The organism is Gilliamella sp. W8123, assembly GCF_016101085.1.
Lineage (GTDB): Bacteria > Pseudomonadota > Gammaproteobacteria > Enterobacterales > Orbaceae > Gilliamella > Gilliamella apis.
Genome location: NZ_JACFRE010000006.1, coordinates 57,672 through 171,801 on the forward strand (window position 1 = coordinate 57,672; position 114,130 = coordinate 171,801).

At 34.3% G+C, this 114,130-nt stretch carries 134 protein-coding genes, 4 tRNA genes and 1 pseudogene (1 of these 139 running past the window's edge); 84 read left to right on the forward strand and 55 right to left on the reverse strand.

Annotated features, from left to right (window positions below; genetic code table 11):
• The first annotated feature begins 119 nt into the window (after positions 1-119).
• Positions 120-758 (forward strand): 3,4-dihydroxy-2-butanone-4-phosphate synthase, encoded by a 639-nt coding sequence (gene ribB / locus H3T56_RS08430; protein ID WP_065613188.1) that lies wholly within the window; start codon positions 120-122, stop codon positions 756-758.
• A gap of 42 nt (positions 759-800) precedes the next feature.
• Here the strand turns inward: ribB and H3T56_RS08435 are convergent, their stop codons facing one another.
• From H3T56_RS08435 to H3T56_RS08445, 3 genes are read right to left on the reverse strand one after another with little or no spacing between them, the layout of a single operon-like run.
• Positions 801-1,901 (reverse strand): M20 peptidase aminoacylase family protein, encoded by a 1,101-nt coding sequence (locus H3T56_RS08435; protein ID WP_065579177.1) that lies wholly within the window; start codon positions 1,899-1,901, stop codon positions 801-803.
• A 14-nt stretch (positions 1,902-1,915) separates the two neighbouring features.
• Positions 1,916-2,389 (reverse strand): YjiG family protein, encoded by a 474-nt coding sequence (locus H3T56_RS08440; RefSeq protein WP_086361013.1) that lies wholly within the window; start codon positions 2,387-2,389, stop codon positions 1,916-1,918.
• The gene (locus H3T56_RS08445; RefSeq protein WP_144188193.1) at positions 2,382-3,038 is read right to left on the reverse strand and encodes a nucleoside recognition domain-containing protein; all 657 of its coding nucleotides are present in this window, start codon (positions 3,036-3,038) and stop codon (positions 2,382-2,384) included. Before H3T56_RS08445 ends, H3T56_RS08440 begins: the two co-directional genes overlap by 8 nt.
• A 608-nt stretch (positions 3,039-3,646) precedes the next feature.
• On the opposite strand from H3T56_RS08445, the gene H3T56_RS08450 reads away from it, so the two are divergent.
• The 5 genes from H3T56_RS08450 (at position 3,647) to H3T56_RS08465 (ending at position 5,266) form a co-directional block, all read left to right on the forward strand.
• Positions 3,647-3,970, forward strand: coding sequence for a multidrug efflux SMR transporter (locus H3T56_RS08450; protein WP_086356903.1), 324 nt, complete (start codon positions 3,647-3,649; stop codon positions 3,968-3,970).
• A gap of 23 nt (positions 3,971-3,993) precedes the next feature.
• A complete protein-coding gene (locus H3T56_RS08455) occupies positions 3,994-4,308 on the forward strand; it encodes a multidrug efflux SMR transporter (RefSeq protein ID WP_086356904.1) in 315 nt (104 codons plus the stop codon).
• Between the two features lie 104 nt (positions 4,309-4,412).
• A tRNA-Lys gene (locus H3T56_RS08460) sits at positions 4,413-4,488 on the forward strand.
• 272 nt (positions 4,489-4,760) lie between these two features.
• Positions 4,761-4,919: an integrase arm-type DNA-binding domain-containing protein gene (locus H3T56_RS11775; RefSeq protein WP_370545543.1), complete on the forward strand. Its 159-nt coding sequence runs from the start codon at positions 4,761-4,763 to the stop codon at positions 4,917-4,919.
• 98 nt (positions 4,920-5,017) lie between these two features.
• Positions 5,018-5,266: a hypothetical protein gene (locus H3T56_RS08465; protein ID WP_086356905.1), complete on the forward strand. Its 249-nt coding sequence runs from the start codon at positions 5,018-5,020 to the stop codon at positions 5,264-5,266.
• Positions 5,267-6,020: 754 nt separating this feature from the next.
• On the opposite strand, the gene H3T56_RS08470 is transcribed toward H3T56_RS08465, so the two are convergent.
• A complete protein-coding gene (locus H3T56_RS08470; protein ID WP_198192569.1) occupies positions 6,021-6,407 on the reverse strand; it encodes a hypothetical protein in 387 nt (128 codons plus the stop codon).
• Between the two features lie 17 nt (positions 6,408-6,424).
• A complete protein-coding gene (locus H3T56_RS08475) occupies positions 6,425-6,865 on the reverse strand; it encodes a hypothetical protein (RefSeq protein ID WP_198192571.1) in 441 nt (146 codons plus the stop codon).
• A 553-nt stretch (positions 6,866-7,418) separates the two neighbouring features.
• Here H3T56_RS08475 and H3T56_RS08480 point away from each other — a divergent pair.
• Positions 7,419-7,751, forward strand: a complete 333-nt coding sequence (locus tag H3T56_RS08480) for a multidrug efflux SMR transporter (protein WP_034902548.1) — start codon at positions 7,419-7,421, stop codon at positions 7,749-7,751.
• Between the two features lie 128 nt (positions 7,752-7,879).
• Here the strand turns inward: H3T56_RS08480 and H3T56_RS08485 are convergent, their stop codons facing one another.
• Together H3T56_RS08485 and srmB are read right to left on the reverse strand one after the other, a co-directional pair.
• A complete protein-coding gene (locus H3T56_RS08485) occupies positions 7,880-8,482 on the reverse strand; it encodes a peroxiredoxin C (protein ID WP_034902551.1) in 603 nt (200 codons plus the stop codon).
• Positions 8,483-8,605: 123 nt separating this feature from the next.
• Positions 8,606-9,916 (reverse strand): ATP-dependent RNA helicase SrmB, encoded by a 1,311-nt coding sequence (gene srmB, locus H3T56_RS08490; protein WP_034902555.1) that lies wholly within the window; start codon positions 9,914-9,916, stop codon positions 8,606-8,608.
• 268 nt (positions 9,917-10,184) lie between these two features.
• Between srmB and trmA the strand changes: the two genes are divergently transcribed.
• The 3 genes from trmA to H3T56_RS08505 all read left to right on the forward strand — a co-directional run bounded on the left by trmA (position 10,185) and on the right by H3T56_RS08505 (position 13,719).
• Positions 10,185-11,282, forward strand: coding sequence for a tRNA (uridine(54)-C5)-methyltransferase TrmA (trmA, locus tag H3T56_RS08495; protein ID WP_198192579.1), 1,098 nt, complete (start codon positions 10,185-10,187; stop codon positions 11,280-11,282).
• 360 nt (positions 11,283-11,642) lie between these two features.
• Positions 11,643-12,329, forward strand: coding sequence for a heavy metal response regulator transcription factor (locus H3T56_RS08500; protein WP_034902561.1), 687 nt, complete (start codon positions 11,643-11,645; stop codon positions 12,327-12,329).
• Entirely contained in the window at positions 12,316-13,719 is a 1,404-nt protein-coding gene (locus H3T56_RS08505; protein WP_198192580.1) for a heavy metal sensor histidine kinase, read from the forward strand. The genes H3T56_RS08500 and H3T56_RS08505 overlap by 14 nt, the downstream gene beginning before the upstream one ends.
• Here H3T56_RS08505 and H3T56_RS08510 read toward each other — a convergent pair.
• From H3T56_RS08510 to H3T56_RS08530, 5 genes are all read right to left on the reverse strand, one after another.
• The gene (locus H3T56_RS08510) at positions 13,712-13,912 is read right to left on the reverse strand and encodes a YaeP family protein (protein ID WP_198192581.1); all 201 of its coding nucleotides are present in this window, start codon (positions 13,910-13,912) and stop codon (positions 13,712-13,714) included. The genes H3T56_RS08505 and H3T56_RS08510 overlap by 8 nt on opposite strands.
• A 37-nt stretch (positions 13,913-13,949) precedes the next feature.
• Positions 13,950-14,912, reverse strand: coding sequence for a lipopolysaccharide heptosyltransferase RfaC (gene rfaC, locus H3T56_RS08515; RefSeq protein WP_086356907.1), 963 nt, complete (start codon positions 14,910-14,912; stop codon positions 13,950-13,952).
• A gap of 2 nt (positions 14,913-14,914) precedes the next feature.
• Positions 14,915-15,961, reverse strand: coding sequence for an ADP-heptose--LPS heptosyltransferase RfaF (gene rfaF, locus H3T56_RS08520; protein ID WP_198192582.1), 1,047 nt, complete (start codon positions 15,959-15,961; stop codon positions 14,915-14,917).
• A 10-nt stretch (positions 15,962-15,971) separates the two neighbouring features.
• The gene (rfaD, locus tag H3T56_RS08525) at positions 15,972-16,898 is read right to left on the reverse strand and encodes an ADP-glyceromanno-heptose 6-epimerase (RefSeq protein WP_086320175.1); all 927 of its coding nucleotides are present in this window, start codon (positions 16,896-16,898) and stop codon (positions 15,972-15,974) included.
• 121 nt (positions 16,899-17,019) lie between these two features.
• On the reverse strand, positions 17,020-18,015 hold the full coding sequence (locus H3T56_RS08530) for an SIS domain-containing protein (protein ID WP_198192583.1): 996 nt from the start codon (positions 18,013-18,015) through the stop codon (positions 17,020-17,022).
• A 240-nt stretch (positions 18,016-18,255) separates the two neighbouring features.
• On the opposite strand from H3T56_RS08530, the gene H3T56_RS08535 reads away from it, so the two are divergent.
• From H3T56_RS08535 to H3T56_RS08550, 4 genes are all read left to right on the forward strand, one after another.
• Positions 18,256-19,011: a DeoR/GlpR family DNA-binding transcription regulator gene (locus H3T56_RS08535; protein WP_065579162.1), complete on the forward strand. Its 756-nt coding sequence runs from the start codon at positions 18,256-18,258 to the stop codon at positions 19,009-19,011.
• 84 nt (positions 19,012-19,095) lie between these two features.
• Positions 19,096-20,394, forward strand: a complete 1,299-nt coding sequence (locus H3T56_RS08540; RefSeq protein WP_198192584.1) for a four-carbon acid sugar kinase family protein — start codon at positions 19,096-19,098, stop codon at positions 20,392-20,394.
• Between the two features lie 75 nt (positions 20,395-20,469).
• Complete coding sequence (pdxA, locus tag H3T56_RS08545; protein ID WP_065579160.1) at positions 20,470-21,471, forward strand: 4-hydroxythreonine-4-phosphate dehydrogenase PdxA; 1,002 nt, start codon at positions 20,470-20,472, stop codon at positions 21,469-21,471.
• Between the two features lie 205 nt (positions 21,472-21,676).
• Positions 21,677-23,017, forward strand: coding sequence for a GntP family permease (locus H3T56_RS08550; protein WP_065651964.1), 1,341 nt, complete (start codon positions 21,677-21,679; stop codon positions 23,015-23,017).
• A gap of 50 nt (positions 23,018-23,067) precedes the next feature.
• Here the strand turns inward: H3T56_RS08550 and cmoM are convergent, their stop codons facing one another.
• Positions 23,068-23,844 carry a tRNA uridine 5-oxyacetic acid(34) methyltransferase CmoM gene (gene cmoM, locus H3T56_RS08555; protein ID WP_198192586.1) on the reverse strand — a complete coding sequence of 259 codons (777 nt, stop codon included), beginning with the start codon at positions 23,842-23,844 and terminating at the stop codon, positions 23,068-23,070.
• A 12-nt stretch (positions 23,845-23,856) separates the two neighbouring features.
• A complete protein-coding gene (locus tag H3T56_RS08560; protein WP_086356913.1) occupies positions 23,857-24,594 on the reverse strand; it encodes a 1-acylglycerol-3-phosphate O-acyltransferase in 738 nt (245 codons plus the stop codon).
• Between the two features lie 86 nt (positions 24,595-24,680).
• Between H3T56_RS08560 and mnmD the strand changes: the two genes are divergently transcribed.
• The gene (gene mnmD, locus H3T56_RS08565; protein ID WP_198192588.1) at positions 24,681-25,394 is read left to right on the forward strand and encodes a tRNA (5-methylaminomethyl-2-thiouridine)(34)-methyltransferase MnmD; all 714 of its coding nucleotides are present in this window, start codon (positions 24,681-24,683) and stop codon (positions 25,392-25,394) included.
• 49 nt (positions 25,395-25,443) lie between these two features.
• On the opposite strand, the gene H3T56_RS08570 is transcribed toward mnmD, so the two are convergent.
• The 5 genes from H3T56_RS08570 to dapB form a co-directional block, all read right to left on the reverse strand.
• The gene (locus tag H3T56_RS08570) at positions 25,444-29,244 is read right to left on the reverse strand and encodes a translocation/assembly module TamB domain-containing protein (protein ID WP_198192589.1); all 3,801 of its coding nucleotides are present in this window, start codon (positions 29,242-29,244) and stop codon (positions 25,444-25,446) included.
• 1 nt (position 29,245) lies between these two features.
• Entirely contained in the window at positions 29,246-30,928 is a 1,683-nt protein-coding gene (locus tag H3T56_RS08575) for an autotransporter assembly complex family protein (protein ID WP_174564998.1), read from the reverse strand.
• Between the two features lie 53 nt (positions 30,929-30,981).
• Entirely contained in the window at positions 30,982-31,521 is a 540-nt protein-coding gene (hpt, locus tag H3T56_RS08580) for a hypoxanthine phosphoribosyltransferase (RefSeq protein ID WP_065613159.1), read from the reverse strand.
• Between the two features lie 132 nt (positions 31,522-31,653).
• Entirely contained in the window at positions 31,654-32,151 is a 498-nt protein-coding gene (tadA, locus tag H3T56_RS08585) for a tRNA adenosine(34) deaminase TadA (protein WP_065651915.1), read from the reverse strand.
• A gap of 9 nt (positions 32,152-32,160) precedes the next feature.
• Positions 32,161-32,982, reverse strand: a complete 822-nt coding sequence (dapB, locus tag H3T56_RS08590; RefSeq protein WP_086356916.1) for a 4-hydroxy-tetrahydrodipicolinate reductase — start codon at positions 32,980-32,982, stop codon at positions 32,161-32,163.
• A gap of 133 nt (positions 32,983-33,115) precedes the next feature.
• Here dapB and H3T56_RS08595 point away from each other — a divergent pair, with 133 nt between their 5' ends.
• Entirely contained in the window at positions 33,116-34,309 is a 1,194-nt protein-coding gene (locus H3T56_RS08595) for an MFS transporter (protein ID WP_198192590.1), read from the forward strand.
• A gap of 37 nt (positions 34,310-34,346) precedes the next feature.
• Here the strand turns inward: H3T56_RS08595 and H3T56_RS08600 are convergent, their stop codons facing one another.
• Positions 34,347-34,958 carry an FKBP-type peptidyl-prolyl cis-trans isomerase gene (locus H3T56_RS08600; protein WP_065579150.1) on the reverse strand — a complete coding sequence of 204 codons (612 nt, stop codon included), beginning with the start codon at positions 34,956-34,958 and terminating at the stop codon, positions 34,347-34,349.
• A gap of 209 nt (positions 34,959-35,167) precedes the next feature.
• Here H3T56_RS08600 and bamE point away from each other — a divergent pair, with 209 nt between their 5' ends.
• Positions 35,168-35,629 carry an outer membrane protein assembly factor BamE gene (gene bamE, locus H3T56_RS08605; protein ID WP_065579149.1) on the forward strand — a complete coding sequence of 154 codons (462 nt, stop codon included), beginning with the start codon at positions 35,168-35,170 and terminating at the stop codon, positions 35,627-35,629.
• Between the two features lie 81 nt (positions 35,630-35,710).
• Here bamE and H3T56_RS08610 read toward each other — a convergent pair whose 3' ends face one another.
• Positions 35,711-36,085: a DUF5362 family protein gene (locus H3T56_RS08610; protein WP_086356918.1), complete on the reverse strand. Its 375-nt coding sequence runs from the start codon at positions 36,083-36,085 to the stop codon at positions 35,711-35,713.
• A 125-nt stretch (positions 36,086-36,210) separates the two neighbouring features.
• Here H3T56_RS08610 and dusA point away from each other — a divergent pair, with 125 nt between their 5' ends.
• From dusA to H3T56_RS08630, 4 genes are all read left to right on the forward strand, one after another.
• Positions 36,211-37,137 carry a tRNA dihydrouridine(20/20a) synthase DusA gene (gene dusA / locus H3T56_RS08615; protein ID WP_198192776.1) on the forward strand — a complete coding sequence of 309 codons (927 nt, stop codon included), beginning with the start codon at positions 36,211-36,213 and terminating at the stop codon, positions 37,135-37,137.
• 97 nt (positions 37,138-37,234) lie between these two features.
• On the forward strand, positions 37,235-39,250 hold the full coding sequence (gene rep / locus H3T56_RS08620) for a DNA helicase Rep (RefSeq protein WP_198192777.1): 2,016 nt from the start codon (positions 37,235-37,237) through the stop codon (positions 39,248-39,250).
• A 305-nt stretch (positions 39,251-39,555) separates the two neighbouring features.
• Positions 39,556-39,632, forward strand: a tRNA-Arg gene (locus H3T56_RS08625).
• A gap of 165 nt (positions 39,633-39,797) precedes the next feature.
• Positions 39,798-40,970 (forward strand): tyrosine-type recombinase/integrase, encoded by a 1,173-nt coding sequence (locus H3T56_RS08630; RefSeq protein ID WP_198192591.1) that lies wholly within the window; start codon positions 39,798-39,800, stop codon positions 40,968-40,970.
• Here H3T56_RS08630 and H3T56_RS08635 read toward each other — a convergent pair.
• From H3T56_RS08635 to H3T56_RS08725, 19 genes are all read right to left on the reverse strand, one after another.
• On the reverse strand, positions 40,959-41,177 hold the full coding sequence (locus H3T56_RS08635) for an AlpA family transcriptional regulator (RefSeq protein ID WP_198192592.1): 219 nt from the start codon (positions 41,175-41,177) through the stop codon (positions 40,959-40,961). The two genes, H3T56_RS08630 and H3T56_RS08635, sit on opposite strands and share 12 nt — an antisense overlap.
• Positions 41,178-41,231: 54 nt before the next feature.
• Entirely contained in the window at positions 41,232-41,411 is a 180-nt protein-coding gene (locus H3T56_RS08640) for a Lar family restriction alleviation protein (RefSeq protein WP_198192593.1), read from the reverse strand.
• An 8-nt stretch (positions 41,412-41,419) separates the two neighbouring features.
• The gene (locus tag H3T56_RS08645; protein WP_110447346.1) at positions 41,420-41,716 is read right to left on the reverse strand and encodes a hypothetical protein; all 297 of its coding nucleotides are present in this window, start codon (positions 41,714-41,716) and stop codon (positions 41,420-41,422) included.
• A gap of 9 nt (positions 41,717-41,725) precedes the next feature.
• Complete coding sequence (locus H3T56_RS08650; RefSeq protein WP_198192594.1) at positions 41,726-42,010, reverse strand: hypothetical protein; 285 nt, start codon at positions 42,008-42,010, stop codon at positions 41,726-41,728.
• A gap of 45 nt (positions 42,011-42,055) precedes the next feature.
• Entirely contained in the window at positions 42,056-42,451 is a 396-nt protein-coding gene (locus H3T56_RS08655; protein ID WP_198192596.1) for a hypothetical protein, read from the reverse strand.
• 28 nt (positions 42,452-42,479) lie between these two features.
• A complete protein-coding gene (locus H3T56_RS08660) occupies positions 42,480-44,105 on the reverse strand; it encodes a DUF4942 domain-containing protein (protein ID WP_198192598.1) in 1,626 nt (541 codons plus the stop codon).
• Between the two features lie 59 nt (positions 44,106-44,164).
• On the reverse strand, positions 44,165-44,680 hold the full coding sequence (ssb, locus tag H3T56_RS08665; RefSeq protein ID WP_198192600.1) for a single-stranded DNA-binding protein: 516 nt from the start codon (positions 44,678-44,680) through the stop codon (positions 44,165-44,167).
• Positions 44,681-44,683: 3 nt separating this feature from the next.
• Positions 44,684-44,947 carry a hypothetical protein gene (locus H3T56_RS08670; RefSeq protein WP_198192602.1) on the reverse strand — a complete coding sequence of 88 codons (264 nt, stop codon included), beginning with the start codon at positions 44,945-44,947 and terminating at the stop codon, positions 44,684-44,686.
• Between the two features lie 4 nt (positions 44,948-44,951).
• Complete coding sequence (locus tag H3T56_RS08675) at positions 44,952-45,134, reverse strand: hypothetical protein (RefSeq protein ID WP_198192604.1); 183 nt, start codon at positions 45,132-45,134, stop codon at positions 44,952-44,954.
• 2 nt (positions 45,135-45,136) lie between these two features.
• Complete coding sequence (locus tag H3T56_RS08680; RefSeq protein WP_198192605.1) at positions 45,137-45,334, reverse strand: hypothetical protein; 198 nt, start codon at positions 45,332-45,334, stop codon at positions 45,137-45,139.
• A gap of 185 nt (positions 45,335-45,519) precedes the next feature.
• Positions 45,520-46,152, reverse strand: a complete 633-nt coding sequence (locus tag H3T56_RS08685; RefSeq protein WP_198192608.1) for a lambda exonuclease family protein — start codon at positions 46,150-46,152, stop codon at positions 45,520-45,522.
• Positions 46,133-46,879, reverse strand: a complete 747-nt coding sequence (bet, locus tag H3T56_RS11780) for a phage recombination protein Bet (RefSeq protein WP_198192610.1) — start codon at positions 46,877-46,879, stop codon at positions 46,133-46,135. Before bet ends, H3T56_RS08685 begins: the two co-directional genes overlap by 20 nt.
• Before the next feature lie 10 nt (positions 46,880-46,889).
• Positions 46,890-47,663, reverse strand: coding sequence for a hypothetical protein (locus tag H3T56_RS08695; RefSeq protein WP_198192611.1), 774 nt, complete (start codon positions 47,661-47,663; stop codon positions 46,890-46,892).
• Positions 47,664-47,676: 13 nt separating this feature from the next.
• A complete protein-coding gene (locus H3T56_RS08700; protein ID WP_198192612.1) occupies positions 47,677-47,853 on the reverse strand; it encodes a hypothetical protein in 177 nt (58 codons plus the stop codon).
• Entirely contained in the window at positions 47,854-48,546 is a 693-nt protein-coding gene (locus H3T56_RS08705; RefSeq protein ID WP_198192613.1) for a hypothetical protein, read from the reverse strand. It abuts the gene before it with no gap.
• A 14-nt stretch (positions 48,547-48,560) separates the two neighbouring features.
• A complete protein-coding gene (locus tag H3T56_RS08710; RefSeq protein ID WP_198192614.1) occupies positions 48,561-48,914 on the reverse strand; it encodes a hypothetical protein in 354 nt (117 codons plus the stop codon).
• Between the two features lie 29 nt (positions 48,915-48,943).
• On the reverse strand, positions 48,944-49,171 hold the full coding sequence (locus tag H3T56_RS08715) for a hypothetical protein (RefSeq protein WP_198192615.1): 228 nt from the start codon (positions 49,169-49,171) through the stop codon (positions 48,944-48,946).
• A 792-nt stretch (positions 49,172-49,963) separates the two neighbouring features.
• Complete coding sequence (locus H3T56_RS08720; protein WP_198192616.1) at positions 49,964-51,247, reverse strand: hypothetical protein; 1,284 nt, start codon at positions 51,245-51,247, stop codon at positions 49,964-49,966.
• Between the two features lie 78 nt (positions 51,248-51,325).
• The gene (locus H3T56_RS08725; protein WP_198192618.1) at positions 51,326-51,970 is read right to left on the reverse strand and encodes a LexA family transcriptional regulator; all 645 of its coding nucleotides are present in this window, start codon (positions 51,968-51,970) and stop codon (positions 51,326-51,328) included.
• A 112-nt stretch (positions 51,971-52,082) separates the two neighbouring features.
• Here H3T56_RS08725 and H3T56_RS08730 point away from each other — a divergent pair, with 112 nt between their 5' ends.
• The 12 genes from H3T56_RS08730 to H3T56_RS08785 all read left to right on the forward strand — a co-directional run bounded on the left by H3T56_RS08730 (position 52,083) and on the right by H3T56_RS08785 (position 58,160).
• Entirely contained in the window at positions 52,083-52,286 is a 204-nt protein-coding gene (locus tag H3T56_RS08730; protein ID WP_198192619.1) for a helix-turn-helix domain-containing protein, read from the forward strand.
• A gap of 12 nt (positions 52,287-52,298) precedes the next feature.
• Positions 52,299-52,523, forward strand: coding sequence for a helix-turn-helix domain-containing protein (locus H3T56_RS11785; protein WP_370545544.1), 225 nt, complete (start codon positions 52,299-52,301; stop codon positions 52,521-52,523).
• Entirely contained in the window at positions 52,520-52,726 is a 207-nt protein-coding gene (locus tag H3T56_RS08740) for a hypothetical protein (protein WP_198192623.1), read from the forward strand. Before H3T56_RS11785 ends, H3T56_RS08740 begins: the two co-directional genes overlap by 4 nt.
• A gap of 39 nt (positions 52,727-52,765) precedes the next feature.
• Entirely contained in the window at positions 52,766-52,921 is a 156-nt protein-coding gene (locus tag H3T56_RS08745) for a hypothetical protein (RefSeq protein WP_198192625.1), read from the forward strand.
• On the forward strand, positions 52,903-53,796 hold the full coding sequence (locus tag H3T56_RS08750; protein WP_198192629.1) for a replication protein: 894 nt from the start codon (positions 52,903-52,905) through the stop codon (positions 53,794-53,796). Before H3T56_RS08745 ends, H3T56_RS08750 begins: the two co-directional genes overlap by 19 nt.
• Positions 53,793-55,199 carry a DnaB-like helicase C-terminal domain-containing protein gene (locus H3T56_RS08755; RefSeq protein WP_198192630.1) on the forward strand — a complete coding sequence of 469 codons (1,407 nt, stop codon included), beginning with the start codon at positions 53,793-53,795 and terminating at the stop codon, positions 55,197-55,199. Before H3T56_RS08750 ends, H3T56_RS08755 begins: the two co-directional genes overlap by 4 nt.
• 478 nt (positions 55,200-55,677) lie before the next feature.
• Complete coding sequence (locus H3T56_RS08760; protein WP_198192631.1) at positions 55,678-55,866, forward strand: hypothetical protein; 189 nt, start codon at positions 55,678-55,680, stop codon at positions 55,864-55,866.
• A complete protein-coding gene (locus H3T56_RS08765) occupies positions 55,851-56,312 on the forward strand; it encodes a recombination protein NinB (protein WP_198192637.1) in 462 nt (153 codons plus the stop codon). Before H3T56_RS08760 ends, H3T56_RS08765 begins: the two co-directional genes overlap by 16 nt.
• On the forward strand, positions 56,309-56,611 hold the full coding sequence (locus tag H3T56_RS08770; RefSeq protein ID WP_110447370.1) for a hypothetical protein: 303 nt from the start codon (positions 56,309-56,311) through the stop codon (positions 56,609-56,611). Before H3T56_RS08765 ends, H3T56_RS08770 begins: the two co-directional genes overlap by 4 nt.
• Entirely contained in the window at positions 56,608-56,961 is a 354-nt protein-coding gene (locus H3T56_RS08775) for a RusA family crossover junction endodeoxyribonuclease (protein WP_110447371.1), read from the forward strand. Before H3T56_RS08770 ends, H3T56_RS08775 begins: the two co-directional genes overlap by 4 nt.
• Positions 56,961-57,314, forward strand: a complete 354-nt coding sequence (locus tag H3T56_RS08780) for an antiterminator Q family protein (protein ID WP_198192641.1) — start codon at positions 56,961-56,963, stop codon at positions 57,312-57,314. Before H3T56_RS08775 ends, H3T56_RS08780 begins: the two co-directional genes overlap by 1 nt.
• A gap of 141 nt (positions 57,315-57,455) precedes the next feature.
• Complete coding sequence (locus tag H3T56_RS08785; RefSeq protein WP_198192642.1) at positions 57,456-58,160, forward strand: endonuclease; 705 nt, start codon at positions 57,456-57,458, stop codon at positions 58,158-58,160.
• A 31-nt stretch (positions 58,161-58,191) separates the two neighbouring features.
• On the opposite strand, the gene H3T56_RS08790 is transcribed toward H3T56_RS08785, so the two are convergent.
• Positions 58,192-58,608 carry a type II toxin-antitoxin system HicB family antitoxin gene (locus H3T56_RS08790; RefSeq protein WP_198192643.1) on the reverse strand — a complete coding sequence of 139 codons (417 nt, stop codon included), beginning with the start codon at positions 58,606-58,608 and terminating at the stop codon, positions 58,192-58,194.
• A gap of 41 nt (positions 58,609-58,649) precedes the next feature.
• A complete protein-coding gene (locus tag H3T56_RS08795; RefSeq protein WP_198192644.1) occupies positions 58,650-58,826 on the reverse strand; it encodes a type II toxin-antitoxin system HicA family toxin in 177 nt (58 codons plus the stop codon).
• Between the two features lie 329 nt (positions 58,827-59,155).
• Here H3T56_RS08795 and H3T56_RS11700 point away from each other — a divergent pair, with 329 nt between their 5' ends.
• The 22 genes from H3T56_RS11700 (at position 59,156) to H3T56_RS08905 (ending at position 75,814) form a co-directional block, all read left to right on the forward strand.
• Positions 59,156-59,380 carry a holin gene (locus H3T56_RS11700; protein ID WP_198192645.1) on the forward strand — a complete coding sequence of 75 codons (225 nt, stop codon included), beginning with the start codon at positions 59,156-59,158 and terminating at the stop codon, positions 59,378-59,380.
• Positions 59,349-59,864, forward strand: a complete 516-nt coding sequence (locus H3T56_RS08805) for a lysozyme (RefSeq protein ID WP_370545545.1) — start codon at positions 59,349-59,351, stop codon at positions 59,862-59,864. The genes H3T56_RS11700 and H3T56_RS08805 overlap by 32 nt, the downstream gene beginning before the upstream one ends.
• 76 nt (positions 59,865-59,940) lie before the next feature.
• The gene (locus H3T56_RS08810) at positions 59,941-60,300 is read left to right on the forward strand and encodes a hypothetical protein (RefSeq protein WP_198192647.1); all 360 of its coding nucleotides are present in this window, start codon (positions 59,941-59,943) and stop codon (positions 60,298-60,300) included.
• A gap of 332 nt (positions 60,301-60,632) precedes the next feature.
• Positions 60,633-60,872 carry a hypothetical protein gene (locus H3T56_RS08815; protein WP_198192648.1) on the forward strand — a complete coding sequence of 80 codons (240 nt, stop codon included), beginning with the start codon at positions 60,633-60,635 and terminating at the stop codon, positions 60,870-60,872.
• Positions 60,873-60,927: 55 nt separating this feature from the next.
• Positions 60,928-61,323: a DNA-packaging protein gene (locus H3T56_RS08820; RefSeq protein ID WP_198192649.1), complete on the forward strand. Its 396-nt coding sequence runs from the start codon at positions 60,928-60,930 to the stop codon at positions 61,321-61,323.
• Between the two features lie 5 nt (positions 61,324-61,328).
• The gene (locus H3T56_RS08825; protein WP_198192650.1) at positions 61,329-62,555 is read left to right on the forward strand and encodes a PBSX family phage terminase large subunit; all 1,227 of its coding nucleotides are present in this window, start codon (positions 61,329-61,331) and stop codon (positions 62,553-62,555) included.
• The gene (locus H3T56_RS08830) at positions 62,552-63,820 is read left to right on the forward strand and encodes a DUF1073 domain-containing protein (RefSeq protein WP_198192651.1); all 1,269 of its coding nucleotides are present in this window, start codon (positions 62,552-62,554) and stop codon (positions 63,818-63,820) included. The genes H3T56_RS08825 and H3T56_RS08830 overlap by 4 nt, the downstream gene beginning before the upstream one ends.
• On the forward strand, positions 63,777-64,616 hold the full coding sequence (locus tag H3T56_RS08835) for a phage minor head protein (RefSeq protein WP_198192652.1): 840 nt from the start codon (positions 63,777-63,779) through the stop codon (positions 64,614-64,616). Before H3T56_RS08830 ends, H3T56_RS08835 begins: the two co-directional genes overlap by 44 nt.
• 62 nt (positions 64,617-64,678) lie before the next feature.
• Positions 64,679-65,818 carry a DUF2213 domain-containing protein gene (locus H3T56_RS08840; protein ID WP_198192653.1) on the forward strand — a complete coding sequence of 380 codons (1,140 nt, stop codon included), beginning with the start codon at positions 64,679-64,681 and terminating at the stop codon, positions 65,816-65,818.
• Positions 65,818-66,297 carry a hypothetical protein gene (locus H3T56_RS08845; protein WP_198192654.1) on the forward strand — a complete coding sequence of 160 codons (480 nt, stop codon included), beginning with the start codon at positions 65,818-65,820 and terminating at the stop codon, positions 66,295-66,297. Before H3T56_RS08840 ends, H3T56_RS08845 begins: the two co-directional genes overlap by 1 nt.
• 20 nt (positions 66,298-66,317) lie before the next feature.
• Positions 66,318-67,274, forward strand: a complete 957-nt coding sequence (locus H3T56_RS08850; protein WP_198192660.1) for a major capsid family protein — start codon at positions 66,318-66,320, stop codon at positions 67,272-67,274.
• Positions 67,275-67,288: 14 nt separating this feature from the next.
• On the forward strand, positions 67,289-67,666 hold the full coding sequence (locus H3T56_RS08855; protein WP_198192662.1) for a DUF4054 domain-containing protein: 378 nt from the start codon (positions 67,289-67,291) through the stop codon (positions 67,664-67,666).
• The gene (locus tag H3T56_RS08860; protein ID WP_198192664.1) at positions 67,663-68,163 is read left to right on the forward strand and encodes a hypothetical protein; all 501 of its coding nucleotides are present in this window, start codon (positions 67,663-67,665) and stop codon (positions 68,161-68,163) included. The genes H3T56_RS08855 and H3T56_RS08860 overlap by 4 nt, the downstream gene beginning before the upstream one ends.
• 246 nt (positions 68,164-68,409) lie before the next feature.
• A complete protein-coding gene (locus H3T56_RS08865; RefSeq protein WP_198192666.1) occupies positions 68,410-68,904 on the forward strand; it encodes a hypothetical protein in 495 nt (164 codons plus the stop codon).
• Positions 68,905-68,906: 2 nt separating this feature from the next.
• Positions 68,907-70,418 carry a DUF3383 domain-containing protein gene (locus H3T56_RS08870; RefSeq protein WP_198192667.1) on the forward strand — a complete coding sequence of 504 codons (1,512 nt, stop codon included), beginning with the start codon at positions 68,907-68,909 and terminating at the stop codon, positions 70,416-70,418.
• A 6-nt stretch (positions 70,419-70,424) separates the two neighbouring features.
• Entirely contained in the window at positions 70,425-70,856 is a 432-nt protein-coding gene (locus H3T56_RS08875; protein ID WP_198192669.1) for a phage protein, read from the forward strand.
• Positions 70,856-71,272, forward strand: a complete 417-nt coding sequence (locus H3T56_RS08880) for a phage tail assembly chaperone (protein WP_198192671.1) — start codon at positions 70,856-70,858, stop codon at positions 71,270-71,272. The genes H3T56_RS08875 and H3T56_RS08880 overlap by 1 nt, the downstream gene beginning before the upstream one ends.
• Positions 71,273-71,416: 144 nt before the next feature.
• Positions 71,417-73,198 carry a hypothetical protein gene (locus H3T56_RS08885; RefSeq protein ID WP_198192673.1) on the forward strand — a complete coding sequence of 594 codons (1,782 nt, stop codon included), beginning with the start codon at positions 71,417-71,419 and terminating at the stop codon, positions 73,196-73,198.
• Complete coding sequence (locus H3T56_RS08890; protein ID WP_198192674.1) at positions 73,198-73,929, forward strand: phage baseplate protein; 732 nt, start codon at positions 73,198-73,200, stop codon at positions 73,927-73,929. Before H3T56_RS08885 ends, H3T56_RS08890 begins: the two co-directional genes overlap by 1 nt.
• 1 nt (position 73,930) lies before the next feature.
• On the forward strand, positions 73,931-74,272 hold the full coding sequence (locus tag H3T56_RS08895; protein ID WP_198192676.1) for a hypothetical protein: 342 nt from the start codon (positions 73,931-73,933) through the stop codon (positions 74,270-74,272).
• Positions 74,241-75,065, forward strand: a complete 825-nt coding sequence (locus tag H3T56_RS08900; protein WP_198192677.1) for a hypothetical protein — start codon at positions 74,241-74,243, stop codon at positions 75,063-75,065. The genes H3T56_RS08895 and H3T56_RS08900 overlap by 32 nt, the downstream gene beginning before the upstream one ends.
• A 44-nt stretch (positions 75,066-75,109) precedes the next feature.
• Positions 75,110-75,814 carry a hypothetical protein gene (locus tag H3T56_RS08905; RefSeq protein ID WP_198192678.1) on the forward strand — a complete coding sequence of 235 codons (705 nt, stop codon included), beginning with the start codon at positions 75,110-75,112 and terminating at the stop codon, positions 75,812-75,814.
• 16 nt (positions 75,815-75,830) lie between these two features.
• Here the strand turns inward: H3T56_RS08905 and H3T56_RS08910 are convergent, their stop codons facing one another.
• Positions 75,831-76,403, reverse strand: a complete 573-nt coding sequence (locus tag H3T56_RS08910) for a hypothetical protein (protein ID WP_198192679.1) — start codon at positions 76,401-76,403, stop codon at positions 75,831-75,833.
• A 280-nt stretch (positions 76,404-76,683) separates the two neighbouring features.
• On the opposite strand from H3T56_RS08910, the gene H3T56_RS08915 reads away from it, so the two are divergent.
• The gene (locus tag H3T56_RS08915) at positions 76,684-77,502 is read left to right on the forward strand and encodes a phage antirepressor N-terminal domain-containing protein (RefSeq protein ID WP_198192680.1); all 819 of its coding nucleotides are present in this window, start codon (positions 76,684-76,686) and stop codon (positions 77,500-77,502) included.
• A 316-nt stretch (positions 77,503-77,818) separates the two neighbouring features.
• On the opposite strand, the gene H3T56_RS08920 is transcribed toward H3T56_RS08915, so the two are convergent.
• A complete protein-coding gene (locus H3T56_RS08920; RefSeq protein WP_198192681.1) occupies positions 77,819-78,256 on the reverse strand; it encodes a type II toxin-antitoxin system HicB family antitoxin in 438 nt (145 codons plus the stop codon).
• A gap of 22 nt (positions 78,257-78,278) precedes the next feature.
• Positions 78,279-78,461 carry a type II toxin-antitoxin system HicA family toxin gene (locus tag H3T56_RS11790; RefSeq protein WP_084390521.1) on the reverse strand — a complete coding sequence of 61 codons (183 nt, stop codon included), beginning with the start codon at positions 78,459-78,461 and terminating at the stop codon, positions 78,279-78,281.
• A 70-nt stretch (positions 78,462-78,531) separates the two neighbouring features.
• Between H3T56_RS11790 and H3T56_RS08930 the strand changes: the two genes are divergently transcribed.
• The 6 genes from H3T56_RS08930 to H3T56_RS08955 are packed head-to-tail and all read left to right on the forward strand — an operon-like array spanning position 78,532 to position 82,510.
• The gene (locus tag H3T56_RS08930; RefSeq protein ID WP_198192682.1) at positions 78,532-79,200 is read left to right on the forward strand and encodes a Gp138 family membrane-puncturing spike protein; all 669 of its coding nucleotides are present in this window, start codon (positions 78,532-78,534) and stop codon (positions 79,198-79,200) included.
• Complete coding sequence (locus tag H3T56_RS08935) at positions 79,197-79,559, forward strand: hypothetical protein (protein WP_198192684.1); 363 nt, start codon at positions 79,197-79,199, stop codon at positions 79,557-79,559. The genes H3T56_RS08930 and H3T56_RS08935 overlap by 4 nt, the downstream gene beginning before the upstream one ends.
• A complete protein-coding gene (locus H3T56_RS08940) occupies positions 79,543-80,661 on the forward strand; it encodes a baseplate J/gp47 family protein (protein WP_198192686.1) in 1,119 nt (372 codons plus the stop codon). The genes H3T56_RS08935 and H3T56_RS08940 overlap by 17 nt, the downstream gene beginning before the upstream one ends.
• A complete protein-coding gene (locus H3T56_RS08945; RefSeq protein WP_198192687.1) occupies positions 80,654-81,307 on the forward strand; it encodes a DUF2612 domain-containing protein in 654 nt (217 codons plus the stop codon). The genes H3T56_RS08940 and H3T56_RS08945 overlap by 8 nt, the downstream gene beginning before the upstream one ends.
• Positions 81,307-82,110, forward strand: a complete 804-nt coding sequence (locus tag H3T56_RS08950) for a hypothetical protein (protein ID WP_198192689.1) — start codon at positions 81,307-81,309, stop codon at positions 82,108-82,110. Before H3T56_RS08945 ends, H3T56_RS08950 begins: the two co-directional genes overlap by 1 nt.
• 1 nt (position 82,111) lies before the next feature.
• Entirely contained in the window at positions 82,112-82,510 is a 399-nt protein-coding gene (locus H3T56_RS08955; RefSeq protein WP_198192694.1) for a tail fiber assembly protein, read from the forward strand.
• Between the two features lie 2 nt (positions 82,511-82,512).
• Here H3T56_RS08955 and H3T56_RS08960 read toward each other — a convergent pair whose 3' ends face one another.
• From H3T56_RS08960 to H3T56_RS08985, 6 genes are all read right to left on the reverse strand, one after another.
• On the reverse strand, positions 82,513-82,728 hold the full coding sequence (locus H3T56_RS08960) for a hypothetical protein (protein ID WP_198192695.1): 216 nt from the start codon (positions 82,726-82,728) through the stop codon (positions 82,513-82,515).
• The gene (locus H3T56_RS08965) at positions 82,725-83,282 is read right to left on the reverse strand and encodes a MucR family transcriptional regulator (protein ID WP_198192698.1); all 558 of its coding nucleotides are present in this window, start codon (positions 83,280-83,282) and stop codon (positions 82,725-82,727) included. Before H3T56_RS08965 ends, H3T56_RS08960 begins: the two co-directional genes overlap by 4 nt.
• Positions 83,279-83,626, reverse strand: coding sequence for a hypothetical protein (locus H3T56_RS08970; protein ID WP_198192699.1), 348 nt, complete (start codon positions 83,624-83,626; stop codon positions 83,279-83,281). The genes H3T56_RS08965 and H3T56_RS08970 overlap by 4 nt, the downstream gene beginning before the upstream one ends.
• Before the next feature lie 32 nt (positions 83,627-83,658).
• A complete protein-coding gene (locus H3T56_RS08975) occupies positions 83,659-83,865 on the reverse strand; it encodes a hypothetical protein (RefSeq protein WP_198192700.1) in 207 nt (68 codons plus the stop codon).
• A 997-nt stretch (positions 83,866-84,862) separates the two neighbouring features.
• Positions 84,863-87,172, reverse strand: coding sequence for a TonB-dependent receptor domain-containing protein (locus H3T56_RS08980; protein ID WP_198192706.1), 2,310 nt, complete (start codon positions 87,170-87,172; stop codon positions 84,863-84,865).
• Between the two features lie 90 nt (positions 87,173-87,262).
• Complete coding sequence (locus H3T56_RS08985; protein WP_198192708.1) at positions 87,263-88,114, reverse strand: hemin ABC transporter substrate-binding protein; 852 nt, start codon at positions 88,112-88,114, stop codon at positions 87,263-87,265.
• Positions 88,115-88,666: 552 nt separating this feature from the next.
• On the opposite strand from H3T56_RS08985, the pseudogene hutW reads away from it, so the two are divergent.
• The 8 genes and pseudogenes from hutW to H3T56_RS09025 all read left to right on the forward strand — a co-directional run.
• Positions 88,667-89,971 (forward strand): annotated as a pseudogene (gene hutW, locus H3T56_RS08990) (heme anaerobic degradation radical SAM methyltransferase ChuW/HutW); the annotation flags it as partial.
• A 126-nt stretch (positions 89,972-90,097) separates the two neighbouring features.
• Positions 90,098-90,598 (forward strand): heme utilization cystosolic carrier protein HutX, encoded by a 501-nt coding sequence (gene hutX, locus H3T56_RS08995; RefSeq protein WP_198192712.1) that lies wholly within the window; start codon positions 90,098-90,100, stop codon positions 90,596-90,598.
• 16 nt (positions 90,599-90,614) lie between these two features.
• A complete protein-coding gene (locus H3T56_RS09000; RefSeq protein ID WP_198192713.1) occupies positions 90,615-91,253 on the forward strand; it encodes an NAD(P)H-binding protein in 639 nt (212 codons plus the stop codon).
• Positions 91,254-91,274: 21 nt separating this feature from the next.
• The gene (locus tag H3T56_RS09005) at positions 91,275-92,261 is read left to right on the forward strand and encodes a FecCD family ABC transporter permease (RefSeq protein WP_370545542.1); all 987 of its coding nucleotides are present in this window, start codon (positions 91,275-91,277) and stop codon (positions 92,259-92,261) included.
• A 13-nt stretch (positions 92,262-92,274) separates the two neighbouring features.
• A complete protein-coding gene (locus H3T56_RS09010; RefSeq protein WP_370545546.1) occupies positions 92,275-93,051 on the forward strand; it encodes a heme ABC transporter ATP-binding protein in 777 nt (258 codons plus the stop codon).
• A gap of 88 nt (positions 93,052-93,139) precedes the next feature.
• On the forward strand, positions 93,140-94,141 hold the full coding sequence (gene zntB, locus H3T56_RS09015; RefSeq protein ID WP_065613132.1) for a zinc transporter ZntB: 1,002 nt from the start codon (positions 93,140-93,142) through the stop codon (positions 94,139-94,141).
• Positions 94,142-94,175: 34 nt separating this feature from the next.
• Positions 94,176-94,439, forward strand: a complete 264-nt coding sequence (locus H3T56_RS09020; protein ID WP_198192715.1) for a hypothetical protein — start codon at positions 94,176-94,178, stop codon at positions 94,437-94,439.
• A gap of 11 nt (positions 94,440-94,450) precedes the next feature.
• Positions 94,451-96,367, forward strand: coding sequence for a DNA topoisomerase III (locus H3T56_RS09025; RefSeq protein WP_198192716.1), 1,917 nt, complete (start codon positions 94,451-94,453; stop codon positions 96,365-96,367).
• A 57-nt stretch (positions 96,368-96,424) separates the two neighbouring features.
• Here H3T56_RS09025 and H3T56_RS09030 read toward each other — a convergent pair whose 3' ends face one another.
• Positions 96,425-97,111: a hypothetical protein gene (locus tag H3T56_RS09030; protein WP_086319955.1), complete on the reverse strand. Its 687-nt coding sequence runs from the start codon at positions 97,109-97,111 to the stop codon at positions 96,425-96,427.
• A 698-nt stretch (positions 97,112-97,809) separates the two neighbouring features.
• Here H3T56_RS09030 and mgtA point away from each other — a divergent pair.
• Entirely contained in the window at positions 97,810-100,518 is a 2,709-nt protein-coding gene (mgtA, locus tag H3T56_RS09035; protein ID WP_198192720.1) for a magnesium-translocating P-type ATPase, read from the forward strand.
• A gap of 384 nt (positions 100,519-100,902) precedes the next feature.
• Here mgtA and H3T56_RS09040 read toward each other — a convergent pair whose 3' ends face one another.
• The gene (locus H3T56_RS09040; protein ID WP_034903410.1) at positions 100,903-101,118 is read right to left on the reverse strand and encodes a YdcH family protein; all 216 of its coding nucleotides are present in this window, start codon (positions 101,116-101,118) and stop codon (positions 100,903-100,905) included.
• A 108-nt stretch (positions 101,119-101,226) separates the two neighbouring features.
• Between H3T56_RS09040 and H3T56_RS09045 the strand changes: the two genes are divergently transcribed.
• Positions 101,227-102,744: a helicase HerA-like C-terminal domain-containing protein gene (locus tag H3T56_RS09045; protein ID WP_198192722.1), complete on the forward strand. Its 1,518-nt coding sequence runs from the start codon at positions 101,227-101,229 to the stop codon at positions 102,742-102,744.
• 46 nt (positions 102,745-102,790) lie between these two features.
• Positions 102,791-103,876 carry an AI-2E family transporter gene (locus H3T56_RS09050; RefSeq protein WP_034903404.1) on the forward strand — a complete coding sequence of 362 codons (1,086 nt, stop codon included), beginning with the start codon at positions 102,791-102,793 and terminating at the stop codon, positions 103,874-103,876.
• Positions 103,877-103,901: 25 nt separating this feature from the next.
• Here the strand turns inward: H3T56_RS09050 and bcp are convergent, their stop codons facing one another.
• Together bcp and hemL are read right to left on the reverse strand one after the other, a co-directional pair.
• Positions 103,902-104,375, reverse strand: coding sequence for a thioredoxin-dependent thiol peroxidase (gene bcp / locus H3T56_RS09055; RefSeq protein ID WP_065578054.1), 474 nt, complete (start codon positions 104,373-104,375; stop codon positions 103,902-103,904).
• A 69-nt stretch (positions 104,376-104,444) separates the two neighbouring features.
• On the reverse strand, positions 104,445-105,734 hold the full coding sequence (gene hemL / locus H3T56_RS09060) for a glutamate-1-semialdehyde 2,1-aminomutase (protein ID WP_065651931.1): 1,290 nt from the start codon (positions 105,732-105,734) through the stop codon (positions 104,445-104,447).
• Between the two features lie 164 nt (positions 105,735-105,898).
• Between hemL and erpA the strand changes: the two genes are divergently transcribed.
• The 11 genes from erpA to H3T56_RS09115 all read left to right on the forward strand — a co-directional run.
• Positions 105,899-106,237, forward strand: a complete 339-nt coding sequence (gene erpA, locus H3T56_RS09065; RefSeq protein ID WP_034903395.1) for an iron-sulfur cluster insertion protein ErpA — start codon at positions 105,899-105,901, stop codon at positions 106,235-106,237.
• A gap of 201 nt (positions 106,238-106,438) precedes the next feature.
• Positions 106,439-106,526 (forward strand) — tRNA-Leu (locus tag H3T56_RS09070).
• Positions 106,527-106,543: 17 nt separating this feature from the next.
• Positions 106,544-106,619 (forward strand) — tRNA-Gly (locus tag H3T56_RS09075).
• 501 nt (positions 106,620-107,120) lie between these two features.
• Positions 107,121-107,585 (forward strand): PTS sugar transporter subunit IIA, encoded by a 465-nt coding sequence (locus tag H3T56_RS09080; protein WP_065578056.1) that lies wholly within the window; start codon positions 107,121-107,123, stop codon positions 107,583-107,585.
• Positions 107,578-107,868: a PTS sugar transporter subunit IIB gene (locus H3T56_RS09085; RefSeq protein WP_065578057.1), complete on the forward strand. Its 291-nt coding sequence runs from the start codon at positions 107,578-107,580 to the stop codon at positions 107,866-107,868. Before H3T56_RS09080 ends, H3T56_RS09085 begins: the two co-directional genes overlap by 8 nt.
• A 17-nt stretch (positions 107,869-107,885) precedes the next feature.
• Positions 107,886-109,145, forward strand: coding sequence for a PTS ascorbate transporter subunit IIC (locus H3T56_RS09090; RefSeq protein ID WP_065578058.1), 1,260 nt, complete (start codon positions 107,886-107,888; stop codon positions 109,143-109,145).
• Positions 109,146-109,220: 75 nt separating this feature from the next.
• Positions 109,221-109,817 (forward strand): SIS domain-containing protein, encoded by a 597-nt coding sequence (locus tag H3T56_RS09095; RefSeq protein WP_086362265.1) that lies wholly within the window; start codon positions 109,221-109,223, stop codon positions 109,815-109,817.
• The gene (dapA, locus tag H3T56_RS09100; protein WP_198192724.1) at positions 109,811-110,692 is read left to right on the forward strand and encodes a 4-hydroxy-tetrahydrodipicolinate synthase; all 882 of its coding nucleotides are present in this window, start codon (positions 109,811-109,813) and stop codon (positions 110,690-110,692) included. Before H3T56_RS09095 ends, dapA begins: the two co-directional genes overlap by 7 nt.
• 19 nt (positions 110,693-110,711) lie before the next feature.
• Positions 110,712-111,350 carry a ketohydroxyglutarate aldolase gene (locus H3T56_RS09105; protein WP_065651934.1) on the forward strand — a complete coding sequence of 213 codons (639 nt, stop codon included), beginning with the start codon at positions 110,712-110,714 and terminating at the stop codon, positions 111,348-111,350.
• Between the two features lie 51 nt (positions 111,351-111,401).
• A complete protein-coding gene (locus H3T56_RS09110; protein WP_065651935.1) occupies positions 111,402-113,462 on the forward strand; it encodes a BglG family transcription antiterminator in 2,061 nt (686 codons plus the stop codon).
• Between the two features lie 322 nt (positions 113,463-113,784).
• On the forward strand, positions 113,785-114,130 hold the 5' portion of the coding sequence (locus H3T56_RS09115) for a hypothetical protein (protein WP_198192728.1). 122 nt of this gene lie beyond the right edge of the window; the window shows 346 of its 468 coding nt (coding positions 1-346); its start codon is at positions 113,785-113,787; the stop codon falls past the right edge of the window.

Consider the following 114,130-nt stretch of genomic DNA (forward strand, 5'->3'; position numbering starts at 1 on the left):
AAATCACTATGGTCAAGCACTTGCCCTGATTCTGGTATTTAATATATTTATCACTTAGTAACTTTATAATAATTAAGGATAAATATAATTAGTTTAATAAAACAGGATAGGTATCTACCATGAATCAGTTTAATTTAAATGAATTTGGCACATCAATCGAACGAGTAAACAAAGCAATTGCTTCAATCAAAGCTGGATCTGGGGTGTTAGTTTTGGATGATGAAGATCGTGAAAACGAAGGTGACATTATCTGGGCAGCGCAAACTATTACCACTCAGCAAATGGCATTAACTATTCGTCATGGCAGCGGTATAGTTTGTTTATGTATGCCACAATCTTATTGTGATAAATTAGGATTGCCGATGATGGTGGCAAATAATACTAGTAAAAATCACACTGCTTTTACTATTTCTATCGAAGCGGCAAAAGGCGTTACGACAGGGGTATCAGCAGCTGATAGAGTAACGACTATCAAAGCCGCAGTAGCGGATGATGCAAAACCAACAGATTTAAATCATCCTGGTCATGTTTTCCCACTAGTTGCCAAAGAGGGTGGTGTATTAAATCGTCGAGGGCACACTGAGGCGTCGGTTGATTTAGTAACATTAGCTGGATTTAAACCTGCAGCAGTAATTTGTGAAATAACTAATGATGATGGATCAATGGCAAGAGCGCCACAAGTTGTTGCGTTTGCAAAACAGCATCAGCTACCGGTAGTCACCATTGAAGATATAGTGGCTTATCGTAAATTATTATAATGTTTTTAATAATCCGCCGAAGTAATCGGCGGATTTTTTTGTTTAACCTAAAACCTTCAAAGCACAAGTTTTAGTAATTTTTACACCATTTTCTAATGCTGATGTATCAAAAGTCATATCAGGATGATGTAAACCTGGTGTTAAATCGACACCTAAGCCCCAAAAACCAGATTTTACATCTCTTTCGCGTGGATAATTGAAGAAATCTTCGCCACCAGGTGTGAAAATAGGATCTTTCAATCCCTCTTTTCCGAGTACATCGGTAATAGATTCAGCGATGATTTTAGTTACTTCATCATCTATTTCTGCTGCTGGGATTTCTTTCGATACTTTGATATCAGCTTTAGCACCGATAGATGCCACACTTAATTCAATCGCTTTAAGCGTTTTGGCTTTTAATTCATCCATAGCAGGGTTGGTTGGTGCGCGTAAATCCCAACAAACATAAGCCTCAGAAGGAATAGCATTTGTTACACCGGCATCACATATACAACGTGTTGCTTTGACGCTATATGTTAAACTAGGAGCTAAATGAATGGTATTCACGGCTTGAATCGCCATAGTTGCCGCATCTAAAGCGTTAACGCCTAAATGAGGTCTTGCCCCATGAGCTGGTATACCATGAATATTGACTTCAACTGTGGTTGAAGCCGAATAGAACATAGCGGCTGATGCAAAGCCTTTAGGGCATTCTTCTTTAGGGCGAACATGTAAACCGATGATCATATCAACATCATCAATTGCACCGCCTTCAATCATAGCCAATGCACCAGAACCTAACTCTTCAGCTGGTTGAAAAATCAATTTTAGTTTACCTTTTTTGATATTTCCTTCTTTAATAAGCTCTTGTGCTGCAGTCAATAACATTGATGAATGTCCATCGTGACCACAAGTGTGTCTGGCACAATGTTGGCCATCAATTATGTGTCCTAAGGCATCCATATCCGCACGTAATGCCAGTACAGGACCTGATTTTCCACTATCATATTCTGCAACAATACCCGTAGTATTATTTATATTACGGGTTACTTTGTAGCCAGCTTCTTCTAGTTTACTTGCTATATAGTTTGATGTTTTAACTTCTTCAAATCCTAGCTCAGGAATTTGATGTAAATAGTGATAGTGTTCGAGTACGTTCGACATAGATATCTCCTTTATCACACAATAAATCGCATAATGATCATCGCTATTAACGCATTAACAATACTATTAACCATTAATAGTGGCCAATATTTTTTAGGCACATCGGCGACACCAAGTAGACGGCCCATATATTGTAATTGTGAGCCCATTAAGAAGATAGCTGGTGCTATAATAGTGATATCAGTACCAGTGAGAATACCACCACTAATTAAATTTACAGCAACACCAGTTCCAGCGGAAGCTGATAACCAAGCTGTCAATAAAACAGTAATTGCTTCACCTGGTAAGCCAAATAGTCCCATGACTGGGGCAAATACTTCACCAATTAATTGCATTAGACCGAGTCTTTTTAAAATTTCGGTAATAACAAATGCCATAATAATATTTGGCATTAAATTGTTAATGGCAATATTAAAGCCCTTACGAGCGCCAATTACAAAAATATCTAAAGGGTTGTTAGTCTGTTTTTGATTGCTTGAATTACTCATTGATGAAATCCTTTTTGTAAACTGAATTTAATACAAGGCGGACTAAAATTGCACCGACAAATTTCAATACAATCATAATGACCAGAGGCGTAAATATTGCAACAGACATTGACGCAAAAAGCGCTGAGCCAATAGAAAAATAGTTATTTATTAACCCTGCACCAGAATATTGCCATGCACTAATAATGACCAGATCTTTTTTAGTGATCTGTTTTTCATCGTATAATTCTTTGGTTAACACTGCACCAGCATCAGTACTTTGTAAATCAGTAATTAATGCCAAACCTGTTTTACCCGGAACACCTAATATAGGTTTAAGTAATGGTGTTAACAATTTGTGAGCCGCACGGATGGTACCATAATGGGTAAAGATTTCTAACACGCCTAATGCAAGCATTACAGTTGGAATTAATGATAGAGCGAAAATAAAGCCGGCTCTGGCGCTATTACCACCTTCACCAACGAAGGTATTTTTCTCTGGATGGAGCATTGTGCCAAACTTACCACTTAAACTGGTAAAATCAAATGCCCCCAACCAAGCTTTTCCATCTACGTTATAAAATAGTCCGGAAAAGAACAGTATGGCCACAATAAGTGACACATAAGCCTTTATGCCGACTTTAAATTCATCGTCCGATTTTTTTGACATTGTCTATTCCTTTTAATTTATCTGACTTATTCTTTGATAAAAGTATTAAATAAGTTGTATTTAAAGTACTTGAATTATTTTGCTTTCGAAAAGAATTAAAGCACTAAGCGAAGTATTCTATATTGATTTAATTGAAAAAAAACCCCTTTCAGTAAATTTTTTACAATTCAAATTGTCTATATTCATTAATTCATATTAATAATAAAGCTAAACTATCGTTGGTATTAAAGGCAGAATCAACCCAATAAAAGCTGATCATGTTGGGTAAGAAATATGGGTTAAAAGTACTATATTTCTTTCTATTTTTAATGATTTTTTGAGAAAGTTATTTAAAAGCATGTAATTAACAATTACTCAAGGCTTGCCATTTTGCAACCGTCATTATAGAATTATAAATATATGGCAAGAAATAGTAATAAAGTATCAATAACCTGTTTGCAAAATTATCGATATTTTATATAAAGTTGAATTGTTTCTCTGCATAAACATCATAATCTTTAGGTGGCAAGCCTTCTAGTTTGCGAACCGTCTTTTGTTTTCATTAAGCACATTAATGAAAAGACAAAATTAAGCAATATAAATTAAAAATAAAAAATAACGAGGTCGTTATGAACAGCAGGAATAAAGAGTGGGCATTTGTTGTTCTCACCTGCTTTTTTGAATTGTGTTGGGTATTTGGTTTCACTACAGCAAGTCAGTGGTGGCATTGGGTTATTATCATTCTGGTGATCATTGTTGATTTTACCTTTTTAACAAGTGCATGTAAGACTATTCCTACGGGGACCGTATATGCAATATTTTCTGGTGTTGGTGCGATTGGTTCACTAGTTATAGATATGTTTTTATTCGGTAAAGAAATCAAACCTATTGAAATATTTTTTGTTGCATTAATTATTATTGGCGTTGTGCAACTTAAACGAGCAGATAGCTAATTAACTGAAATTTGGATTATGATATGGGATGGTTATTTATTTTAACTGCTGCAATATTTGAAGTTATTGGTGCAATAGGCCTTAAGCTTTATTCACAACAAAAAAATCTATTGCGATTAACACTATATTGGGGCGGTTTTTTTGTTTCGTTTTCATTATTTTATTTTTCATTAAAGTATCTGGATTTAAGTATAGTTTATCCAGTATGGGTAGGACTAGGTACTTCAGGTGCTGTATTAGCTAATATGTTTATTTTCAAAGAACCGAAAAATTTTACTCGAATATTCGGTCTTACTGTAATTATTATTGGTATTATAGGTTTGCATTTCACGATGTGATAAAAATTAATTTATTTTTTTAAATCAATTTGTTATGTCATTTCTATTTTAGAGTATTTGCATTAAAATCTAAACTTCTGTACAATAATCAACACTTCTTTAGTGGGTTGTTAGCTCAGTCGGTAGAGCAGTTGACTCTTAATCAATTGGTCGCGGGTTCGATCCCCTCACAACCCACCATTCTTTTTTTTAACCTCATATTCAATTGTTAAAAATCCCTTTTAGAATAAGACTTTATACTATAAGCACTACTTACATTTAATTGCGTCAAATTGCATATGCATTTGTATACGTTTTTGTATACGCTAACAATATTCATATAAACGTATACAAATACGGCGGGAAGACTTACGGCAACTAACAAATTGACAGATATAAAAAATATGAAGCAAGTGATGGTAATAGTTTATCTATATTAGTAAAAAAAATGACACAAAAATTTGACGGTTTAGATATTTAAGACACGATACAAAAAAAAGACTAATCAGCTAAGCTTGGTGAAATATCCTTACATTTCTCCAGCTTTTGCAAGAGAAATAAGAGATGAATTTAAAACATTAGTGTTAGGTGGTGTAGATCCCGCAAACATCAAGGAACTACAAGATGAATAAAAACAAAAAGAAGACCAACTTAAATTTGTAAATATATTTTGGGAATGGGTAAATCATCAAAAATTAAATTTTTTGGATAAAAATAAAATTGTAATAAAGTGAACAAGCAAAATTTGAAAGAAGGATTTAATATAGATAGTTTGATTAATAAACGAATAGCTTTAAAAGAATTACAAAATTATAAACATAATTTTATGACAAATAAAAGTTGCGTTATGTCATGTATTAAAATTGAAGAAATTGAATTGTTTTGTACTAATAATTTAGAAAATATATCAATTGCAAATGAAGTTTTATTCACAAAAGATAATTCATCTAAAAAAACTAAATTTGAAAATATGTTATAAATAAAAAAGAGAGTTAAAACTCTCTTTTTTTATTATTATTGTTAAGATTTTTTCCTCCTGAGATACTATGTCTAGTATATAACAATCGATTTTGCAGATCAATAAATTATGATATAATAGGCACAAACTATCGCAAATTATATGACCGATCGTTCAAATCTTTCAAAAAAATATAAAAAAGTAACAACTTATAAATAATAAGTGTAAAAAGTGATTTTATATATGTGGAATAATTATTTATAAACATTTCAATAATTATATTTTTCTAGTGTGGGAGCATTAATAACATAAAGAGTTTGTGCTGAAATAGAACCCAAAATATACCCACAGTCTTGCCTAGTAAATAACCTTATTATTTTAAAATTAAAAAACAGAATCGTTTATATATTTTCACATTTAAACCAAATTTAGATCTAACTAAGCGACAACTGCAAAATAATTTGATATTAATTTAGAATAGCTTTGGTGACAATATTTTAGAGGGCATAAATATGAGAAGAAAACATATAATTCTACTACTATCTCAAATATTGAAAATAATTGAAAAGATGAATTCCATCATACAATCAATTTATAAATATGTTTTATTAACAGGAAATTTTTAAATTTACATAAAATATATTCTTTCATATTTTGTAGATGTTTTATTAGTAAGATTTAATTCAAATAATATAAAAAAATCTGAATTAAAAAAAGATATGCTTAAAAGAGAGGGGTGGGGATCCCTCTTTATTTATTATTAGAATGTATTTGGCTATTTATCTGGTCTCACAATTATATAGCTAAGCGCCCAACAAATAATACCTGTGGCAAATAAGTAAAAACCAACACAAATAAACATTTGCATACCCGTTCCTAAACCTGCAAAAATTTTTATAATTTTGATTGGATTAGCTGTATTAAAAATTGAACTAAATATAAATGTAGTTAATAAATACTCAAAAACAAAAGTTAATAGCCAAAATATTAAATTTTTTCTGCGACTTGCTTTTTGTTGTTCAATTCTATCTTTCTCTAAATTTTTTTGAAGTTCTATTCTTTTTTGTTCTTCAATTTTTTGTTGCTCTAGCTGTTGTTTCTGTTGTTCTTGTTGAGTTTTTTCATAATTAATAATTAGATCATCAATTCCATTATAGCTCATTACCTTTTATCCTTATATTATTGAAAATCAGGAAAATTTAGAACTGGGTTATGTTTGATTTTGTCAGGGTTTTTAACTTCCCAAATTAGTTTTTCTGAGAAATTTTGTTGATAAACCCAGTTTTTGAATTTTTGTTTATATTGTTCATCAGCTTCTTTTTCTGATTTAACTTCATTCAAAAAATTAATAAAAAATTGCTTTGTTTGATGATCAGTTTTTGTTAAAAATTGATTAATTGCTATTAGTAAAAAATCTCTTTGAAACAGTAAGTTATAAATAACTTCTATGTCATTTTGTATATTAAGTTCATAACTTGCAATTTGATTTCCCATTTTTTTAATTTTTCTTTCATATTCTTCACTGATATCACTAGGTGGAATTACATATGTATTCCGTTCCTTCATTTTTTCATGTTCTCTAATAATATCTTTTACTATTCCACTGTAGCTATAAGGCATTTTCGCCTTCTATTTGAAAAATTTAAGTTAAATAAAAATAAATAAATTATATATTGATCGGTTATATAGATCAATAAAATAAGATATAATAGTTTAAAACTATTAAAATTGTATAACTGATCGTTGAAATCTTTATAATTTTCATAAAAAGTAATAGGTTAGAATAATAAATACTAAACTACCGTTCTAGAGGAAAATTTATAACAAATAAAATTGAGATTGAAAAATGTATTATTGAAATTACTATTAGGATGAGTAAAACATTAGACTTGTACAATCTAAAAAGGCACTGCTAAACCACTAAATTTTAGGTATAATAACTTAGTCATATAGAAATAACTGACTTTTTGTATTTATTTTTGTAAATAGTGGCAAATTGCTATTCATATTAATTAGTTATTAATAGTTATTGTAAAGCCACCGTTTAACGCATGTAATATTTCATAAATTATTAACGATTTAGCTCGCTTAATTATCTCAATTGTTCACAAAATATATCATTACAAGTCTATATTCTATTTATAAAAATTTTAACCAATTTGAGAGTAAAACTATGAACGCATATCTGCTACTTTTCGGTGCAATTATCTGTGAAGTGATTGCAACATCTTCACTCAAATTATCTAATGGATTTACTAATCTTACTTTTTCAATAATTACCATAGTTGGTTATAGTGCTTCTTTCTATATTTTATCTTTAGCTTTAAAAACGATACCTGTCGGTATTGCTTATGCGATTTGGTCGGGAATAGGAATTATCATTATTAGTTTAATCGCTTGGATTTTTTTAAAACAATCATTGGATCTTGCTGCGTTGATTGGTATGGGATTTATTATTTTTGGAGTGGTAATTATTAATCTTTTTTCAAATATTTCAGGGCATTGAGATTGATTTAAAGTCTAATGATAAAATCTATTATAAAATTTGGAGTTTTTATTAAAATAAAAAAACCGGAGTAAAACTCCGGTAAAAGTTAGAAGAAAGGTATGTAAAAATATCAACTTTGAATAAAATTAGATTTCACTTGCGTGTTGTTTTAAGTAGCTAGCAACACCATTTGGATTTGCTTGCATACCTTGCTTACCTTTAGTCCATTGAGCAGGACAAACTTCACCATGTTCTTCATGGAATTGGAAAGCATCAACAATACGTAGCATTTCATCTACGTTACGTCCAATTGGAAGATCATTGATAGTTTCATGACGAACAACGCCTGATTTATCAATAAAGAATGAAGCACGAAGTGCAACGCCTGCTTCAGGATGTTCAACACCGTAAGCTTGCATAATGCTATGTTTGATATCAGCAACGATCGGGAATTTTACTTCGCCAATACCACCTTTATCTTGTGGAGTATTGCGCCATGCATTATGGACATATTCGGAATCCATTGAAACACCAATAACTTCCACACCACGTTTTTTGAATTCTTCAAGACGGTGATCAAAAGCAATGATTTCTGATGGACATACAAAAGTAAAATCCATCGGCCAAAAGAATACTACTGCATATTTACCTTTGATATGTTCGGCTAAATTAAAATTATTTACTATTTCACCAGAACCAAGCACTGCAGATGAAGTAAAGTCTGGTGCCTTACGAGTTACTAATGTCATAAGATATCTCCTTGTGTAACTGAATTTGTAATTTGTCTGCGTTGAATTATAGCAGTATGTATCAATACGCCAAGTTGTTATCAACGATTGATTTCATAAGTTTAAACTATGATAAACAAATTATTATTCGGTTTTAATTATCGTTTTCTTTGGTTTACCCTTGTTTTTAGTATCTCGATGACGCTGTTTTACTTTTTTCTTTTTCGTATCTTCTTGTTTTTTAGCTACACTTTTTTGTTTGGCTTTCTGTGATGGTTTCTTTTTAGTCACTGGTTTTGGTGCTTTGGTTTTTGGTCGTAATTCATCAATGGTTCTTAATTTAATCGGTTCACGTATATAACGTTCAATTTTTAGTAATAACTCATTATCGTGAGCTTCAACTAACATTATTGCAGTACCTTTTTTTCCAGCACGAGCTGTACGGCCAATGCGATGTAAGTAAACATCGGCGGTTTTAGGTGCATCGAAATTGATGACATGGCTTATATCGTCAATATCTATTCCTCTAGCGGCAACATCTGTTGCAACCAACACCTTAACTATGTCATTACTAATTCTTTTGATTGCTTCATTTCTTTTGGCTTGAACCATTTCGCCTTCTAGATAACAACTTTGAATACCTGCTTGATGAAGTAATGTTACTAATTCATGCACTCTTTCCCGTTTACGAACAAATACAATCGTTTTTTTCACTTCATCTTGTTTCAATAAATACGTTAATAATGCAACTTTATGGGCAAAATCATCAGCGCGATAATAAAATTGCAGAATTTTTTTTCGTTCTTTTCGCGAAGGGTCGGCATTGATTTCGACTGGTTCTTTAAGAATACGATTAGCAAAGCTATGTAATCCGTCACCTTCAAGCGTAGCTGAAAATAATAACGTCTGTTTGCGCCAACGGGTTTCAGCAGAGATAGTTTCTACATCCTGAGCAAATCCCATATCTAACATACGGTCTGCTTCGTCCAATATTAACATTTCAACTGCACGACAATCGAAGTTTTCTTCTTTAATATACTGTAATAATCGACCAGTAGTGGCTATGACAATATCTTGATTTTTACTAAATACTTCAGCATGGTTCATATAAGCAACTCCACCAGTAATCGTAGCGATACTTAGGTGAGTTGACTGCGTAAGTAATTTTGCTTGCTCAGCTATTTGGATTGCGAGTTCTCGAGTAGGGGTTAGTATCAAAACTCGTGGTGGTCCTGGTTTTCGACGAGGAAAATCAAGTAAATGTTGTACCGCTGGAATCAAAAAAGCTAAGGTTTTACCAGTTCCGGTTGGCGCCGATCCTAAAACATCCTTACCATCTAATGCTACTGGTATAGTTTGTGCTTGGATTACCGTTGGTGTATTAATATTTTGTGCTTGTAGATTGTCAATTAGGATATCGTCTAACTGTAAATCGGAAAAAGTTTGTGTAGTCATAATGCTCTTTTATCTATCATTTTGTCCCACATTATAACGGCAATCGCTATAACTACAATCTTTATCCTTAACTAACATAATCTTTAAATAACAGAGCCGAAAATAGGTAAGAATAAAAACAATTTTTCATGATAAGCATATTATTTATTGGCCAACTATGAATGGTTAAACTTATCATAATTTATGGTTTATGCTAAAATCAGTAAAATAACAAGGTAGCAAACTTAATACTATTCTTTTTAGTTAAATTGATGATCGAATTATAAATATGACAGAATCTTTTTCTAACGACAAATATAACCAGCAGTTACAAAATAAAATAACCAATTTAAAAACATTATTATCTGATTTTTCATTACCCGATTTACAGGTTTTCTCTTCACCAATTAGTCACTATCGTATGCGAGCTGAATTTAGAATTTGGCACAACGGTGAGGAGCTTTATCATATTATGTATGATAAAAAAACTAAAAAAAGAGTAAGAATTGATAGTTTTCCAATTGCATCACAATTAATTAATCGTGCCATGCAAACAATTTTACCGTTACTTCAATATAATGATAAGTTGCGCCATCAACTTTTTCAGATTGATTATTTTTCCACGTTGAGCGGCCAGTTATTAATAACACTCTTATATCATAAAAAATTAGATGACCAATGGATAATAGAAGCTGAATGTTTAAAACAACAATTAGCTGAGCAGGGTATTATTGCCAATTTGGTAGGTCGAGCTAGTAATCAAAAAATTGCTGTAAATGTTGATTATGTCGATGAGGTTTTACCAATATTTAATAAGAACTTTAGTTATCGACAAGTAGAAAACAGTTTTACTCAACCTAATGCTGCTATCAACATTAAAATGTTGGAGTGGGCAATATCGGTTACTAAAGATTCCGAAGGTGATCTTCTCGAATTTTATTGTGGCAACGGTAATTTTTCGATTGCATTAGCACAAAATTTTAGGAAGGTGTTGGCAACTGAGATTGCCAAAGCTTCGGTCTATTCAGCGCAACATAATATCAAAATCAATAATATTGATAACTTAATTATTGCCAGATTATCGGCCGAAGAATTTACCAGTGCAATTAAAAAAGAACGACAATTTAATCGATTGCAGGGCATTAATTTAGATGATTATCAATGTCAAACCGTATTAGTCGATCCACCAAGAGCAGGATTAGATGATAATACGCTTGAGATTATCCAAAGTTATCAAAGGATTATCTATATTTCTTGTAATCCGAATACGTTAAAAAATAATTTAGAACAACTTACCAAAACGCATCATATTGAACATTTTGCCATGTTCGATCAATTTCCTTATACCGATCATATTGAAACTGGTATTGTTCTTCGTAAAAACTAATATCAAACATATTCAATTACGGTTAAATTTGCTAAAATAAAATTAGTTTTATAGTGAATTAGCCGTAATCCATAAATAAATTTACGTCAGTAAGTATTAAAGGCAAAAAAAAACCCTAGATCAACTAGGGCTGCATTAAATTGCAAGGAATGGATGAAAGGAAATAAAACAATGAAACAATACTGTCTAGCCTCATGAATCATTGTGGCGATACTATAACAAATCAAAACCGACTGATTAATGACGTTTAGGTTACAAAATAGTCATTAAATTGTCATGATGTCATTTCCCTTTTTCATATATCCTATTACTGCATTATGCAATTTCGATAACCTGATAGAACATTAAGGAATATTCAATATGAAATTGTTAGTTGTTGAAGATGAACAAAAAACAGGTGAATATCTACGCCAAGGATTAGTTGAGTCAGGATTTATTGTTGATCTCACAGATAATGGCTTAGATGGCTATCATCGCGCAATGACTGAAGATTATGATTTAATTATTCTAGATGTAATGCTCCCTGATATTGTTGGTTGGAAAATAGTTCAGTCTTTACGTGAAGCAGGTAAAGACACGCAAATTATTCTTTTAACTGCAATGGGAAGTGTTGAAGATAAAGTTAAAGGGCTCAATTTAGGCGCTGATGATTATTTAGTTAAACCATTTTCTTTTGCCGAACTATTAGCAAGAGTTAAGTCATTATTAAGACGAAATGTACCACAAGTTAATAATTATCAATTAAGTATCGCAGATCTTGTTATGGACTTACCTAAACGAACCGTAACCAGAGGTGATAAAAGAATTGATTTAACCAATAAAGAGTTTTTATTACTGGAATATTTTTTACGTTATCCAGGTGAAGTGCTCCCTAGATCACTTATCGCTTCTCAAGTATGGGATATGAATTTTGACAGTGATACCAATGTTATTGATGTGGCAATTAGGCGTTTGCGGAACAAGATCGATGCTGATTTTGAACCGAAATTAATTCATACAGTCCGAGGAATGGGATATAAATTAGATGTATTGGATGAAGAAAACTAACATCATATCATTTCGTATACCACTTATTGTATGCCTACTGACCTGTGGGCTACTTTATTGTTTTAGCTATCTTATCGAACATACATTTGAAAAAATTTCGATTCAGCAAAATGTCACAGAACTTAATTCTGTCATTACCTCAATCGAGCGTGAGTTGACCTATTATTCACCCGATGAAAATCGTGATGAATTCTTTCAAAATCTTTTACTTATTTTAACTGGTCATCATCACTTATTTGTTTATATTATTGATGATTCAGGAAAAATTGTCTATCGTACCCGAGGGCCAAATCTATCTATTGCTTTATCGCAACAAGATTTTGATCGTTTAATTACTGAAAATAGTACTGCAATTTGGAATATTGATAAATCGTCTTATCGTATCGGAGCCTCTAGAGTACTATTGGAGGAAGGTCGCCAATATACAACGATAGTTGCAGTAGCGCGTGATTTACAACTTGAATTTATTAAGCGATTGAGAAATGGTTTAGGTTTACTTATTGCTATTTCTTGTGTTTTGGCTTTAATAGGTTCATTAATTTCAATATATTTTACGCAAAAACCGATCAATCGTTTAATTAAAAAGATTGAAGGCATTAATATGAAAAGTTTAAATTATCGTATTTCAACCAAATCAGTACCGGTGAAATATGTTAGTTTGGTTAAAGCTTTTAATAATATGCTTCATCGAATGGAAGATGTTTTTGATCGGCAACGTAATTTTACTGCTGATATCGCTCATGAAATGCGCACGCCAATTACTAATTTAACCACACAAACGCAAATAGTATTAAATAATGCGCGATCAACCGATGAATACCGAGAAATTTTATATTCTAATTTAGAAGAGTATGAAAAAATGTCTCAGATGATTTCTGATATGCTTTTTTTGGCTCAAGCAGATAATCATCAATTGGTTCCTAACCTTATCGATATTGATTTGCACTCGATGATCAGTTTGATGTGTGAGTATTTTGAACCTCTAGCGGATGAAAAAAATATTACTTTTGATATAGAAGGTAGTTGTTCTCATATTGAAGGAGATAAAATGATGTTAGGACGAGCGATAAGTAATATCTTATCCAATGCTATTCGTTATACTCCTACAAATAAGACAATTAAAATTAGCTTGAGTCAAGTGAACCAAAAACGAATTCAAATTATTATTGCAAACCCAGGTAAAAAGATTGAAAGTCGCCATTTACCTCATCTTTTTGAGCGTTTCTATCGAGTCGATGAATCTAGGCATCGTAATGGTAAAGATAGCTCAGGAACAGGGATTGGTTTAGCAATCGTAAAATCTATTATCGACACACATAAAGGTCATATTCATGTCGAATCTGATGATTTATCAACTCGATTTATTATCAAACTTCCTACCGTTATTTAACATCAAAATCACTTATTAGTAGATTAGCTGCCGCATAGGCAGCTTTTTCGCGTAAATCCTGTGGTACTTGTTGATTTTCAACTATTTCATTGAGAACTATCATTACCGCGCCCAACGCATCATCAATATAACCTAAATCATTACTACCAATTTGTGCATATTTTTCCCGAATTAACTCACTATATTTGTTCATTTTACTATCCTACTGATTAAAATAATTTAAATATGATTTAAATAAATGTTATTAACTGTTGATAAATTTCATCAGCAGTTATGGATTGCATCGTTTTATCTGTGGAAATGATGCTATGCTGGTTTTTACCATATCCGCCAATAAGTTTCGGATCGGTATTGCCAAATAAAGTAATATTAGGTCTATCCAATGCTGCTGTTAAGTGGCTTAGTCCTGTATCGACGGATACTACAGCTTTGGCACCAGCAATAACTGTTGCAATTTCATTAAGAGATAATTTAGGTAATACTTCAACATGTTTGAACCCTTGAGCTAAACGTAATGCACGTTCTTGTTCATGTGGAGCTCCCCATGGAAGTTTAACTTTTAGACCAGTAGGTTCAATTAGCTTAATTAAATTACGCCATGCCGATTCAGTCCAATGTTTTTCATCACGGGTAGTTGCATGTAGGAAAATCAAATATTTTTGGTTATCAGGTGGTAATGATGTTAAAAAATGATCAGCAATAGCATAGTCACCAATCGAATCTGGTTGTGAGTAGCTAAGGCTTTTAGCAAATAACATACGGACACGTTCAATGGCATGCATCTGTTTAGGAACATGATGTTTTACGTCATAAAACCAACTTGCAATTGGTTCTTTTATGCTTTGGCGATCCAAACCATGTTTGATACCTTTCGCTTTACGAGTGATTAAAAATGCACTTTTAATTAGCCCTTGAGCATCAATAATGCAATCATACTGTTGACGCTGTAAGTGTTCTATAAATTGATGGCGTTCTTGACGGATATTCTTAGCGAACCAGTTTTTTCGCCAACGTCTAATTGCAACCGGAATGACGTCATTTACTGCAAAATGCCAACTGGGAATTTGACAAAAGTTTTCTTCAACAACCCAATCAAATGTTATATCAGGTATGCAGTTAGCTGCATCAGTTAAAGCAGGTAAAGTATGCAATACATCACCCATAGATGAAGTTTTAACAATTAACACGCGCATAATTAACAGCTCTTTTCACAGCGAACGATAAGATTCATTAATGTTTCAAATACTAAATCTGGTTTTATATCAATAAGGCTTTGATGATATCCTTGTTCTGCATCACCTTTACGAACGCGATGATAGCCAGTGATTAAACGGATCACTTCAGCTTTATCGGAAAGTGGCGGGGTAAAATCAGGACTACTTGGCCCATAAAGTGCCACTAAAGGTTTATCAAGCGCTGCTGCAACATGCATTAACCCAGAATCATTTGTGACTATGGCCTTACATGCAGAAATCACATTGATTGCCTGGTCTAATTTTGTTTGACCAGCCAGATTGATACATTGATCACCATGTACCATTTTGGCAATAATTTTTTCGCCAACCGGCTTATCTTTTTCTGAACCAAAGATAATAATTTTAGCATGCTGTTTTACGATTAAATCAGCTAACGCGGCATAGTGATAATCAGGCCAACGTTTGGCTGGACCAAATTCAGCACCAGGACAGAAACCGATTAAAGGCACGTCACTAGGAATATTAAACGTTGCTAATGCTTGATCTACTTCATCTTTTTCAACACTAAGCTTTGGCCACAAAATTGGTTGAGGCAGATCTTTAGCTGAATGAATATCTTGTTTAGGGTAGGCGAGAGCGACATAGCGTTCTACCATTAATGGAAAGGCTTGTTTATCCAGCACTCTTAAATCATTTAATAAGCCATAACGCATCTCACCTTTCCAACCTGTACGTTTAGCAATTTTAGCAAAAAAAGGAATAAGTGCCGATTTAAATGAATTAGGTAAGATGATTGCTTGGTCGTATTGATTATTGCGTAATTCCTTTCCTAACTGATAACGTTTGCTTAAAGCAAACTCACCATGGCTAATAGGCATAGCAATTGATTGATTTACTTCAGGCATTTTATCTAATAAAGCTCGGCACCAAGTTGGTGCCATCACATCAATTTCAATAGATGGATCTAATTGTTTTAATGTGCGATATAAGCTTTGTGACATCATCATGTCACCAACCCATGAAGGACCAATAATCAACGTTTTCATTGCGGTTCCTTTATTGTTGGTTTAACCATTGCATATATTCAGTTGTTCCTTGAGACACTGTTTTAAACTCAATTGGACAACCTGTTTTTCTGAATTTAGTCAGATCAGCTTGAGTAAAGCTTTGATAGCGTCCTTTTAAGTGTTCAGGGAATGGAATATAATCGATTTCGCCTTTGTGATGATAGTCTAATACTGCATCAGCGACCGATTGGAATGATTCAGCACGACCAGTTCCACAATTAAAAATGCCAGAAACTTTGTTTTTCCAGAACCATAAATTAACTTCAACCACATCGCCAACGTAAATGAAATCACGTTTAAAATTATCACTGCCAGCAAATAATTTAGGCTTTTCTCCTTTAATTATTTGTTCATTCAAGTGGTAAGCAACGCTAGCCATGCTACCTTTATGGTTTTCACGAGGTCCATAGACATTGAAATAACGAAAACCACAAATTTGTGAACTTGCATTAGGTAAAATTTCTCGTACGTACTGGTCGAATAAAAACTTTGAATAACCATATACATTCAAAGGTTTTTCATAAACTCTATCTTCAATAAAATTGTCACTACGTCCTCCATAAGTTGCGGCGGAAGAAGCGTATAAAAAAGGAATATCAAAATCTAAACAATAATGCAGCAAATCTTTTGAATAGTTGTAATTATTTTCCATCATAAATTTGCCATCCCATTCAGTAGTAGATGAACAAGCTCCTTGATGAAAAATAACTTCAATATCCAGATTTTCACCGGAGACTATTGCTGAAATAAACTCATCTTTATCCATATAATCAGCAATATCTAAATCTGCTAAGTTGGCAAATTTAGTACCATCGGTTAAATCGTCTACTACTAAAATATCTTTTCGGCCTAACTCATTCAAACCTTTTACAATATTACTTCCAATAAAACCTGCACCGCCAGTAACAACTATCATAATGACACCTTTAACTAATAAAATTAATGGCACTATAATAACGATTTATTGGCAAATTTTCGAGTGCTCTTTTAGTTATCTTAATTTTGTTTGTTGTTACTTGATGATCATAAAATTTGATTTAGTGATATATATCTGTGATATGAATCATGCCAATAAATTGTTTTTTATTACCAATCACAGGTAAAACGGTTATTGGTCTAGGTTTATGTTGTTCCATTTTATGTAAAGCCTCAGATACATATTGGCTATGTTCAATAGTTATTGGTGTGGTTATCATTAACTCAGAAACTTGAATATCTAACAGATTAGAGTGATATTGTAATTGTCTACGAATATCCCCATCGGTAATTATGCCAAGTAATACATTGTTCTTATCAACTATCGCAACAGCTCCTATCCCCGAATTCGTCATAGCAAAAATAGCGTCAGAAATAGATTCTTCTGCAGTAATAGCAACATTTCTACTATGTTTTTCAACTAACTGTTGCACTGTCATTAAACGTATTTGGCCTAGATTTCCGCCTGGATGATAAAAAGCAAAATCTTGTGAGCTAAATTTCTTTGCATGCATCACTGATATTGCTAGTGCATCACTTAAGGCTAATTCTACCGTTGTACTTGTTGTTGGTGCTAAATTGAGAGGGCATGCTTCTTGGTCTACATGGGCATCTAAATTGTAGGTTGCAAAGCGAGCTAAGGTTGATAATGGATTACCACAAATTGAGATTAACGGAATATTAATTTGTTTTATTGTCGGTAAAATATTCACAATTTCGGCTGTTTCTCCACTGTTTGAGAGGGCAATAATAGTGTCATCTTTGGTAATGCAACCTAAATCACCATGCATAGCTTCTGCTGGATGCAAATAAAAAGACGGAGTACCTGTGCTCATAAATGTAGCGGAAAGTTTACGAGCAATATAGCCAGGTTTTCCCATTCCTGTCACGATAACTCTTCCTTTGGTATGCAAAATTAATTCTACAGCATGGAAAAAAGTTTCATTAATTGAGTTAACAATTTCTTCTATTGCTGCAGCCTCTTGTTTTAGAACTTGTTTGGCTAGTTGTAACGTTTCATTTTTGCATACTTGAAAACCTTCTGATTTTGTTGCCATATCCAAATTATCCTTATTTATAAGTTAAATTAACCCTGATGAAGTTTGCATTAGTAGATATAGAAATTGTATGCATAAAACTGAAGATAATTTTATTGATTCACAAAAAACTAACCAAGAAAAAGTGAAAGTTTGATTCAGATCACATTTGTTAAACCCGGTTGTGAAAGTGTTAAAAGATTAACATTTTGTTGATTATTTTATTACTACAATGACGCCAACTTAATTGGGTAACTCACTATGAAACAAGAACTACCAAGATATAAAAGAATTTTAGAGTACTTAGATGAATATGATGTTGCCAACATCAATTTACTATCTAATTTATTTTCCGTTTCTCATATGAGCATCAGACGGGACTTAAAACTTTTACAAGAAAAAGGATTAATAAAAGTATCGTATGGAGGTGAAATAAAAAGAAGTTTTTTAAATGGTACCCCCCTTTATGACATCAAACAAAATCGATTTTCTGAAGGGAAGAAAAGAGTAGGGAAAATAGCGGTAAGTTTATTACAACCAGGGATGGTAATTTTTATTGATGCAGGAACAACGATGCGTGAATTTGCCTTGAATATCAATGTTCCAATTACAGTGATTACTTTAGATTTACATGTGGCCTTGGAGTTATCTTCTCGGCCAGAGGTGAATACGATTATTTGTCCTGGTGAAATACAAACTACAAATGCCTCAGCTTATAACACTCAAGCCATGAAGTATCTTTCAGAACAGGTTATTGATTTAGCTTTTATTGGCGCAGATGGTTTTAATCTAGAAGATGGTGCATTGACTACAACACAGATTAAAGCTGATTGTAAATGGATGGCATTATCCAGATCTATTCAATCCGTCCTTTTGGTTGATAGCAGTAAATTGGGGCTTAGATGTCGTTTTAAAATCTGCGATTTAAATCGATTTAATTATCTTATAACTGAAAAGCAATTTCCTAGTAATTTTGAAAAACAATTAATAAAACAGGACATTAAATATATTTATTAACTGATGTAACTAATAGTTAGTTAATTTTGGTAGATGTATAAAAAGTTCATTTAGTGAGCTTAATTTTTGAGAGGAAGCAAAAATATGAAAGTTGCCGTTGTAGCTGATGATTTGACAGGTGCTAATGCTACCTGTGCTTTATTAAGCAAAAAAGGGTTTAATGCAATTACATGTTTAGAAAAATTTAATGAAGATCTTTCTAGATTTGATGTGATTTCGTTTGCAACTGATTCACGTTCAATACCTTATAAAGAAGCGTATTCACGGGTTGTCGATTGCATAAGCCAGTTTAGTAAATATCAACCTTTAATTAGTAAACGTATAGACTCAACGTTGCGAGGTAATCTAGGGGCAGAAGTTGATGCGGTTATTGACAATGATCCTAATCTAATGGCTTTAGTTGTTCCTGTGTATCCATCTAGTGATCGAATTTGTGTTGGCGGTTCTTTATTAGTTAATGGTATCCCATTACAAAATACAGCAATGCGTAATGATCCTAAAAATCCGATGACGGAGTCTTCAATTTTAGAATTATTTCGTTGCCAATCTCGATATCCAGTCTCACATATTGCTCTCAAGGATGTTTTAGAAGGCAAAGATAGAATTGAGCAGCGTTTAAAACAAATATATCAACAAGGTGGTCGTATTGTCATATTTGATGCTACTACGGATACCGACATTAGTGTGATAGCGCAAGCAGCAAATAATGTTAATTTGCCTGTTTTTTGTGTTGATCCGGGACCATTTACAGCCCAATTTGCTGATCTACGTTATTCATCAGAACGAAAGATGGCCAACAAAGTGTTTGTCGCAATAGGCAGTGTGTCTGATCTTACTCAAAGACAAATAAGAAAATTGAAATATGACCGAAAAGTTTGGTTAGAAACGATATTGGTTGATGAATTGATAGAAATTTCTAAAGATATCAAGAAAGCTAAACCAATTGTAGATAAATTACTGAAAAAAGTTGAGCAATTTGATGTGATCGGCATTGATACCGTTGAAATGCCTGAGCATGTTTGTGATTTAGCTAAGTTAGCAGCTAACAATAATATGAGTATGAGTGAAATTAGTAATACCTTGAATCAAGCTATTGCCGAAATAACAGCTCAAGTTTTATTCCATCCGGAATCTATTATCAGAGGCATTTATACCAGTGGAGGGGATGTCACGGTAAATGTGGTAAATCGATTAGGAAGTAGTGGTTTTTTACTTAAAGATGAAGTTGAACCATTGACGGTTTATGGACACCTTGTCGGCGGAAAATGTGATGGTTATTCGATAGTAACGAAAGGTGGCTTTGTCGGTAATGATAATACTTTAGTTCATTGTATCGACTATTTGAGTACCAAGATTTCATCACATGAAAGCTTGAAGCATTAATACCTTATAACTAGCTCAACTTAGATAAAACAGCATAAGTTGAGCAAATTTTGAATAATTTTAAAGGAGTAATAAATGAAACGTCGTTGTTTAATCGGAGTACCTATGGGCGATCCGGCTGGTATAGGCCCTGAAATTGTTGTGAAAAGTATTGCAGCACCAGAAACATATGAATATGGATGTGTACTGGTAACTGGTGATAAAAAGGTGTTAGCTGATGCGTGTAAGTTTTCAAAAGTTAACTTACAGATTAATGAAATTACCGATCTAACTCAAATACAAGATAAACCTAACGTATTGAATCTTATTCAGTGTGGCGAATTAAATTATGATACGTTTAAAATTGGCCAAATTGAAGGGCAATGCGGTCAAGCTGCATTCAACTATATTAAAGTTATCACAGAGCTTGCTATGGAAAAAAAACTTGATGCCATTGCAACAACACCTATCAATAAAGAATCCCTTAAAGCTGGTAATGTTAACTATATTGGTCATACCGAGATATTAGCAGATCTTACTGGTAGTCAAGACCCACTTACTATGTTTCAAGTTCGAGATTTAAGAGTGTTTTTCTTAACTCGTCATTTAGCATTGGTTAAAGCCATTGAATCATTAACACCAGAAAGAGTCTGTGATTATGCTATTCGTTGTAACGATGCATTGGTTAAATTAGGGATCAATAAACCGAGAATGACGGTTGCCGGTATTAATCCACATTGCGGAGAACATGGTCTTTTTGGTCATGAGGATGATGATGTCTTATTACCCGGTATTGAAATGGCTCGTAAACAAGGAATTGATATTAATGGTCCTAAACCAGCTGATAGTGTTTTCCATTTTGCTATGGGTGGTGGCTATGATGCTGTTTTATCTCCGTATCATGACCAAGGTCATATTGCAACGAAAATGGTTGATTTTCATCGTACCATTTCTATCACTAATGGAATGCCGATTCTTCGTACATCTGTTGACCATGGGACAGCAAATGATATTGCCGGAAAAGGAATCGCTAATCCAGTGAGTTTGATTGAGGCTATACGTTTAGCTGCGCTATACGCACCAAATTTTAAACGTTAATAAGTAGCTATTATTACTTATAACAATTTATTTTTCGGTAATGATTTCGTCATTATCGAAGGAGGGTTTGCATATGTCTAAAAAAGAAAATAATAATAAATCACTTTATCCTTATGTCTTATTAAATGGCATTATTTTAGTGGTTGTCGGATTAATTGTTTTTTATCTAGGAAGTTTACATAGTATTGAGAAGAGCAGCTGGCGAATGGTTGCCGGCTTACTCGTTGCAATTACTTTGTTACTATTTATGATTTTAAAGACAAGAATTCAGGCATTTCCTGCATTGATTATATCCGCTTTAATTACTGGCTCACTGGGTGGTATGCCTGGTGAATTTATGATCGCAACGATTAGTAAAGGCTTTGGTAATACGCTCGGTAACATAGGGATCGTTATTGGTTTTGGCGTTATGATGGGGTCAGTTTTGCAGATGAGTGGTGCAGCACAAAAAATGGCTCAAGTTTTTATTAACCTTTTAGGAAAAGGCAGGGAAGAGTTAGCATTAGTCATTATCGGTTTATTAGTGAGTTTAGCTGTATTTTGTGATTCAGCATTTATCGTTCTATTACCATTAGTGAAAGCAATTTCACGTAGTACAGGTAAATCTGTGGTCGGACTTGGTTCAACATTGGCTATGGGGCTTGTTATTAGCCACAGTATGATTCCACCAGCGGTAGGACCATTTGGTGTAGTTTCACAATTTGGTATTGGCCTTGGTGAATATATGCTATGGGCAATGGTTGTTGCTATACCTATTACTATTGCTGGATTTATTTATACTCGCCATGTTGGTCGTAGTATTTATCAAATTCCAACGGAGGATGGTGAGAATTTTACCCGTGAACGTCTAACAGTTACTTCGCAAAATTTAGAAGATGATCAACAATTACCTAGTGCATTAGCATCTTTTGCACCAATTGTAACTCCGATTATTTTGATATTAACCGCTACTTTAGTAAATGAAATGAAATGGGATAGTTCGATTGCCATTATGTTAAAAACAATTGGACACCCAATTGTAGCTGTGGGCATTGGATTATTAATTGCTATCATGGCATTAACTAACTCATTTCCTCGAAAAGATGTTGTGCATCAAATGGAAAATTCAATTCGCTCTGCTGGTATTATACTGCTGGTTATTGGCGGTGGTGGCGCATTAGGAATGGTATTACGTGACTCAGGAACAGGTCAAATTATTGCTGAATATATTGTTAAAATTGGTGTGCCTGGTATTTTGTTACCATTGACGATTTCAACTTTGATTCGCTTAATTCAAGGTTCTGGTGTCGTTGCCATGATTACCGCAGCGAGTATTACTGCACCAATGATTGGCACCTTAGGTGTAAATCCAATTATGGCCGGGTTAGGGTGCTCAATTGGTTCTTTTATGTTTTCTCACTTCAATGATGCTTATTTTTGGGTAGTTAATCGTTCATTAGGGGTAACAGAAGTTAAAGAACAAATTAAAGTTTGGAGTATTACTTCAACGGTATTATGGGCCGCAGGAACAGTGACATTATTAATTGTTAATGCCATTTTCTTCTAAGAAAATAGGGGAGTGTAAAGAAATATACTTCCCCTATTATTTTCTATAAATTAGTTATTATTAATTTTTGCGGTAACTAAAATATACCTTGCCAAACTGAGATAGGGTTCAGTTTGGCAAAACTGTTTTTCAATTTCTAATAATTGTTCAAAATGTGTTTCGGCTTTTGACTTATTGGTTAAATAGTCATGGAATATCCTAATTCCTGTTTTATTGGTGATCTCAAAATTTTGTTGGTTCAACCATTGATATACTTGATTTGGATCGCGGGGATAATCAGGTGATAAGGTTTTCTTTTTGCGTTTGGCCAGTCCCGATTGAGTGTAACCAAAATTACCTAAAGTTACTGTTTTAAATAATAGCCCGTGGTAGTTATAAAACATTAAAGATAAATAGCCATCTTGTTTAAGATGTTTCTTTAAAGATTGGATTATTTGGATTGGCTCAGCTACCCATTCTAAAACAGCATGACAAATCACAATATCAAATTGCGTTTTAATGAATTGTTCGAGATCTTGAATAGAGCAATGAATAAAATTTAAGCTTAGATTTTCTTTATCGGCTTGCTTTTTTGCTAATTCGAGCATTTGCTCAGAAATATCACAAACAGTAATATTATGGCCTAATCTTGCTAATCGACAAGCAATCTGACCTTGCCCACCGCCTGCATCTAAAATAGTTAATGGTTTATTTGTTGGATACTTAGCTAATATATTTTCTAGTTCTTGCCAAACGATAGCTTCGCGAATCTTACCTTTGTTTGTTCCATAAATATTTTTAGCGAATTTATGGCTGATATCATCAAAATTACGATCGATTTTAGTCATAGTAGATAATTATTATTTTAATAATTTTTTATTTAATTTAGTCGCTTCTAAATTAATTTGGGCAATTTTTTCTGACATCAGTTGATAGCACTCTTCCATTAATATTCTAGCATCTTCTTTACGTAGATTCTTAGTTTCAATTGGCGGAAGCATTTCAACGATCATATGACCATTATTAAGGCGGTTAAGTTTTATATTATTGGTATCTGATACGCAAATCGGCACAATAGGAACGCCAGCGGCTATAGCAGCTTTAAAGGCACCAGTTTTAAATGGTAATAATCCGCGTCCACGACTACGAGTACCTTCCGGAAACATCCAAATTGATATTTCACGTTTTTTTATCTCTTTAACGACGAAATTAATGGTATCTCGGGCTTTTGATTTATTGTTACGGTCAATTAAAATATTGCCGGTAAGGTAATAAAGTTGCCCAAAGAAAGGGATCAGTGCCAGACTTTTTTTGCCGACAGTGACGGTTTTCGGTTGTACAATATCAGCGGCCACCACCATATCATAATTATTTTGGTGATTGGCGATAAATACACAGCTACCTAGTTTTTCAATTTCAGGATATTTACGAGTATCAACTTTTACCCCTAATATTGGTTTAAAGAAAAAACTAAAAAGATGGGCAAATCTAGCCACATTTTTGGGATTGCGAGGATTGAATAAACAAAAAATAACGCCTAGTACACAAGTTATAATACCAATGAATAACACACTGATTAAGCGAAAAAGAAAAACCATAATTTACCTCATAAGTTAACTTAGCGTATTATATACGTAATCTATATGAATATACAGTTTGTTAAATATCGCTTTAAAGGATGTTTATGCACGAATCAACTATCATTTGGAATGATAATCAAATTCCAATTTCCCGTTACTTTGATGATGTTTATTTTAATACTGACGGTGCAGTAGATGAAACTCGTTATGTCTTTATTGAAGGGAATTGTTTATATGACAGATTTTTACAACATCAGCAAGAGACGTTTACTATTGGTGAAACTGGTTTTGGTTCTGGTTTAAGTTTTTTAATTACTTGGCAAACGTTTAAACAATTTAGACGAAAAAATCCAAATAGTAATTTGAAAAAATTAAATTTTTTTAGTGTTGAAAAATATCCTTTATCTGCCAGCGAAATGTCAAAAATTCATAATAAAGTTATTAATCACAATGATGCATTATGGCCACTAGCTAAGCAATTACAAGATTCTTTAAAAGGATCTGATGTTGATAGCTTAGAAGAAGTGAATTTATTGATATGCTATGACGATATAAGCTGCTATGCCGATTTCTTAGTTCAACAAAATAGTTTTATTGATGCATGGTTTTTTGATGGTTTTTCGCCAGCCAAAAATCCAGATATGTGGAATGAATCCCTATTTAAACATTGTTATCAATTAACAAGAGAAAAAGGAACCTTTGCAACATTTACTGCAGCAGGTTTTGTCCGACGTAATTTAATCAATGCTGGATTTAATGTCGAAAAACGTAAAGGATTTGGTAAAAAACGTGAAATGCTAATCGGCCAAAAAATCTAAATTAGTTCGCCAATTTAATTTTTGGCGAACTAATAAGAATTAACTAATATTAATTAAACTCGAATTGGTAGATTAGATCTAATGTTTGCGCAATACCAGAAGCTGCTTCGACATATAAATTTGGCAATAAACGATAGCGCAAGGTAAATGTTGCTAGTGAGTCGAATATACCTACACCATATTTTAATTGTAAATGAGGTAATATATAACCACTTACTACCACTTTTGAATTATTACCTGCCCCTTGAGTGTCTAAAGAAAGATTCTTGATGCCAAATGCATTACCAATATCACCGATGAATTGTCCTGTTTTTGCGGTTCCAACACCAACTAAAAACGCTGTCATCATATCATTATCGCTTTGATCAGAACTATCAAGACCTTGACCTCGAATTAGGTAAGAAAGCGCTTCTTGTTGTGACATAGCTGGATCAGAGAAAATCTCAATTTTAGGATCTGTTGATGACCCCTTAACTCGAATACCTGCTGTAATATTACTGTTATCTATGGAATCAGGATTACGAATGGCTTCTATATCTAACATAGCTTGATCTGTTGGACCAGAAAAAGTGATAATCCCTTTGTTAATGATTAGGTCTTGCCCATAAGCATGAAATCGTCCATTAGGAATTAATATTTCACCATGTAAATCTAGTCCTTTATTTGTCTGTGTCGCAATGAGTTTACCTTTTAATGAGGCTTGCAAACCAAAGGCATCTACCGTTACTTTATCACCAATATTGATTTCAATATGACTATTTATTTTCATGCCAAATTTTTGAGCTTGAATCTGTTTGTGGTTTTGATCCAACATGACTTCATCAGGTGACACGTCAATACTTGATGGTGGAAGTGAATCAACGGTGATTTTGCCTTTAGGAATTGAAACTTTACCAAGAATTGTCAGTTCATCTTGGGTTGCTTCTATTTTAATATCTGGAATGACTGACATGACAATCATTGGCGGTACAGAGACATCCATGGCAGCACCATTAACATTTAATGTTGCTTGCCATTTTTCAAAATTATTCCAGCTAGCTTGACCATTAATATTAATGTTACCTGATTTAGTGGCCAAAATTCCTTTCATTGTCGAAGTTTTACCATTGAATTTAATATCAACCATAGCAGATTTGATATCGATTGGTAATTGGTTAGATTTTATGTCGCTATGTTTTAAATTGATACCGCCGATTAAGCTAGGATCCATTAATGAACCAGAAAATTTAACCATTCCATTGATGGCGCCATTAGCATATTCATCTTTACTCAATAGCGGATTAATAATTGCTAGGGCTAAATTATCAATATTGAGTTGACCACTTAAATCTTTTTTTCCAGTTGGATCATTTATGGATAGATCGCCATTTATTTTGCCTAATTTATTTAAACCAAAACGCCAATTTAATTTAGCCTGTTGTTCATTAAATTCAGCATTGATATTAAACAGGTCAAATGGAATTGGTAAAGCTTGATTGGTGATCATCTGTTTAACAAAAACTTTATTGCTAGTTATATTGGCTTTAATACTCGGAATTTTGCTAGCATCGTCGAATTTAATATCTGCTTTGCCATTAATAAAACCATCAATTTTAGTTTCACCATCATTGGGAATAGGTAATTTGGCAAGATCAATATCTTTTAATGTAATAGATGTCTGGTTATTGTTAGCTATTGATAATGATTTATCTAAACAGATACTAGAATTATTGCTACGCCAACAATGTGCCCCTATTGTTGGAACGTGGTTAGTTAAATCATATGATAGAGAAATAGGTTTAGCTAATTGCCAACGATTATTATTAGCTAATGTAAGTAAACTATGCGGTATACTTGCGGTCCAATTATTATGTTGTTTATCTAATTGTCCATTTAATGTTGTTGCCATCGATAATGGATTACCTTCAAAATTTATATTTAAAGAGTGACGAGCTTCATTGCCTGATAGTTCAATATTAGCTTTTTTAATACTTTGGTTAGCGATATCGATATTTTGACCAATTAGCTTCAATTGTCCACTAAGTTGATCTGTGTATTGGATTTTGCCTGATAGATTGGCTTTCGCGATTGAAATATTTTCATAAGTTAAGTTGCCGATATTGATATTACTTTCGATAACTGGTGAAGTTTTACTACCTGTCATCTTGACATTACCAATAATTGTGCCACTTAAATTATCAACCAATAATGATAAAGTCGTTAAATTAAGTTGGCTATTTAAATTTCCTTTATCCGTTGATCCATTAATATTTAATTGATTTTTACCCCAAAGTAGAGATAAATTTTTTGCTGATAGCGTACGATTAGAATCAACAAATAGGTCACCATTAGCTGAAAAATTAGCTTGTTTTATGTTACCTTTTAATTGTATATCAGGAATATTTAATTGCCATAAATCACCTTCGAGCATACCCGAAGTTTTTAGTTGGCCGGCTAAGCGAATAGGGAAGGTTGGTAACTCTTTAATAATATCGACATTATTAAGGTTAATACTCGCATCCCATTTAAGTGCAGTTTGCCAATCTAGTTGGCCAGTAAGATTAATATCGCCTTGCGGAAACTTGATATTGGCATGGTCGAAAGAGGCAGATTGGTTGGTCCCAGCACCAACAATATCAACAGACGTATCAGGTAAGCCATCTCCCTTAATCAAACCTTTAGCTAGCATATTATATTTTTGCGCATTACCATTTAAGCTTATAGCAAAATTATCTAACTGATATTGTGGATCTCCTTCAATTGGCCATTGAATATGTTTACCGTCTAATTTTGTTATTAAAGGCAAATATTTCTCAATAAAATTGATTTGTCCCTCAATGGTAATTTGATTCAGACCAGCAATATTAGTATAAGTAAATAATTTACCTAATAAGTTTCCTGAAAACTGTCCATTAAGATGATTTTTTTCTGTATCGACCTTAACTGAAGCTAAAATAGGCCAATTATCGCCAAGTGTAATTTCACCAGATAAATAGGCATGTCCATTGACATAAGGCGTTGTTGCATTAGTGTCCACATGTTTGACCATAATATGATTATTAATCATCTCGGTTTTTATATTCACTTGGTTAAAATGATAATCTTGCCCAGCTATATGTAATAACCAATTATTTCCGCTTAAACTTGTGACATTAATATCGAGTGGAATACTAACCTGTGGTAGTGAATTTATCAAAGGTTGATTAAATAGTTGCTTAATTTTTTGATCAAGTGCTAAATCGTCTTCAAATTTGTTGTTAGAGTTTTTTGCAGGGTGATCTGCAAACATTGCCTGTAAATCCATAGCAACAGCCGGGAATACATAGATTTTTTCGTTGACCCAGTTAGCTTTTCCTGTAAAGTTTGACATACCAAATTGCATATCATTAACTTTTACATTGACATCGGAAATATGGGTTTGTTTTAACTCAATAGGTAATGGCGTTTTAATTATTCGTCGTTTTTCTGATGTTGGTTCATCAGGTGAAAGTTGCAATTCATTAGTATTGATTACAACATTAACTCCATCAGCATCAAATTGTTTAACACAAATTTTTGTTTGTATTAAACATAAACCAGACAATTTGAATGTTGCATCTTTTACCTGTACATTGACACCAGGTAGTTCAAGTGACAACCCTTTAATATGTAAATCATGGAATGTACCTTCAACTTGGGCTATTTTTAATTCAGGTAAAAATTTATTAAGAATATAGGTAGTTAGCTTTACACCTAAAGATGTGTAAATCATTAAGATTGTAAAAGTGATAAGGAAAACAAAAATGGAAAGCACTACAATGCTGCGTTTTTTCCATTTACGTATTCGTTTTATTTTTTCAACCTTTTTTGCTCTTATTGGATTTTTTGCCATTTTATAATTCGCTTCCTAAACCAATATATAGATGTATTGAGCCTTTATCTTTTCTATTTAGTGGTGTTGCTAAATCAAATTTAATTGGACCGACAGGTGAAGCCCATCGAATACCCAAGCCGGTACCAGTATAAAATTTAGCTGTATCGACTTTATCTATTGCTTCACCAGTATCAACAAAAGCAGCACCCCACCAAGAGCCAGTTAAGTTATATTGATATTCGGCTGAGCCTGTGATCATTTTTGAAGCACCTTTAAGCTTACCTTTTTTATCTTTAGGTGAAATAGATTGATAACTGTATCCTCGAATACTGCGATCGCCACCAGCAAAAAATCTAAAAGAAGGCGGCACTCGATCAAAGTTACTAGCTTGGATAATGCCAAAATTACCTCTGGCTATAAAACGATGTGATTGTTTTATTGAACGAATCCAAGTTTGTTGAGCTTGAAAACGGACTAAATTAATATCAGAGCCTAACGATTCCGCTGCCCCTTCAACTGAATAACGTTGAGAATCACCCCACATCGATAATAGCTTACCGTCATTACGAATACGTGAAATACTTAGTGATGGATAGTATAAAAAGGTCTTGAACTTTGCATCCCCTTGAGTAAAATCATCACGCAACATATTAAAACCAAGAGCAGTTTGCCAACCGTCAAAATTATCCCAATTACGCAAAGCACCTAAAGTATACGAACGTGAATAAGTGTCGTTATTATCAATTTTTTTATAACCACCTTGAATGGTATAATACTGTTCAATAGGCGATTTTTTTAAAGGTATTTTGTAGCTCATTGTAATAATTTGCTCTGGTGATGAGAGCGATAAACTACTTTGAAAACTATGTCCTTTACTATTGATCCAAGGTTTATTCCAGCCAATTTTGCCATGCACGCCATTATCTGTTGAAAAACCTAAACCCAGATCCATAGCATTTTTTTTACGAGGAGTGGTAACAACATCAATTGGTAGAGCTTTATCTGCAGTTAGATGTGGAAAATCTGGTGTAACAACTACAGAGTTAAACCAGTTTGTCGAACTTAGTCGTCGATTTAATAATGACAACTGTTCAGCCGAATATTCATCACCTTCTTTAAAAGGTACGATATTGGCAAGATAATCTTGGCGAATTTTAGCCTCAGGAAATTTAACCATACTAAACTTATACCGTTTACCAGTATCAAAATCGATATTCCAAAATGCTTGATGGTCGTATTTAGATACGGCTAATTGATGGGTTGGCATTACTGCATCAAAATAGCCTTTTTTTAATGACAAGCTTTCTAAGCCTTTTTTAAATGCTTCATAAGTGCCGTGATTTAAAATTTCACCAATTTTAGGTAGTTGTTTAGCTAGTAACTCTTGAAAATCTTTATCTTGTTTACCTTCGCCATTGATATTGATATTTAATTGTTTAATTCTAACCGGTTCACCAGGCGATATTTTAACAACGAGGACTTTAGGATCACTTTCGTCATAATTAAAAGTAGGAGAATAATAACCTAATGCTCGAAGTGCTTTTTGTGCTTCACTTTCAAAATATCGCTTAAAATTAGGCGAATTATTAATTTTATCTGATGTGATTAACGAAATGCGTGCATCGACATTTTCCGCAAGTTCTCCCGATAATCCTTTAATTGATAACTTCATATCAGCATAACTTGATGCAGTCGTTACCATTAAAAGTACGCATAATGAGCGAGAAAATCGTGACACATACACCTCGATAAAGTTTAGGATTCAAGTAATTTTACATGTCCAATATATGGTAAATGGCGATAATGCTGAGCATAATCTATACCATAACCCACTACAAACTCGTCAGGAATTGAAAAACCGATATATTTTACTGGTACTGCAACTTCACGACGTGAAGGTTTATCTAATAATGTACAAATCTCGATACTACGAGGATGACGTAGTTTTAAAATAGCCATTACCTTGCTAAGAGTATTGCCGGTATCAATAATATCTTCAACAATCAGCACATCTTTGTCACGAATATCTTCGTCTAAATCTTTTAAAATTTTGACATCTCTATTACTTACCACGGCATTGCCATAACTTGAGGCAGTCATAAAGTCGACTTCGTGACCAACACTAATTGCTCGGCTTAGATCAGCCATAAAGATAAAAGAACCTCTTAACAAACCAACTAAAATAAGCTCATTTTGACTGCTTGCATAATCTTTACTTATCTGTTGACCTATTTCATTTACCCGCTTTTGGATATCTTCAGCAGATATCATGGTTTCTAATGTATGTTTTTTCATTAATAATGCTCAGTATATATCTTAAAAAATCAGAACAGATTTTAGCAATTTTCACAGGTAAAAAGAATAACTAAGCAAATTTTTTATCAAAAATTAAAAAATGATTTATAGAATACATTTTTAAATATTAAGTCAATCGTTAACTGTACTATGACAAGAGTGTTTATTTTGTTTTATTTCTAAACGCCGTTTTTTGAAAAAGTTGCTTAACATTGAGCTACATTCACTAGCTAAAACACCACTAGTTATTTGGGCAAAATGATTAATGCCCGTTCTGGAAAGAATATTGATATAAGAACCAGCTGCACCGGTTTTATAATCACTAGCACCATACACTACACGCTTGATTCGACTATGTATAATAGCACCAGCACACATAATACAAGGTTCAAGAGTAACATACAATGTTGTATTGACTAAACGGTAGTTGTGTAAAAATTGACCTGCTTGTTCAATTGCCATGATTTCTGCATGAGCAGTTGGGTTATGTTTAATAATTGATTGATTAAAACCTTCACCAATAAGTTGTCCGTTTTCATCAACAATTACTGCGCCGACTGGAATTTCTCCTATAGATTCAGCGCATTTAGCTAATTCTAATGCATGACGCATCCAAATTTCATCTGTCATGCTTTAACATTATAAATTATTTAGATTAAGTACATCACGCATATCATAAAGTCCAACTGGTTGCTTAGCAAGCCATAATGCAGCACGTACTGCTCCATTAGCAAATGTCATTCGGCTTGAAGCTTTATGACTAATTTCAACTCGTTCTCCAACATCAGCAAAAATTGCGGTATGTTCACCGACAATATCACCAGCTCGAATAGTGGCAAAACCAATTGCCCCTTTTGGTCTTTCTCCAGTATGGCCTTCTCGGCAATAAACTGCACGCTCGTTTAAGTCACAACCAAGTGCATCAGCAATAGCTTCGCCCATAGCAAGTGCGGTACCTGATGGGGCATCAACTTTATGACGATGATGAGCTTCGATAATTTCGATATCAGTATAATCCCCCATAATTTGGGTGGCTTTTTCAAGTAATTTAAGTACTAAGTTAACACCAACACTAAAGTTTGCGGCAAATACAATGGCAATTTGTTGTGCGGCATTAGCAATTGCCTGTTTACCAGCTTCATCAAAGCCTGTTGTGCCGATTATCATCATTTTCTTATTTTCGACACAAAAAGTTAAATGTGCTAGGGTTCCTTCTGGACGAGTAAAATCAATTAATACATCAAACTGATCTTTTGCTTTGGCTAAATTATCTGTAACTTTTACACCACACAGTCCAATACCAGCAAGCTCACCAGCATCATTACCTATCAATGATGATCCTTCTCTTTCGAATGCAGCGCCTAAAGTCACTCCTTCAATTTGCGATACCGCTTGAATGAGTTGACGACCCATTTTACCTCCAGCGCCAGCAATAGCGATGCGAATCATATTTGTTGACATATAACTTTCCTTACATTATTACCTAATACACATAAACAAATATTATAGCGGAAAACCATCAAGTTATATACCAGCTAAAAGGTAAAATGTTATACTTTGCTGGTGATTTTTTATAATAAATATAGGATACCTTATGCGTTGTAAATGGTATTTTGGATGGAACATTGTGATTGCAGCAGCGTTGTTAACGCTGCTATCTAGCGGATTACGGATGAGTATGGGGGTATTCTTTCTACCTATCGCCAACGACCTACAGTTTAGTCGTAGTACTTTATCGAGTATTATTGCTATTGGTATGCTATTTTCTGGAATCGCGATGCCAATAGCCGGTTATTTAGTTAGCAAATATGGAACACGCTTTGTATTATTATTAGGTTCACTAATTATTATTATTTCGTCTGTTTGGGCCGCTAATATAACTGATTATTTGAATTTTTTATTATCCTTTGGTATAGCGTTATCTTTTGGTACCTCGTTTGTTGGTTCGGTAAGTTTTACGCCGATTGTTGTTCGTTGGTTTAGCAAACATCGTGGCTTGGCTTTATTTATCTTATCAAGTGGTAGTATGGCTGGCATTGCGGTTATGCTACCTGTATTTGCTTATTTTATTCCGCTTTATGGATGGCAAACTACATTAATAGCATTTTCACTATTTTTTATGTTGTTAGCTTTACCGATAGCGCTTTTTATTATGAAAGATAAGCAAAGTGATATAGATACAACTGAACATAGTCAAAATATAAGACCAGAAATGACGTTAACTCAGGTATTAAAAACTCGACCGTTTTGGTTGCTTAGTTTTGGATTATTTACTTGTGGATTTAGTATGAATTTACTTGGTACTCACGGTGTACCTATGTTAATGGATCATGGTTTTGATTCAATAACCAGTTCTTCTGCACTAGGCTTAATTGGTTTGGTGGCAATATTTAGTACATTAGTACTCGGCTATATTTCAGATATTGTGCCACGAAAGTTTGTTTTAGCTATGATCTATTTTGTTCGAGGGATAGGATTTATAGCATTAGTTATTGCAGCAACGCAATGGCAACTCTATACCATAGCCTTAATAGGTGGATTAGTTTGGGCTGGTGCTTTATCTTTATCAAGTGCCATTTCTGCTGATATCTATGGTGTAAAAATTGTTGGTTTACTTTCTGGTTTAACTTACCTTGGTCACCAAATTGGCGCAATGATTGGTTCGTGGTTGGGTGGATGGGCCTATGATACATGGCATAATCACTTTATTGCCTTTGGTATAGCCAGTGCTTTATTATTGTTAGCTGCGTTATGTACCTGCTTATTACCTAAAATTTACAATAGTTAATTCTGACAATAATGGACGCAAGGGCGTCCATATTTTTTTATAGAACTTTTAATAATTCAACATCGAAAATTAAAGTACTATATGGGGGGATTGACGCGCCAGCACCTTGAGATCCATAAGCTAATTCTTGAGGAATATATAATCGCCATTTTGAGCCTTCTGGCATTAATTGTAACGCTTCCACCCAGCCTCGAATAACACCATTAACAGGGAATTCAGCTGGTTGACCTCGTTCAATAGAGCTATCAAATACAGTACCATCAATTAGCTGTCCAGTATAATGAACTTGCACTCGGTCAGTTGCTTTTGGATATGCACCAGTACCTTGTTTAAGTACTTCGTATTGTAAACCTGATTCAGTTGATTTTATGTTATCTTTTTTAAGATTTTCAGTTAAAAAGTCTTTTCCTGCTTGGGCAATTTTTTCTGCTTGTTTTGCTTTTTCTTTAGAAGCTTGTTCATGAACGTGGCGAAGAGCATCATGCAATTCTTGTAAAGGTAAAGCTGGTTGGTTACCACTTAATACATCTTCCATAGCTAATTTTAATGCATTAAGTTCTAAATTGCTTAATCCTGACTCTTTTAGTTGTTGGCCAATTTGTAATCCAATTGCGTAACTTGCTTTTTGCTCAATGGTATCTAATTTCATTTTTTACCCGTCATTTGTTGATATAAAGTTGCTTATTATAGTGCATTACGATTAAAGATAAGAAGAAAAATATCAGCTCTTGTTAATTATCATCAAGATAACAATGCTTTTAAGTATAAATTTATAGAAGAATTTATTATTTTTTCTAGCGCTTAGTTAAAATATCAGCGATAATATATTCTATTGTATTTTTGAATGGATGATTTTAAATGCCGTTTCGTAAATCTATTTCGCTTGCTATTGTGGCCGGTATGTTACTAACTGGTTGTTCTCTTGTTGATCGTTGGGTTTATCGACCTGATATCAATCAAGGTAATTATGTAACAAAAGATGCAATAGAATTATTACAAGTTGGTCAAAGCAAAGAACAGGTGGTGTTTATTATGGGATCACCAATGTTAACCTCTTCTTTTGGGGGTAATGTTTGGTATTATGTTTTCCGCCAACAGCCACAACATGGTAATGTAAGTCAGATTACTTATGCCGTTTATTTTGATGAGATGGGCATAGTGAAAGATATTAAAACCTCTACATTAGAAGGTTCTTTATCATTAGAAGAAATGAACCAACAAGAAATTTCAGATCCTATTGAAATAAAATCAGAAGACGATAATGATCATTTACCTACTCAACAATCGTCTGAAGTTTCATCAGAAGGTGAATCAGAATAAAATTCAAAAAAAACCTCGTTATAATAACGAGGTTTTTTATATCTATGTTTAATCAATATTAAATTCGATTAAATCGGTCTATTAGTAGTGACCACCAATAGAAGAAATAAGAGCTACTATAAGAATCATATAAATAATGAAAAATATAATTGAACAAATAAAAGCAATTAATGAAAACTTCCAATAGCCATGTAAATTTTCAATAGCTTCAATAAGATTTCGTTCATTATCAAAATTTGCAGCCATACTAAATGTGCTGCCTGATTTGAATAGTTTTACGCCAGCTAAAATTACCGGAATACCGACGATAGCAGATATGATCCCTAAACAAGATAAGGCGCCGATAATTATCATTATAACTCCATAGATTTGTTGCATTATTGCTATAAATCTCATCTGTTTTTTTAGCAATTCAGTTGAAGTAATGGTAATACTTTTTGGTTGGTTAAAATCCATATTTATTCCCTATATTATATATTGTTGTACTATTAAAAAATGGCAGATAGAATAACATTTTATTTTTTTATGTCGAGGCTAATTTGCAAAAAAAATCTATATTAAATCGTTTTTCTATAGCTCCCATGTTGGATTGGACTGATAAACATTGTCGTTATTTTCATCGTATATTGACCAAACAAACCTTACTCTATACCGAAATGGTCACTACCGGCGCAATTTTGTATGGTAAAGGCGATTATTTAGCTTTTAATAGCCAAGAACATCCTTTAAGCTTGCAACTGGGTGGAAGTGATCCTATTGCATTGGCTGAATGTGCAAAATTAGCTGAGCAGCGAGGATATGATGAAATTAATCTTAATGTCGGTTGTCCTTCTGATCGTGTACAAAACGGCATGTTTGGTGCCTGTTTAATGGCAAAAGCTGATTTAGTTGCAAATTGTATTGATGCCATGCAAAATGCTGTCAGTATTCCTGTAACGGTAAAAACACGTATTGGTATTGATCATCAAGATAGTTATGGCTTTTTAGGTGAATTTATTGAAAAAGTCATGCCTCATACGGAAACATTTATTGTACATGCTCGTAAAGCTTGGCTTTCCGGACTCAGTCCCAAAGAAAATCGCGAAGTGCCACCACTTGATTATGAGCGAGTTTATCAATTAAAACGTGATTATCCTCATCTAACTATCGCCATAAATGGCGGAATTAAAACCATTGATGAAATCAAACAACATTTAACTTTTGTCGATGGTGTTATGATTGGTCGTGAAGCTTATCAAAATCCTATTTTACTGACGCAAATTGATCAACAAATCTTTGGTTCTGATGTTCCAAGTCCTGATCCAATAGCGGCAATACAAGCACTTTATCCTTATATTGAAACCCAGTTAACTCAAGGCGCTCAACTCAATCATATTATGCGTCATACCTTAGGTATCTTTAGCGGTAGAAAAGGGGCTAAACAGTGGCGACGCTATTTGAGTGAAAACGCCCATAAAAAAGGGGCAGGAATAGAAGTTGTTGAACAGGCATTAACTTTTATTCAATAGCAACAAATGTTATGAAATGTTTCGAAGCATGGCTGGATTGCGCATGCTTGATAGTTCAGTATATACTAGCGAACAATTTTACTTAGGGTTCTCTTTTGTGCGTTTAAATTCAAGTCAACAACAAGCTGTCGAATATGTTTCAGGGCCTTGTCTGGTACTAGCTGGTGCAGGTTCAGGTAAAACTCGAGTAATTATTAATAAAATCGCTTATTTAATTCGGGTAAAAGAATATTTGCCTCGACATATTGTTGCTGTGACTTTTACTAATAAAGCTGCTAGGGAAATGAAAGAACGCATAGCCCAATCCTTGAGTAAACCAGAGGCAAGGGGGCTAAAAATTTCAACCTTCCATACCTTAGGATTAGATATTGTACGCCGAGAATATAAACATCTTGGTATTAAAGCTAATTTTTCACTATTTGATGATCATGATCAATTCGCATTGCTCAAAGAGCTTACCCAGCAATGGTTAGATGGTGATAAAGATCTTATTAATCAGTTACGTTCAACTATTTCGAATTGGAAGAATGATATTGTTGATTCAACCATTGCAATGGCGAGAGCGCAGACCAATAAAGAAAAGCTATTTGCTCACTGTTATCAACTTTATGAAAAGCAACTTAAAGCATGTAGCATATTAGATTTTGACGATCTTATTTTATTACCAACATTGTTATTAAAAACCAATGAAGAAGTCAGAGAAAAATGGCAAAACCGTATTCGTTATCTATTAATCGATGAATATCAAGATACTAATACCAGTCAATATGAATTTATTAAATTATTGGTAGGTAGCCGAGCTAAATTTACGGTGGTTGGTGATGATGATCAGTCAATTTACTCCTGGCGTGGTGCTCGTCCGAAAAATTTAGTTTTACTCAAGCAGGACTTTCCTCAACTAGAAGTGATTAAATTAGAACAAAATTACCGATCATCAGGAAGAATATTAAAAGTTGCTAATATTTTAATAGAAAATAATCCTCATATCTTTGAAAAGAAATTATTTTCCGAACTCGGTTATGGAGAACATCTAAAAGTCATTTCAGCCGATAATGAAGAACATGAAGCGGAAAAAGTGGTTAACGACTTAATCGGACATCGATTTGCTAATAAGAGCCAATATGGTCAATATGCCATTTTGTATCGAGGTAATCATCAATCTCGTTTAATTGAAAAAATGCTAATGCAATATCGAATTCCTTATCGAATTTCAGGCGGTACATCATTCTTTGCTCGAATTGAAATCAAAGATTTAATGGCTTATCTCCGTTTATTAACCAATCCTGACGATGATAATGCATTTATCCGTATTATTAATACCCCAAGACGTGAAATTGGACCAGTAACTATCCAAAAATTGGGAGAGTGGGCAAATCATCGCGGCGTTAGCTTATATCAAGCTAGTCATGATATGGGATTAACGGAATTACTTTCTGGTAAACGAATGGAAACATTACATTCCTTTATTCACTGGTTTGATTCATTGATTGAAAAATCACATCTAGAGCCGATGGCTGCCATTCATGAACTCTTACATGGTATTCATTATGAAAGTTGGATTTACGAAACTTCATCTTCGCCAACTGCTGGGCAAATGCGCATGCGTAATGTAGAACAGTTGGTGAGCTGGTTAAATGATATGTTACAGGGTGATGATATCGATGAGGGATTAACTTTAGAGCAGGCTGTAGCTAGATTTACCTTGCGTGATATGTTAGAGCGTAATGAAACAGAAGAAGAACTGGATCAAGTACAATTAATGACGTTACATGCCTCTAAGGGGCTTGAGTTTCCTTATGTATATTTAATCGGCATGTCCGAAGGGGTATTGCCACATCAAACCAGTATAGATGAAGACAATATTGAAGAAGAACGACGGCTTGCGTATGTAGGAATCACTCGAGCACAACGGGAATTAACTTTTTCATTTAGTCGACAGAGAAAACAATTTGGTGAAACAGTTTATGTAGAACCAAGTCGTTTTTTACTTGAACTTCCTCAAGACGATTTAGCATGGCAAGATCAGCGCCATGAATTATCACCTGAGAAAAAGATGCAACAAGGGCAAAGTCGTTTAGCTATGTTAAAAGCACAAATAGCCAATGCTAAATAAAAGACCAATATTTCAATTGAGATAAGACTGTCATTGAATTGCTATCATAGTTTATTATTAAATCTGACCAATCAGCAATAATATAAAAAAATTGAGGAAAGGGGTTTTTTAGGCTTAATAATAAATAAATTTTATTTATTTTTAACAAAATACCCGATTTTTCATTAGAAAAATTTTGAACATATCAATTATGTCATTAAATTGATGATATTTTGACTATATAATCTAATAATCCATTAAAAAGCATTGACGGATCAAAATAGCTTTATATAATACTCTGCGTTATATCAATTCTGCTACTCAATGTCTCCTTAGCTCAGCTGGATAGAGCAACGGCCTTCTAAGCCGTAGGTCACAGGTTCGAATCCTGTAGGGGACGCCATTCCAACAACGACCCAATCCGATTGAAGACGATTAAACCATTATTGAATAAGGTTTTATAACACAGTTAACACGACTGAGGGAGACCGAAAGCGATTGACAGCGACAATATCTTTGCGGTATTTTTACGGTATTTTCAATCTAAGTAACAAAAATACCGTAAGTTATGTTAACAATAAAAGCAATCGAATCAGCAAAACCCAAAGATAAACCATATAAGCTACCAGATTTTGAAAGTTTGTATTTATATATCACACCTTCAGGTACTAAATCGTGGCGGTTTGATTATCAATTTAACGGTAAAAGAAAAACATTAACAATTGGTAAATATCCTCATATAACTTTGCAAGAAGCCCGTAATGAAAAAGAGCTAGCTAAGCAACTGCTAGCACACGGCAAAGACCCGAGCTTTGAAAGAAAAAAAAGCGCTTTACTTGCAAATATTGAAAGCGACAATACTTTTAAGTCTATAGCTACAGAGTGGCACAACTCTAAAAAATCCACTTGGTCAAAAAAATATGCTAATGAGGTTATGACTATTTTTAATAGGGATATATTTCCATTTATTGGTAATGAAGCAATTAATAAAATAAAACCGCTTGAGATGTTAACAGTGTTAAAAGGAATTGAAAGTCGGGGAGCGTTGGAAATTGCTAAAAAAGCAAGGATGCGATGTAGTGAGGTTTTTAGATATGCAATTATTACTGGTAGGGCGGAAAACAACCCAGCGGCAGAATTATCGACGGCTCTTGCTAAAACCCAACCTAAAAATTTTCCATTCTTAGCAACTGATGCTGAAATGTCTGAATTTCTAAAAGCACTGAACGGCTATTCTGGTAATATTTTAACACGGTATGCGACCATGCTTTTAATATATACCGTTCCCCGGACTGTTGAACTAATTACTTTGAAGTGGACTAGCGTTAATTTTGATGAAAAAATTGCGATAGTTGATGCTGATGTAGTGAAAAAAGACAGAACTCATTTAATACCGTTATCAAGACAGGCATTAGACATCTTAAAATTCTTGCACCCAATCACAGGGCATGGTGAGTATGTTTTCCCCAACAGGAACAACCCTGATAAACCTATGTCCAACGGGGCAATTCTTCATGTAATACGCAGGATAGGTTTTGCCAACCGTGCAACAGGGCACGGCTTTAGGCATCAGTTTTCAAGTGTGTTAAATGAGCATGGTTTTAATAAAGATTGGATAGAGAAACAGCTAAATCATGAGGAGGGTAGTGTGCGAGGCATTTACAACCACGCACAATATTTGGAGGGTCGCAGAGAGATGATGCAGTGGTATGCTGATTATATCGATGGATTAACCGCATAATTGTTGCTCGGCGTATTCTTGCTGTTTTGCATTGCTAAAATTGATTAGTGTTGATAGGCGCCATCTTGGGTGCCTGCCAAGGTATAGATCAGGTTTTGGAAATTTATTTTTTGCAATCCATTTATCTAACGTAGATTCATCTACGCACACATATTCACAAACTTTAGTTTTGCTATAAAGTGGGTCTCCTATAAATGTATTATTCATTTTTATTTACTCCCTTTATTTTTGGATCGCAGTAAATTATTTTGTATTTATTTTTCATGATTTCCTCTTATTAAATTTATTAACAGCTAATTTCATTGATTGGGCTTTTCCAAACGAAATAACGGCTAGACATTGCTCATTAACACAGTAAAAAAATGGGATTTGATTTAATCCAGAAATCACGTCACAACTGTTACCACAAAACGGGCATTTTTTTAATTCTTTATTGCTCATAATCATTCCTACTTTAACACTAATTTATAAACCAAACTTTCAGCAGTTGGCTCAATAGGATAAACTTGCATAGATGCTTCTTTTGCCTTCTCCAGACACTCAATATCACCCGTTTCCACATTACAAATTAGGAATAGTTCATCAAACTTTTTAGTTGTGATGCCTAATTTCTCGCATAGACTTTGTGAGTAATTTAACAACATCAAAATACAACTATCATTACTTGGATGACATACGAAAAATGCACCTGACGGTAATTCTGATAAATGCTGTGGTTTGGGTTCAAGTAATGTTATTTTGTACATAATGCAATCCTACGTGTTAACTGGCTCAAACACTAATGAGCCCACAGGTTTAAGCTTATACACCATTACGTTCTCTGCTTCGGCTTTTGTGCAAAAATAAACCCAACCGCAAAACAATTCACAGTAATGGACTAATTCATCTAATACTTGCGGTTCACAATTCAATCGCTCATGTAAAAATGCTGGTTGAGTAACTACCATGTGAACTGTTCCGCCTAGCTTGTATGAAAACGGCGTACCGCATTTGAGTTCTGATAGTTTGACTTTTTCGGGTATGATTGTAGTGATCTTCATAATTTTTCCTTAGTTAGCCATTGTCCCTGACGGCTTTTGTTTTGACTAATTTAACAATGCATCTAACTCGTCTTGTAGCTCCTCGTAAAAATCTGTTCCACCGTTATAAAACATGCTAACAAAATCAATAGAACCATCGTAATTTTTAATGAATTTATTACCATAGCAGTGCTCACTTGCAACGTAATTATCAAATCTGTAGATTACATTTTTATAAAAACAATACTTAGGCAATCCATCCATATCATTAGATGAACATAGTAATATTAGCGATTCTTCAGTTGTCACATCCGTGATACCGTCATCATATAAATAAATTTCTATAGATGGCGCGGAATAACCTGTTAATTCATTTTCATAAACAAAATCCATGAATCCTTGATGACTTTTGATGGTTTTAACTGGCGTTAATTTACCTGCATGTAATTCTGTATAACTCATTTTGTTCTCCAGATATTAAGAGGCCACATTAAGCAGCTTCAATCATTAACATTGATTTGTCTAAATTTGCTAGTAGAGGGTCGTTAAGATTGAATTGATAAGATTTTTCGCCTTCAAACTCATCAATGACCCGTTTTTCTTCTGCCGAACAGTTTTGATATGTTTTCATAGCATAATCAGGTGGTAGCCATTGTCGCTGTTTGCTAACGTAAACGTTAAACCGTCTTAAAAGCGATTCGTCTTTGACATAAAAATGGCTCGTGCCTTTTTTAAACACTCTCACTTTGAACATTGAATTTTCAAAAAATGTATTATTTGTTAGTCCGTTTTTATAATTTTTATGCCAGTCGTTATATGCATCGGATAATTTAACTTCTGGATAAATACCATTATTAAAATAAACAAAAATTTTTTCGATATCGTTTAATTCTTCGATAGCTCTATAACTGGAGTATCTAGATAGATATAAACTTATAATTAAAATAAAACGGCGATTGATTTTGTAACCGTTATTCGACTTCCATCCATTGAATAAATAAATATTTTTTTGAGTTTCTGGGTACCAACTGCGCTCACAAGTGATTTCGTCAAATAATTCGAAAATTGCATTATTAAATAAATCATTTCCGTTATCTAACATATATTCATATAATGTATTGATATTATTATATGAAAATTCCATATCACTGAATCTATTGATGATATTATGAAAATTATAAACTTCTTTTGATGTTAATTTTCTTTTAAATTCATCTCTATTTAATAGTTTGTCCCAAAATCTTTTTTTAATTATTTTGTTTGCAGTTCTAATGGCATCTTGCGCTTTATATATTGAAAAATTTTCAGTAGTAGAGTCAGAAACTACGCCGATGTTAAATAACTCACGACAACCATACGAGGCTTTAAACATTGAGATACATGTATTAACGATTCTTTTCTTTAAATCATTATACTCATCCAATAAATCGTGGATGCTTTCTGTGCCATTGATATCCTTGACTTCTGACCCATCTTTTAAGTCGATATCTAAACTTTCTTTTTCGTAATCAGCACCAAAAACATCCTCAATATCTTGTTTTTTGATAATGTGAATTAATGCTACTTTAACATCCGTTTTACGTTCTGAATCGTCTGATGAAAAACTACCGTTTTCGTATGTTATAGTTGCATCCAATTCTGTTAGTTTTTGCACTAATATTTTTCTGTAATTTGAAAATGGATTTTTTATTGTCTCAGCATTTAGTATGCATAAAATTTCACCGTTAACAACATAGTTTAAGGCGTGTAATAGATGCTTATCTCCATCCTTGAATGGAGGGTTCATTATGATAAGGTCATATGTTTCGATTGAATCGAACTCAAGAAAATCACTACCAACAATTTTAATATTTGAATCATATCTGCTATCGTTATTTAGAGCACTTAATATACTGCAAAGATTTTTATCTGTTTCGCAACAGTTAAATACTATCGTTCGTTTGTCATAATAATCTAAATCAGACAGAAATGATTTTATTAAATCGCCTTTGCCTGCGCTTGGTTCCAGTATATTTCGGTATTTGGTTTTTTTGGAACTTAGCATTGAAAATAGTTTATCTGATAGACTCTTGGGTGTTGGGTAAAACTGATTATCTTTTTCTGGTAAGTGTTTCATGATTAAACTCACAATAAAAAACCGCTACAGAAGCGGTTGTGTTTAGTTAAGCATTTGATTTAAAATGGAATATCGTCATCAAAATCCATTGGTGGTTCAGGCATAGTTGGTTGACTTGCTGCTGGTTCATTTGTTGTTGAAGGACGTGATGTACTAGGAGCAGACGAAGTATTATTAGCACTTTGTCCCCAGTTTTGTGAACCATCATTAAAACTATCTCCTGAACGAGAGCCTAAAATTTGTAATGTTCCACCTACAGCATTGATCACTACTTCAGTAGAATAACGATCATTACCCGCTTGGTCTTGCCATTTACGAGTTTGCAATTGTCCTTCTAAATAAACTTGAGTACCTTTTTTAACATACTCGCCGACAATTTCTGCTAACTTACCAAATACAACAACGCGATGCCATTCGGTGCGATCTCGGTTTTCACCAGTTTGTTTATCTTTCCAAGATTCTGATGTTGCAACACTAAAATTAGCTACAGCGTTACCGTTTGGCATGTACCGAACTTCTGGATCTTGACCTAAATTCCCTACTAAAATGACTTTATTAATACCTCTATTTGCCATCGCTTATTCCTTCATATTTAAATTTGATTTTATTTGTGCCTGTATTTTTTCTATTTGAATTTTTAAACGAAAATTTACAGCCTGAATTGCATCAGATAGATTCATAAAAAACATATAATGCTTTTTATCAAAACAACTTTTACCACAATAGAACCTGTGCTCTGTGATTTTTGATATAATCAATCTCATCGGCTCTACAACTTCTTGAGATGCAAGCCACACTACATCACCAACCTTTAGCTTTTGCCATTCTTCTTCTGTAATCATGCCGTTACTCCTCAAATTTAATATCTTTTATTCCGTGCCCGTTTCCAACATAAGAATTACTGATTTTTCTGTATTTAAAAGGGGCACCCTCAACCTTCTCAAGTGCCTCTTCTTTTGTATCGGCTTCAACTTCAAATTGATGGGTGATTTCTACTAAATGCACAAACGTGCCTGTAAATGTAGTCATTATTAATCCTTATTTAACGCAATCAAATTATCCCCAAGCATTACTTTTAATGTTTCCCAATCAAGATCGGTTATCCTTGTCATTCCCTCATTAAATTGAATATATACATCCTCGCCGTTGATGAAAAAACATTCCACTTTGTTGATATTTAACAATGTACGTCCGTATTCTTTTGTTTGAACTTCTATAAATTTAGCCATTTTCTCGCTCCAATTTTTAATTTTGTATAGGTGTCACTCTGTCGCCATCGGCGTGACTACCGACAGGATTTGACTTGGCTTGTATATTTCAAATCAATGCGCTATCCCCCCCTAGTCGGAATCATCGCAAACATTAATTATCACCGCATATACCAGACGTTATTAAAAAACCGTCACTTGGACGGTTATGTGGTTTCTATTTGTTTGATACGCTCATCGAGTTCTTGCAGAAATTTGATAACTTCTGCTTCTATCTCTTGAGCTAATGCTTCGTCGTAATGAATTCGTATGCACCTAAAACTCAAATTATCTGGTAACCTATCGTCATAACTGACAAAATCACACCATTTTCGACCTGTACAAATCATCTGCCATTGCATCTGTAATATGTATTCACGTTTAGGTTTTAGCGATTGCATAAACTCTAAATGCGTCCATGTATTAGGGCATTTAATTTCAATTAGGCCATCATCATTTACTAACCCATCAGGGCTAGCACCTGCATTTTCGATTGTTGGGTGAGGAACAAAACCGACTTCAGTTACTGTTACATCAAATTGATTTAGGACATATATTTCTCTGGCAATGGGTTCTAATTCGGTACCTCGTTGCATTGCGGTATTAGAATAGGTTTCAGTTGGTGACTGGGTTAATCGTTCGCAGATTAATTGTGCCATGTAATTTTGGCGGGAAGTTGAATAACCGCTTTTAGTTTTCGCCATAACATCGCTGATTTTGCTTGCAGTAACTTTACCTAATCTTGCTGTAAACCAAGCATCTGTACGTTGCTCAATTTCGTTAGAATGGGTTGCTGTCATCTTGTTTTACCTCTGTAAATTCTGCATCGACTGGACACAAGCTTTTAATTCGTTCTTTTTCATCGTTACCAATGATTTTTCTGTCGTTTTGACTTAATGACATCCAAAATTCACCGAAAACCTCTAGTCCTTTTTGTGCGGCTTCTTCACACTGTTTTATTAATTCAGGTCGTCTATCATCTGATTGTTTGCCTGTATTAACCTCTGTCGCTGAACCCTCAATGATTCTTTCGGCTTCATCTTGATCATAAATACCAGCAAAACCAAACGCTAACCTTGCACACTGAATCATTGTTTTATGGCGCAACATCCTTTTAGGGTGAGTTTTCCATGGCTGAGCACTATCTCTTTTGCATTCTGACATCCACTCAGTTACTGAAATAGGATGTTTTCTATCTTTTCGATAGATTTTACATGTGCATTTTTCATCATCTTGTTCAAACTCCATTCCGTCAAATTGTGGATTCTGATTAATTATTCGTGCCCAGCCATCAACACCAACAATCGGCACAATACCATTTCGTGAATCTGGGAATGCATAGATTTCTTTTGTCCATGGGTTTAATGAATATTGGTTAGCAACAATTAAAAGTGCAGTTAATTGATCATCGTTAGCATTACTTTTAAATGCCGTGTTCTTTAGTACATCAAGAAGCCCCTCAGGACTTCCTAACTCTAATTTTTTTGATAATGTGAGAGTTAATTCACTTAATTTATTTCCACTCATTTCTATATTCCTAATATTTAATAAAAACGTTTTCGATTTTACCGTCGTCAATCATATTTATGATTTTTATTGCTATATCTTTATCAATGCCATTTTCAAGTAAGCATTTGAATGATGAATATTTAACTTGCCTTTTATGTTCCACATCAGCCAATCGTTTTGCTTCTTCTTCCTTTGCTCGTTGAATTTCGGCTAGTCTTTCACGTTCTTTTTTGGCGTTTTCTTCACGTTCTCTTTGTAGCGCTAGTTCAGCTTCTCGTGCTTTATTTTCAGCCTCCAGCCTTGCTTTATTAGCAGCTTCTTCAGCTATTCTTGCTTCTCGCTCTCGCTGTTCTTTTTCTTCCCGTAATCGTGCTAATTCTGCTTGCTCGGCTTGTCGTTGCGCTTCAATTCTTGCTTGTTCTTCCGCTTTTATGCGGGCCTGCTCAGCTTCATATTCAACAACTGGCTTGCGAATTTCGTTATACACTTCTGTCAGTGCGTCACGAATTAACTTGCGTCCAGCGTCAATTTTTTTTGGTTTAGCTTTTAAAATATCCGTGACAGATTTACCAATATCGTCAATTTCTTTGATTTTGCTATTTAATTCAGCGGCTACTTTTTTAATTGCTTTTCTGCCAGCATCAGTACTGCCATCCATACCGCTAAAGATTAAGTTTTTGTAATGAGACGCAACTGCTTCAATTAGCGGTTGTACTTCATTATTTTCATTTAAAAATAGTTTTTCTCGTTGAACGTGTTCAGCTGGTACTAAACTTGCTACTTCAATAATTTCTGTTGCCATTTTTATATTTCCTTTAATTAGTTGCCACTTCTAACATCCAGTGAATCAACATAAACAATCCACCGAATGTCACAATTAGGACACAAAAAAGGGCGTATATTTGCTCGCCCTTCGTTAACTCATAATTGATTGCCATTCGGTCGGTTTGTCTAACATTACAGCCGACATGATCGATAGGTATTGTATTCATTTAAACGTCCTCTGGTCGTTCTGTGAGTGATCGCTCCCAATTGATACTGTCGGTATTTATCGCTAAAACGCTGTCGCAATAATCACCACCGCAATTAGTCCAGCTAAAACCGTTTGCGCTGATAAGTGGTTCATCAGAATAAAAATACACCTCGCCATCTCTATCCATCGCCACCCATTTCCATTCTGGAGCAATCATCGCCCACATTTCACGGGTAATCAAAGGAGTTGATTTCGGTGCAATGCGATATTCTGTATTTAAAAAAATACAATTAGAGTCTGATGGTTTCCAAAAGCGGTTGTCGTCATTATATTCTTCAACATAGAGACCTTGCATCATAGCTAACAATATTTGCACTAAATGCTCTTGTTCTTCGTTCTGAGGTGTTAATTTACTGTCATTATTTTTTATGGCATTAAAGAACCAGCCTGTGATGTTTTCGATCTCACTTTCCTTAAAATATTTTATGTCTTGAGTTATCCCATCGTCCTCTTCACAAAAACCAATATCTGCTGGGTAGTGTATATATGGTTGAAATTTCGTTGCTTTATGACCAGAATCACAAGTTATTCCCGCGTCGTCACATGCCCGCAATAGCAAATTAGCTTCCTGTTCAGTTTTACATTCAACATACCAATCCTTTTGTAATAATCTTTTTTTAATTTCGTTACTAATCATTGTTTTGCTCCTCATATTCTGTAAAAATCTTAGTTAAGGGCGAGTCTTTCACATCTTTCTTCTGCTAACTCATCAATCAGATTAAATGTTTTAGTAAGTAAATTTTTTTCTTGTAATGAATATGAATAATCATACATACAATAAATCCCATCCTCTCCATTTCCGAAAATAAATGACGCGCACCCCTTATAGTCGTCTTTCTGAACATGAATGTGCATTACGTCGAGGTCATGATATAAATCTAATATATCGTCTAATGAACGCACATCATTAAATAGCTCACCGTCATAAACTTTGAATGAAAAACCTTGCTCTTTTAATTCGCTATAAAATGAATTAAGTATTTTTTCTTCGTTTTGTTTTGTTATTTCTAATCTGTTCATAATTTATTCCTCAATCCTGAATGTGATTTTTAATTCTCAAAATAATCAGTTAACCATACCTGAAAACTTTCGTTTACTGCCTGTGCTGGCGGTGTTACTTCCCAGTGTTCAAAATCTTCAAAAAACCCGCCACGTTCTAGCAATTCATTAGCTAATTCAGTCATGTATGTTTGCGTGTAATTTTTTGAATATTGATGCTGTTTTATTAACTCAATTAACAGTTCTAAATATTCTTGTTTCCATTCTGTGTAATTCATTGTTTTAACCCTGTAAAAAAGCCCTCAAAAGAGGGCAAAAGGATGTAGTAGTGCTGTCTTTCCAGCTGTCAGTAATTCATAAGTACTCTCGTAAAAATGCTTATGAATGTAGGTGCAGACCTTTCAGCCTGCGCGCTGGTTTACCCGCACAATTCATCCGGTCACCCAGTAGGCGGAATCGACAACTGGTAGCCGCCTCTATTGCCCAGTTTTAAAATATTTTTAGCAATCTGTTTACTAAAGAACTTGTATCCAGTCGGTCTCTCTCGAGGCTGGGAGTGATTGCGTCGCTCACCCGATGCGTACTATTGTGATTGCTACTTTACAAAACCGCAGTATGTTCATATGCCTCTGCTAGCTACTTGAATCTTGCTACCTAATTAGTAACTCGTAGTATTGCTAATTGATTGGTAGGTTGATTTGTTTTGATAAGATGATATTACAGTTAAAACTGTTTAATGTAAACAGATAAAACTGTATTTTTAGCTGTAATTAATCTAACTGATTATTTTTTAATCAGTTGGTGTTTTAAAGTTGTGGTAGGGAATTTTAGGCGTGAAAAAACCCGCACTGGGCGGGTTTGTATTAGTAATAGTTGTTTAATGTTATTTGGGTTATTTGAATCGATGAGTTTTATTCTTATCAATTAACGAGTTAATAAAACTTGAGTAGTTTGATTTTTTTTCTTTAATTGTATGTACTTCAGGGAGGGAGAATACTCCTACTTTATCAGGTGATTTTATTTGATCAAATTTAATTTTAGTAGTGTCCATATAACAATCCCCCTTTTGTTTAACTTTTATTTCTACTTAGAAAATGATTATTTAATTCCATAGTAAAATAATGTTTTCTCTTAATCCAAATAAACCCATCGGTTTTTGATATAACCGCAACATCTATTGGTCCACCAACTGATTCTGAATCATCAGAAATTTTTCTTTTGAATGCGGTTAAATTTACTAATGATTCTGCCATATATGCCATATCTTTTTTTGGCAAAAAATCAATCATACTAACAACTCTGTCAATAAAATTTTCTCTAATACAGATAGCTATATTATTATCTGTTTCTTGCTTTTTTTCAATGATTAAATTTCTAATTAAGTTAATTAAATTATCTTCGTTTGTTTTGTTGAATTTTTCTGTTTTTACTATATTGGATATCTTATTTAGAATATCACGAAAACATTCATTATAAATATCATCTAAATAACTCATCAAGTCATGACTGCAACCAGACATAAAAGCCGATACTTCATCCTCTTGAGCAAATGGAATAACTCCAGCCCCATCCATACCGCTATCACATTTATTATCAATTTTATACTTTCTTAGTTTTTTATCCAAAAAACCATGTAATTGAAATGTTATTATTTGCGGATAATATTCATTATCTCCGTAACCCGCAATTACGATCCCAGTCGGGTTTCCAATATCGTTTTTTTTACAAACTAATGCAGCAAAAAAATCAATTAAATTCTGATTAATTGATTTGATAATGCCTGATTCTTCAGATTCCATTTCGTTTGTTAAGTGATTGCAAAAGGCTGTTATCTTGTGTTTTGCAATATCAATATCATCCGCAACAAAATCATCAAAAAAATCACTGTTTGATATACTTTCTAAAACATTTAATAAATACTCATTCAATTTTATATAATATTTATCAATAGATTCTTCGTTTGGATATAATTCTTTAGCAACTGTTTCTAATATTTTTCTAAATACATCATTTTCCAAGTATTTATAAATATGCTCGTCTTTCATTGATTTAGAAATTATTTGTTCACTATTTTGTAAATAAGAAAAAAAGTCATCAGCCCATTCTCTTAGAGTGGGAAATGATTGGTTTTTTCTTTCTTTCCTATATGATTTTATAACTAATTCCCAAGGGACTTTGCATAAATCCCCGCATCCATAAACCATTAATCCCACAGGATGGTTTAAACTTAACTGGAACAGTTTTTCGGCTCCATTATTTATTTTATTTAAACCGAATTGATTAGAAATTGTAACAGCAGAGTCTGCTGCCAATGCTACTGCGCTTTTATTATATACTGCTATTTCTGCCGTCATTCTTTCTCCTTACCTTATTCCACTTATCTATTTTATTCAAAACCGCCGAAGCGGTTAGCCGTGTCCTATTCGGAATTATTATCTTTTACGTCTAAATATTCTGTGCTCAACCATGGTACCAATTATTCTAATCTGTTGTTTTAAAGTGCTCATGGTTGTGTAGTCAGGATTAAGTGGAATAAGCTCGAATTGCATTCTTTCATGTTCATCATATCCTAATTCACGGTACTTTTTAAAAGTTGCCTCTTCATCTCCATTTACAGCTACCACAAATTCACCTGGAAATGGTTTTATCGCAGGATCGACAATAACAACATCACCTTCCTTAAATTCTGGCTCCATTGAATCGCCTTTTATTTTTAGTGCAAATGCTTTATTTGATAATTCTAATGATGTCATAATATATTCAAATCCAGTTGAATCTCTAAGTTCACACGACTCTGTCCATACTCCTGCTTGCACGTAGCTTATTAATGGGACTTGATGGGCGTGAATTTCTATTTTTTCTACGTTTATTACGTCCTTTTCTTTTCCACTTAATAACCATGCCATATCACATTTTAAAGCTACTGAAATTTCGTATAAGTGTCGTGGCTTTTTAACGCTACCACTTTCTATAGCTTGGTAGGATTGTTGTTTAATTCCTACTTGTTCTGCAACTTGTTCTTGAGTTAATCCCAATTCTTCGCGTCTAGCTCTAATTCTTTGACCTAGGTTATTCATTTTAAAAGTCTCCTTTTATGATTAATAAAATAATACAGATAAATCTGTAATTGACAAACAGTATAAACTGTTATTTAATACAGTTATAACTGTAAATGTTGCTGAGGTTTTAATGACAATAGGTGAACGAGTTAAAAATAAACGAATCGAACTTAATATTAGCCAAGCATCACTGGCTGAATTAGTTGGAATGAAACAACAATCAATTAGTGATTTAGAAGCAGGAAATATTGAAAAACCAAGAAATATCGTAGAGATAGCTAAAGCTTTGAATTGCTCTGTTGAATGGTTGTATTACGGGACTTCTAATCATTAGGTAATCATGAATATGCTAAAAACCAAAAAAACACTGAGTCAATGCGAGCGAATATTAATTCATTTGCAGAGTGGCAAAACGATTAACCCATTACAGGCTTTGAATTTATACGGCTGTTTTAGATTAGGCGCGCGTATCTACGACCTGAAACAGGCTGGTTTTGATATTGATAGCCGTTTAGTCCATGAGAATGGCGTTCAGTACGCTGAGTATTCGATGAGAGGTACAGAACAATGAATCCTGTTGATTTTATTTATACAAATATTCAAAAACAGCTAATTACTGAAGGTTTCACTGTTGGAATCGCTAATTTAGCCGCTAGGTATGGGGTTGATGAATATAAAAAACGCTCTCAACCTACAATGCGTGGAAATATTTATGCTGACTGTTTGCATGAAGCACGTTTACAGGCTAAAGCATATAAAAAAGCCACTAATTAGCGGTTAGTGGCGGGTGCATTTATTGAAAGGAATAAATACATGAAAAAGAATAAAACAAATTGTAAGACATGTCAACGGGCAGATAAACCCGACGAGTTAGCAATGATTGCATTAAACAATCCTGAATTTGGAAAGCGATTGATCAAAGAATTTAAAAAAGCTAAAGGGGAGCCGTCATGTCTACAGCAGAAGTGATTAATTTTTATGACGCTAAAAAAGGCGTAAACATGGATAACTTTAAAAAGGGTTATATTGCGTTAAGTCGAAGTGTTAGACGTGCTGAATGGGCTAAGTGCGCAATTAAACGTACTTTATGGGAAAACCTTTTACTCGATGCAAGTTATAAAAGCAGAAGTGTTAATTTTAAGGGCGTTAATTGGGAGTTAACAAGAGGTCAATTAGTGACAACTAGAGAAATTCTAGCAAGCCAAATCGAAATTGGTGGGAAACCTGTAAACTCAACATTAATACGCCGAGCATTAGAATTTTTTGAAAAGCAAGGCATGATTTCAAGGGTTGGAAACCGTTTAGGTACTGTTATAACAATCATGAATTATGACGCTTATCAGTCATATTTTTGTGACCAATCAAATGACCAAAAGAATGACCAACCTAATGACCAATGCAAAGCTAATAGTATCAATACCTCAAATGAGGTTAATGACCAACGATGCGACCAATCAAATGACCAAAAGAATGACCAACAGAACAATAAAGTATTAGAACAAGAAAGTAATAATAAAAATAATATGTCATCTGACGATGACCAATCGGCACCAAAAAATAAAAATTCAATTGATTTTGATTTAGTCATGGATGCATACAACGATGCTGTAGAAAACAGATTGCCTAAAGTCGTAAAAATGACCCCTGCAAGAAAAAACGCAGTGAAGAAATTACTTAAAGAGCTTGAACAACCAACATTCCAAAACTTGGCTGGTTATTTTTATGATTTTGTGGACAACGCAAAACCGTTTTACTTTGGCGAAAATGACAGAGGATGGCGTGCTGATTTTGATTACATTGTAAAAACAACCACGTATTTAAAATTTATTGAGGGGTCGCTATGAATATCACACCTAACGATTTAGTGGCAGAGCAAGCGGTACTCGGCACAATGATGGTTAATTTCGATTCTCCACGTTGCCAAAAAGCGATCCGCCAGTTAAAAACGGATTCATTTTATAGCAAACAGCATCAGATGATTTTTAGCCAAATTATCGAACTGAGCAAAAAGAATTATCCAGTTGATTTGATCACCGTGTCGGACAGTATGGAGGCAAAAGGCACATTGTCAGAATGTGGCGGCTTAGCGTATTTAGCTGAATTATCTAAAAACACGCCATCGATGGTGAATGTTATTGCCTACGCTGGAATCGTTCGAGATAAAGCGATTGAACGCTACACATTGCAAAAATTAAATGATTGTAGCGCCATGATTTATGAAAAATCTAATTTATCAACTAGCGAGAAACTATCAGCTATTCAATCGTTATTTACTCAAATTGATGACTATAACAAAACAGGTAAAACACTAGGGCTAAAATCATTTAATACCATAGCTGACAAATGGACAGCAACGCTTGAAAAACGATTAGATAATTCCGACAGCGCAAGGGGATTATCTACAGGTCTTAAAGCGTTAGACGAAAAACTAGCTCCAAAAGGTTTGGTTCGAGGCTCATTATTTGTTGTTGGTGCTCGTCCAAAAATGGGTAAAACAACATTTGAGATCAACATGGCGCGTCACTGTGCAATGAATGAAAAATTACCAGTGTTGATGTTCTCGCTTGAAATGCAGGACGAGCAAATGCTCGAAAACATTTTAGCGCAGGAATCAGGCGTTAGTAGCGATATTTTTTATGATGGTGGGTTAGGTGCTGATTCAGATTTCGCACGAGTTATGCATCATTTAAAAGAACTTTCCGAAACTGACAATATCTACATTGATGATACACCAGCGATCACATTATCGCACATCAGATCAGAATCAAGACGAATAGCTAAAGCTAAAGGGCAAATAGGCATGATCATGGTCGATTATTTGACTCTCATGGATAAAGAGAAGGGTGACGACCAACGAAATGATTTAGCTTATGGAGCAATAACTAAAGGGCTTAAAGCGCTCGCTAAAGAATTGAATTGTGTAGTTGTTTTATTAACACAGTTAAATCGAAATCTTGAATCCAGAGGTGATAAACGACCTGTTCCAAGCGATAGCCGAGATACAGGACAAATCGAACAAGATTGTGATTACTGGATCGGTATTTATCGCGATTCCGTTTACAACGATCAGGCAGATAAAAACCTAATGGAGATTATTGTGGCATTAAATCGTCATGGAGCAGGTAATTTCACTGTATATGCAGGAATTAAAAACGCTCGAATTTATGAGATAAATCAAGCTGAGGCTTACGCTCAAGTCAATGTCGAGCCAGCCAGAAAAGAGCGTAAATATGCTAAAGCGAGTTAATCACTGCTCACTCGGTCGGCATCACATGCTCGACAAAATAGCATATGACTATGTAACTAAAATCCGAAAACGCGGCGCAAATGTAGCAAAAATTAAATATGAATTAGCAGAAAGAGTAAAGAAATTTACTGATGAAGAAAGGAATAAATTGAGGGAGTTAATACAAAAATGGCTAGAAAGTTAACAATGTTTGAATGTGAGCACTGTTTAAAAGTTCTCAGGAAGACACAAAAAGGCATCGATAATCACGAAGCTAAATGTTTTTCAAACGTAGCAACAAGGTCATGTATAACCTGTGATAACTACTGTGGCGCTATTAGGGAGAACATAAACGACAGACGGCAATCACGTAAATGTGAAATTGGAATTAGTTTATTAGAACGGTTGCAGACGAATTGCGCCGACTGGAAAAAAATTGATCATATCGAAAATGATTTTTTTATCGATGGTGAAGACGTTTAGAATGGGAACAATGAAAATGGCTAGAAAATATCAAATAACAGCAGAAGTTAAGAAAGGCCATCAATCGTGGGGAACAATCGTATTGCATCGTGATTCAAAACTCACAGAAAAAGGTTTAATTAAAACGCTGGCTACAGTTAAAAACTCATTCGGCAATACTAAAGTTGATGTTGAAGTGCGTAATTTTGAGTGTGTAAGGGTCTAGAAGTGATTAAAGAATTTCGATTAACACACGAACTAGCACGCACTACAGCGATTAACGTAATAAATCAATTACCTGTTGATAGTGAACATCCGTTAAGAATTGTTATTGATGAAGATAAGCGTTCATTGGCTCAGAATCGCATGATGTGGGCTGTTTTAAATGATATAGCAAAACAGGTCAACTGGAACGGAGAGCAACTCACTGCTGAGGAATGGAAGCATTTAATTACTGCTAATTTGCACGGGCAAAAATGCCTTAAGGGTATCAATGGTGGACTTGTGTTTATGGGACTATCAACTCGGAAAATGAATAAAAAAGAATTCGCTGACGTTGTGACATGTGCCGAACAGTTTGGTGCGGAAAATGGCGTTAAATTTAGTAATGATGCGTTAGAGGCTATACGACTAGCAGAGCAGTACAAAGACCAGTTATCAAAGGTGGCATGATGATAAAACAGGTTATTTATCGAAACTCAAAATGGCTCGATGCTGTTAAATCAATAGAATATTGCGTCTTATGTGGTTGTTATTGTCAAACTCAGCCTGCGCATAGAAATGAAGGCAAGGGAATGGGTATGAAAACGGATGACTGTGCATGTGCCGCATTGTGTAATCAATGTCATTATCAGATTGATAACGGTAAAGAATTAACAAGAGAAGAAAGACGAATTTTATTGGATAAAGCAATAGTATTAACAATTATTCAGTTAGCAAGGCGAGGGAAAATAGGGGTAATGAAAGCATGATTACACTAACACTTCCTTATCCTCCAACGGTTAATCATTATTGGGGAACGGCAGGAAAGCGAAGATACATTAAACCTGACGGCATTAAATTTAGAAACGCCGTTATAGCTATCGTATTGCAGAATAAAGCTAATAAGAAGTTATCTGAAAGGGTAATGGTTGAAATTAAAGCTTATATGCCAGATAGAAGAAAACGAGACCTAGATAATATAAATAAGGCTATTTTTGATGCATTAATTCATAGCGGTGTCATTTTGGATGATGAGCAAATAGATGTATTACACAGTGAAAGAAAAGAAGTTATCAAGGGTGGCAGAATAGAATTATCTATAAGTAAATTGGGGGCGTAATGAGAGAAACTAAAGAAATTTTAACGGCGTGGAAAAACACCCGTATATTAAAAAGAATGGGAACTGAGTATCCGTCGAAATCTGCTGGCATTGAAGGTGCACCTAGAGATTTTGATTTTCGCCAGTATTTAACCGAAGAAGAGGCGCAGATTGTTGATAATGCAGTGTTAACCCTTAAAGCTGATAATTATTCCCAATGGATTGTATTAACTGCGTACTATTTGCGAGATGTTTCTTGTAATGCTCAAGCTAAGGCAGTCGGCAAAAGACCTCACGATATTATTAATTTATTAAATCAAGCCGAAATGTTTATAAGAGGTAATATTTACGATTTTTTCAAAAAAGCAGCATAAAATTCAAAAAAATGTTATTAAAATGCTGGACTTTGCGCAAATGCGCATATATAATTGGTATAAGATGCGGTTTAAAGCGCATAAATTACAAGTCCAATCAAAAGTTGGGCTTTTTTATTATCTAAAATTTATGAGTCTGAAATGGAATTCTTAAAAAAAATCACAATAATCACGTTTTGTTTAATATCTACAGCTACATTCGCATCTCAGCAAAATTTCAATAATGCAAAAAATCATTTAGTAAAAATCTACACTGCAAATCCCGAACAAACAACATTCTATTGCGGATGTGAATTCGTATTTAATGATAAAAAAGGTGCTGTAGATTTCAGTAAATGTGGCTATACACCGCGGAAAAATGAAACGCGCGCGTCTCGCATCGAATGGGAGCATGTCATGCCAGCAGAAAATTTTGGTAGACACTTGCAATGCTGGCGTGACGGTGGTCGTAAAGAGTGTAAAAAGGATGCAACCTTTAATGCAATGGAAGGTGATTTACATAATTTACAACCAGCTATCGGTGAGGTGAATGGTGACCGTTCTAACTTCCGTTACTCACAATTCACAAAAGAGTTTACCCAATATGGTCAATGCCAATCTGCAGTTGATTTTCAAGCTAGGAAATTTCAACCTCGTGAGGAAGTTAGAGGCGTAATTGCTCGTACATATTTCTATATGCGTGATAAATACAATATCAATTTATCTGACGCACAGAGCAAATTAATGACAGCATGGGATAACGAATATCCACCTAACGAATGGGAATGCGACAGGAATCGACAAATAGAAAAAATTCAGGGTAATGATAACAGTTTTATTACCGAAAAATGTGAAAGCCGCAATTAAGCGGCTTTTTTATTGGAGGAATAATGAAACTTTAGGCTATTCTTAATTCAAGAGTTTTACCTAAAGCAGATAACGCTTTGCTGATTTTATCGATTTTAGTTGTATGGTTTAAGTTTGCGATACGCTGTACTTCTTGCGGTTTAACATTAATACGTTTTGCAAGCTCAACATTCGAAATATTTTGATCGATCATTACATTTAGTAACAAAACTTTTGCGAAAACACTGACCGGTAAATCTATTAAGTATTCGCCTTTTTGTGCTTTGCTAGGTAATGGTACTTTTCGGCGATCCTCAAAGTAAAAATCCATACTTGTAATTAAAGCATCTTGCGCCATATTTAAAGCATCCTGTAAGTCATCACCATAGGTAATGGCTTCTGGAATATCTCTAAATGTTACTGTATATCCGCCGTCATCTTCTTTCGTAAATTTTGCTGGATAGAACATATAAACCTCATTCAAAGTAAGCCCCCTTACGAGGGCTTTAGTTATTTTAGATTTAGTTGCTTTTTGATTGCTCTCATTGTGCCATTTTTTAACTCCTTACTTGGATGTCTTGGCATTGTTGATTGCTTTCCGTTGTAATAAAGCTTCCAATGATTTCTTCCTTGCTTTACTTCAACATCTTGAGCAACTAGCCATCTTAAAAACTCACTTTGTTTCATTATTCCTCCGTGTTGTTTTAAGATGTAATTATAATAAACAAAAATGTTTATTTTGTAAAGTAAAAAATAAACAAAAATGTTAATTTTTTAGTGTTTAAATTAAGTTTCAGGCAATCAGCATTTATTTATTTTAACAACACTGTATGTAGTTCTTTCGCTGATTGTCTTTTTCTAATAACAGTCCCCCTCATAACCTCTATTAATTTTGGCGCAGTCTTAAATTTGATACGTTTGGGGGCTTCTACAGTATCGACAGCAATGCTAGACACACACTACTAATCATTAGCTAGTACGCTGTCATTTCTATTAACTAACAATCGTAAATTCATATGGACAAATACACGTCACCTATTTCCTATTTTTGGGGAGTCACATGCTCTATGTTTGGAGTTCTGAGCCTAAACGATATTGCTATTATTATCGGTATTATTATATCAATAGCTACATTTATCATTAATTGGATTTACAAACGCAGAGATTTTTATCATAAAAAAAATTTGAGAGAGCAATACTATGCGAAACATGAAAAAAATAGCGACGAGTGCGATTTGTAGTGTTTCAGTTATTATCGGTATTGTTTTGGCAAATTACTCAGATGAAATCAGGACTAGTAAAGCAGGGTTAGAAATAATTGGAAACGCTGAATCGTGCATTAGAGAGCCATATTATTGTCCTGCAAATATCCTAACCGTTGGTATTGGTTCAACTGGCAACGTCGAGCAAAAACGTTATACAGACGAGGAAATCGCTAGGCGCTGGGTAGATGATATCAAAACAGCAGAAATGTGCGTTAATCGGTATGCTAATGGTTTTCATTTGCCTCAGCCTGTATTCGATGCGACCGTATCTATTACATTCAATGTAGGTTGTAGCAAAATGCGCACATCTACAATGTATAAACATCTGAATAACGGAAATTATCGAGCTGCATGTAACGAGTTCCCTCGTTGGAATAAATCAGGTGGAGTTGTTTTAAATGGGCTGGTTAAACGTCGAGACAGGGAGAAAGAACTATGTTTTTCGCATGTTTTGCCATAGCCGCAATTATGGCTATCGGTAGAGTTGAAGGCTGGGGTTGGTTTTTATTTGTTTCGTTATTTTTGGATGTTAACTAATGAACAAATTAAAAATATTAAGTGTTGCATTAATTGCTGTTATTTTTGTGTTAGTTGTCTATTTCGGTTACAACAATTATCAAGAGCGAGAACGGCTCGAACGAGATAAATCGGAGCTAACTAATAGAATTAATGATCTACAGCAAACTATCGTTAAAAACAATAAAGTCATTGCAGATAACGAGCAATCAAAACGTGAGCTAGAAAATCAATCAATAGAACGGCAGGAGCAAATCAATGAACAACTCAAAGATAATGATTGTGCTGGTCAGTTTGTGCCTATGTCTATCTCTGGTGGCTTGTACAACCGAGCGAAAAGTTTACGTCAGCCAACCAATACCAGCAAATCTATTAAATGATTGCATACCAAATTTACCGCCTCAAAAAATGACGTTTGGCGATAGCGTCAGGTACAACGAGCACCTATTAAATGTTATTGAAATGTGTAATCGGGATAAGAGGGCAATTAGAGAGATTAATATGTGAAATACTATTAAAAAGTAATAAAAGAATAGATAATGATAATATTTAGCACAAATAGCTAAAAAAACACCGCTTAATTGATTTTTTTTTGATCGATTTTTTATCGAGATAAAATTTATTTATATAAATAAATATTAGATAGAGATAATTCTATCTATTAATATCTGCATATGCAGGGAACATTTTAACTTTTTAAAAGGAAAATAAAATGAATTGTATAAATAATATTATAAACAATTTAAATTTTGGACTAGCGGAAGAAAGTAAATTATCAGTGAAGTGTATTCGCATTTCTGAAAATGTTTACGGAGACAGATCAATATTTCTTTCCATCCTAAAAGACGGCAAGGAAATTGCGCGTGATTTTAAAGTAAAATCTATTGATTATTTCAAAGAACCATCTCATTTGGAGAAACTAATTTACTTGATTTCACACGAATATAATTAAAAAAATAAACCACCTTCGGGTGGTTTTTTATTATCTAAAAATTAAAGGTATCAATATGAAAAAGGGCGATAAGAAAAAAGTAGGTCGCCCAAGTGAACTGGCTGAATGTTTAATTAAGGCTAAGGAGTATTTGCTTGGGGGCTATGAAACTTTTGGCGATGTAGTACCAAGTGTAGCTGGTTTAGCTTGTTATTTAGGTAAACATAAAGCATCAATGTACAACTATGCCGAGCAAAGCACAGAATTTTTCGACACGTTAGAAGCCATTAAAACAGTTCAGGAAAACAAGTTATTAAATGGTGGATTAACGGGGTCGTTTAATTCAACCATCACAAAGCTCATGCTAGCTAATCATGGTTATAGCGAAAAACAAGAAATCGATCATCAATCATCCGATGGCAGTATGTCACCAAAACCAACACGAATAGAGCTAGTCACACCCGCAGAGTAAACGCCATGACAACAGCACAAATACAGTTACCTAAAAAATTGATATCTGTGTTTGTAGCCGAAAATGTCAGGTATCGAGGAGCGTACGGCGGTCGAGGTAGCGCTAAAACCCGTACATTTGCATTAATGACGGCAATCAAAGGTTATCAATTTGCAGAAGCAGGAGTAAGCGGTGTAATACTGTGCGCTCGCGAGTTTATGAACTCGCTGGCTGATTCAAGCATGGAAGAAGTGAAACAGGCCATTCGCTCGGTTGATTGGTTAGCTGATTACTACGACATCGGTCAAAACTACATCAGAACCAGAAACGGGTTAGTTAGCTATGTGTTTTGTGGTTTACGTCACAATCTCGATAGCATCAAATCAAAAGCACGTATATTGCTATGCTGGGTTGATGAAGCGGAAAATGTTTCTGAAATGGCATGGCGAAAATTAACACCTACCGTTCGTGAAGATAATTCGGAAATATGGGTAACGTGGAATCCTGAAATAAAGGGAAGTCCGACCGATTTGAGATTTAGACAAAATCCTCCTGAAAATTCAACTATCGTTGAATTAAATTACAATGATAATCCGTTTTTCCCTGACGTTTTAGAGCAAGAGCGACTAAACGACCTAAAGCGTCTCGACTATGCCACTTATGCTTGGATATGGAAAGGCGCATATCTTGAAAATTCAGATAAACAAGTTTTAAGTGGTCGATATGTTGTTGAAGAATTTGATGACAACCTGCACAAACAAGCCGACCGTTTATTGTTCGGTGCTGATTTTGGCTTTGCTAATGACCCGAATACATTAATCCGCTCATTTATTCTAAATGATTGTCTGTATATAGAATATGAAGCGTACGGCGTTAACATCGAACTTGACGAAATGCCAACTTTTTATGATTCAGTGCCAGAAGCGAGAAAATGGCCAATCAAGGGCGATTGCTCACGACCTGAAACTATCAGTCATATCAAGCACAAAGGCTTTAATATTTCAGCCGCAAAAAAATGGCAAGGCAGTGTTGAGGATGGTATCGCATATCTGCGAGGGTTTAAGAAAATTATTATCCATCCTCGCTGTAAACACACCGCAGAAGAAGCAAGGCTGTATAGCTATAAAACTGACAGAATGACGGGTGAGGTGTTACCAATTATTGTTGATGCAAATAATCACTGCTGGGATGCTGTCCGGTACTCATTAGACGGTTACATTAAAAACAAATTATCAATTTTGGATGTGCTATGACACAAGCAAATTATATTACTGATTCAATGGAAAGCTTATTTACCTCGCTTGGTAACAAAAACGATTCGGTGAGATATTCGAATAAGAAAATATCTGACCGACAATTATTGAATATGTATAGCAGTTCGTGGCTTACAGGCAAATACATCGACAAAACAGCCGAGGATATGCTTAAACTACCAAGGGTGTTTAGCGGTGATTATGATGAAAATCTGCTAAAACTCGTTATCGAAAAAGAAAACCGATTAAAGCTAAACGAGACAAAAGAAAAATTTTTGGCGTTTAGCTCATTGCTTGGTGATGCGTTAATTGTCGCCATTACTGATGCTGATGATTTGTCGCAACCGCTATCAGATGTCGAGGATATACAGCGTTTCATCGTATTAACTAAAAATGAGTTTAATCCAGATAGTAATATTGATGATGATTTGAAATCAGCGAATTTCGGTAAACCAATTTACTACACAATCGGGAAGAATGATAAGGTCCATCATTCACGTTGTCACAGATTGAAACTTGGTAAATCAAAACTGACAGATAGAAATCAATTTGGCACATCTGATTTACAAAACAAATACAATGCTATCCGTTTGTTTGATACGACAATTACATGTATTGGCGATATTATTCAAGATAGTAATGTTGATGTGTTGTTTATTCCCGATCTGATAGCAAAAGTTGCTCAGGGTAAGGAAGATGATATTAGAAAGTTCATCAATCTAATTAATCATACTAAATCGTCAATGAATGCTATTGCACTAGATGCCGGTAATAGCGAGGCTCAAGGGCGCTGGGAGCAAAAAACAGCAACATACGGCGGTTTGTCTGAGGTTTTAACAAAACTTATTACCGTTACCGCGGGTGCGCTAGATAGACCGATTACGGTGTTATTTGGGCTGTCTGCTAGTGGGTTTTCGACTGGTGAAGAAGATTTAGAATCATATCACGGTACAATCAACGCACTACAAGAAAGCCGATTACGACCAGCTCAAGAATTTATCGATAAATTTATTCTCGATAAGATGATGCCGAACCACGGACTAACCTTTGAATACCCATCAATCAAAGTTGTCAATGAAGACAAGGAAGCCGCCAGATTTAGTCAATTTGCTAGTGCTTTTTCTGCTTTGGTTACTGCTAATATCATTTCTGATAAAGTTGCTCAAACCGAGTTAATCGCGCGCAAACTGCTAATTAACACTACAGAAGAGGATTTGAAAGATGGAGATTTATTCCCTACTACAGAATTCCCTACAGGGGCGTGATAGATTTTTACCATCGACAACTCCGAGCAAACGTGCCGAGGTCTATTATCGTAAGGCGCTCGCTGATTTCATCCGCACAATGGTTAACCGTATCACTACAGCACTGAGTAAAAAAAATCTAACGGATGCTGTAGCGATTAGTGATGATGATTATATTAATACACTCATTGAGGTTTTAGCGTCAATTGCTGGTGAGAGGATCGAGGATAAAGCCAAGATTTTGGCCACTCGATTCGTTGATAAGGTTCACTACCAAAACAAAACTCAGTTTACCCGAAATTTCCAAAATGCATTTGGCATTGATCTTTCAAGTATTATCGAAAAAGAAGTTTTGGGCGATACGTTAGCAGTAGCTATTCAGCAAAATGTCGAGCTAATAACATCAATCAAAAATGACTTTATCAATGACATTGGTTCAAATGTTTTCACAAACTACAAAAAGGGCTTTAGGCATGGCGAGCTAATTAATGAAATTCGCACAAGGGGCAATGTCTCGTACTCTCGTGCAAAACTCATTGCAAGAGACCAAACAGCCAAGATTAACGCTGATTTTGAAGAAGAGCGAAATAAAAAACTTGGTTTCGATATCTACAAATGGAAAGGCACAGGCGATGCGAGAGAACGAGACTCACACAAGGCTTTAAATAACATGCTGTGTAAGTATTCAGACCCCACAGTCTACTCAGATGATGAGGGTAAAACATGGAAAAAGCGCAAGTCAATTGGTGGTTATATCGGTAAATGTGGTGAGGACTATCAGTGCCGATGTTTAGCCATTCCTTACATTAAATTCTAATCAAAATTGATAAATCTATGCTCTTAACTGAGTAGGATTATTTACGTCTAAAAGAGGGCTTTATGGCTTGGGAAATAACACCGCAAGGCTACTTAAAAACAACCGCAAAAATCACAAAAGGATCGGTTTTGCAGTATTACGGGCATGAAATTGGATTAACGGACAGCAGAGCAAACAAGCTTGTTGATGTTAACCGCACAATTGAAGAACTCAGTAAACCCGACACGCTTAAATCGATTGACGGTATGCCAATCACTATCACACATCCCGATAAAAAGTCAGTTGATGCGACTGACTGGAAAAATAAAACAGTTGGGCATGTTCAAAATCCGAGAGCTGACGGTAATTACATTGTATGCGATGCATATATTCAAGATGCGTCAGCAATTGAGTTACTCAAAAACAAAGATATTCGCGAATTATCTGTTGGTTATGAGCCGGCGGATATTCAAGAAGAAAATGGAAAGTTTTATCACAAAAATATCAAAGTCAATCATGTTGCTATCGTTGCCGAAGGTCGCGCTGGCTCAGATTGTAGATTAAACGATAGTAAACCAAAAATAGGAGCAAATTTAATGCCTAAAAAAAATAAATTACTCGCATTGATTGATTCGTTTCGTAAACGTCTAAATGATGCGGAAGAGGAGTTGTCAAAAGAGGAAATCAATAAAATGATTGATGAACTCACAAAACAACTGGAAGAAGTTCAAGGTAAAGAAGATGAAGAATCAAAAGCCAAGGCTGATGAGCTTCAAAAACAAATCGATGAACTAAAAGCAAAGCTTGAAACTTTGAACGATGAAGAGCCAACAGCAGGCGAAGATGATAAGGACGCCCGAATTACTGCTTTAACAGCAGAGCTTGAACAAGTTAAGAAAGAGCGTGACGAATACAAAGCGCGCGTTGAAGAGCTTGAGGCTGAAAAAGACAAGGACAGCGTGATGAATGATGCTAAAGCACGATTCCCAAAAGTGAAGCTGAATGATGCTAAAAGCGGGCGTGATGTTCGTATCGGCGTGTTAGTCGATCACGGTATTTATACAAAAGAACAAGCATCAAAGTTAACTGATGCTGAAATTCGAGCAGCTTATGCTGGTCTAGTAGCTACAAGCGCTAAGAAAAACAAGGTTGTTTCAAGTCTACTTAATGATAGTCAGAGTAAACCGACAAAATCAGCGAGTAAACGTTTAGGAGGTAAATAATGGGTTACAGTTTTACGAGTTGGGATGCCGATACCGGCACAATGTTACCTGGTGCAATTTATCGTGTATCCAGTTCTGACAATAAAGTTTGGGGTGAAGAAAATCTAACAGGGAAAGAATTGTTAAGCGGTACGTTTGTAGCAGTTAACCCAGATGGCGGTATTAAACCTATCGAATCGGCTAATGATTTAATTCACGGCATTATTGTTCGTGATGTTTACGGTGATGTACATCCTGCCGATCGTCAAATCAATATTGGACATTTCTCACATGGTGATGCTGTCGTTGCGTTAGCTGTCGATGATGCGGAGCTAAAACGAGGTGATCGTGTTTATGTTGTCGCTTCAGGTGATGATGCAGGAAAAATCACAAATGTATCTGAGGGTAACCTTGATTTAGGTTATTGGGTTGAGCGTGTTAGTAACGGCAATCACTGCGCCGCAATCACGTTAGGCTATGCTCAATCAGTAAAAATTTAAGTAAAAGGAGCTAAAGCATAATGGCTTATGAAAATGTAGATTATAGTGACATTATTACAGAACAATTGTTAGAGCGTGATAATCAGTTACAAGAAAAAGAATTACCAGAAATTAACATCGGTGAAGCCGTTCCTGTCACAGAAGGGTTAGAGTTTGGTGTTGAGGAATTTGAATACGGTGTAACAGAGGTTCGAGGCTCTCTTGAAAATGGTGTTATTGGCATTAAAACAACGTCATTAGAAACCATTGATAGTGAAATCATATACAAAAAAACTCCCGTTACTCAATGGGCTAAGGGTTTAATTTATACACAGCAAGAAGTGGAAAAGGCTTTACGCTTAGATATTAATTTGACACTAAAAAAACAAAATGATCTATATTCTAATGCGCTGGCTACAATTCAATATGCAGGTTATTTAGGGCATAAACAATCTAAGGGGCAAGAAGGTTTATTAACAGGGAAAAAAATTGATATCCACTCTGTAAACAAATCATTTAAAGAGATGACTTGTGAGGAATGTGTGGAAGTGATTTTGTTAGTATACAGAAAAGTTTGGGAGCGCTCTAATTTTACTGTACAGCCAACTCATATTGCGATGGATGCATCAGATTTTATGGATTTAATGCAAAAGTTTGATCCAAATTCAACAATTGTTGGTGTTGATTTATTACCGATCGCCGCAATGGATAGAATCATGGCGGCATTGCGTAAAGCTTCAAAAAATGACAATTTCAATATTGAGTTTGTAAAAATTCCTGCTGATTATGCTAAGAAAGCTAAGCAAGGTGTTTCTCGATTAGTGGTTTATACCTACGACGAAGATTATTTAGAAATGAAGGTACATATGCCTGAACTTCTAGAAACCCACAGAAAAGACTTGCTTACATATCAAAGCGGTTATCGCTCGGCATTTAGCGGGGTAATGTGGAAAGAGCCTAATTCAGCGCAATATTTAGACTATAAATCTGCCGCCTAAAAATGGGGGTATTTATGCAATTTCGCAATGAATACCCTGAATTTAAAAATGTCGATGACAGCACAATCAATCATTTTTTAGAAAGTAGTGAGCTGGTAGTGAATAAAAAAGTTTGGGGCAAGTTGTACGAGCTTGGACTTTTTGCTTATACGGCACACAGATTGGCTGTCAAAGGCTTTTTGAATCAGGATTTAGACGGTAACACCATTTTTAATAATGGTGAAAATTTTAAATCAGTATCGAGCAAATCTGCTGGCGGTCTATCAATTGGTTACACATCTCAAAACACATCATCAGGCAATCCTAGTGACTACGATTTAACATCGACGTCATACGGTCAGGAATATTTACGATTACGCCGTTTAATAACGCCCATTGGGGTTATCGGATGAATGAACTAGAAATCGTAAAACGGCTAAAAGAAGTCATGAAGCGAGCTGAACAACTAAATCGTATTCAATTAGTTGTCGGTATTCCGAGCGATGAAACATCACGTGAGGATTCGGACGAAATAACTAATGCTGAACTAGGTGTTATTCACGAGTTCGGCGTACCTGAACGTGGCATTCCTGAACGGTCATTCATGCGCTCTACAGCATCCGAAGAGAGCGAAAATTTAGGAAATCTAACTAAAGTCGTGGTTTCTGAATGCTTATCTGGTCAAATTACACCGATAAAGGCTTTTTCTGAAATTGGCGTGTATCTAAAAGGGAAAATTGTAGACAAAATCACTGATGGAGAATTTCAACCTAATACAGCAGAAACAACTAGACGTAAATTAGCAACAGTTAAAGATAAGAGAAAGAAACGTGCACCCGATGCAAATAAACCATTGATCGATACTGGTCAATTAATGGGGGCGATAACTTATGAGGTCAGGGAAAAATGAAACGTGAACTAATATCCCAATTTTTAGGCGATCCCTTCTTTGCCACTAAAGTTAATTTTGATGGTTTGGGTGATATCACATGCATAATTCAGCCAGCTAGTAATGATGATTTGCAGATATTACCAGAGGGGGACAGATATAACCCAACTGTACGGGTGTTTTCACGTGCAAAGCTTGATAACACAATGATATTTCATCATCACGGCATGAGATACAAAATTATATCTAATTCAATATGGAGCGATTATGGCTATTACGACTGTCTCGCGACTCGATATGACGGCAGTCAGACGCACGATAGCGGAGGTTTTGACGTTACCTGAGGAGCTGGTATTTGATGCTAACAATATGCAGGACGTTTCAAAACTGGATAAATTTATCACTGTACTAAATGCGTATCAATCGGATATCGGTACTGAGGTTAAATTTAACGGTACAGATGAAGAAGAAATAGCATCAACTCTCAGAGAGGTTACTATCTCAATCAATGCATACGGTAAGAATGCGTACGATATGCTGTGCAAATTAACCGAATCAATGCGATTAACAGCGGTTTGGCAGAGATTGAAGCGCTTAGGTATGGGATATCTAAGATGCTCGCAAATTCGAAGTCTGCCGACAACTATCGCAGGTGGCAAAGAACAGCGTGCGCAGGTCGATCTTACATTTTCAATTAATCCGATCGTCAAGGCTCAATTGAGGCGTGGCGATACAGTAAATTTCAATTTAAATAGAGGGTAATAATGAGTTTACCAATCAGCCAAGTTGTAGATGTAACACTACAACAATCACCGCGGGGCGCACAAAAACGCGACCTTAGTGTCGTTGCTATTTTCACTAGTGAAATGTGCGATGAATTTACTAACCCCGATACTCGCTATATTGTTGTGTCAGATACAAACCAAGTAGCGTCATTATTCGGAACTAATTCAGATGTGTACAAAGCGGCATCGGCGTTATTTTCTGCAAGACCGAAGCCAAAAACGGCGCTAATAGCTAAATATATGCGGGATAGTGTAACAACACAGGCTATCAGTTCAAAAATCAACGGTTCTGCATTAGCTGTAAGCTACATTCAGTTCAAAAATATCACCGATGGATATTTTTCATTTTATTTTGACGGTGTAAAAATTGATGCTACAGGGTTTGATTTTACTTCAGTGTCAAGTATGAATGACGTAGCGAACATTATTAACGCCAAGCTTGAGGATGTTGGTGTTAAATTTATCTATGATGCCGTTGGTAGCCGTTTTATTTTGTCATCATCAACAGAAGGGAAAGGCGCTAATTTCGGCTATGTATTTAATGCTGAATTGGACGGTACATATATCGGTGGTATGACTAATCTTATCGATGGCAAGGGTACGTTAATTAACGGTGAAGACGCTACAACTTATAACAGGGAAACGCCAGCGGAGGCCTTGAGCAAATTACAAAATCAATATCAGAACTGGTACGGCGTTTATTTTGCTAACACGATTACAGATAGTGAATTGGTTGAGGCTCATGACTGGGTTGTCGCTCAAGGTGTCGAAAATGCTAAAGTCATGGCGTTTACTGAAACACGAACTGCTAACATTGAATATACTGATGATAACGTACTTAAAACGCTATCCAAAAGAAATAGTGGACGTTTAATGGTTCAGTATAACAATAAGGGCAATACTCACGCCGCCGCCGAACTTATGGGTATTGCACTAACAACAGTTTGGACGGGTGTTAATACTGCAAAAACAGTTAAATTTAAACAACAAGCAAGCGTGACCTCAGATGACAAAATCACGGTTAATGAGGCTACAAAATGCCGCCGTTTAGGTATCAATTATTACACTGATTACGCAGGCGTTAATATGCTAGCAGAAGGTGTGATGATTGGTGGCACGTTCATTGATGAAACAACTGGATTAGATGCATTTATTAATGCTGTACAGGTTCAGGCGTTTAACACGTTACAAGGTCAGCCTACCAAAATCCCACAAACCGATCGAGGCCAAGAAATTTTAATCAGTTCAATTAAGATTATCGGTGAACAGTTTAAAAATAACGGATTCTTAGGCCTAGGTAAATGGACTTTAACTGATCTGGGTGAACTATCATACGGTGATCAAATTAACGGCTATTATTTCTATTCGGATTCATTCGAAATGCAAGATACCGCAGATAGAGAGGCTCGAAAAATGATGCCGATCAATTGTGCGCTAAAACTTGCTGGTGCAGGTCATAGCGTTGATATCATTGTACAATTTAACAGGTAAAAATTTATGTCTAAATCATTTTCAATGGAAGACGCCGTGCTAGTAATAGACGGCTACGAAATTACAGGATATGAGAATGCGCAGGATTCCATTAGTATTGCGCCTATCGGTGATGACGGCGATATCACGTACGGTATTAACGGAAAAGGCGTTTTTGTTCACTCATGCAATCGTGGTGCAACTATAACCATCAAAACATTGCAACACTCAGAAACTAACGAAAAATTAAATCAATCACGTAATTCTCAAATTAACAATCCAACAACCGCAACAGGTAAATTAATCACATACAAAGACCTGCGCAATGGTGATGAATTCCTATTAACTGGTTGCTGGTTTACTACTCCACCTACGCACGCACGGGGAACATCTCACAACGGCGTAACGTGGACATTCAAGGCAACTAAAGCAGAGTACAATATTAAGGGCGGTTTATAATGCAAAATACAGATTTTATCCTAGATGATATAACCTACACATTTCGACAAGCGGATTTTTTTAAAGCGAACAAATACCTAAAAAAATTAACAGCCTTACTAAAAGGCTGTTTTTCATTGGACGGCAATAAAACAGGTTTTGATTTTGGTCAACTAGCATCGAATATCGGTACCGAACAGTTTGAGGAAATAGAAAAATTTATCCTTACCTATATTACCGCTATTGATGAAGACGGAAAAACAGTTCTATTCCAAAAACCTCAAGAAATAAGTGACTTTTTTAACACTCATCGAAGCCATTACTATCAAGTTATTGTTGAGGGTCTAAAGTTTCATTTTTTGGGTTTTTTACCAAGTGGGATTGCGTCCAAGCTAAATACAGCCAACTTGGAGGAGATAGCACAGAGAGCGATGTAGATTGGTTTGTATGGGGCGTTATCGTAAATAAATATGCAACGCTCCACGAACTCAGGACGGTTTATTCTCTTGATGATGTTATTGATATGCATAATGTGATAGCTGAAATGAGATTAGCAGAAAAACGGCAAAACGAGGCGTGATATGTTATTGGAAGAATTTTTAATTAAAATTGGCGTTGACGCATCAAAAGCTGGCGAGATTGCAAAGGTGGTTAACACCCTGCAAACAGGCGCTAATCAGCTATCAAATGCAACCAATAAAATGCAAAGTGATGTAAACCGAGCTATCAAAGAAACAAATAAATCGACAAAAGAAGCAGGGAACGCCGCTAACAAAACAAAATCTAAATTATTTTCGTTAAGGCTTATTCTTGTCTCATTAGCGGCGGCGGCGGTTCTTTATGGCAAAAAATTAGTCAGAGCATTTAATAGCGCTATTGATAAAGCAAAAGAGCTGGCGACCAAAAAAGATACACTATTTAAAATATCTAAAAAGGAGTTGCAACAGGCCAATCAATACAAACGAGAAATGGATAAAACAGGGCTCGCAATTGATAGCATTAAAACTAAAATTGCCTTAAACTTAGCGCCCACTTTAACTAATTTAATTGGTGGATTTCGTAACTGGTTAACAATCAATAAAGAACTGGTCGCTAGCGGTATCACTAAAATTATTAAAGCCATTGGTATGGCGATTCAGGTGGTTGTGAATTTTATCAAATTTCTCGATATGGTAATCACTAATACTATCGGCTGGAAAAACGCAATCATTGCCTTTACTATTGCGTGGGCAATTCTAAATCGGGCATTTTTGTTTAGTCCAATTGGCATTGTTATTATGTTATTAACTGGATTAATGTTGCTGATTGATGATCTAATGGTCTACATGAATGGCGGTAACAGTCTTTTTGGCTCGTATTGGGAACCTTTTATCGATGGCGCAAAATCAGCTTGGCGGTTTGTCAAAGATGTTTGGGAATTGATTAAGGCGCTGTGGGAGGGTGACAGCGAAAAAGTTAAATTATTATCAAATCGACTTTTTACAGCATTAATAAATGGTATTAAATCACTTTTTTCAAAAATCAAATCAGCATTAGCTAATTTGTTTAAAAATATATTGATGTTTTTTGGCATGTCAGAAAAAGACGCAAAAAAAACAGTCAATAGAATTGGCAAAATTTTTGGTTTTATTTTTGATGTAATAACTTTTCCATTTAGGATGGCTTATAAAGCGATATGCGCAATCATGGATTGGCTGGGTATTGATGCTGGTGATGTAGTTAATGGTATTGCCGCAATATTCAAGGCAATCTGGGACTTTATAACATGGCCATTTAAAGCGGCTTGGAAATTTGTAAATAATTTATTTGATATTTGGGAGGATGATACAACCTCAGTAACAGATAAAATAGGCAAAACACTGTGGGAAATTTGGGACTTTATAACATCACCATTCAAAACCGCATGGGATTTTGTAAAAAATCTATTCAAAGGCTGGATTGATGATAGTGAAGATACAGTAAAGAAATTTGGTAAAAAGTTTATAGAAGCACACAAAGCTATCACTAAGCCTTTTGAGGACGCAATCAAATGGATAAAAGATAATTTTTTCAGCTTCATTGATACCGTCGGCGGGAAAATTAAAGGGGCATTATCATGGACGGGGTTATTTGATGATGACGATGACGATGACAAAGCGGTTTTAGTTAAACGTCAAAATCAATTAAAGCTCAATCCCGCCCTATCTGCCAGTGCTGGCATAGCAGTACCCAATAAAAACATTAGCAACAATAACGCTGTCACAATCAATAACACAATGAACGTGACAACACCACAGGAAGGCTTGAACAACTTAAATAGTTTAGCGGCTGGAGAAATCCAGAAAATAGCTGACAATTCAAAAACTGCACTAGGATCTAACTAATGTTTCAATCTATATTAAATAAATCAGCATCAAACACAGGTTTGATAATTACAGAGGCTGGCACGTTCAGCCTCGATATTAACACCGTAGAACAACATACATCAAAGCTGAGAGTAACAGAAAACCCCATCGAGAATGGAGCTAATATTGCAGACCATGCAGTGTTAGATCCTAAGGAAGTTACGGTAAATGGATTAGTGGTTGGCTATGAAACTAACACATTTTCATTTGATAATGCTCTTGGTGTTAACCTATCTGAGTATCCGCTACCAATGGAGGTGAAAGTTGTTACTGCTCAGGCTGAAAATTTGATTAATCGTTATGCATCACACATTAAAACGGCTGAAAAAGTTGTTAATAATGTTGTTGCTGATTTTCTCCCCGATTATCAATCGCCATTACTCAATAATCTATCATCAGACCGCATCAGTGATGCTTACGAAAAACTGTTAGCAATACAACGTAGCGGTGAGCCAGTTACGTTACAGACAAATTCACGGCAATATAAAAATATGGTCATAACCTCCGTAGGACTGACTCAAAAACAAAACACGGTTGGCGAGTTTATCATAACCTTTCGTGAGATATTTATCGTCGAAACTCAAATTGCAAATGGTTTTAAAATGCAAAAGCCGAAAGTGAGAAATTTGGGTAGAACTCAGCCGCAAGAGGTGAAGCAAGAATCTATTTTGGAGATTGGAGCTGAAGTAGCTACTGGGAAAAAAGTATAAAATGCACATTATACAGACAACATCAGATGATGTATTAGAGCAATCATTCTCACTATACAACATGAATCTAAAATTAACATTGAGATATAACGCAGTATTACGTGGCTATCAATTTGATTTATTCAATATAGATAAAGATGAATATATTACAAAAAATAAAGGGCTATCAGTCGGTAGTCCATCTCTCATTGAATTTAATTTACCGTTTGTGTTAGTACTGAAAGACAAATTAGGACTAGGTGCTAACTCAACATCTAAAGCTGATTTTAACAATCGAATGCAATTGATGATTATGGAAAAAGGAGAGTGGCGTGCGTCAATTCGGCAGGGTTTTAGAGCTTAAAATAGGTAATCGCAAAGAGAGTATTGTTATTAATAACCTTCGTGTTACTTTTTCTATCAAAAAGACCCTAACCTCAGAGCCTAACACGGGTGAAATTTCGGTTTACAACCTCAACGATTCTAATCGTAATTTAATTACGGGCAAACAGTACACTTTTTTAGAGTTATCAGTCTGTTATAAAGATGATGTTTTGCGTTTAATTTTTTGTGGCGATATTTTAAAGGTTGAGAATAAGATTGCTGGACAAGACATTATAACAACTATGAAATGCGCTGACGGTCACCGAGCTTATACCGAAAAAACTATTATTAAAACAATGCAAAAAGGGCAAAAAGATAGCGATTTTTTGAATGAGGCTGTAAGTAGTTTTGGTGTTCAACGAGGTAGCATAAACTTACCTAATGACAGGGTTTTGCCAAGAGGCAAGGTTATGATGTGCGATACTCGTGACGTTATGCATAAAATAGCGATCAACAATAATGCTGATTGGTCTATTCAAGATGATCAACTAGTTGTTATTCCGAAAGATAGAGCGCTTGCAAATAATGAAGGATGGATAATTTCAAGAACTACAGGAATGATTGGCAGTCCGCAAAAGACGGATAAAGGGCTTGAAGTCACGACTTTGTGCAATCCGCAATATCGCATAGGATCGCTTGTTCGTGTTGAATCAAAATTAACCGAATATAACGGTGACTATAAAGTAAAATCGATAGAACACAACGGGGATTTAGGCGGTACTAATTGGCATAGTAAATTAGTATGCGAGGGCGGAAAATTTGAAAAACAATGATTCTTTTGCTATTTTGTTTCTGTTCAAATAAATGGAAATGAAACATGAAAAAAATAATTGCTTTAACTGTGCTGACTCTACTTAGTTTTAACGCATTTGCTAATGATAATGCGAAAAGACTTACTGAGCAGATTATAAAAGAAGATATAGCTATTTTTAGAAATGATGGGAATTCAAATATTCGTCATGTGATACCCAGAGTAAATGCATCTCAATTAATCAATGAATATAGCAATAATCAATACAAATATGAGAAGACATATAATAATCAGATTATTAATATCAAAACTGTTGCATCGGGTGTAAAAACCGATTTAAGCGGTGATCCTTTTGTTGTTGCCAATGGTAAAAATCAATTTGAATATGTATCACTTGAATTGAAAAATAAAGATGACGCAATGAATATTAACAAGGGTAACAAGCTAGATTTAATCTGTGTCGGTACTAAAGATAATGTTATGTTTCCAATTTTAAAAAATTGTGTAACGTCCGATAGTTATTTTAAAAAATATCTTGAAGTAACAATGTCAAAAATCAATAAATTAGAAAAAGACGATAAACCGTCATCACCGATTGAAGTTTTTTATTTAGCGTTGTGGAAATTCGATATTCAAAAACCTAATGTATTAGATAGATACAAAACATCTAAAGATCTCAGGAACGACAAACCAATCTTTGATGAGATAATAGCATTAGTTAAATCTAGCATAACAGAAGAAAACCAAACTTCTGTAATGCCAAAGCCTTAAAAAGCCCGAAAGGGCTTTATTCAATCTTGATATCAGCAAGAAGACGACCTCTATAATAATCACAAGTGCAATTTTGATTAATTAATGCTACGTAATCGGTGTCTGCAGATATAGTTTTTTTATCCATAGAAATACACCAATCACAGTCTCTAGCATCACCCACGTTTAAAACTTTGATGTTCTTTATTTTTAACTCTTTTATTTTTTCTAATTCTTCATTCAAGCTAACTTTATTTCTAGCTGAATATACTAAATTTAGAATTATATTTTTTGGATTGCTTTCATTATCAAGCGCATCATCAGTTAAAACGCTAATAATTTTTTTATGAATCTTCATTCTTGAATTAAGGTTTAATGATTTCTTTTCTTCAAGAGTTAAAAACTCATCACCAAAATTTGGGGTGGATAATAAATTAAAATCATTGATTAAAGTTGGTTTTGCATCTTCCTTTATTAAAGTGCTTCGAGATATTTCAAATTGTAGCATTTTTTCGAAGTTTGTTGTTTGAGTTATAGCAACTATTGGCTCTTGTTTTAAAGTTGCTGGTTTTTCCTTATTCAATCCAAATAATTTTTTTAGAAAATTCATAAAAACATTAATTATAGTTGTTCGTTTTTTGACTATAGCATAACTGACTTGACTGTAAACATATTTTAAGTTAAATTTGTATTCAGGTGCTCAAAACACTAACTCAAAGCGGAAACCGCGCCCGATAGTTTATGCGGTATTTTTATATCCAGATTTTATGATCGGGAGTGAGACTAATAAAATACTCGAAAGAGAAATACGTCCGCTGACTTTGAGCAGTTTTGAGCTCCTGATCGCCCACTCAAAATGGGTCTAACAATAAAACTCAAAGGATGTAGAAATGAACACACAATTAGAAACAATTCAGTTTCACAATCAATCTTTAATCGTACTCAATCACGAAAACAAACCATATATTGCCATGAAACCTGTGTGTGAAAATATAGGTCTAGATTGGCATGCCCAACTTAACAGAATCAATCGCCACAATGTTTTAAATAAAGGTGTCGTCATGATAGCGACACCCACTAAGGGAGGCATACAAAAGCTTGCTTGTCTTCCCATTTCAATGATTAACGGTTGGCTATTTGGAATCGATACTAATCGAGTAAAACCAGAAATTAGGCAAAAATTAGAACAATACCAGTTAGAGTGTTTTGACGTTCTCTATAATCATTTCATGCCGAAAGTAGCGCAACAGTATCCTAATACTATTTCAGTTGAACAACAGCAAGCAATCAAACAAGCCGTAAATGAACGCTCATATCGAACAGGTGAACATCATCAAGCAATTTATACTAAATTCTATGAGCAATTCAAAGTGCCTCGCTATCAAGAGTTGCCCGCTAGTAAATTTGACGAGGCTATTAAGTGGTTGGGTGGTATTCACTCTCGCAATGGATTGTCTGATGAAGATTGGTACGACTTAGCTTGGCTTTATAAAGTAGCAGATAGAATGCGTTCTCAAATTGAGCTTATCGAGCCAGCCCTTAGGGCAATTGATTCTAGTTTTGTCAGTGCATTTCACTCAATGGCAATCGAGTACAAACGAAATTTACATAGTGCAAAATTAATTATTGAGCGAGAAACAGCACATATTAACGCAAAAAATATAATAGACAAATGGAATAATGTATTGCCAGTAATTAGACATCATTAGTTAGTTAACCCTTTTTTTACCGACAAATATAATTCATTTAAAATCAAATAGTTATAAATAGGTGTAAAAAAAGGGTTTTTAGCTACAAATTGGTTATTATTCTTTTTCTGAACAAAGTTTATTGTGTATAATGTTCTAGTTTACTGCCGTGTAGGCAGCTTAGAAAAGTTAGAGTGTTTTGACGTTCTCTATAACCATGTTTACTGCCGTGTAGGTAGTTTAGAAATAAATACAATACTAATTATGAAATTGATTTTGATAAAATTTGATAATTAAAACTTACACAAACCGCCCTAGTGGCGGTTTTTATTTAACACTATTTATGTAATGACAATTCGTTAATAGCCGCCTCAGCTAAAAAGTTACTGCGATCCTTGTAAAACGAATTTGGCGCTTTTACTGCATTATCAATTCGATCTATCAGGATATCAGGAAGTGTGATATTTATTCGTTTTTGTTTTCCTGTAAAAGTTGACAAATCGACATCAATAATAACCCATGTGTCACAGTGTGTATATTCATTGTTACTTTTATATGAAACGTGGTCATTATGAATGTCTTTAATATCATAATCTCCCGATTCAATCATATCTTGAATTGTTAACAGAATAGCTTCTGTTGCCATCGCTGGTATATCACTTTCTTTATCAGCGGCTGAGTAGCAATCATATTTATCATTACATAGCGCAGGCACAACAATACCATAGGCGGTATTGCCGTCAGTAGGCGTTTCAATACCGAGAGTGAAAAACATAGTACCTCCAAAAGGTGGCGGGCTATAGAAGCCCCGCCGATTTTTTTATTGATCTTACTGTGCCGATCGGTAGTTCCGATTTTGGGTGAGGAACTGGAAACGTTTTGTTAGTTATCGGTGAATAAAACATATGATGACTACCTTTAACTCGTTTCAGAACACACCCTGCATTAGTAAGCTCCTTTATCAGGTCAGTTGATTTCATGTTTACCTCCTAACCTGAATATAATTATACACACATATACACACAAGTCAACATTTTTATTAGGTAATTTATGACAGATTCACTATATAACGCTATCGAAAGTCAGATAAAACGAGCGCAATCAAATATTTATACTGCACTACCTGCAAAAGTGCTTAGTTTTAATGGCCATACCGTCAGTTGCCAAGTAATGATCAACAGAGTTAACGCAAACGGGCAGGAAATCACGATCCCCCCTTTAGTTGATGTGCCTGCACAATTCCCCCACGCTGGAGGATTTTGTATTACTGTACCCATAAAAGCAGGTGATGAGGGATTAGTTGTTTTTTCAAGTCGATGTATCGACGGCTGGTATGCCAGCGGTAGCCAATCAAAACCGTTAGATAACAGAATTAATGATCTTAGTGACGGTTTTTTTATCGTCGGTTGTAATAGTGTGCCTAATAAAATACCTGATTTTTATAATGACGGCGCATCTATGCAAACTGATGACGGATCTACTCATATAAGATTAACTGAGGGAACAATCTATATAAAAGGCAATATTAAGCACGAGGGTGATACAGATCAAATAGGCAACTATAACCAAAACGGTAGTTTTAATCAGTCAGACGGTAACACTAATAGCACAGGAACGATTACGGCTGAGGATGTTAAAACTAATAGAGGTGTTGATTTGAATACGCATGTTCATACAGATGTACAAAGTGGAAGCGGTACAACAGGAGCACCAGAATGATTGTTAGAGAGTTAGATAGTAGTCACGATTGGACATTCGGGCGAGGTTTTGCAAATTACCTAAACGGATCTGATGCTATAGCACAGTGTGTAAAAACTAAATTATTAGCACTAAAACGAGATTGGTTTTTGAATCGTGACGATGGTATAGCGTGGTTTGATTATCTCACTAAAAATCCGAATACAAAACAATTAGAAATTGATGTTAGAACTGAAATTTTCAAGGTTGAGGGCGTTTTAAATATTGACGAATTCGATATCTTACTCGATCCAGAAACTCGCCAATTTCTAATTCAAATAACCTACACAGACAAATTTAACAACATCAACGAGGCGTCAATCAATGTTACAGATAAGTGAAAAAGGAATCGAAATAGATGACTTGTATACTATCCAAAATCGATTAGTGGATGCATTCAAATCTATTTACGGTGAGAATGTTAACCTCGATAGTGACACGCCAGACGGGCAATTATTGGGGCTTTTTTCGCAGGAATTAGCTAATGTACATCAGGCTGTATCATTTATCGTGCAAATGTTAGATCCGTACCAAGCTATGGGGCAGTGGTTAGAACAGCGAGCCATGTATGCAGGAATAACACGAATAACTGCATCATATTCATATATCGATGATGTTATTTTTACTGGAGCACCAAAAACAACAGTGCCCGTTAATTCTATTTACATTGATAAAAACAAAAATAAATGGGTTACGACTGAGGCGATAACATTAAACGATCTGGGTAGCGCTCGTACTAAATTTAGATCATTAGAACTTGGTGATTACACAGTTAATGCGCTAGAAGAATTCACGCCGAGCACGATAGTTATAGGTATTGATAAGGTGACTGCAAACACTAAAAGTTATGGCGGTGTTGATGAGGAAACCGACGAACAGCTATTAAAACGTTTTATGCTGTCTCATTCGATTAATAACTATGATGATCGGCAGGGTATGCAATCAGCATTATTAAATATAACTGGTGTTAGTAAATGCCTTGTCTATGAAAATTTCACCAATAACATCGATGAAAAAGGTGTACCGCCGCACTCATTAAATGCTGTAATTCTAGGCGGTGATGATGAAAAAATAGCGGAAGTTATCACTAAAAAGAAAATAGGGGGATGTGGTTTATTTGGTCAAATAGAAACAACACACCCGCAGGACGGATTGTTGAGAAAAGTCTATTTTGACAGGCCTACAAAAATTAACGTAAATGTTTCAATGATAATCGGGCGTTATAAATCTTTTGATGATATCAACACTGAACAAATCAAGGAAAATTTAAAAAAATTGGATTTCGATATCGGCGAAAATGTTTATGCATCACGCATCATATCTAACATCAATTTAGTAGATGGTTTCTACATTAAATCACTCACTGTAAATGGCTCAAATATTGCTGAAATTGGATACCGTGAATACGCACAGATAAACAGCATGGAGGTGTTGATTGAATAGAGAAAATTTTATTATTTGGCAGTATCGCACTAAACCTAAAGCATTCGGAACTATCAGGGCTGTCTACAAAGAGACTGATTTAACATTTCAAAACATCATCCAAATCGCCGACATTTTAAATATTGACACAGCCACAGGTTATGCGCTTGATTTAGTCGGTCGTCATATCGGTGTATCACGGGTTTTACCAACAGCAATTGCAAAAGAGTATTTTGGCTGGCTCGAAGATGATAGCGCTTTATCTTTTGGTGTGGGTGAATTTTATAGGTATGGCGATGCATTATCGGCATCAGTTGTTTTAAATGATAACGACTACCGTTTTTTTATTAGAGCAAAAATAACTAAAAATTATCAAAACGGAACGATAGAAAACATTGTTAAATCAATTCAATTTGTTGTCGGTAACAATAGTAATGTTATCGATATTCAAAATATGACAATGAACATTATCGTTAACAGTGACAATCTAAATTCATTAACGCTATATGCAATAAGCAAAATGGATATTTTAGTGCGACCTGTCGGTGTTATGTATGAATACACAGTATTAGTAAATGATAAACCGTTTGGATTTGCTCACGATAACGGTAGTTATGGATTCAATATCGGTAAATTTGTTCGACTACAGGAAATAGGAATTAATTAATGAAAATTCAAGAAAAACCAGATTATTTAATATTTGCTGATTCAGCGAAAAATGGCGAATGCGCTAATTTTCCAGACATCAGCAGAGGTTGGGGCGTAACAATTGATCAAACTGCATCTAAACCTCCACTTGAATGGATGAATGGCGCATTTAATCGTGTTGATAAAAATATGATGTATTTATTACAGCAGGGCGTGCCAGAATGGAGTGAAACAGTTATTTATCCTGTGAATGCTATTATTAAATACAACGGTGTTTTATATATTGCTATAGTTGAAAATGACGATGCAAAACCTTCAACAAATACAACTAAATGGAAAAAAATACAGGCTGATTTTTTTAATGCGTTACCTGCAGTAAAAACTACCGCGAACGGTGAATCTGCTTATGAGGTGAACGACCTTCTTCAACTATTAAATGAAGTTGATTTCAACATTTTACCAACATTGAAAAAACAAAATATGATTGGAAATGGTGTTTTGTCTAAAAACGGATATGCTCAAATACCATTATTCATTGCTGGTAAAATTCAAAACATAGTGATCCAATGGGGAGAGGGAAACACTGACGCAACAGGACGTGCACGTGTTACGCTACCTATATCTAACCCAAACGCCACACTATTTGCAATAGCAGTTGAACGAGATGCGCAGGCATGGTTTTCGTCTAACTCTGCGACAACGTGGGGGATATCTGCAAAGGATTCAACAAAAAGCCAAATAACAATCTGCACTAAAGGCATTACAAGCGGACAAATTGTTATCGGATCATATGCATACAGTTATTTAACAATAGGATATTAATATGTCAATTTTTTATAGTAAAAAAACATGCGGTTTTTATGATGATAGTATAAATACAGATTTACCAGATGATATTGTTGAAATTAGTAGTGAATATCATGCTGAATTATTAGAAAAACAATCGCAAAGCCTTGTAATTAAATCAGATGAAAATGGATATCCAGTTGCAGTTGAGCGCATTTTTACTGCAGATGAAATGATTATGATTAACACCGCAAAACGACAACAATTGCTCAATGAAGCTAATGAAAACATATCGATACTACAAGATGTGATTGATCTGGATATGTCAGAAGATGGTGATGAAGACAAATTGAAGGCGTGGAAAAAGTACCGTGTTTTATTAAATAGAATTGACGTATCAGACATCAACGTTATTTTTCCGGAAAAGCCACAATAAAATCAAAATACACTATCAATCTTCAACTTACAATATTCAACAGCGTCATGTAGCATCACAAAATCAGCAATATCAAACATAGTTTTATTATTTTGATAGAACACGTAATTGTGATCGTCGTGACTGTTGATAATATAGCATTCGCCCGTAATTTCGTCATCGTAATCGTCGGGCGTCATTCTAATATAGATTGGTAGTGTGTAGTTTATTGTTATCATTTATGCCCGACTTTTGTGCGTGGTGATTTCAACCAAATTTGATTTTTTGTGATAATCCCCCGTTGCCTTTCTAATTCATAAGTGGCTCTTTGTCCCCGATCGATTTTTCTGGCTTTTTCAATCGCATCTTCAAGATGCTCGTGCGTAACAATCCCATCTTCAATTAATTTATTCATTTTAGCTCGATGCATCTCTCTATATTTAACTCCAGCTAGAGGAGTTTGAGCTGGCAAATCATGCCGGATTTTATAATCCACAGCATCAATCTGATGAACTCTATTGATGTGAACAGGTAAAAATGGGAACCATTTGCCACATTCAAGACATTCGATCAAATCATATTTAATATATTCATCAACATCGTCAAGAGAAGTTATTTTTTTATTAAAAAAAGATTTTGCGTACAATGGTTTTACATTGTTATCATCAAGCGCGCGAATTTTGCTATATATCGCATTGTATGATCTACGTGGTAATAATTTCATCAAATCTGCAATAGGCAAATGACAATTTAACGTTAAAATTTCGACCTCTTCATTAGACCAATTTTTCATTTTTTTAATCGTTCAATTGTTGCCAATGATTGTTCGTAGCTAGCAGATTTAAATTTTTCAGCTAGTGATTTAGCTATTTCATTGCCTGCTAAATATTCATCACTATCAATGATTTCAGAATATAAATTATCAATTAATACAGGATCAATAAATGTTCCGTTTAAGATCGAATTTAATAAATGAATTTCATCAATAGATAACTCTAATGATTGCGTTCTAATAATATATTCGTATCTATCCCATATTTGATTTAATCGATATGTGACACCGTTTGAATTACTATTTAAATCATTTCGCAACTGTGGCGATGGTGTAAAACTTGGGTTTCTTGATATTTGTTTCATATGTCACCTTTAAAAGCCCTTTCGGGCTTTATTTATTCAATTTCAATATTGAGTTTTTTACATTGTTCGATTGTTAGCACAATACCGCTTGCATGTTCGTAGCGAGTTGATAGCGAACTATTAACTGGATAACAATTGTCAATGTCTAATCTAGTAACCTTGTCGCCATCATTAATATATAGAATATCTACATTGCCTTCATTGTTGATTCTTCCGAAAACTTCATTTAATGTTGTCATTTTATTTTCTCCTTCGCCTCACCCGATCATCTCATCGCTTCGGCTCTCTAAGTTAATGTTAGTGTTGTTTGTTTCTATGTGTTTATAGTATTACATCTGTCATACAATGTAAAGTGTTATTTTTAACATTTTGAGCTATTTTTTATTTAATTATATTTGTGATAAAAGTGTATAATCATTTAGAGCAGAGCTTTGGAATGCAGTTTGAATGGGCTAAAAAATATTAACGGTATTTTTATCGGTATTTTATTTTATTTTTTAATATTTTTTATTATTAATCAATTAATTTTGAATTAAATTTAACTCCTGTAGGGGACGCCATTAAAATCTATGATAACTAATCGTTTACCGTCGCTAAGCTTAACTGCTGATTATCCTTGCTTTAATTCTGTGACCTCATTTTAAAATTTTACTTAATTATTTAGGGTTTTAATAAAGGTTTTTTGTATTATCTTTAATGCTTTATTATTATTTAATTTCTTTTGGTGAATTAGCTATTTTGATATTAATTTAGAGTAAGACAATTATAATTTTCGATCTGTTTTATATAGTGATTTATTTGCAATATCCATTTTGAATATGCTTTTAAATTTTCCTAACAATGATAGAATCTATGACATACAGAGATAAAACAATTTAAAAAGGAATTAAATATGGCGTTAAATGGCTGGGGAGTGTTTTTACTTACTTTGATTATTTATTGGTGGGTTTATTTCGCTGTTTTAGTTGTTGGTATATTTCTTTTATTCTCATCTCATAAATTTTTAAGAATTACTGGGATATTTTTTATAATTGTTCCTATATGTTGTTATCTCTTCATGTTTCTCTTCTTAATTTTTGCACCTAGATTTTCAGTTGGATAAAAAGAGCGTAACATAACCAAGATTATAATAATTAATTGGTTTATTGTTGAAAAAATTAATCAATAGTCATATCAGTTATGCTAATAAAATGACCCGCAAAAGCGGGTTATTTTTTATTCTGTGATTATTTAATTTTAGAAATCAATATCTAAACCTATTTGGAAAGTACGGCCTGGAGCAGTAAACATATCTAGGTATTTATGATCTGATGTACTATATAATTTATTATTACTTAGATAATCCCAATATTTTTGATCGGTAAGATTGTAGATGCCACCATTTAGCTTCACATTTTTGGTGATATTGATATAACCAGTTAAATCAACAATACCATGACCAGCGATTCTAAAGTAATCATCTTTAGATTTATCAATTGGTTTACCATCATTACCATAAGTTTCACGAGATGTTGCTTCGGCCTTTTTGCCTTTTTGGAAGGTTGCAGTAATCGTTACACCGTAAAACTTGTTTGGATCGTCCCATGCTAAGCCGATAGTGCTTTTCATTGGTGCAATAGAATCCATCTCAATATATTTATCACCTAAATAACTCGATTTTGATTTGCCTTGGTTATAACCAATTGCGAATCTGGCGCTCAAACCATTAACCGGTTCAATCCATTTTCCGATATTGAATTCACTGCTTAGTTCAGCACCATAAATATAAGCCTTATCACGGTTTTCAGATTGATAAACAATACGGTTACCAATGCCAACGAAGTCTTTTTTATAGCGAGTATAAGCTATAAAGTTTTTATATTTATTATAAAAAGCTGATGATGAAAGTGTCACACCCGATACAGGTTGTCCTTTTAAACCTAATTCAAAGTTGTCACTGGTTTCAGTTTTAAGATTTGAATCGCCTACTAATACATACATGTTGCTATGCGCTAAATAAGAGCCATAAAGTTGGTTCTGATTTGGCATTTGTGCTGCACGCTTATATTGCAAATAGGCAGTGAAATCAGAGGTAATGTCATACATAAATGCCATCGAAGGTAATACTTTAAAATCACTATTACCATTGTATTGTTTACCTAATTGACTACTACTTATTTTTGATAATGACATATTTTCAAGGTTACGCGGTTTAGTATTTTGGTAAACAGCTCTGACACCAGGAACTAAATAAAAATTATTACTGTCATTAACATTAAAGCTTATCCGATCTTCGAAGAAGCCACCAAGTTGATAACTACGGCTATCGGCTTGTGGTTTACTGTAATCGCCATCAGGGAATACTCTAGTATTTGGTGATTTAGCTGATGAAAAGAATGGTGATTCATCTTCACTCCATTTACCATTTAAACCAGCACTAATGCGTTGGTTATCATAACTTTTGATTAAAGTCGTAATAAAGTTATAAGCTTTGGTATTGTAGTTCGTTTGGGTATTAAAATTACCTTTAGTTTTATGACGGAGGTCGGTATTGTCATAAACATTAGTACGTTGATAATTCAATTGTGTGGTTAAACTATCAATCCAACTGATATTTGTCGGTTTCCATTGATCTTTAATTGCAAGATTGAAACGATTATTTTTGCTTCTTTGTTTATCAAATGATTCAACCTTTTTACCATATCTATCCCAAGTATCATAATGAGAATTTTTGGTTTTATTATTGTAATCAACAGTGGTGTTGAGTAAATGTTCATCCGTCATTTGCCAACCAAAACCAGCTAAGATTGAATTAGAGTGCCAATTTTCTGGATAACTATCGATTGAATCGCCATAATTACGAGTTTGTTGACCATCGCGTCGACTTAATACCAAAATACCATTTAGATACTCATCACCACCCGCCATAGTTAAACCTTGGTGATAACTTCGGTCGGCACTGTCATAGTTGTTTTGGAAACCGAAAAAGCTGGTTTTTCCCGGATAGAGGTAATAACTTGCGGTTTTAGTTTGAAATGATACTGAACCACCTAAAGCATTATTGGCGTTACTAACCGAGGTTGCGCCAGATTGGATATCAATTTTATTGTACATATAAGTATCAATATAATCTCGGCCAATACCATAAGAACCAAATCCAGCTCGACCTACTGAATTAACTCGACCTTGGGCAATTGGTAATGGCATACCATCGATATCGATTGAAACTCGGTTAGCATCTAAACCACGAATGTTATAACCGGTAAATCCACCACGGTCCCAACTACTTTTACCACTACTTGAGCCTGAAATGCTACCAGAAGCAGATATCAGCGGTTGATAACGCATAATGGTACCAAAATTAGTTCCACCATCACGGCGAATATCTTGCTCAGAAATTTCGGTATTTGTTCCGGGTTTTTTCGTTGCTTCATGAGCGGTAACGGTAATAGTATCAATATCGTTTTGCTCATTAGGTTTATCAGCTGCAATAGCAGGTAACGCTAAGGTTAAGGTTAAACCTATTGCTAATGAACTGGTATTTTTTAAATATCTAAACTTCAACATGTTAGTCCTTTCAAATCTGATATACTAAATAATAAAGTGCACATCTATTGCTTCAATTAATAAAAATTTTATTAAATTTTTTAAAATAACTTATTGCGGATAAAAACTTTGGAAGAGTATTTTGGCTGCTTCATCAACCCTTGGACCAATGCCAAATAAGTAGCTATCATCAATAATGGTAATTCGATTATTTTTAAACGCTGCCGTTTCAGTAATACCCGGAATCGTATTAACTTTATCTAAGCCGCCTAGTTGATCAATTGAATGTTTATTCAATATGATAACTTCTGGATTTAGGGTAATTAATGATTCAGCTGTATAACTTTTAAAGCTATTATGATTTGCAAGATTTTCACCACCAGCAATAGTAATTAATGCATCAATAGTTGTGTTTTTTCCTGCTACTGAGTTATTTCCGCCCATGCTCATTAAAGCTAAAACCTTAGTTTTTTGTGCATGTGTAGCAACTTTCGCTTCAATGTCAGCAATATTCGTCTTAATTCTCTCGATGAGAGCTTGTCCTTCTTTTTGTTTATCTAACTTAACTGCAATTTTATTAATATTTTCATAAAGTAAATCAATCGTTCCTGGTACACGCTTCAAAGCTAAAACGTCTACTTTTGATTGATTAACTTGATCAATAATATTTTCAGGTTCAACATCATTTAATGTGATAAACAGCGATGGTTTTAACGATAAAATTCCTTCAATATTTAATAATTTCCAATAACCGATTTGTGGTAATTGTTTAACTTTTTCAGGAAAACTACTCGTTTTATCAACACCGATAACTTGATCTCCAGCGCCAAGGGCAAACACAATTTCAGTAAGAGCACCGCCAGCAATAACGATTCTTTGATTAGCTGAACTGAAATTAATTAGGCTGTTAATGCTGAAAATCAGCAAAAATAATACAAATTTTTCCGTAAACTTTTTCTTCATTACTTATTTACCTACCATGGCTTAAAAATTAGACTGGGTAATATAGTGAAAATGAGAACTATTATCAACATAAAATCTATAAGGATTTACAGCAGAAGAGCAAAAAAAAAGCCAAATTTAAGAATAAAAATAAACTTTTTTTTAAATAAATAATAAATTTATAATCAATAAATTATAAACATAAAATTGAAAAATTTTTTTCAAATACTCTAATTATTAGTTAAATAACTAACAATATACTGCTATAAAAGCAGATTAAGTACTCATTTGAAAATAATTTATAATGAATTTTAATTGTTATTTTTTCTCTGAAAAAAACTATTTTTATCAACCCTACCAATTATTGGTGGCGTGATTTTTTGTTTTTAGATTAAAAATCAATATCTAAACCTAGTTGGAAAGTCCAACTAGGAGCAGTAAACATATCTGGATATTTATGATCTGATGTACTATATAATTTATTATTACTTAAAAAGTAATAATGAAAAAAACATTGATAAATGAGAATAATTATTATTTAATTCAGCAAGATTATTTTTATGAATGGAAGTTATGAAATCATTTGATGTAAGTACCTATTACGCTTTAAATTCGGTTTTACCTTTTGAAGATCGTTGGGCTGTGATGCCATTACAAGCAAGTTTACCTGTTCCGCCTCAAGAATTAGAGCAACAATGGAATAACCTACAAAATTCAAATTTAGCTGGCAAAAAAAGGCTAATTTATTTACATATTCCTTTTTGCGACATTCATTGTCAGTTTTGTGGTTTTTATCAAAATCCATTACGTAAGTTTGATACCAAAACTTATATAGACTATTTGCTACAAGAAATATCTTTAGAAATCAATAGTAAAGCAATGCAGTCGGCCCCAATTCATGCTATCTATTTTGGTGGTGGAACACCTTCTGCATTGGCCTCTGGACAGTTAGCACGAGTAATTAGTTATTTTAAACAACATGCTCCTTTAGCGCCTGATTGTGAGATTACCATAGAAGGGCGAATTTCTGATTTTGATGATGAAAAAATTGATAGTTATATTGAGTCAGGGGCTAATCGTTTTTCGATAGGTATACAAACATTCAATACTCAAATTAGACAAAAATTAGGACGTCTGTCATCGGAAAAAGAGATTATTCAACGTTTCGAAAATATTGCTTCTCGAGATAGTGTTGCTCTCGTTTGTGATTTGATGTTTGGATTACCTAACCAAACAACCGCTACTTGGCAAAGAGATTTAGAAATTGCTGATCAACTTCCGCTTGATGGCGTTGATCTTTACTCTTTAAATCTTTTACCAACGACTCCTTTAGCGAAAGGAGTTGAAAATAGAAGAATTGAATTACCATCGGTTATTGATAAGTGTGGTTTTTACCATCAAGGTGCTGAATATTTAGCTAAACAAGGTTGGACTCATTTAACTAATGCGCATTGGGCAAAAACCAGTCGCGAACGAAATTTATATAATTTTCTGATAAAACAAGGCTCGCATTTTTTTGGATTTGGTTCTTGTGCTGGTGGTAAATTAAATGGTCAATCCTATATGATCCATCGAGATTTGAGTCAATATTATGCTTTATTAGACCAAGGTAAAAAACCGTTGATGATGTTAACCGGTAAACCTTTAGTTGGGGACTGGTTGCACAAATTACAAGCTGGTATAGAAAAAGGGCGCATAGATTTAACGCAACTAACCAATCAAGCTGAGCTCTTTGATCCACTTATCAAGCAATGGCATGAAGTCGGTTTGCTGCAAAATGAAGATCGTTGTTTACGATTAACTTTATCAGGACGTTTTTGGTCGAGTAATATAGTTCAAGCATTGCAGCAATTGTTATTGCAACTTAATAATCCAGAACATATCGAATTACAACAGAAGATGGCTCAAGCCAGACAAGCCATGCAACAAGGTAATGGTATGCCTAAAGCTCATTCTCATATGCAAAACATCCATTTAAAAAATAAATAATTAAGGAAAATTACTATGGTAGATAAACCAACTATTTTAAATAATCTTGCAACTTATATGCAATCAAACCCAGAAGAATTATTAGAAAAAATAGCGCAAGATTATAAAGTGACACTAACACAAGTAATCCAAGCAATACCAGATGTTAAAATTGTTGATGGTAGCAATTTTGATATGATTTGGGAGGAGGTAACAACTTGGGGTGACGTATTATTTTTAATTCATACCGGAGATATTATTGCCGAGATTTCAGGAGAACTGCCTTCAGGAACGCATAGCCAAAAATACTTTAATTTACGTCATCAAAAAGGTTTGAGTGGTCATATTAAAGCGGAACATTGTCTACATATTGCATTTATCGAACGAAAATTTATGAAAATGTCGACCGCATCAATAATTTTCCTCAATCATTTAGGCCAATCAATGTTTAAAATTTTTGTTGGTCGTGATGAACAACATCAATTAAAAGCAGATCAACTTGAAAAATTTAGAGCGTTAGCAGAAAAAATTAATTAATTTGAAGAATAATAACATGAAAACAGTAATTATTTTTGGTGTTAGCGCCAAGTTAGGAACTGGTTATCAAGTATCGCAATTAATCAAACAATGCCATCCTCAGTGGCGTTGTATTGTACTAGTTCGAGATGCTGACTTTGCTAAACAATTAGCGAAACAAGGTATTGAAACTCATGTTGGTGATGCAACCAATAAAGAACTAGTTAAAAAGATCTGTCTGCAAGCAGGGCCTGAAGCTATTATTATTTCAACGCTAGGTGGTGAAACGGGGAATTATATTGCTCAACGTATTATCATCGATTGTGCTGAACAAGCTGGTGTTAAACAGATGCTTTTAGTCACTTCACTTGGTTGTGGCGACTCATGGCCAACACTATCCCTACGTGCTAAACAAGCTTTTGGTAATGCGGTGCGCGAAAAATCCTTGGCTGAAGTTTGGTTACAAACGAGTACCTTGAATTATGTGATCTTAAGACCCGGCGGTTTACGCGATGGTGAATTAACCAATAATGGTCAATGCTATTTTGCTCAAGAAGTTCACGGTTTCGTATATCGTAAAGAATTAGCCAAAATAATCATGGATAAAATAGCAAATCAACAATTTGATAATCGTGCATATAGTGTTGTTGACCCAAGCCTTACGGTAAATTATTAATTAAATTTATGAGGTTAATCGGTGCGCAAATCTAGTCCACAAATATTGTTATTGGGATTATTCGCTTTATTGTTAATCTTAATAATCTATTCAGCAAACTCGGGAGCATTAAAATTATCATTTATACAACTAATGAATATGTCATTTGATCATCCTTTATGGAATATCTGGTGCAATATTCGTCTACCAAGAATTATTTTAGCGATAATTGTTGGTATGGCATTAGCAAGTGCAGGTGCTGTGATGCAAGGATTATTCAGAAATCCTTTAGCTGATCCTGGCTTACTAGGTATTAGTAGTGGGGCGAGTCTAATGGTCGGTATAACAATTTTATTTCCTGCTGTTTTCCCGCCAATTATGATGCTTTACGGCAAAATGGTTGCCGCATTTGCTGGTAGCTTATTTATTTGTGCACTTATTTACCTTTATAGTCTTAATGAGCAATGCAACCTTGCGAAAATGATTCTGTTAGGTGTAGCGATTAATGCCATCATTGGGGCAGTAATGGGCGGCTTGAGTTATATCAGCGATGAATCACAACTAAGACAAATTTCTTTATGGTCAATGGGCCATTTAGGTAAAGGTTCATGGGATCTGGTGATTGTGTCGTTATCGTTAATTTTTCCAGCATTATTGTGCTTAATCAAATTGGCTCATCAGCTTAACATATTACAATTAGGTGATGAAGATGCTCATTATTTAGGCATTAATGTTGAACGCACTAAACGCTATCTGTTATTGCTTTGTGCTGTGTTAATTGGTGCATCAGTTGCAGTGAGTGGCATTATTGCTTTTGTTGGTCTAGTGGTTCCGCATATGATTCGTTTGCAAATTGGAGCAAATCATAAATGGTTAATTCCTGGTTCTGCGTTAGGTGGAGCCTGTTTACTTCTGTTAGCAGATACCTTAGCTAGAACATTAGTTGCCCCGACAGAAATTCCTGTTGGTCTCTTAACTAGCCTAATTGGTGGTCCATATTTTCTTTGGCTTATTTTAAGACATAAATAATTGGTGGAACTTTATAGTGTTAATTGCTAAAAATCTGACATTTGCTTATAGCAGTCGAATGATAATTAACGATGTTTCTTTATCGATAAAATCTGGTGAAATTGTTATTATTATTGGTCCTAATGGTGCTGGTAAATCAACCTTGTTACGCCTATTAACAGGTTATCAAAAACCATCTTCTGGAGAATGTTATTTACTCGACCGTCCATTGTCCCAATGGCCACAAAAACAATTGGCTAAAACTAGAACCGTGATGTTACAACAAAGCCAACTTACTTTTCCATTCAAGGTAAAAGAAGTTATTGCTATGGGGCGAGCACCTTATGGTAAAGTCCATTTTAATGAAGCAATTGATGAAGTTATGTCACAAACAGATTGTTTGCAATTTGCTGAACGTGATTATCGAGGATTATCTGGCGGAGAACAACAAAGGGTACAATTAGCCAGAGTTTTAGCGCAATTATGGCAACCGCAACCTAGTGAAAAATTACTGTTTTTAGATGAGCCAACATCAGCTCTCGATCTCTATCATCAACAACATACCTTACGATTATTAAAGCAATTAGCGGTCAAACAAAAATTAGCCGTTTGTTGTGTTTTACATGATCTCAATCTAGCAGCCTTATATGCGGATAAAATAATTTTACTTAATAAAGGTAAAATTGTTGAACAAGGCTCCCCTTCACAAGTACTGACGGTAGAAAATATTCAACGCTGGTATGGGGTTGATTTGGGTATTTTTGCTCATCCTAGCGAATCATCAATACCGCAAATTTATTTAAATCCTTAATAGTAAAAAATATCGATTATTAATCATTCGCTGCATTTTAGCGCAAAATCAGTATATAATTAAGCAAACTTAATAAATGGGGCTGATGATGACTAACGAAAATAGCGATAACTCTATTCTGGTTTCAGATCTACTTGCAGCACAACCTGTTTTTAGTTGCCAATTGGATGGTAAAGGAAAAGCAAATCCTTTGAATGATGGATCTAAAGCTTCTATTAAGCAACCATATTGGATACATCTGGATTTTGCTAAAAGTGAAACTATTAATTGGATTAATCAAACAAATTTAATACCTGATCTTGTTAAAAATGAGTTGATTAAAGCTAATCAATTTCCAAAGGAGATCCGTTGTGATTCAGGTATTTTAGTGGTCTTGAAAGGGGTCAACTTTACTCCAAATGAACTACCTGATCCTATTGTTACTTTTCGTTTTTATATTACCGATAATTTGATCATTTCAACCAGACATCAAAAAATAGATGCAATCGTTAAATTAAAAGAAAATTTAGAAAAAGGTATTGGCCCTGTTGATGTTGCCGATTGGCTGATACAGCTTTCAGAATTAATCTGTGATCAAGTGAATTTATCTTTTGATGGTGTTCACAATAAGATAATAAAATTAGAAGATTTATTACTAAATCAGCGGATTTTTTCCCATAAAGAGATCGGCAGAGTGCGCAAACAACTTTTCATACTGCGTCGTCTACTTTCGCCACAGCGTGATATTTTTGTAAAAATTTCGACCGAAAGAATATCTTGGATTGATGACAACGATCGTCAACGGCTTCATGATATCTCTAATCAACAAAATCATTATGTTTCTGAAATTGATAGTTGCCTAATAAGGATTGGTTCAGTTATGGAACAAATAAATAGTATTCTAGCTGAATCGACTAATAAGCGTATCTATTTAATGTCACTATTTACCATTATTTTTACGCCAATTACATTTATAACAAGTTTACTTGGGGTTAATTTAGCCGGTATTCCTTTTAATGAAAAAGAGTGGTCTTTTGTTGGCTTAATCGTACTATTAATTGTGATTAGCATAGTATCTGTTTTATGGCTTAAGCTAAAAAAATGGTGGTAAAGGCATTAACTTTTAAAATAAATATAAATAAAATATGATAAATATTCATGAGATTAGGAGTAAACAGAATATCAAATCGTTATTTGCAAGCGTACCACAATCACTTTTAATCGCCGATAGGCAAAGCGATCCACGCAATGCTTATACAGATAACGCATTACAAGCTAATTCGATAGCAATCAATATTGGTTGCTTGTTTTTTTTCGTTGTTAAACCGAAGCCTGAACTGATTAGTTATATTTCACAAAGATATTCTAAGGATGATACTAACATTGTTTCAATTAAAATTTATGATTAATAATAATTATTATGCAATCTAATCAATCTTTTCGCTTATTTATTGCCGAAAAGCCCAGCTTAGCTAGGGCTATTGCTGATGTTTTGCCGAAACCTCATCAAAAAGGGAATGGATTTATAAAAGCCAGTAATGGTGATGTTGTTAGTTGGTGTATTGGCCATTTATTAGAACAAGCCACACCTGAAGTATATGATGAACGATATAAAAAATGGGCAATTGATGATTTGCCTATAGTGCCTGATAAATGGATATTGATGCCTAAAAGTAGTACTGAAAAGCAATTCAATATTTTAGTGGATTTGATTAAATCTGCAGATCAGATTGTTCATGCTGGTGACCCAGATCGCGAAGGGCAGTTATTGGTGGACGAAGTGCTAAACTATTGTCAGCTAACACCAGAAAAACGTAAAACTATTCAGCGTTGCTTGATTAGTGATTTAAATGCCAGTGCTGTTGAAAAGTCACTTGAACAGTTACGTAGTAACCAAGACTTTATTCCTTTGTCTACTTCGGCATTAGCTCGAGCGAGGGCTGATTGGCTGTATGGCATGAATATGAGCCGAGTTTGTACTCTGGTCGGTCAACGTAATGGTTATCGAGGCGTTTTATCTATTGGCCGAGTTCAAACACCTATTTTAGGCTTAGTCGTTAGACGTGATTTAGAGATAACGCAATTTGTTCCTAAACCATTCTATGAAGTATTTGCTATATTACAAACCAAACATAACGAAATATTTAAAGCCAAATGGCAACCAAGTGAAGCTTGTGCACCTTATCAGGATGAAGAAGGTCGTGTCTTGGTTAAAGGGTTGGCTGAAAATGTTTGCCAACGAATAAAAAATCAGTCGGGCATCATTGATAAAGTCAGCAACAAAAAGAAAGAATTAGCACCACCAATGCCGTTTAATTTATCAGCTCTACAAATTGAAATGGCAAAAAGGAATGGTTTAAGTGCGCAAGAAGTGCTTGATATCTGCCAATCTTTATATGAAAAACATAAATTAATTACTTATCCTCGTTCCGATTGTCGTTTTTTACCAGAAGAACATTTAAAACAGATTAATGGTGTAAAAGCTGCCATCGAAAACAATTGTTCAGAACTGCAAACTGCGATTAATGATGCTGATTTCACTTTACGTTCTAAAGCGTGGAATGATAAAAAAGTTGAAGCACACCATGCCATTATTCCAACTTTACGTAAAACCAAAATGGATAATTTATCGACTAACGAGAAAGCAGTATATCAAGTGATAGCAACACAATATTTGGCACAATTTTATCCTGTTTATAAATATGCCGAATTACAAATAGATGTTGATATTGGTGGTGGTAAGTTCACTTCTAAAGCCAATCAAATGTTAGATGAAGGTTGGAAAGTTCTATTTAGAAGTAAAAATTATCAAGCCGATAGTGATAAAGATAGTGATGAGAACAATGGTTTATTAACCAAATTAGTTAAAAAAGGCGAATTAGTACAATGTATTGATACAGAGTTACTTAGTAAAGAAACACAACCGCCACGACCTTTTACCGATGCAACTTTACTTTCAGCAATGACGGGTATAGCAAGATTTGTTAAAGACCCTGAGATAAAAAAAATCTTACGCGAAACTGATGGGTTGGGCACTGAAGCGACACGAGCAGGAATAATTGAACTTTTATTCAAACGGCAATTTTTGACCAGACAAGGTAAATCAATACGTTCAACACCAATTGGTCAGAATTTAATTCTATCATTACCCGAAAGTGTCTCAATGCCAGATATGACTGCACATTGGGAGTTACAACTAGAAGAAATTAGTAAAAAGGAGTTTAGCTATCAGCAGTTTATGTATCAATTAAATTCATCTTTGCTGAGTCTAGTTGAACAACTAAAACATTCACGATTGAAAATTCAATCTGCATCCCCAAATATGAAAAAAGGATAATCGATAATATCGCAATTATTGATTATCCTTTTAGTTGATAAATCTAAACAATTTTAGTTACTCTGTTGATTCTTCATTTACAACTTCTTGTGAAACGATAGACTCATTTAGTTCCTGATTTTCAGCAAGTATATTCGTAAATTCTTGATTTGCTCTGTTTAAAAAATCACTATCCTTCAAAATTAATCGATAAGTATTTAATCTTTTTAATGGTCCTTTAGCAAATTGACTAACTATAAAAATCATAATAAAAATTGTTAATAGAGAAATAATCACATTAATAATCCAAGCTGATTTAAAGATAGTATGCAAATTGGTTATTAACATAATAAATGTAAACAGACAAACAGCAGCACTTAAAATTACCTCTTTAATTAAAAAAGGTTTTAGTAGCGTAATTCGATTTTGTTTGATAGCAAAATATTGAGTGAATTGATTTAATTGTAATAGTTCAATAATGTTATGTTTATCTGCATTAACCAATGAGATAGCAATTCTCTCTTTATTAATATTACCTGATTTATAGAAGCAGACTTTTTCCCAAATTAGTTTCTTCTTAATGTTATTTAAATAATCTTTTTGATAATTTGGTTGTGGTGTTTTTTCTAAAATATCTGCATATTTAATAATATTGTCAAAGTAGTTTTTTGGCGTGTTTTTTTTATAAATAAAGCCAACAAAAGAGAGTGTAAAAATAAGAAATAAATTAAACCAATTATCTTGTAATAGTTGTGTAAGATCCATTCAGATTAACCAATGTTGATGACAATTGGGCAATTGTAACTGATATTATATAAAACAGGTATTAATTCTATACAATATTTTCTAATAACGGCATTATTAGTGCTGTTTTTAGGCAGTTATAAGTCTAATTTTACATATTATGTTGACTTCTCAAATTTAAAAGCGTATAAAGTGCTCGCCTTTGAGCTTTTCTTACTTTTTTAATTATAAGGTGGTTAAAAATGATGGTTAAGAAAAGTTGAAATACAAAGTGATGAGTTCAATTTACAGGAGAAATATGGACACTCAATCGGGTCACCCCAAAATGTGGGGAGATAAATTAAAACACATCATTATCGGTTAATGAACCTGTCTAAATAGTAATTTTTTCAGTTCACGAGCCGAAATTGATAAAAACGGTAACGGTGAACGATATGCAATTTTCTACACGCTATCACACAAACTCAAAACATCATTGTGCTCATAAAGTACTTTTACGAGTATTGTATCTTACTGATAAACATTTAGAGCCACCTAGTTGTATCTAATTCTTAATTAAATTTATTTTTCAATAATTTTATTTCGTGCCAAGCATTAGCTTTATTGGCTACTTATTGCTTTGCATTTAAATTTTGGTCAATTAAAACTTATTAATGCCTTGTTATGTTTAACTAAGGAATAGGTTTCTTTTGTCTAAAAAATATAGATAGGTACCAACTATGATTAAAAACAAATTTAAAGTAAAGACAGAAAATACTTTAACTATAAAAGCACTTGAGGAAGCTCAAAACAGTCTAGATAACATTTTATCTAAATTTCAATCAAGCCTTTCTGGTTTAACCCAAGAAAATGCCAAATCAAGATTGGAACAATATGGTAAAAATGAAGTAGCTCGGGAAAAAGTTCCTTCGGCTTTTGTTCAGTTGTTACTAGCATTCAAAAATCCATTTATTTTTGTCTTGTTGACATTAGCTATAGTTAGTTTTGTGACTGACTATTGGTTACCACTACAAAGTGGTGAAGAGACTGATCTAACAGGCATTATTATCATTTTAACCATGGTAACATTAAGTGGCTTACTCCGTTTTTGGCAGGAGTTTCGCTCAAATAGAGCTGCTGAGGCACTCAAATCGATGATTCGAACCACAGCTACAGTTCTACGTCGGCCAAATAAAAATATGCCAGCTGAACATATCGAAGTGCCTCTAAGTGATATTGTCCCCGGTGATATTGTATTGTTATCTGCCGGCGATATGATTCCAGCGGATATTCGTTTAATCGAATCAAGAGATCTATTTGTCAGCCAAGCAGTATTAACCGGTGAATCAATTCCAGTTGAGAAATACGATACTTTAGGTGCGGTATCGCAAAAAACAACTGAAGAGATCAATCCGGCCGATATTGATAAAGATAATGTTCTTGATGTCAATAATATCTGTTTTATGGGTACCAATGTAGTTAGTGGCACTGCAAAAGCGATTGTAGTAGCAACTGGTGCAGATACACATTTTGGTTCGTTAGCAAAATCCATTGTGGGTTCCAGAGCCGAAACTTCCTTTGATCGCGGCGTAAATAGCGTGAGTTGGTTATTGATTCGCTTCATGTTAGTAATGGTTCCGATTGTATTACTAATAAATGGTTTTACTAAAGGTGATTGGGGAGAAGCTGTTTTATTTGCATTAGCTGTAGCGGTTGGTTTAACGCCAGAAATGTTACCGATGATTGTTAGTGCCAATCTTGCCAAAGGTGCGGTAGGAATGGCAAAACGCAAAGTAGTGGTTAAACGGTTAAACGCAATACAAAATTTTGGTGCGATGGATATTTTATGTACTGATAAAACCGGTACCTTAACCCAAGATAAAATTATTTTAGAACATCACTTAGACATTAACGGTCAAGTTGATCCATCTGTGTTACAACTTGCATGGCTCAATAGTTACTATCAAAGCGGAATGAAAAACTTGATGGATAAAGCAATCATCCGTTTTGCTGAAGAAAAAACCAGTGTTAAAAAAGTCGGCGTTGGTCTTTATCGTAAGATAGATGAATTACCGTTTGATTTTGTTCGTCGTCGTTTATCTGTAGTTGTGCAAGGCAATGATGATAATCACTTAATGATCTGTAAAGGTGCCGTTGAAGAAATGTTATCTATTTCGGATTTCGTTTATGAAAATGGTGAATATTTACCACTAGATGAAAAACGAAAACAAGCATTAATTGAACTGGCTCATAACTATAATAAAGACGGTTTTAGAGTATTAGCTGTTGGCGTCAAAGAGATTTCAGCGGCACAAACTAAAACGCAATACAATGTCCAAGATGAAAAAGCATTGGCTATTCGTGGTTTCTTAACCTTCTTAGATCCACCAAAAGAGAGTGCTTATGAGGCTATTTCAGCATTAAGTGAACATGGTGTTGCGGTTAAAGTTTTAACTGGTGACAACGAAATTATCACTATTAAAGTGTGTCGTGAAGTTGGCTTAGAGCCTGGTATTCCTTTATTAGGTACTGAAATTGAAACAATGGATGATGCAGAGCTAAAAGTAGAAATTGAACAACGCACTATTTTTGCTAAGTTAACTCCGTTACAAAAATCTCGCATAATTCGATTATTACAAGATAACGGTCATACAGTTGGTTTTTTAGGCGATGGTATTAATGATGCTCCAGCGTTACGCGATGCCGATGTTGGTATTTCGGTGGATACCGCAACGGATATTGCTAAAGAATCAGCCGATATTATTTTGCTGGAAAAAAGCTTAATGGTATTAGAAGAGGGAGTAATATGTGGTCGTGAAACCTTTGGTAATATCATGAAATACCTTAATATGACGGCAAGTTCTAATTTTGGTAATATCTTCTCTGTATTAGTGGCAAGCGCGTTTTTACCGTTTTTACCAATGCTTGCGATTCATTTGCTTATCCAAAATTTATTATATGATATTTCACAACTATCATTACCTTGGGATAAAATGGATGAAGAGTTTTTACAAAAACCACGTAAATGGGATGCACCAAATATTGGACGCTTTATGATCTGGATCGGCCCAACCTCTTCCATTTTTGACATAACAACTTATGCATTAATGTGGTTTGTCTTTGGTGCTAATAGTGTAGCAGCTGAATCGCTGTTCCATTCAGGTTGGTTTATCGAAGGATTGTTATCCCAAACCTTAGTGGTACATATGCTAAGAACACAAAAAATTCCATTTATTCAAAGCACAGCAGCATTCCCAGTGATTGTTATGACAATGCTAATAATGGCGGTAGGAATTTATATTCCATTCTCACCAATTGGCAGCTTAATTGGTCTACAACCATTACCATGGTCCTATTTCCCATGGTTGGTTGCAACATTATTGAGTTACTGTGTTGTTGCCCAAATAATGAAAAAGATTTACATCAAACGCTTTGGACAATGGTTCTAAAATAATAATCTTGATGTAAGTTATGCTTACATCATTAACTAAAAAATGTATAAATATCGAACTATTATGTTATAGTAATGACATCATTGAAAAAGCGATTAAATATTATTATTAATAAACTAATATTTATACATTTAATCAGCATCTTTAAAATATTTTAAGGAGCATTCATTTAACAATAACAACAAGAGGAGTGAAAAATGAAAACCCCACACAAAAATTTAATTACACTAATCAAAAACCGTAAATTGAAAAAAGCACAAGAACAAGTAAATAAACAATAACCGGTAGATTGGTGAAAAAAAATAAATTGAGATAAACCCCATAATTTGGGGTTTTTTTATAGCTTAAAGTAGAATTAATCAAGATTATTATTTTGAAATATCAGGCTGTTGCTTTTTTCAAAACTTCATAAATTTGGTCTTTTAATTTTAATTTTTGCTTTTTCAAACTTTCAATTGTTTCAGATGTATCAACGGCAATACCCGCTTCAATATTTTTAATTTTTTGGTCAAGTTGATTGTGTTCTTCAAATAGTTTTTGAAAATGTAAATCAGTGTTTTTTAACTTAGAGATTAAATCACGATATTCTGGAAACATACTGCCCCCTTACAAGATGAGTTAAAATAATAACAATAGCAGTTATTACTATTTCAGCTTACAATATTCTTGATTGTTTTAATAGCAATTTTTGAACGGGAGATGTTTATGAGTGAAAAGATCGTTATTGCAAAAAGTGAAGGTAATGATTTATACATCCTTGCATCGTTGGCAAATCGCCATGGTTTAATAACTGGTGCGACAGGTACCGGTAAAACTGTAACCCTACAAAAGATAGCAGAAAATTTTTCGCAAATTGGTGTACCGGTTTTTCTTGCTGATGTTAAAGGTGACTTGACTGGCTTAGGAGAAAAAGGGGTACTATCTGACAAATTACAATCACGATTGGCAAATATAGGCGTAACTGATTGGCGCCCTGATTCATCACCTTTAGCGTTATGGGATGTTTTTGCTGAAAAAGGGATCCCAGTTCGTAGTACGGTTTCCGATATTGGTCCTATTTTATTGGCTAGATTATTAAATTTGAATGATGTTCAATCAGGCGTTTTACAACTTGTATTTAAAATAGCGGATGATAACGGTCTGTTATTGCTTGATTTTAAAGATTTACGCACCTTAATAAAGTTTATTGGTGATAATGCCAATAAATTTACCACGCAATATGGCAATATTAGTGCCTCATCAATCGGTGCAATACAACGAGGATTATTATCTCTTGAACAGCAAGGTGCCGAATTCTTCTTAGGCGAACCTATGTTAGATATTAATGATTTACTACAAGTTAATGAACAAGGTCGTGGCATTATTAATATTTTATCAGCAGATAAACTCTATAATTCGCCTAAACTATATTCAGTATTTTTATTATGGTTGTTATCTGAATTGTTTGAGCATCTACCAGAAGTTGGCGATCTTGATAAACCGAAGCTAGTATTCTTTTTTGATGAAGCTCATTTATTATTTAATGATATTTCTCCAGCTTTATTAGAAAAAATCGAGCAAGTTGTTCGTCTTATTCGCTCTAAAGGTGTTGGTATTTATTTTGCTACACAAAGTCCAACCGATATTCCTGAAACTATTCTCGGCCAACTAGGTAATCGCGTTCAACATGCATTACGAGCTTTTACACCAAAGGATCAAAAAGCGGTTAAAGTAGCAGCGCAAACCATGCGTGCCAATCCAAACTTTGATACAGAAAAAGCGATAATGGAGCTTGGAGTTGGTGAGGCATTAATTTCATTTTTAGATGAAAAAGGGCGTCCTAATGTAGTACAAAGAGGGATGGTAATTGCCCCTGAATCGAAAATGGGAACCATGGCTTTAGAAGAGCAATTAGCAATAATTCATCAATCCCGCTTTTATTCTAAATATTCAAACACTATAGATCGTGAATCAGCTTATGAAAAACTTAAACGAGGTTTTACTATCAATACATTAAATGACCAAAATCCAGCAGAAAGCAATTCAACACCAAGCTCTACAAATCAAAACGAGCACGGTGGTGTAATGGATTTTTTAAGTTCAATTTTTTTTGGCAGGACAGGATCAAAAGGTGGACAACATGACGGGATAGTTCAATCCGTTGCCAAAAGTGCAACTAGACAAGTGGTTAATCAAATAGGCAGACAAATTACTCGAGGAATATTGGGTGGTTTTAAAAAGTAAGCTTAATTAACAACAAATAAACTAATAAAACAATAAGGAGTAATAGATGTTAAAATTGTTTATTGAATGGTACAAAAAACGCTTTAGCGATCCTCATGTGGTATCGTTACTGTTTGTTATCATTGTGTTATTTTTTATCATCTATTTCTTCAATAAAATTTTACTGCCTATCTTAATTGCTATTGTTTTATCTTATTTACTCGATAGACCGGTTAATTATTTGCAACGCAAAAAGGTTCCTCATACATTAGCCGTCGTGATTGTACTGTTACTATTTATGTTTGTCGGATTAACCGCCATTATGATTTTATTACCTTTAATTTGGCAACAAAGTGTTAGCTTAATCACTAATATTCCTAATATGTTGAATTTTGCAAATAAATTTATTACATCTTTACCAGAACACTATCCTGAATTAATTGATGTTGGTCTATTCGATTCAATAATTCAGAGTATAACCAGTAGAGTTGTGCAAACAGGCAATTCACTATTACAGTTTTCAATTAGTTCTTTATTTAGTTTAGTATCAGTCGCCATTAATGCAGTATTAGTGCCAATTATTATGTTCTTCTTATTGAAAGATAAAGCGAAAATATGGGGTTACTGTTCTAAGGCATTACCGAAGAATCGTACCATATTAAATAAAGTCGCCTCTGAAATGGATATGCAAATTTCCAACTATATAGTCGGTAATGTTTTACATATTGTTATATTAAGTATCTGTGTTTATATCCCATTTTGGTATTTTGGTTTAGATTATGGTTTACTATTAGCTGTTTTAGTTGGGCTTTCCGTACTGATCCCTTATATTGGTATTATTATCTCTAGTATTCCGGTGGTGTTAATCGCACTCTTCCAATGGGGCTTCACGGCACAATTTGGTTATTTAATTTTCTTCTATATTCTAATTCAAGCCCTTGATGGTAATTTATTAGTTCCCTATCTGTTTTCGGAAAAACTCAATCTTCATCCATTGGTGATTATTGTTGCTGTCATTATATTTGGAGGTTTATGGGGATTTTGGGGGGTATTTTTTGCCATACCGCTTGCGACATTAGTTAAAGCCATTATTAATGCATGGCCAAATCTTGAAGAGATAAATAATATAAAAAGCGAAAAAAAAGCCGATTAATTAAATAATCGGCTTTAGTTAAAAATTAACAATGGTTTTTAAGATAATCTAAAACCACGGTATGATGATTGGCGGTTTTGAAATCATCGAAAACTTTTTCGATCTTGCCATCTTTACCAATCAAGAAACTTATGCGATGAATTCCGTCATAAGTTTTCCCCATAAATTCTTTTTCACCCCAAACGCCAAAAGCGTCACAAGTTTTATGATCTTCATCGGAAAGTAGGGTAAAATTTAATAATTCTTTATCAACAAAACGTGATAATTTTTCTGGTTTATCTGTACTAATACCAATAACAACTACATTATATTTTTTAAAATCGTCAGCACTATCACGTAAATTACACGCTTGTACTGTACAACCTGGTGTCATAGCTTTTGGGTAAAAATAGAGCAAAATTCGCTGACCTTCAAAATCATTGGAACTTACTAGTTCACCATCTTGGTCAGGTAGAGAAAATTGAGGTGCTTCTTCACCTTCTTTTATCGGATTAACCATAAATTTATTACCTATGTTTTAGTTTAAAATTTTAATCGCTATGGGTATAAATTACTTTATTTTATCAACTTAACTTAAATTTTTAAAAAAATGACTAGCTACATCAATCGTATGATTGATTTCTTTATCTGTGTGCCTAAGTGACATGAAACCTGCTTCGAAAGCGGATGGTGCAAAATAAACACCTTCAGCGAGCATATGATGATAGAATTTTTTGAATAATTCAATATCACAATTCATAACATCTTTATAACTGCTCACTTCTACAGCATTTGTAAAGAAAAAACCAAACATAGCTCCGGCATGATTGACAATAAAAGGAACATTAAAACGTTTTGCAGCAGATAACAGGCCATTAACTAAGTAAGAAGTTTTCTCTTCTAATTCCTGATAAATACCAACATCCATTAATTTTTTCAAAGTAGTATAACCGGCCGCCATTGCAACTGGATTACCAGAAAGTGTACCTGCCTGATAAATTGGGCCAGTTGGTGCTAATTTTTGCATTATTTCCGAACGACCACCAAAAGCGCCTACAGGCATTCCGCCTCCAATGATTTTACCTAAACAAGTTAAATCTGGGACAACGCCATAGTATTCTTGAGCACCACCTAAAGCAACTCTAAAACCTGTCATTACTTCATCAATAATAAGTAATGCACCATAATTATCGCATAAGCTTCTTAGTCCTTGTAAAAACGCTTTTTTAGCTGGTACACAATTCATATTACCAGCAACTGGTTCAATAATTATTGCCGCTATCTCGTTGGGATACAGCTCAAATTGTTTTTTGACGGACTCTAAATCGTTATAATCGCAAACTAAAGTGTTTTTAACAAAATCTTCAGGAACACCAGGTGAAGTAGGGTGACCAAAAGTTAGTGCTCCTGAACCAGCCTTAACTAATAAATAATCCGCATGACCATGATAACAGCCCTCAAATTTAATAATTTTGTCACGGCCGGTATAACCTCGAGCAAGGCGAATAGCACTCATGGTTGCTTCAGTACCTGAATTTACCATACGCAACATCTCAATAGATGGCATCAGTTCTGTCACCAGATTAGCCATTTTAGTTTCAATCTCAGTTGGTGCACCATAACTTAATCCATTACGTACCGCATTAATAACCGCATCGGCAACATCAGGGTCATTATGACCTAAAATCATCGGCCCCCACGATAAAACATAATCAACATAAGCTTTTTGATCAACATCATAAATATAAGCACCATCAGCCCTTTCGATAAATAATGGCGTACCACCAACGCCATTAAAGGCTCGTACAGGTGAGTTAACGCCACCAGGCATAAAAGCTAATGCTTCACGGTAAAGTTTTTCAGATTTAAATGTATGCATAATCGAGATTATCTCTATAGGTAAGGGTAAGGTAGTGGTATTTATTCACAAAATTAAGTTAAATTCAAGCTAGCTAACGCAAATTTATCTAATCGACGTTTTCGCTTTGTATTTTCTTTTTTCATGGGTATATAATATAACAGTAATAAAAGTAGGAGAATAAAATGAGCGATGCGTTACCAATTAACTTTACTGATGCGGCAGCAAATAAAGTTAAATCTTTAGTAACAGAAGAAGAAAATCCGAATCTAAAATTGAGAGTCTATATAACTGGTGGTGGTTGTAGTGGCTTTCAGTATGGTTTCACATTTGATGAAAAAGTAAATGAAGACGATCTCGCTATTGAAAAAAATGGTGTATCTTTGATTATTGACCCAATGAGCCTGCAATATTTAGTTGGTGGTACCATAGATTATATTGAAGGTTTACAAGGTTCACGGTTTGTCGTTGATAATCCGAATGCAACTACTACTTGTGGTTGTGGTTCTTCTTTTAGTGTTTAATTTAAGTCAGATTATTAATCAAAATTTTGATTTTTAATCCTAGAAAAACTGAATTTTAAGGGAATTGATTAAAAATTCCCTTAAATGTGACAAACATTGAGCAATTAGACAATTATTTTAAATTTTCTATTGACGTAAAAATTAAGATCGGTAAAATGCACAGCATCCAAAACGCAGTTACCTTTCGGAACTAAGTTTTGCGCCCGGGTGGTGAAATCGGTAGACACAAGGGATTTAAAATCCCTCGGCCTTTTTGGCCGTGCGAGTTCAAGTCTCGCCCCGGGCACCATTTAAAACACTTCTCATGCGGGAATAGCTCAGTTGGTAGAGCGCAACCTTGCCAAGGTTGAGGTCGCGAGTTCGAACCTCGTTTCCCGCTCCAATTTCAAATATCAAAAGATTCAATAATAAAGAAATAATCCGATTATTTTATCTAATATTTTCCTCTAAAAGATTATCAACATATTGTTAATTCTATAATATTGGTGTGAATAGTTTCGATTCTACAATCATATTGGACTAGTAATTCTCAATTTTTGCTTATATTTAAACATAAAAAGTTCTCTAACAAGGCAATTCTATTATTTTAATATCCTCTATGAACGTTAGTTATTCTGTCATTATTCGGCAATTAATCTCCTCTAAGTTCAAGATGAACAATCAATATCAAGCTCAATCTAGATAAATTTGACTGACTTGACCTTTTGTTTGTAGCAATAAAATTCTTAGTCAGCATCTCCGATTATCTATTTTTTATTTTTACGAGTCACATTTTGTTTTTTATTTGTTTTTTCTCAACAAAAAGTAATCCCAATAATCATTGTCTAATATCAAGGCCTTCGTATAATCAAATTGAAATGGATTTTGTAAAAGGAGAAAACCTTTGTTAACTAAACTTATCAAAGCTTCTTATATTCAACTTGATATTGAAGCTAGTAGCTTTGAGGAAGCAATAGAATTAGCGATGTCACCATTAGTTATTGATGAAGCTGTTACGACAGATTACGTCGATAAAGTTATCTCTATATTAAGAGAAATTGGTCCTTATATTGTCATTACCAAAAATATTGCTATCCCTCATGCTCCATCGGATTCTGGCGCTAAAAAACTTGCTATAGGATTTACCAGACTGAAGAACGCTATCGTTTCAGGAAATTCAGCCAATGACCCAGTCAAGTTTTTGTTCAGCTTAAGTTCACCCACGGGAGATGATCATTTATCCGCATTATCAGAATTAGCATCTTTGTTTAGTGATGAGAAATTTTTGGCTTTTATACAAGATGTGAAAAAACCGCACGATTTTATAGATTTTTTAGAAAACTTTGAAAGGAGTATAGAAAATGATTAAAGCATTAGTTGCCTGCCGTGCAGGAGTTGGGTCAAGTTTAATGTTAAAAATTAAATTGAATGAAGTCATCAAAGAAAATGCCTTTCCAATTGCCCTTGAACACTCTTCATTAGATGGTGTTCCTGGATTTAATGGTAAATATATCATTACGTTACCTGATGTTGCCGAAGATTTAGAAAAGAAAAATCTTCCACAACGTATTATCGGAATCAAAAATATTATGGATAAAAATGAAATAAAAGAAAAATTAGAGCTTGCTCTTAAAGAAGATGGATTAATTTAATTTATAAGAGGTCTAAAATGGATTTTATAATTAGTTTTCTTAGCACTCCAGCTGTTTTACTCGGCGTAGTTGCGTTTGTTGGCTTATTAGCCCAAAAGAAACAGTTGGTAGAAGTTTTTACTGGCACATTTAAAACAACCATTGGTTTTTTAATTTTTAGTGCTGGTGGAGCTCTTATGACAGGTGCTCTACAAAATTTTAATAAATTATTTCAAGAAGGTTTCCATATTGTTGGTATCGTTGCATCACCAGAAGCAGCTGCTGGTATGGCGCAAACAGAATATGCTTTAGTGACTTCTGTTACGCTAATATTAGGTTTTGCAATGAATTTAGTTTTTGCCAGAATCACTCCATTTAAAAATATCTTCTTCACCACTGGTCATAGTCTATTCTTTGCTTGTGTATTATCACTAATCCTAAAATCTTATGGTTTATCTAATACTGCAGCAATTTTAATCGGTGGAACGATTTTAGGTTTCGCTTCAAGTGCATTGCCACAATTATGTCAACCATTTATGCGAAGAATTACTGGCAGTGATGTGCAAGCAATCGGTCATTTTAATATGTTCGGATATGCACTTTCTGGTTTATTAGGTAAGGTATTTAGCAAATATAGCGACAAAACAACAGAAGATATTCATTTCCCTAAATGGTTATCTTTCTTCCGCGATTTTTTAATGGGTGTTGCAGTTGTTATGCTCGTCTTGTTCTATATTTCGGCATTTAAAGCTGGTGAAACCTTTACTCAAGGATTAGCTGGTAAAGTACATTGGTTAGTATTTCCTTTCATTCAAGCATTTACTTTTACTGCAGGAATGTCAATTTTAATGACTGGTGTAAGAATGTTCTTAGCAGAAATCACCTCTGCATTCGTCTCTATTTCTGAAAAATTCATTCCAAACTCACGTCCTGCGTTGGATGTCCCAACTGTATTTCCTTTTGCGCCAACTGCTGTAATTATCGGTTTCCTTTGTTCTTATGCTGCTGGTTTAGTTGGTGTAACCATAATGGTTGCATTGGATTTTCCAGTTGTCATTATTCCTGCTGCTCATATCTGTTTCTTCTCTGGTGGTACCGCAGGTGTATTTGGTAATTCAACAGGTGGCTGGCGTGGCGCTATGTTAGGTTCTTTTGTGGTTGGACTCTTGTTAGCCTTTTTACCTACCGTTTTATATCCGATATTTGGCAATATGGGAATAGAAGGCTCAACCTTCCCAAATATTGACTACAACGTTGTGGGTATTTTATTGGAAAAAATACTTCATTTCACCATGTAATGTATGAGGGTTTGATTAAAGATGATTTGAAAAGTAATCATCTTTTTCAAACCATTGCGTAAGTAGAGGAATTGTATGTTAGAAAAATATATTGATTGTATCAAATCGGAATTGTCAGAATATATTAAATATATTGGTGAAGAAAATTTAAATAAAGCAAAGGATTTAATTATCAGCAAAAAAAATGAAGGCAGTCGGGTACATGTCACAGGAATCGGTAAACCTTCTTATGTTGCTCATTATATTGCTTCATTATTCTCATCAATAGGAATACCTGCTTATTTTTTAGATGGAACTGAAACTATTCATGGTTCGGCAGGGCAAGTTTTACCTGGTGATATCGTGATTGCGATTTCCAATAGTGGTGAAACTGAAGAGTTAAAAAAAGCAATTTGTACTTTGCAAAAACTAGGTACAAAAATTATCGGTGTTGCTGGGAATAACAATTCTTGGTTAGCGCAGCATTGTGACATATTTTTATTTGCTGGAGTAAAACAAGAAGGGGACAACTTAAATAAACCTCCTCGAATATCAATACTTGCTGAAGTCATTATTTTGCAGTGTTTATCAATAAAACTTCAAGAATCCGTAGGTCTAACCGAAAATATGTATTATCAATGGCATCCAGGTGGCAGTTTAGGTGCTTCTATAAGAGGAGGAAAAGTATGTTAAATGGAATTATAACTGCAATGGTTACACCATTCGAATCCTCTGGAAATATTGATATTAAAGCAACAGAAATTTTAATTGAAAAATTAATTGCAAATGGTGTTCAAGGTATTTTTGTATTAGGAACCAATGGCGAATTTCATGTCATAGAAAATGATATGAAAATTAAATTTGCTAAAAAAGTTGTAGAAATAGTGGCTAAAAGAGTTCCGGTTTATGCTGGCGCTGGTGGTAATTCTACTGACGAAGTCATTAAACTGGGTAAACAAATGATAGCTGTCGGGGTGGATGCGTTATCGGTAATTACGCCGTACTTTGTTTCATTGAAAGAAAATGAATTATATAATCATTATCAAATGATTGCCGAAAACCTTGCTATTCCAATAGTGCTTTATAATATACCTAAAAATACCGGAATTAATTTATCCTTTGAGCTAGTTTCTAAACTGTCTAAAATCAGTAATATCATTGGTATAAAAGATAGTAGTGGCGATATTAATAATATTGCTGGCTATATAGATAATACATCTCGAAATGAGTTTTCGGTTCTTTCTGGTTCTGACTCCCTTATTCTTAAAGCATTGAAAATAGGTGCTACTGGTGCTATTTCAGCTACATCTAATTTACTAACCACCAACAATGTTGAAATATATAAGCAATTTATTGCCGGTAATTTAGATAAAGCTGAACAATGGCAACAATCTCTTGAAGAATTTCGCCGGATTTTAAAATATGCTTCCATTCCTTCTGTTCTTAAACAAAGTTTATCTTTAACTGGTATTGAAGTTGGCCTACCTAGATTACCTGTTTTACCTGTCACGAATCCAAATGATAACCAAGACATAGTCAATACGATAAAGAACTATTATCACTTATAAATAGAGCAGGGGAATTATCATGTTTAAAACCAATATACTTACTCGGTTAGAACAAAGTAAATTTTTAGTGATAGCTAGAGTTGAAACATTCAAAAGAGCACAAGAAATCATTGAGGGTATTTTAGCCGGTGGTATTGATTGTGTAGAAATTAGTTACACAAACAATAACGCTGGGCAAATAATTCAGCAACTTAACCAAGAATACGGTGACAAAATTTTAGTTGGCGCAGGGACAGTTCTGGATAGTGAAACCGCTCGATTAGCAATTCTTGCTGGCGCCAAATTTATCATAGCACCTAATTATAGTGAAGCAGTCTGCAAAATTTGCAATCGTTATCAAATACCCTATATGCCTGGTTGTACCACCATGACAGAAATTGTCACAGCTTTAGAGAATGGTGCGGCTATGATCAAAGCTTTTCCTATTTCAAATTATTATGGCAAATCTTTAGTTAATATCATTAAAACACCGATGCCTTATGTGCCTATTATGTCTTCGGGTGGCGTTACGTTAGAAAATGTTGATGATTGGCTCAATACGGATATTGAATGTATTGGTATTGGTTCCTTATTAACTAAAGGATCGGTTGAGGAAATAAGTAAAAATGCAATTAGCCTTGCAAATGCATTAAAGAAATATAAGGAAAAACATCCGTGATATTACTAATAAATTATGTAATTCATTGATATTTTTAGTAAGGAAGAAGGTATGATTGACTTAAATTCAAAGAAAATTATCCTCACTTTGATTGAAAAATCTTGTGATCAGGAGTATTTATTGAATTTATTGAATATAACTAAACGACAATTACATTATTCAATTTTAAAAATTAATGCATACCTCTCTTCAAATGAACAAAGTATGGTTGTTCAAAATGCTCTGTATTACTCTTTGCCTGATAAAAGTAAAGCGTTTCTAATTAAGAATTTAATTAACGGAAAAATTGGCAAAAATTATATTTTTTCAACAGAGGAAAGACAAAAATATATTTTTTTAATGTTGCTCTATCATGTAAATACTTATCTTTCTTCATTACATTTTTTATCAGCATTAAATATTAGTAAAACAACTTTAAACAATGATATCAAACAGCTAGAACTTTTATTAAGTTCCGAAGACATTTTAATCACTTATACTAGAGAAAAAGGTTATTCGTTGGTTGGAGATGAATTATCGATCCGTAATTTTTTTCTCAGAAATTTACTCAAAGATTTATCCAATAATTTAGATGATACATTCCTATATGATCTTTTCTTAAACCAAGAGAAGGTTGACTACCTTGATATCAAAAACGATATCAATGAAATTATGCTAAAAAATGAAATTTTATTAGGTGAAAAGAGGAAAAAAGAATTTATCTATACAGTGATATTCCTATTGCCAAGAATGACTAAAAAACTGGAATATATTCCGGTTATTTCAATGCCAAATAAAATCATAATAAAGTTGAAAGAGTATCATATATCATCAGAATTGCTGAAATTATATAAAATAGATGATAACAGTTATGAAGTGCAATACTTAACTTCTCTATTACTGGGCAATTCGGTAGGGAATCGTGATATCAAGACAGTAGATCAGGAGCTGATTTTAAATATTGTACAAATTATTCTATCGAGATTTGAGCAGCTTTTAGGCATAAAATTTGATAACAATGATGATATTTCGAAAAAACTCTATAGCCATTTTAGACCCGCGTATTACCGAATACTTTTTCGTTTGCCAATCATTAATCCAATTTTAGATAAAGTAAAAGAAGAGTTTAATAAACTATTTTTGATTGTAAAAGAAACCTTAAAAGTTATCTATCCGATCATTAATAATGATATTCCAGATGATGAAATATCTTTTTTAACCATCTATTTTGCGGCAATTCTAGACGAAAATAAAATATCAACCAATCAGCAAATCGTTGCCGTAATTATTTGTCAAAATGGTATTGGCAGTTCTTCAATTGTCTATAATAGATTAAAGTTTCTTTTCCCTGATTTTCTATTTTTAGGGCCAATGGAAACTGCCGAAGCCTTAGAGCTGACTAATTTTTTCGATATAATCTTTAGTACTGTAAATAATTTGGTTTTTTATAACCAAAATAAACCGTTTTTTATCGTATCGCCAATCATGTCCGATGAAGAAGAGTATTTATTGCTGGAACGCGTTTATTCGCAAATTAACTCTTATTTGACCTATCCAAAAATAACTGATTTGCTCGATATTTTTAAAAAATACGGTACAATTTCCAATGAAAATGGTATTAAAAAAGAGCTTTATCAGTATTTTTATAAAACAGATAAAAATACCACCATAGAAAATCAAAGTTTAGGCATTCGCCATTTGATCCAAGAAGATTTGATTCAAATAAATGTCTCTGCTAACGATTGGCAAAGTGCCTTATTTACAGCTGCATTGCCATTATTACAAAAGAACTATATCAACCGAAGTTACATAGAGAAAATTATTGAAAATGTTAATTCAAATAGAACCAGTTTTTTGATAACCAAAAATGTCTCTCTTGCTCATGCTAAACCAGAAGATGGTGTTAACTCTCTGTCGTTAAGTATAACAGTATTGAAAAAACCAATTATTTTTAAGAATGATAAAATTCCTACGCAATATATTTTTACTTTAGCAGCAGTTAATAAGACTAGCCATATTAACGCAATGTCAGAGCTGGTTGCTTTGCTTGAGATGCCCGATTTTTATGAAATATTAAACACTGCAACTCAAGCAAAGGAGATCCTGACATTTATAAAATCTCGATTTCCTTAAGTAATTCAAAAAAAGTATGCTCCTCAAAATTTTTTATAACTATTTAAAGGAGCTTTACTCTACAATAACTAAAAATATGCTTTAAATCATTTTTATACAGTTGGTAATATTGGATCAAAGAACAATCGATATCTGGATTTGAAAGTCTAAAGTTAAGTTATTAAAAGATTCCGTTGCTATTCAAATACTGTATTTTTTCAACCCCTCTCTGTTACGTAATTATCAAAATTCTATTAGAAATTATACAATTAATTTAAAGTATGCTATAAAAGTAATCAAATAAGGACATATCAAGATGATATTGGATAATTAGGATTTATTTATGAGAATATTAGGTTACAGTTTTACGCTTTTAGCAACAGTAATATCATTAACTGGTTGTATTTATGGGGATATAGATAAAAGACAGCGAGACTTTATAACTATTGAGGCGGCCAGATATTGTGAAGCTAATCATTATTCGTATTGTGAAATATATATACAATGTTATAGAGATTTTTTAGATCAAATAAATGCAGGGTCATATTATTCCTTAGACTTAATGCTACCTTTATCAGCAATACAAGACCTTGATAATAAACAAGATTCCAAAAAAGCAATGGACAAGATTTATGCTAATTTAAAAGACAATGAAAAAAAAGATAGAAAAGATTTAAGTTTAGATGATA

Excerpts from the sequence above, each read along its gene's own strand:
- ribB (WP_065613188.1), top strand. The coding sequence starts at position 120 with ATGAATCAGTTTAATTTAAATGAATTTGGCACATCAATCGAACGAGTA.
- H3T56_RS08435 (WP_065579177.1), bottom strand. The coding sequence starts at position 1,901 with ATGTCGAACGTACTCGAACACTATCACTATTTACATCAAATTCCTGAG.
- H3T56_RS08440 (WP_086361013.1), bottom strand. The coding sequence starts at position 2,389 with ATGAGTAATTCAAGCAATCAAAAACAGACTAACAACCCTTTAGATATT.
- H3T56_RS08445 (WP_144188193.1), bottom strand. The coding sequence starts at position 3,038 with ATGTCAAAAAAATCGGACGATGAATTTAAAGTCGGCATAAAGGCTTAT.
- H3T56_RS08450 (WP_086356903.1), top strand. The coding sequence starts at position 3,647 with ATGAACAGCAGGAATAAAGAGTGGGCATTTGTTGTTCTCACCTGCTTT.
- H3T56_RS08455 (WP_086356904.1), top strand. The coding sequence starts at position 3,994 with ATGGGATGGTTATTTATTTTAACTGCTGCAATATTTGAAGTTATTGGT.
- H3T56_RS08470 (WP_198192569.1), bottom strand. The coding sequence starts at position 6,407 with ATGAGCTATAATGGAATTGATGATCTAATTATTAATTATGAAAAAACT.
- H3T56_RS08475 (WP_198192571.1), bottom strand. The coding sequence starts at position 6,865 with ATGCCTTATAGCTACAGTGGAATAGTAAAAGATATTATTAGAGAACAT.
- H3T56_RS08480 (WP_034902548.1), top strand. The coding sequence starts at position 7,419 with ATGAACGCATATCTGCTACTTTTCGGTGCAATTATCTGTGAAGTGATT.
- H3T56_RS08485 (WP_034902551.1), bottom strand. The coding sequence starts at position 8,482 with ATGACATTAGTAACTCGTAAGGCACCAGACTTTACTTCATCTGCAGTG.
- srmB (WP_034902555.1), bottom strand. The coding sequence starts at position 9,916 with ATGACTACACAAACTTTTTCCGATTTACAGTTAGACGATATCCTAATT.
- trmA (WP_198192579.1), top strand. The coding sequence starts at position 10,185 with ATGACAGAATCTTTTTCTAACGACAAATATAACCAGCAGTTACAAAAT.
- H3T56_RS08500 (WP_034902561.1), top strand. The coding sequence starts at position 11,643 with ATGAAATTGTTAGTTGTTGAAGATGAACAAAAAACAGGTGAATATCTA.
- H3T56_RS08505 (WP_198192580.1), top strand. The coding sequence starts at position 12,316 with ATGAAGAAAACTAACATCATATCATTTCGTATACCACTTATTGTATGC.
- H3T56_RS08510 (WP_198192581.1), bottom strand. The coding sequence starts at position 13,912 with ATGAACAAATATAGTGAGTTAATTCGGGAAAAATATGCACAAATTGGT.
- rfaC (WP_086356907.1), bottom strand. The coding sequence starts at position 14,912 with ATGCGCGTGTTAATTGTTAAAACTTCATCTATGGGTGATGTATTGCAT.
- rfaF (WP_198192582.1), bottom strand. The coding sequence starts at position 15,961 with ATGAAAACGTTGATTATTGGTCCTTCATGGGTTGGTGACATGATGATG.
- rfaD (WP_086320175.1), bottom strand. The coding sequence starts at position 16,898 with ATGATAGTTGTTACTGGCGGTGCAGGTTTTATTGGAAGTAATATTGTA.
- H3T56_RS08530 (WP_198192583.1), bottom strand. The coding sequence starts at position 18,015 with ATGGCAACAAAATCAGAAGGTTTTCAAGTATGCAAAAATGAAACGTTA.
- H3T56_RS08535 (WP_065579162.1), top strand. The coding sequence starts at position 18,256 with ATGAAACAAGAACTACCAAGATATAAAAGAATTTTAGAGTACTTAGAT.
- H3T56_RS08540 (WP_198192584.1), top strand. The coding sequence starts at position 19,096 with ATGAAAGTTGCCGTTGTAGCTGATGATTTGACAGGTGCTAATGCTACC.
- pdxA (WP_065579160.1), top strand. The coding sequence starts at position 20,470 with ATGAAACGTCGTTGTTTAATCGGAGTACCTATGGGCGATCCGGCTGGT.
- H3T56_RS08550 (WP_065651964.1), top strand. The coding sequence starts at position 21,677 with ATGGTTGCCGGCTTACTCGTTGCAATTACTTTGTTACTATTTATGATT.
- cmoM (WP_198192586.1), bottom strand. The coding sequence starts at position 23,844 with ATGACTAAAATCGATCGTAATTTTGATGATATCAGCCATAAATTCGCT.
- H3T56_RS08560 (WP_086356913.1), bottom strand. The coding sequence starts at position 24,594 with ATGGTTTTTCTTTTTCGCTTAATCAGTGTGTTATTCATTGGTATTATA.
- mnmD (WP_198192588.1), top strand. The coding sequence starts at position 24,681 with ATGCACGAATCAACTATCATTTGGAATGATAATCAAATTCCAATTTCC.
- H3T56_RS08570 (WP_198192589.1), bottom strand. The coding sequence starts at position 29,244 with ATGGCAAAAAATCCAATAAGAGCAAAAAAGGTTGAAAAAATAAAACGA.
- H3T56_RS08575 (WP_174564998.1), bottom strand. The coding sequence starts at position 30,928 with ATGGTAACGACTGCATCAAGTTATGCTGATATGAAGTTATCAATTAAA.
- hpt (WP_065613159.1), bottom strand. The coding sequence starts at position 31,521 with ATGAAAAAACATACATTAGAAACCATGATATCTGCTGAAGATATCCAA.
- tadA (WP_065651915.1), bottom strand. The coding sequence starts at position 32,151 with ATGACAGATGAAATTTGGATGCGTCATGCATTAGAATTAGCTAAATGC.
- dapB (WP_086356916.1), bottom strand. The coding sequence starts at position 32,982 with ATGTCAACAAATATGATTCGCATCGCTATTGCTGGCGCTGGAGGTAAA.
- H3T56_RS08595 (WP_198192590.1), top strand. The coding sequence starts at position 33,116 with ATGCGTTGTAAATGGTATTTTGGATGGAACATTGTGATTGCAGCAGCG.
- H3T56_RS08600 (WP_065579150.1), bottom strand. The coding sequence starts at position 34,958 with ATGAAATTAGATACCATTGAGCAAAAAGCAAGTTACGCAATTGGATTA.
- bamE (WP_065579149.1), top strand. The coding sequence starts at position 35,168 with ATGCCGTTTCGTAAATCTATTTCGCTTGCTATTGTGGCCGGTATGTTA.
- H3T56_RS08610 (WP_086356918.1), bottom strand. The coding sequence starts at position 36,085 with ATGGATTTTAACCAACCAAAAAGTATTACCATTACTTCAACTGAATTG.
- dusA (WP_198192776.1), top strand. The coding sequence starts at position 36,211 with ATGTTGGATTGGACTGATAAACATTGTCGTTATTTTCATCGTATATTG.
- H3T56_RS08630 (WP_198192591.1), top strand. The coding sequence starts at position 39,798 with ATGTTAACAATAAAAGCAATCGAATCAGCAAAACCCAAAGATAAACCA.
- H3T56_RS08635 (WP_198192592.1), bottom strand. The coding sequence starts at position 41,177 with ATGAATAATACATTTATAGGAGACCCACTTTATAGCAAAACTAAAGTT.
- H3T56_RS08640 (WP_198192593.1), bottom strand. The coding sequence starts at position 41,411 with ATGAGCAATAAAGAATTAAAAAAATGCCCGTTTTGTGGTAACAGTTGT.
- H3T56_RS08645 (WP_110447346.1), bottom strand. The coding sequence starts at position 41,716 with ATGTACAAAATAACATTACTTGAACCCAAACCACAGCATTTATCAGAA.
- H3T56_RS08650 (WP_198192594.1), bottom strand. The coding sequence starts at position 42,010 with ATGAAGATCACTACAATCATACCCGAAAAAGTCAAACTATCAGAACTC.
- H3T56_RS08655 (WP_198192596.1), bottom strand. The coding sequence starts at position 42,451 with ATGAGTTATACAGAATTACATGCAGGTAAATTAACGCCAGTTAAAACC.
- H3T56_RS08660 (WP_198192598.1), bottom strand. The coding sequence starts at position 44,105 with ATGAAACACTTACCAGAAAAAGATAATCAGTTTTACCCAACACCCAAG.
- ssb (WP_198192600.1), bottom strand. The coding sequence starts at position 44,680 with ATGGCAAATAGAGGTATTAATAAAGTCATTTTAGTAGGGAATTTAGGT.
- H3T56_RS08670 (WP_198192602.1), bottom strand. The coding sequence starts at position 44,947 with ATGATTACAGAAGAAGAATGGCAAAAGCTAAAGGTTGGTGATGTAGTG.
- H3T56_RS08675 (WP_198192604.1), bottom strand. The coding sequence starts at position 45,134 with ATGACTACATTTACAGGCACGTTTGTGCATTTAGTAGAAATCACCCAT.
- H3T56_RS08680 (WP_198192605.1), bottom strand. The coding sequence starts at position 45,334 with ATGGCTAAATTTATAGAAGTTCAAACAAAAGAATACGGACGTACATTG.
- H3T56_RS08685 (WP_198192608.1), bottom strand. The coding sequence starts at position 46,152 with ATGACAGCAACCCATTCTAACGAAATTGAGCAACGTACAGATGCTTGG.
- bet (WP_198192610.1), bottom strand. The coding sequence starts at position 46,879 with ATGAGTGGAAATAAATTAAGTGAATTAACTCTCACATTATCAAAAAAA.
- H3T56_RS08695 (WP_198192611.1), bottom strand. The coding sequence starts at position 47,663 with ATGGCAACAGAAATTATTGAAGTAGCAAGTTTAGTACCAGCTGAACAC.
- H3T56_RS08700 (WP_198192612.1), bottom strand. The coding sequence starts at position 47,853 with ATGAATACAATACCTATCGATCATGTCGGCTGTAATGTTAGACAAACC.
- H3T56_RS08705 (WP_198192613.1), bottom strand. The coding sequence starts at position 48,546 with ATGAGGAGCAAAACAATGATTAGTAACGAAATTAAAAAAAGATTATTA.
- H3T56_RS08710 (WP_198192614.1), bottom strand. The coding sequence starts at position 48,914 with ATGAACAGATTAGAAATAACAAAACAAAACGAAGAAAAAATACTTAAT.
- H3T56_RS08715 (WP_198192615.1), bottom strand. The coding sequence starts at position 49,171 with ATGAATTACACAGAATGGAAACAAGAATATTTAGAACTGTTAATTGAG.
- H3T56_RS08720 (WP_198192616.1), bottom strand. The coding sequence starts at position 51,247 with ATGACGGCAGAAATAGCAGTATATAATAAAAGCGCAGTAGCATTGGCA.
- H3T56_RS08725 (WP_198192618.1), bottom strand. The coding sequence starts at position 51,970 with ATGAATAACCTAGGTCAAAGAATTAGAGCTAGACGCGAAGAATTGGGA.
- H3T56_RS08730 (WP_198192619.1), top strand. The coding sequence starts at position 52,083 with ATGACAATAGGTGAACGAGTTAAAAATAAACGAATCGAACTTAATATT.
- H3T56_RS11785 (WP_370545544.1), top strand. The coding sequence starts at position 52,299 with ATGCTAAAAACCAAAAAAACACTGAGTCAATGCGAGCGAATATTAATT.
- H3T56_RS08740 (WP_198192623.1), top strand. The coding sequence starts at position 52,520 with ATGAATCCTGTTGATTTTATTTATACAAATATTCAAAAACAGCTAATT.
- H3T56_RS08745 (WP_198192625.1), top strand. The coding sequence starts at position 52,766 with ATGAAAAAGAATAAAACAAATTGTAAGACATGTCAACGGGCAGATAAA.
- H3T56_RS08750 (WP_198192629.1), top strand. The coding sequence starts at position 52,903 with ATGTCTACAGCAGAAGTGATTAATTTTTATGACGCTAAAAAAGGCGTA.
- H3T56_RS08755 (WP_198192630.1), top strand. The coding sequence starts at position 53,793 with ATGAATATCACACCTAACGATTTAGTGGCAGAGCAAGCGGTACTCGGC.
- H3T56_RS08760 (WP_198192631.1), top strand. The coding sequence starts at position 55,678 with ATGGCTAGAAAATATCAAATAACAGCAGAAGTTAAGAAAGGCCATCAA.
- H3T56_RS08770 (WP_110447370.1), top strand. The coding sequence starts at position 56,309 with ATGATGATAAAACAGGTTATTTATCGAAACTCAAAATGGCTCGATGCT.
- H3T56_RS08775 (WP_110447371.1), top strand. The coding sequence starts at position 56,608 with ATGATTACACTAACACTTCCTTATCCTCCAACGGTTAATCATTATTGG.
- H3T56_RS08780 (WP_198192641.1), top strand. The coding sequence starts at position 56,961 with ATGAGAGAAACTAAAGAAATTTTAACGGCGTGGAAAAACACCCGTATA.
- H3T56_RS08785 (WP_198192642.1), top strand. The coding sequence starts at position 57,456 with ATGGAATTCTTAAAAAAAATCACAATAATCACGTTTTGTTTAATATCT.
- H3T56_RS08790 (WP_198192643.1), bottom strand. The coding sequence starts at position 58,608 with ATGTTCTATCCAGCAAAATTTACGAAAGAAGATGACGGCGGATATACA.
- H3T56_RS08795 (WP_198192644.1), bottom strand. The coding sequence starts at position 58,826 with ATGAAACAAAGTGAGTTTTTAAGATGGCTAGTTGCTCAAGATGTTGAA.
- H3T56_RS11700 (WP_198192645.1), top strand. The coding sequence starts at position 59,156 with ATGGACAAATACACGTCACCTATTTCCTATTTTTGGGGAGTCACATGC.
- H3T56_RS08805 (WP_370545545.1), top strand. The coding sequence starts at position 59,349 with ATGAAAAAAATAGCGACGAGTGCGATTTGTAGTGTTTCAGTTATTATC.
- H3T56_RS08810 (WP_198192647.1), top strand. The coding sequence starts at position 59,941 with ATGAACAAATTAAAAATATTAAGTGTTGCATTAATTGCTGTTATTTTT.
- H3T56_RS08815 (WP_198192648.1), top strand. The coding sequence starts at position 60,633 with ATGAATTGTATAAATAATATTATAAACAATTTAAATTTTGGACTAGCG.
- H3T56_RS08820 (WP_198192649.1), top strand. The coding sequence starts at position 60,928 with ATGAAAAAGGGCGATAAGAAAAAAGTAGGTCGCCCAAGTGAACTGGCT.
- H3T56_RS08825 (WP_198192650.1), top strand. The coding sequence starts at position 61,329 with ATGACAACAGCACAAATACAGTTACCTAAAAAATTGATATCTGTGTTT.
- H3T56_RS08830 (WP_198192651.1), top strand. The coding sequence starts at position 62,552 with ATGACACAAGCAAATTATATTACTGATTCAATGGAAAGCTTATTTACC.
- H3T56_RS08835 (WP_198192652.1), top strand. The coding sequence starts at position 63,777 with ATGGAGATTTATTCCCTACTACAGAATTCCCTACAGGGGCGTGATAGA.
- H3T56_RS08840 (WP_198192653.1), top strand. The coding sequence starts at position 64,679 with ATGGCTTGGGAAATAACACCGCAAGGCTACTTAAAAACAACCGCAAAA.
- H3T56_RS08845 (WP_198192654.1), top strand. The coding sequence starts at position 65,818 with ATGGGTTACAGTTTTACGAGTTGGGATGCCGATACCGGCACAATGTTA.
- H3T56_RS08850 (WP_198192660.1), top strand. The coding sequence starts at position 66,318 with ATGGCTTATGAAAATGTAGATTATAGTGACATTATTACAGAACAATTG.
- H3T56_RS08855 (WP_198192662.1), top strand. The coding sequence starts at position 67,289 with ATGCAATTTCGCAATGAATACCCTGAATTTAAAAATGTCGATGACAGC.
- H3T56_RS08860 (WP_198192664.1), top strand. The coding sequence starts at position 67,663 with ATGAATGAACTAGAAATCGTAAAACGGCTAAAAGAAGTCATGAAGCGA.
- H3T56_RS08865 (WP_198192666.1), top strand. The coding sequence starts at position 68,410 with ATGGCTATTACGACTGTCTCGCGACTCGATATGACGGCAGTCAGACGC.
- H3T56_RS08870 (WP_198192667.1), top strand. The coding sequence starts at position 68,907 with ATGAGTTTACCAATCAGCCAAGTTGTAGATGTAACACTACAACAATCA.
- H3T56_RS08875 (WP_198192669.1), top strand. The coding sequence starts at position 70,425 with ATGTCTAAATCATTTTCAATGGAAGACGCCGTGCTAGTAATAGACGGC.
- H3T56_RS08880 (WP_198192671.1), top strand. The coding sequence starts at position 70,856 with ATGCAAAATACAGATTTTATCCTAGATGATATAACCTACACATTTCGA.
- H3T56_RS08885 (WP_198192673.1), top strand. The coding sequence starts at position 71,417 with ATGTTATTGGAAGAATTTTTAATTAAAATTGGCGTTGACGCATCAAAA.
- H3T56_RS08890 (WP_198192674.1), top strand. The coding sequence starts at position 73,198 with ATGTTTCAATCTATATTAAATAAATCAGCATCAAACACAGGTTTGATA.
- H3T56_RS08895 (WP_198192676.1), top strand. The coding sequence starts at position 73,931 with ATGCACATTATACAGACAACATCAGATGATGTATTAGAGCAATCATTC.
- H3T56_RS08905 (WP_198192678.1), top strand. The coding sequence starts at position 75,110 with ATGAAAAAAATAATTGCTTTAACTGTGCTGACTCTACTTAGTTTTAAC.
- H3T56_RS08910 (WP_198192679.1), bottom strand. The coding sequence starts at position 76,403 with ATGAATTTTCTAAAAAAATTATTTGGATTGAATAAGGAAAAACCAGCA.
- H3T56_RS08915 (WP_198192680.1), top strand. The coding sequence starts at position 76,684 with ATGAACACACAATTAGAAACAATTCAGTTTCACAATCAATCTTTAATC.
- H3T56_RS08920 (WP_198192681.1), bottom strand. The coding sequence starts at position 78,256 with ATGTTTTTCACTCTCGGTATTGAAACGCCTACTGACGGCAATACCGCC.
- H3T56_RS11790 (WP_084390521.1), bottom strand. The coding sequence starts at position 78,461 with ATGAAATCAACTGACCTGATAAAGGAGCTTACTAATGCAGGGTGTGTT.
- H3T56_RS08930 (WP_198192682.1), top strand. The coding sequence starts at position 78,532 with ATGACAGATTCACTATATAACGCTATCGAAAGTCAGATAAAACGAGCG.
- H3T56_RS08935 (WP_198192684.1), top strand. The coding sequence starts at position 79,197 with ATGATTGTTAGAGAGTTAGATAGTAGTCACGATTGGACATTCGGGCGA.
- H3T56_RS08940 (WP_198192686.1), top strand. The coding sequence starts at position 79,543 with ATGTTACAGATAAGTGAAAAAGGAATCGAAATAGATGACTTGTATACT.
- H3T56_RS08950 (WP_198192689.1), top strand. The coding sequence starts at position 81,307 with ATGAAAATTCAAGAAAAACCAGATTATTTAATATTTGCTGATTCAGCG.
- H3T56_RS08955 (WP_198192694.1), top strand. The coding sequence starts at position 82,112 with ATGTCAATTTTTTATAGTAAAAAAACATGCGGTTTTTATGATGATAGT.
- H3T56_RS08960 (WP_198192695.1), bottom strand. The coding sequence starts at position 82,728 with ATGATAACAATAAACTACACACTACCAATCTATATTAGAATGACGCCC.
- H3T56_RS08965 (WP_198192698.1), bottom strand. The coding sequence starts at position 83,282 with ATGAAAAATTGGTCTAATGAAGAGGTCGAAATTTTAACGTTAAATTGT.
- H3T56_RS08970 (WP_198192699.1), bottom strand. The coding sequence starts at position 83,626 with ATGAAACAAATATCAAGAAACCCAAGTTTTACACCATCGCCACAGTTG.
- H3T56_RS08975 (WP_198192700.1), bottom strand. The coding sequence starts at position 83,865 with ATGACAACATTAAATGAAGTTTTCGGAAGAATCAACAATGAAGGCAAT.
- H3T56_RS08980 (WP_198192706.1), bottom strand. The coding sequence starts at position 87,172 with ATGTTGAAGTTTAGATATTTAAAAAATACCAGTTCATTAGCAATAGGT.
- H3T56_RS08985 (WP_198192708.1), bottom strand. The coding sequence starts at position 88,114 with ATGAAGAAAAAGTTTACGGAAAAATTTGTATTATTTTTGCTGATTTTC.
- hutX (WP_198192712.1), top strand. The coding sequence starts at position 90,098 with ATGGTAGATAAACCAACTATTTTAAATAATCTTGCAACTTATATGCAA.
- H3T56_RS09000 (WP_198192713.1), top strand. The coding sequence starts at position 90,615 with ATGAAAACAGTAATTATTTTTGGTGTTAGCGCCAAGTTAGGAACTGGT.
- zntB (WP_065613132.1), top strand. The coding sequence starts at position 93,140 with ATGACTAACGAAAATAGCGATAACTCTATTCTGGTTTCAGATCTACTT.
- H3T56_RS09020 (WP_198192715.1), top strand. The coding sequence starts at position 94,176 with ATGATAAATATTCATGAGATTAGGAGTAAACAGAATATCAAATCGTTA.
- H3T56_RS09025 (WP_198192716.1), top strand. The coding sequence starts at position 94,451 with ATGCAATCTAATCAATCTTTTCGCTTATTTATTGCCGAAAAGCCCAGC.
- H3T56_RS09030 (WP_086319955.1), bottom strand. The coding sequence starts at position 97,111 with ATGGATCTTACACAACTATTACAAGATAATTGGTTTAATTTATTTCTT.
- mgtA (WP_198192720.1), top strand. The coding sequence starts at position 97,810 with ATGATTAAAAACAAATTTAAAGTAAAGACAGAAAATACTTTAACTATA.
- H3T56_RS09040 (WP_034903410.1), bottom strand. The coding sequence starts at position 101,118 with ATGTTTCCAGAATATCGTGATTTAATCTCTAAGTTAAAAAACACTGAT.
- H3T56_RS09045 (WP_198192722.1), top strand. The coding sequence starts at position 101,227 with ATGAGTGAAAAGATCGTTATTGCAAAAAGTGAAGGTAATGATTTATAC.
- H3T56_RS09050 (WP_034903404.1), top strand. The coding sequence starts at position 102,791 with ATGTTAAAATTGTTTATTGAATGGTACAAAAAACGCTTTAGCGATCCT.
- bcp (WP_065578054.1), bottom strand. The coding sequence starts at position 104,375 with ATGGTTAATCCGATAAAAGAAGGTGAAGAAGCACCTCAATTTTCTCTA.
- hemL (WP_065651931.1), bottom strand. The coding sequence starts at position 105,734 with ATGCATACATTTAAATCTGAAAAACTTTACCGTGAAGCATTAGCTTTT.
- erpA (WP_034903395.1), top strand. The coding sequence starts at position 105,899 with ATGAGCGATGCGTTACCAATTAACTTTACTGATGCGGCAGCAAATAAA.
- H3T56_RS09085 (WP_065578057.1), top strand. The coding sequence starts at position 107,578 with ATGATTAAAGCATTAGTTGCCTGCCGTGCAGGAGTTGGGTCAAGTTTA.
- H3T56_RS09090 (WP_065578058.1), top strand. The coding sequence starts at position 107,886 with ATGGATTTTATAATTAGTTTTCTTAGCACTCCAGCTGTTTTACTCGGC.
- H3T56_RS09095 (WP_086362265.1), top strand. The coding sequence starts at position 109,221 with ATGTTAGAAAAATATATTGATTGTATCAAATCGGAATTGTCAGAATAT.
- dapA (WP_198192724.1), top strand. The coding sequence starts at position 109,811 with ATGTTAAATGGAATTATAACTGCAATGGTTACACCATTCGAATCCTCT.
- H3T56_RS09105 (WP_065651934.1), top strand. The coding sequence starts at position 110,712 with ATGTTTAAAACCAATATACTTACTCGGTTAGAACAAAGTAAATTTTTA.
- H3T56_RS09110 (WP_065651935.1), top strand. The coding sequence starts at position 111,402 with ATGATTGACTTAAATTCAAAGAAAATTATCCTCACTTTGATTGAAAAA.